The organism is Granulicella arctica, from assembly GCF_025685605.1.
Lineage (GTDB): Bacteria > Acidobacteriota > Terriglobia > Terriglobales > Acidobacteriaceae > Edaphobacter > Edaphobacter arcticus.
In genome coordinates, this window is sequence record NZ_JAGTUT010000001.1 from 1,210,256 (window position 1) to 1,325,598 (window position 115,343).

The following is a 115,343-nucleotide window of genomic DNA, read 5'->3' on the forward strand; positions in this document are numbered from 1 at the left end:
GGGCTGAGCTGCTACGCGAGTATCCCCGGCTGCTTGTGTCGCGGGCGGTGGAGGGCATTATTGCGGTCGATTCGGCGCTGGAGGAAGAGATTCCCGTGCCCGTCGTCGCGGTGTCGAACCACACGCGCCGACGCTCAATCGTAAATATCGAACTCGATCACCTGCTCGCCGCACGCTATGCGCTCGACCATTTGCAGAGGCTGGGACATCGGCAGATCGCGTTCATCAAGGGACAGACCTTCAGTTCGGATACGCGGCTGCGGTGGAAGGCGATCCAGCAGGTGGCGGCAGACCTCGGCATCACGATCGATCCCAGGTTGACGGTTCAACTGAGCGGGACTGGCCTGGGGGCGGAGCCGGGCAGGGCGGCGACGGTCGAACTGCTGGAGCGCGGTGTCGCGTTTACAGCAATCTTCGCCTTCAACGATCTCTCCGCCATCGGCGCGATTACGGCTCTGCACGAGGCAGGGATCCACGTTCCGGCGCAGATTTCGGTGGTGGGCTTCGATGACATTCCGGGTGCGGCGACGAATAATCCGGCGCTGACAACGGTGCGGCAACCGCTGCACGAGATGGGGCGCACCGCAGCGACGACACTGCTCCAACTCATCCAGGGGGAGGACAGCGACAAGCCGAGGGCGCCGATCCGGATACTGCCCACGTTTGTCGAGCGGCAGTCTACGGGACCGATACCAAAGGCCAAGGCTTAGCACAGATAGAAGTCGATGACACCGATGAGAAACGGCGTTTGCGTCTCATCGGTGTCATCTTGTTGAAGACGCAGGTCTCTACTCTTTGTTGAACCAGGGCTCGTAGCCGTCGGTCATGGGGTTGGACTCGGTGGGTCCCCAGCTTCCGGGCTCGTAGACGCGGAGTGGGCTATCGCGGCTCAGGACGGGATCGAGGATGCGCCAGGACTGCTCGACGTAGTCCTGCCGAGCGAAGCGGCGTTGATTTCCTGCCATGGCATCTTCGAGGAGTTCCTCGTAGGGGAGCATCTCGGAGGTGTCCTTCTTGTTCGCTGCCAAAAGCTCTACGGGATGACCATAGAAGCCCTGACCCTGCGTCTTCTCAAGGGCGCCGATCGCCATCTTCACATCTGGGCTGACCTGGAAGCGCATGTAGTTCGCGGGCTGCGGGTCGCTCGAGAAGATGGCCGGTGGGCGGCGCATCTTCGCGATGACCTGGGTCGAGGTAGTCGCGAGGGACTTGCCCGTCCGGATAAAGAACGGCACACCCTTCCAACGCCAGGAGTTGAGATACAGACGCAGCGCAACGAAGGTTTCGACCTGCGAATCCTTGGCGACGCCCGGCTCATCGAGGTAGCCGCGAAACTGGCCGCGGATGACGTCGTCAGGGCCGATGGGCTGGATGCCGCGCAGCACCTTCACACGCTCGTCGCGGAAGAGTTCCATATCGATGCCGGGTGGTGGCTCCATCGCGACGTTGCTCAGAAGCTGCATCAGGTGGTTCTGGACCACATCGCGGATCGCGCCGACGCCGTCGTAGAAGGAGCCGCGACCCTGCACGCCGAACTGCTCCGCCATGGTGATCTCGACCGACTCGATGTGCTGGTTGTTCCAGATCGGCTCGAGGAAGGAGTTGGCGAAGCGGAAGTAGAGCAGGTTCTGAACGGCATTTTTGCCGAGGTAATGGTCGATGCGAAAGACATCCTCCTCCCGGAAGAAGGAGTTGACGAGCTTGTTGAGTTCCTGCGCGGAGGCGAGATCGCGACCGAAGGGCTTCTCGATGACGATGCGGGCGTGGTCGGCACATCCGGCAGCTTTGAGCTGTTCCATCACCTCGCTGAAAAGTGTAGGCGGAATCGCCAGATAATGGAGCGGGTTCTGTGCGGTACCGATCTCTTTCCGCACCTGCTTGAAGGTCTCGGGATCGTTATAGTCCCCGTCGACATAGCAGAGACGACTGATCAGGCGTTCAAAGCCGACTGGATCAAGGCCGCCATGCTCCTCAACACTCTTCCTGGCGCGATCCTTGAACTGCTCCAGATTCCAACCGGACTTGGCGACGCCGATTACCGGGACGTTCAATTTATCGCGCTTTGCCAGCCGCTGAAGCGAGGGAAAGATCTGCTTATAGGCAAGATCACCAGTCGCGCCGAAGAAAACAAGCGCATCCGAGATTACGGGGTCCACGTTAGTACCTCACTGTTGCCGGTTCCGGCATGGGTCATGCTTCTGAAATTAGCACGGACACTATTGCTTCCAAGTTGACCGTGTTTTGAGGATGTCTCCTCCTACTTTACGTGGAAGGGTCCCGCAAATGAAATCGTGACCAGCCTTGTAGCGGCGCCCAGGCATCTTACGGGGCTGCGCTCGCTTCCAAATACCTTGGAGAGTTCCCCGATGCCGCGTCCTTATTGGTCTGGTCAGGTTCGCATTTCGCTCGTTTCGTTTGGTATCAAACTCTTCCCGGCAACGGAGGCGAAGAGCGAGATTCACTTCCACCAGCTAAGCCGCAAGACGGGCGAACGGGTGAAGTATCAGAAGGTCTCGCATGACTCTGCGGGCGAGCCGCAGGGCACTGTACAGCAGTCGGACATTGTGAAGGGCTATGAGTACCGCAAGGGTGAATACGTCCAGATCGAGCCGCACGAGATCGAGAATCTGCGCATCCCGTCGCGGAAGACGCTCGAGGTGACGCAGTTTGTGGACATCGACGAGGTTGACCCCGAGTTTTTCGAGAAGCCTTACTTCGTAGTGCCCGAGAATGATGCGCAGGGTGAAGCCTTTGCGGTAGTCCGGAAGGCGCTGCAATCGACCAAGAAGGTAGCGCTGGGAAAGATTGCCTTCGGCGGGCGGGAACACCTGATGGCGCTCTCATCGCCTATGGACGACAGCAAGCCCGGGATGATGGCCTACATGATGCGGTATGCCGAGGAGCTGCGTAAGCCGACGGATTACTTTGCGGACATCAAGAAGGTGACGATTGATGATGATCAACTCTCGCTTGCAAAAGAGTTGATCCAGCGGAAGGCGGGAAAGTTCGAGCCGGAGAAGTTCAAGGATGAGTACGAGGCGGCGTTGCGAGCGATGGTCGAGGCAAAGGTGGAGAACGCGCCTCTACCGGCAGACGAGCCAGCGCCGAAGTCGTCCAAGGTGGTGAGCCTGATGGATGCGCTGCGCAAGAGTGTTGCCAGTGATGAGGCTCCGACTGCGCATGCCACGAAGAAGGCGACGAAGAGTGCTCCGGCTGCTGAGTCGAAGAAGGGCATCACGCTGGTGAAGGATACTCCTGCGAAGGCTGCGAAGACGACCAAGTCTCGCAAGTCGGCCTAGTCGTCAATGGCCACAAAACGCGCGAGTAAGGCGAAGGCACCCGATGCCGCAGACGCCGTCGATGAGCAACTGGAGCGATATCGTTCCATGCGGGACTTCGGCGTAACCGCGGAGCCGAGTGGCGACAAATCTGCTGCCAAAGCTACATCTGCGGCGAACAAGCTGCCGTTTGTCATCCAGAAGCATGCTGCCTCGCACCTGCACTATGACTTTCGCCTTGGATGGAACGGGGTGCTGAAGAGTTGGGCTGTGGCTAAGGGTCCGAGCTACGTTGTGAAAGATAAACGGCTGGCCGTACAGGTGGAAGATCACCCGATGGAGTATGGCGGCTTCGAGGGCATCATCCCCAAAGGGCAGTATGGCGGGGGCACCGTGATGGTCTGGGACCAGGGCACGTGGGAGCCGCAGGCGGGCCATACGGATGTCGACGAGGGCCTGCGTACTGGCTCGTTGAAGATCATCATGCATGGAACGAAGATGCAGGGGAAGTGGGCGCTCGTCCGCATGGGTGGAAAGGCGGCAACGGAGCGCAAGCCGAACTGGCTCCTGATCAAAGAGCATGATGAATTCGAGCGGGCAGCCGACGCTCCGTGCATTACGGAAGAGAAGCCGGACAGCGCCGTAACTGGTCGAAGCCTCGAGGAGATCGCCAAGAGCGAAGACCATGTCTGGAACTCCAAGGAGACAGCGAAGGGCAATGCCTGGTACCGCACCGACGTCGCACCGGCCGCCGAACCTGCTCCGAAGAAAGCAGCAAAGAAGAGCAGTAAGGCCGCTGGGGGGTTCTTCGAGATCGCTCATACACCTACCGAGAAGCTACCGGAGTTTGTGTCTCCACAGCTTGCACTACAAGCCACGACACCACCGTCGGAGAGTGGCTGGCTGCATGAGTTGAAGCTTGATGGCTACCGCATGCAGGCGCGCAAAGATGGCGCGAATGTACAGATCTTGACCCGCAGTGGGCTTGACTGGACCCATCGCATGAAGACGATAGCCGATCAGGTTGCGACCCTGCCGGTTGAGAGCGCGGTGCTCGATGGCGAGGTGGTGGTGCTTGCGGAGAACGGCACGACCAGCTTTGCCGATCTGCAGGCGGCGTTTCAAGAGGGCGTGAAGAAGCCTCTCACCTACTTCGTCTTCGACCTGCTTCACCTGAATGGACACAACCTGCGCAATCTGCCGCTGACCGAGCGTAAGACACTGCTCGCACAGGTGCTTGCCGGTGCCGGCGAGTTCCTACAATTGAGCGAGCACATGGAGACCAAGGGCGACGTCATGTTCCACAAGGCGTGTGAGCTTCATGCTGAGGGGATCATCTCGAAGCGTGCCTCGAGCAAGTACGTCTCCGGCCGCAGCTCCGATTGGCTGAAGCTGAAGTGCATTCATGAGCAGGAGTTCGTGATTGGCGGCTTCACCCTGCCGTCGAACGGTATCCACGGTATTGGTGCGCTGCTGCTTGGCTACTACGAAGGCAAGCGACTGGTATATGCGGGGCGCACCGGCACGGGCTTCACCACGAAGTCGCATCGCATCATTCGCGATCAGCTCGATGCGCTCCGGCAGGACGCCGATCCTTTCGATAAGCCTCCGGCTGAGGCGAGGCGAGGCGCGATCTGGGTGGAGCCAAAGCTGGTTGCGCAGGTGAATTTCGCGACATGGACGAAGGAGAACCTGGTGCGTCAGGCCTCCTTCAAAGGAATGCGTGAGGACAAAGCCGCGGAGGAGGTGACGCGCGAGGAGGCGACCACGCCGCCTACGCCGCGACGCTCGAAAGACGCGCCAGGTGTGCCGCCCGCCGCAGAAGCTAAGAAGAGTGCCGCTGCTCCGGCAAAGATTGAACACGCTCCTGTGAGGCTCACGCATCCCGACAAAGTTGTTGACGTCGAATCGCAGCTTACGAAGCAGAAGCTTGCCGACTACTACTGGGCTGTGGCCGCCGAGATGCTGCCGCATATCAGCGGACGACCTCTCTCGCTCGTGCGCTGTCCTGAAGGCAGCGAGAAGCCCTGCTTCTATCAGAAGCATAAGAACCACATGCTGCCGCCGGGCATCGAGTCGATTGACGTGCCGGACAAGAAGACCGGCAAACCTGATCCCTACATCACGCTTTCGACGCCTGAGGCGCTGGCCGGGCTGGCACAGATGGGTGTGCTCGAGGTCCATCCGTGGGGCTCGCGGAACGACGATCTTGAACATCCTGACCGCATCATTATCGACCTTGACCCGGATACTGCCATCTCCTGGGAGACGCTGACGAGCAGCGCTGCCGAGGTGCGCAAGGAGTTGAAGAAGCTTGGGCTTGAGAGCTTCCTCAAACTCACCGGCGGCAAGGGTCTGCATGTCATCTTTCCGATCGAGCCGGAGTACGACTGGAGTGTCATCAAGCAGTTTGCGCATGCCTTTGTGCTCCAGTTGGAGCGGTCAGCGCCTACGCGCTATCTGACCAAGATGACAAAGTCGGCGCGAACCAATCGGATCTATCTCGACTACCTGCGCAATGAGCGAGGAGCTACGGCGGTAGCTGCCTTCTCCCCGCGTGCCCGCGCTGGAGCGGCGGTCTCGCTTCCCTTAAGCTGGAGCGACCTCGACCTTGCGGAGCGACCGGTCTTCCATGCAGCCGACCTGCCTGACTGGCAGAAGCGGCTTGCGCGTGATCCCTGGAAGAAACTGCCGCAGACGCGTCAACGGCTTACAGCGGAGATTCTCAAGAGCCTGAAGATCACACCTTGAAGAGCAGTTCGACGATGTGCTTCGAGAACTCGTCGGCTGTCTCGAAGCTCTTTGGAGCGTCGCCGAAGGACTCTCCGAGGGTCATCTTGTCTTGCGGGTCGACCTGGAAGCTGTAGTGGGCCAGCGTGTGCTCGGTCGTATCTTCGATGACCTTGTCTGGAGCGACTCCGCGTCCACGCGCGTAGTCGAGCGTCACATCGGCGTCATTGTGCTTCAGCGTCGCGTCAAACCATGGAAAGCGGCTGCGCGTGAGCTTGACCTCGGCCGGTCCGGTTCGAACGATGGAGGTCTCACAGGAGATGGGGCTGCCCTGGAGCTGACTGCGAATCTCGGTGAAGTCCTGCTCTATCGCAGCTACAGCGGCCAGGAAGAAGACCTTACCTTCTGCGTCGATGATGCCGGCTCGATGCTGCTCCCTGCCGTAGCTCTCGGCCGCATCCCGTCCCTTTTCCTTCAGGTCCCCTGCAAGCTGCTCGATCCACTCTTTGCCCATTGATCTCTCAGTTCTGTGCCTGCGCGTTTGGTCAAATTACTCGCTGCCGTGGCTTTAGATACTTTGACGGTAAACTTGAGCCAAAGGCCGCACGCGGCAAATCCGGGGACCTCGTGGCGAAAAGTTTTTCTCTTTCAGGTCCAAGGTCTAACATAACGTTGGACTTAGGTCTGGACCTCGAAGATGCAAGTCCCCTTCATATGGACCTGCCGGGGGTGCCTGAAGGGTGAAATTGTCAAGTTTCTGCCGCCGGGTTTGCTAAGCAGTCAGAGGAGAATTCGATGGGTCGCCTGGTTTTGCGTGGAGTGCTGGTGCTGGCAGTGGTTCTCGCGTTCCTGTATGCGGGCGACTGGGTGGTGCTGCATCAGCGCATCTCCCACGGCACGGCCTTTCGAACGATTCCCGTCCACCAGTTCCTCGCGACTCCGCTCAAAGGCCAGAAGGAGGAGTACGACTACGACGGCGACCTGCCCGTCACCTGTAGCCGTTCCCTCTTTCCGCAGGCTGGAAATCTGCCCTGCTGGTGGCTCTCCCGTCATACGACACAGTGGGAGTAGGCGCTGCCGCGCAACAAACGTATCTACAATAGAGCAATGAGTACGGCGGAGCTTACCTTCGAGGAGATTCATCAGACCGTGAGCAGCGGTGGCCGCATCAGCCGCGACGACGCCCGGTGGCTCTGGCAGAACGCTTCGGATGCCGAACTTCGTACGCTGGCCATGCAGGTTCGCGGGCGGTTTCACCAGCCTGACGCCTGCACGTACATGATCATGCGCATCATCAACTACACGAACGTCTGTGTAGCCCAGTGCGACTACTGCGCCTTCTACCGTTTACCGGGACAGGAGGGCGGCTACGTTATGGAGCAGGCGGAGGTCTTTCGCAAGCTCGACGAACTGCTCGCGCTGGGCGGTGATCTTGCGGCCTTCAACGGGGGCTTCAATCCTCACCTGCCGCTGAGCTATTACTGCGATCTCTTCCGTAGCATCCGCGAACGCTTTGGCGACGCGGTCGAATTCTATGCGCTTACCATTGCCGAGTTTATGTACCTAGCCGACCACGCGAAGCTGGACTATCAGACCGCTGCTGAGCAGTTCAAGGAAGCAGGGGTTCGCTGGATTACCGGGGGCGGGTCTGAGATTCTGACGGAAGACTTTCGGAAGCGGCATAGCAAGTTCAAATACACCGTCGCGCAGTACTTTGAGGCTCAGGACGCCATTGTCGCGGCGGGTCTGAAGACTACGGCGACCATGGTGATCGGCTTTGACGAGAGCCTTGAAGAGCGCCTTGAACACCTGGAACGCACGCGTGACTTTCAGGATGAGACGCATGGCCTGGCCAGCTTTCTCTGCTGGACCTACAAGCCTTATTTCACCCAGATCGGCGGCATTGAGATCGGGACCGGCGAGTATCTTCGGCATCTTGCGCTTAGCCGTATTTATCTCGACAACGTTCACCATATCCGCACCTCCGTCCTCACACAGAATGAGCGCGCCCTGGAAGGGCTGGCCTATGGTGCGGACGACTTCGACCTGCCTATCGAAGATGAAGTGACCCAGAAGGCGGGGGCGACGATCAGCCTCAACTTCGATCGCATTCTCGATGTGGCTCGGCAGCTTGGCTTTACGCCGCAGTATCGTCACGTCGCACGGTCCTAAGGCTACCGCGGATTGGCGCGGAATAACGCGGATTTAGTGCGAGTGCTTTCTTGCGCAAAGCAACTTCTGCCTATAGGCAGCTTAGGACACACCGGGACAGAAGCGTACCTCAGCGGCTAAAGCCGCACGAAACACCAGGCTGGTGGCACGGCTGAAGCCGTGCCCTTAACGAGACGAGAGTTGTGAGACGGCTGAAGGCGTGCCCTTAACAGGACGAAGCTTGATCAGAGATTTTCTTTAGATCTCTCTTGTTCTTGAATCCGCGTTTATCCCTGGCGATCCGCGGTTAATTTTATTTTTCATGCAGAACCTAACCGCGCGGGGAAACCCTTGTCTAATCGGGCGAATGGATAAGTCAGAGAAAGACGCGATCAAGCAGATTCTTGCTGGCAACCGGGACGCCTACAGGGTTCTGATGGATCGCCACTTCCCTGCCGTCTTTCGCATCGCTTTTCGCGTCACCGGCAACCAGTCGGACGCTGAGGACGCTGCGCAGGAAGCGTTTCTGCGCGGCTACAACAAGCTTTCGAGCTTCCGTCAGGAGGCGCAGTTTTCAACATGGATTACGCGAATCGCTATGAATACCTCTATCAATCTCGTTGAACGCCGGAATCGCGACCTTAGCCAATATGGCTCGCGTGTTGCCGAGGAGACCTCGTCCGCTGATGGAACGATGCAGGTCGCTGACGCTGCGGCCAGTCCGGAACGACTGTACTTTGATGGCGAATCCGCCACGCTTCGCAACGCGGCGATGGACGCTCTAACGCCGATGGAACGCACCGCCTTCACACTGCGCCATGTGGAAGATCTTCCACTTGCGGAGATCGCAACCGCTCTCAATATTCCAGCCAACTCGGTAAAGCAGGCTGTATTTCGCGCTGTCGGCAAGCTTCGACGGTCGCTCGCACCACTTGCAGGAGGCATTCGATGAACAAGTTACAACACATCTCTGAAGACGATCTGATCGCCTTTCATCTTCATGAGAGCGCTACTGGCAGCCTCGATGAGAACGCTATTCGCCAGCATCTCGAGACGTGTGTCGAGTGCGCAGAACTCTCTGCCTCGATCGCCGAGACGTTGCGTGTCTTTTCCGCTGAGCCGGTGCCTGAGCCAAATCTTGAACAGAATTGGCAGCGTCTGCGGGGCAATCTGAGTGTCCTCAGCCCTGCACACAAATCTGCCTGGCGGTGGCTGCTTTGGCCCTCTGCTGGACTGGCTACTGCAGCCGTCGCTCTTCTGCTGATTGTGGGTTTGAAGACGAAGCCGTGGGCCGCTCCTCATCGTGAGCAGGCGACCCTATTGCGCAAAGGACCGCTGACCGACAAGCCCACCGATCCGCAGATCGCAAACCATCTCGATAGCGCGGAGCGTCTGCTGACTGAGGTCAATCACGCCTCCGGGCCGCTTGATGAGGCAACACTTTCGCAGGCCCACGATCTGCTGCTCAAGAATGCCGTGTACGTGAAGACCGCGCATGAGCAGGGCGATCTCAGCGAGGCTTCCGTGCTTGAAAATCTTGGCCGGGTGCTGACCAATATCGATCACGAATCGACTTCAGAGCATGGTAGCTGGCATCTTCGCTTCGCGTGGAATACCGATGGCCTGCTGCTCGAAATTCGCATTCTGCGCCAGAACGACAACCGACTTTAGCTCTACCAGGAAGGACCTACTCTCATGAAGCTTCGCACCTCACTCTCCCTTGTCTCCTCGGCCCTGCTCCTTACGTTTGCCGCAGCCCAGCCCTTACATTCGCTGTCACCGGCGCCAGCTTTCATCTACGTCATTGCTCCGTCCGACGATCCTGCCTATGCTGCCGGAACAAATGCGATGAACGAGCATCGCTGGAACGACGCTGTTACTTCGTTCGACAAGGTGATCAATGCGAAGGGCAGCCACACGGATGCTGCGCTCTATTGGAAGGCCTACTCGCTGAACAAGCTTGGCAACAAGCCGCTTGCACTGGCTACCTGCTACCAGCTTCGCTCGCACTATACGAGCAGTCCCTGGAACAAGGACTGCCGCGCACTAGGGATTGATCTACGCGTTGATGTCGGTGTCGATAACGTCGTGGTGCCTGCGATCCATCCCACGACTGAACTGCGGTTGGACATGACGCGAGCCAACGGCTCCGATGAAGATCTGAAGATGCTGGCACTCAACTCGCTCCTGCACCAGGACCCTTCGCGAGCGATCCCGGTGCTGCGCAGTATCCTCGCTGGCAACCAGCCGATGGAGCTAAAGAAGCATGCCATCTTCGTGCTTGCGCAGAGCAAGTCGCCTGAGGCGGAGGCCGTCCTTCACGACGCGGTAACGGGCAAGATGGACCCGGTGTTGCAGCGGCAGGCGATCGAGATGATGGGCGTCTTCGAAGGTAAGCGCGCCAACGATACCCTCGCTGAGGTCTATCGCACTACCTCTGATCCGCAGGTCAAGAAGTCCGTCATCTCTGCCTTCTTCATCTCGCAGGATGCTCCGCGCCTCGTCGAGCTTGCACGCAACGAGAAGGACCTGAACCTGAAACGCTCCATCGTCTCGCAACTGGCGATCATGAACGATAAGGCCGCCACGGACTACATGCTCGAACTGCTCAAGTAAGGATCTGTAAGCGTACCCAAGGAGAATCCCCATGCCGCCTGTCACACGAAGCTTCGCCCTAAGCCTCCTGCTCTCCGTGTCGTCCCTGCTGATTGCCCAGCAGCCTCCTACTGTCCTGCACGCGCAGTTCTCTACGCAATCCGCGGAGCATGGCCTTAGCCCCGAGATCGACCGCCTCAAGCAAGCGGGCGGACCGCTGTGGACTGGCTATTTCATCCCAGTTGAGGAACACTTCCAGACTTCGAACGGCGACGGGATCTCCTACCTTGAGAGCCACTACCAGCGGACCGAAGGCAAGCACGACTACAGCAACAGCACGCCTACCGATCACGCCGTGATCCTGCTGCGCATCGCTGGCGGCAACGTCGAGAAGATTCGCGTTGAGAGTGCTAACCGGCAGCTCGATGCGGGTGGGCTACGCTTCGTGTGGTTGACGGGAGTGACGCCTGCAGACAGTATTCGCACGCTCAAGACGCTCGCGGTCACGGGTGGCCTGCTGCCGCTCCGCGAAGAGGCCGTGTTCCCGATCTCGCTGCACCATGCTCCTGAGACCGTTCCAGCGTTAGCCGAGATTGCAGGGCCGAGCAATGATCTTGCTCTTCGCGAGAAGGCAGCCTTCTGGCTTGCCAATCAACACGGACACGATGGCTTCGCCGCGATACAGCGCTTTACTCGCGACGATGCTGATCCGAAGTTCCGCGAGAAGCTTACCTTCGATCTCACTCTTTCGCACGATCCCGCCGCGCTTGAGGAGTTGATTCGCATGGCACACACTGACGCCTCGCCGCAGGTTCGCAAGCAGGCGCAGTTCTGGATGGCGACCTCCGGCGGCAAGAAGGTTGCAGGCGACCTTCGCACGTCGGCACAGAGCGACCCTGACAGGGAGGTGCGTAAGTCCGCAGTCTTCGCTCTTTCGCGACTTCCCGGCGATGAAGCTGCGGCACAGTTGATCCAGGTTGCGCAGTCGAGCAAGGATGGCGAGGTGCGCAAGCAGGCGGTCTTCTGGCTGGGGCAATCGAACGATCCGCGTGCGCTCGATTACCTCACACAACTGCTCACGACGAACTAGACAGGAATGCCGGTGAGTCCTGGACTCACCGGCATTCTTTCGTCTGGCGTTGCGTACGAGTTAGCCAGCCTGATCGGGATGAACGACGCGGAAGCTGGCGTTGCCCTTCGACCACACGGTCAGCAGCAGGTCCTTTCCGGAAGCGTTGGCATGGATCGCGCTGACGAACTGCTCCGCCGAGCCCACCTTCTGCCGGTTCACCTCAAGGATTACGTCTCCCGGAGCAAGTGCCGCATCTTCAGCGGGGCTCGCAGGGCGGACCCGCTCGATCGCTGCACCATGTACCTCGGACGGCACACCGAGCTGCTGCCGAATGTCCGGCGTCAGATCAGCTACTGCGAGGCCAAGTTTGCCACCCTGCGCTGACGATCCGTCCTCATTAGTGGCGACATCCTTGTTGGCCTGGTATTCGCCGACCTTGAGGCTCACTGTCTGCGGGGTTCCGTTGCGGAGAATGCCGAGCGAGATCGTTGTTCCGGGTGCGATCTGGCTCACGGCAACCTGTAGTGCGCTATCGTTCACCACGGTGGTGCCGTTCAGCTTGCTGATGACGTCGCCTTGCTGCAATCCAGCGCGGCTTGCGGGGGAATCCGGTGTGACCTGCGCCACGATTGCACCCTTCGCCTCTTCAAGGTGGAAGAAGCTTGCGTTGGCCGGAGTTACATCGTTCATCGCGATGCCGACGTAGCCATGGTGGACGGTGCCGTTCTTGATCAACTGCTCGGTCACGTTGCGGGCTATCTGCGCGGGGATCGCGAAGCCGACACCGGCGAATGAGCCCGAGTTCGTGATGATCGAGTTGGGAATGCCGACCAGCTCCCCATGTGCGTTGACCAGCGCGCCACCGGAGTTGCCGGGGTTGATCGCTGCATCGACCTGGATGAAGCCCCCGGGCTTGCGCGCATCATCCGAGTAGGGGTTCTGCCGGTTGATGGCGCTCACAATGCCGCGCGTCACGGAATCCTGAAAGTAGCCGAACGGGCTGCCGAACGCGAGGACCGTCTGGCCGGGATGGAGCAGGGTGGAATCGCCCCATGAGAGGCTGGGCAGATTTTTGGCGTCGATCTTGATGACTGCAAGGTCGGTCAGCTTGTCTACGCCGATGAGCTTGGCGGTCATGATGCGGCGATCGTTCAGCGTAACGCGCATCTGGACGGCGCCGTCGACGACGTGGTTGTTGGTGACGATGTAGCCATCCGGCGAGATGATGACGCCGCTGCCAATGCCGTGCTCGATCTGCTGCTGCTGGGGCTGTTGTTGTCGGGGCATCTGGCCGCCGAAGAACTGGGCGATGCCGGGAGGTAGAGTTTGCTGCTGATCCTGCTCCTGGCCGTCCGCCGTCTCATGCTCGGAGGAACCGCGCGAGGTGACCGCCACGTTGACCACCGCCGGCGAGACGCGCGCTGCGACCGACTCGACAGCATTATCAAGTGCGACGAGCGACGACACGCTCTGGTCGTCGAGTGGTGAGGACACGTTGCCAGCGGCATGAACGCCAGTGTGGCTGAAGATGGTTGTGGCCGCGAGGACGGTGGCCAGCACTGCGGCACCGGGCGCAGCGATTCTCTTCATCTTGACGACTAATTCATTAGTTGATCGAGACATGATGACTCCGTAAGACAGGGTTGAAATGACTACAACTGGATAATGAGCCAGCCGCCCGCGGTAGGAACGGCTGCGTAACGAGGAGCAGAAAGTTTTTGATCGGTAGCGACGGGCAGGATGAGCCTTGGCCGGTCGGCTTCCGTCCAGGAACTGAGGACGACCCAGCCACCATCATTCGCCCGGCCGACATCGGGCAGCGCGGGGTCTACGCCGGGGAAGTAAGCTTCGTTGACTGCCAGTTGCTGCAGAGCCGGAACAGCTGTTCGGCGATGCTTACGAGTCGAAGCCCGCTTCGTTGCGGGAACGATGCTGGGCTTAGTCTCCGGAAGCGATGCCTTCAGCAAACTCAGGTGAGGTTGTTGATCGGCATGGAAGACCACGTTTTCCGCTCGAACAGTATTGCTGAAGCGAGCTTGAGTCGGAGGAGCAAGCCGCATCTCGGCATGCTGCACAGGGGCCGCAGTCACAAACGAAATAACCTGCGGGCAGTTCGCGAGGCCGGCCGAACCGCCGATCAGCCCCAGGGCAACAGCACCGGTCAGGATCCGCGAACCAATAGGAGAGAGTGTCGTCTCGCGCCGCAGAATCCGGTGGACCCTCTGCGCCAGTTCCGACTCTCGCACCACGTTGCCGAGCGCTCCGAGTGATAACGACAGGCCGCGATGACCCAGGCCACGCTCCGCCAGATTGGTGAGGCAGGTTGCATAGGCGCGAGGCGCACGGGTCCGGCGCAACACGCCATCGTCACACGCAAGCTCTCGTTCGAAGCAAAGCCGCCGCTCCACCCATACAAGGATGGGGTTGAGCGGGAACACGACCAGGCTGAGCTTTTGCAGCAGGTTCAGCCAGTCGTCTCGACGGCGCAGGTGCTCCATCTCGTGCAGGACGATCTGCTCCAGTTCCGCATCCTCAAGCTGCCCGTAGAGCCAAACCGGGATCAGGATGCGCGGCGCGAGGAAGCCGATCACGCTCGGCTTGTCGACCTCGGTCGAGGTGCAAAGCTCCACCCTCCGACCATCGCCAAGGAGAGCGGCGCAGCGCCCATCAACAATTGGCGTCGACCGGCGTCGGAGGGAGCGGAGACGGAGAGCGTGGATCGCCAGATCGCCTGCGCGAAAGAGCGATAAGCCGATCCAGACCGCCGCGAGCAGCAGGCTCCAGCGAGCGTCGATCTGAAAGGTTCCGGGCAGCGATGTTCCAACGACGCCGCTCGTATTCTTGTGGAGCAGGCCTTCGGCGAACGGAAGCATGGCAATCGTCACCAGCACCACCGTCCAGATCGCAAAACGGAGTGAAGCCGGGGTCTTCGAGACCATGCGCAGGCAGAGCCAGACACTGCCCGCCAGCACAAGCCCCTGCCAGATGCCTGCGACGAGCGACACGCCCGCAAACTGCGCCAGAAGTCCGAGGGTCTGCATAACTAGGCGTCCTCCCGCTCTGGAACTGCTTCTTCGTCGGGGTCTTCCGGCGCGTTCGCGATTGCTTCCTTCAGCCGCGCCAGCTCCTCCGGCGTAATTTCATCATCGCCGAGCAGCGACAGGAGCAGTCGCTCGCGGGAGTTGCCGAAGAATCGCTGCAGCATGTGCCGGACCTCGGAGCGCCCAGCTTCATGCTCCTGCACGCACGGTATATAGAGGAACGCCCGACCCTCCTGCCGATGGGTTACATAGCCCTTCTGCTCGAGGATGCGAATCGTGGTCAGCACGGAGTTGTAGGCGAGTGGCGCATTGTCGGGCATTGCGGCAACGAGATCGCCGACGCCGGACTCGCCGCGCTGCCATAGCAGCTTCATCAGCCTCAGCTCAGCTTCCGTCAACGTGATGGATCTCTTCGGCGGCATCGTCTGTCTATTAAGACGGGCAACTAAAGGATTAGTTAGCTCCAGGAACGAAAAATTTCAATGGCCGAGGAATTTCTCGAGGGTCGCCAGCTCTGCGTCCGCCCGGTTCAGGTTTTTCTCGGCCGAGGCGGCGTTCGATGCGCGGAGATCCTGATCGGCGGCGCGCAGGTAGCTCTGCATCCGGTTGTCGGCGGAGTCCATGTCGCCCCGCAACCCGTAGCCCTCGGCCTCCTGCTGTCTGCGCAGGCGATTCAGGCCAGTATCGACCGCACCCGCACGCGCACTAATCTCTGTATATCGGTTTGAGGCCTCCTCAAGCTGCGCGGCAGACCCGCCTACATGAGCAGCGGACACCTCGGGCTGAACAGGGAGATGGTCGCTGCCCGGATCACCCGACTGGGTGTTTCCCGCAGATCCAGCTACATAGGGCTGCCGCTTCGCAGGGCCGGCGTTCCCGAACGGTGGGCTGGGAGGGGTGAGGTGAGCCTGTGCACCGGACAGTCCGCCCGGTTGTGGACTGCTTATCGATCCGTTTGAGGTTCCACCCAGAACAGCCGGAGTCGGCGACGCCGCCTGCATCTGCCCCGCCTGCTGCTGGCCAGCCTGCGATGCAGTCGTCCCGGAGGGCTGACCTGCTGAATCACTCTGGGCTACCTCGGTCTGAGGCGACTCCGCAGCATGGGTTCCAAGGACGTGCGGCAGTCCGATTGCCAGTCCCACCATGGCCAGTATGGCGGCAGCAACTCCCGTGGCGACCCAAAGCGTCTTGTGGCTCTTCTGCTGGGTTGGGTAGCCGCCGGCAGGACGGACCGGCTGCGAAGGAGGAGGGGGCATTGCAACGTTCGCAAACGGTGGAGGCGCAGACGCCACACTCGGGGGAGCGTTCACGGCAGTAATCGCCGCCGCTGAAACGCTCTCCACGACAGGCTGCTGCACCATCGTCGCCACATGACCGGCTCCACTAGATTGACTCGTGCAGAACGGTCGCAGCGCGTCTCGGAAGTTATCGGCAGTCTGGTACCGGTCATTTGGATCTTTGGCGAGTGCATGCAGGATGAGATCGTTCAACGCGCGCGGCAGTGACGGGTTCAGTTCGATTGGCGGCTGTGGCGGCGTATTCAACTGCTGGTTAAGGATGCTGAAGGTGGTATCCGCCTCAAACGGGCGTCGCCCTGCCAGCAGTTCGTACAGCATGATGCCCACCGAATAGAGGTCCGACCGGCCATCGACCGCATCGCCCCGCACCTGCTCCGGCGACATATAGTAGAGCGACCCGATGGTCGTTCCTGGCCTGGTAAGATTCGTCTCCACCTTGGACTTGGCGATGCCGAAGTCCATGAGCTTCACGATTCCGTGCGAGGTCAGCATGATGTTTGCGGGCTTGATGTCCCGATGCACCACCCCGCGGCCGTGGGCATAGCTGAGCGCTGAGAGAGCCTGGTAGGTGTACCCCGAGACATCCGCAATCGACATCGGCCCTTGTTTTGCCCGCTGCTCGAGGGTCGAACCCTCGACAAACTCCATCATCATGATGAGCTGGTTATCTGCCTGAAACGCCGTATGCAGCAGCGCGATGTTTGGGTGGTCGAAGCTTGCCAGCGTGCGAATCTCCGAGATGAAGCGGATGGCCAGGTCGCGCTCCGCCGTCAGATCGGGCAGCAGCACCTTCATCGCTTCGGTTCGGTCCGAGATGACGTTGCGGACGCGATAGACGCTGCCCATGCCGCCTATGCCAAGAAGCTGAACAATTTCGTAGTCGCCAACGCGCTGACCAATCTCGTATCCCATTGGAGGTACCTCGTCAGATTGTGTTCGGGAGCCCAGGTACGTTTCAGACGAAAGACCCGCTCGGAATCGCTGCGGAGGTCGAGGTCTTGCCGGGGAAGTTTAGCACGCTGGCAGCACGTCGGCGCTGAGGATTGTCGGAGAAGCGATGAGTGCCCTCCCGCGTTAATTAGTCCGCAGTCGATTTCTCTATAGGGTCATTCCTCCCCGGGGTTGTAGACTCTAGGGACAAACAGATTGATCCCGACCCCTTATGCGGATTCACAGAGGTGCCGAAATCTTCTGTAAGTACCTCATTGCATTGCTTCAGGCTTGAGGATACGCGACAGCCTGCAACTTTAAAGACAGCCTCATCCGTCCATACGATGTCGGACAAAAATGACTGACAGCCAGGTCTCGCAGCAGGGCATCGCTCCCTCCGAGCCTGACGAGGGAAAAACATTGCCAGCTGAACCGAACGAGCATCCACCTCTGGGCCCTGACCACCTTTTGCCAGCACCCCCAGCCGAACCGGTCAAGCATCGTAGCAAGACCGTTCGCATCGTTGTCTGGATTGTTCTCCTGGCGATCTTCGCCGGTGCCTTCTACTACATCCTGAACCGTAAAGAGGCCGCCAAGCCCGCTGCCGGTGGCAGGCGAGGAGCAGGCGGCGGTCCCGTTACCCTGACGACCGCAACCGCCCAGCGCGGCGATATCGGCGTCTATCTCGATGCGATCGGCACGGTCACCCCCGTCTACACCTCGTCGATCACGGCCCAGGTCAGCGGCGTGATCACGGCGGTCCACTATAAGGAAGGGCAGCTTGTCCGCAAGGGCGACCCGCTCATCGACATCGACTCGCGTATCTACCGCGCTACGCTGCTGCAGGCTCAGGGCATTCTCGAACGCGACCAGAATGTGCTCGGACAGGCCCAAATGGACGTCGAGCGCTACCGTGCAGCATGGGCCCGCAACGCCATACCGAAGCAGACCCTCGATGACCAGGAGAAGGTTGTTCTCCAGGATCAGGGCACGGTCAAGAACGATCAGGGCACGGTCCAGTTCGACCAGATCCAGGTGGACTATTGCCATATCGTCGCCCCCTTTACGGGCCGCGCCGGCCTCCGCCTCGTCGATCCGGGTAATGTCGTCACTGCAAATGGAACAACGGTCCTTGTCGTCATTACCCAGGTTCAGCCCATTACCGTCATCTTCACCATTCCTGAAGACAGCCTCGGCCAGGTCACGCCTCGCCTTCGCCAGAATGCCAAGCTGACCGTTGACGCCTACGACCGCGCCGCCTTGAAGCAGATCGCGACCGGCACCCTGATCACCCTCGACAACCAGATCGACACCACAACCGGCACCGTCAAGGGGCGCGCCTCCTTCGTCAACAAGGACATGAGTCTCTACCCGAACGAGTTCGTCAACACTCGCCTGCTCGTCAGGACGATCTCCGCCGCAACGCTCATCCCGTCATCTACCATCCAGCACAACGGCCAGACGGCCTTCGTCTATGTGCTTCAGGACAATACCGCTCACATGAAGACGGTCAAGCCGGGCGTCACCGACGGTGGAACGACCCAGGTCGACGGCATCAACCCCGGCGACGTCCTAGCCAATACCAGCTTTGACAAGCTACAGGATGGAGCAAAGGTTAACGTCTCCAGCCGCCCCCAACCCTCCGCGAAGGCCACACCCGGGAGTGACGCTCCTTGAGCCCTTCACGTCCCTTTATTCTCCGCCCCGTAGCGACGTCGCTGCTGATGGCGGCCATCATGCTGGTTGGCATCGTCGGCTACTTCCAGCTGCCGGTGTCCGCCCTGCCCCAGGTCGACTACCCGACCATCCAGATTGTGACCTTTTACCCGGGTGCCAGCCCGGATGTGATGGCGACCACCGTCACGGCTCCCCTCGAGCGCCAGTTTGGCGAACTTCAGGGTCTGAGCCAGATGACGTCGTCGAGCTCCGGCGGCAACTCCGTTATCGTCCTCCAGTTCAACCTGTCCCTGAACATCGACGTGGCTGAGGAAGAGGTACAGTCGGCGATCAACGCGGCGCAGAGCTTCCTTCCCGCCAATCTTCCGGCGCCGCCGATCTATAGCAAGACCAACCCGGCCGACGCGCCCGTCCTCACCCTTGCCATCACCTCGAATGTGATCCCGCTCTCGCAGGTGGAAGATCTCGTCGATACGCGCCTCGCGCCCAAGATTTCGCAGCTTTCCGGCGTCGGCCTCGTCAGCATCAGCGGCGGCCAGAAGCCCGCCGTCCGCATCCAGGCGAACCCCGCCGCGCTCTCCTCCTACGGCATCAACATGGAGGACCTGCGCACCGCCGTCACCAACTCCAGCGTGAACGCCGCCAAGGGTAATTTTGACGGCCCGCGCCAGGACTACCAGATCGACGCAAACGACCAGCTCGTCACCAGCAAGGACTACCGGCAGGTCGTTGTCGCCTATCGCAACGGCGCGCCGATCATGCTGACGGATGTCGCCAACATCCTCGACGACGTTGAAAACAGCTCACAGGCGGCGTGGATGAACCAGACGCCTGCCATCATCCTCAACGTGCAGCGCCAGCCGGGCGGTAACACCATCTCGGTCGTCAAGAGCATCAAAAAGCTCTTGCCGCAGCTTGAAGCGAACCTGCCTAAAGGTATCCAGGTCACGACTCTTACTGACTTGACCACGCCTATCCAGGCCTCCGTCTCGGACGTCGAATTTGAACTGATGCTGACCATCGGTCTCGTCGTCATGGTCATCTTCCTCTTCCTGCGAAACCTCTACGCAACCATCATCCCCTCGGTCGCCGTTCCGCTCTCGCTCGTCGGCACCTTCGCCGCGATGTATGCCCTCGGCTACTCGCTCGACAACCTCTCCCTCATGGCACTCACCATCTCAACCGGCTTCGTCGTGGACGACGCCATCGTCATGGTCGAGAACATCTCGCGCTACCTGGAAGAGGGATACCCGCCGATGGAGGCTGCCCTCAAGGGTGCCGAACAGATCGGCTTTACTATCCTCTCGCTCACCGTCTCGCTGATCGCCGTACTGATCCCCCTGCTCTTCATGGGCGATGTGGTCGGCCGACTCTTCCGCGAGTTCGCTGTCACCCTCGCCGTCACCATCATCGTCTCGGCGGTCGTCTCCCTCACGCTGACGCCGATGATGGCCTCACGCATCCTCAAGCATGATCCGAAGGCCCAGGAGGGCCGCTTCTACAAGGCCTCGGAGCGGGTCTTCGAGAGCGCCATTGCCTTCTACGGTCGCACTCTCAAGGTCGTCCTCCGCTTCCAGACCATCACCCTTCTGGTCGCGCTCGCCACCCTCGGGCTCACCATCTTTCTCTACATCATCATCCCCAAGGGCTTCTTCCCCGTACAGGACACCGGCGTCATTCAAGGCATCAGCCAGGCCTCCCAGACCATTGGTTCAAAGGCCATGGCGCAGAAGCAGCAGGAGCTTGCCCGCATCATCCTGCAGGACCCCGCTGTCGAAAGTCTGTCCTCCTTCATCGGTGCCGACGGCACCAACACCACCATCAACAGTGGTCGGATGGCGATCAATCTCAAGCCGCTGGAGCAGCGCGATCTCAACGCCTCCGATGTAATTCGCCGCCTGCAGACCAAGCTCGTCAATGTACAGGATATTCAGCTCTTCATGCAGCCGGTGCAGAACATCACGGTCGACGACCGTATCAGCCGCACACAATATCAGTACACCCTTGAAGATCCTGACCAGGCTGAACTGAATCTTTGGACCGATCGCTTCGTCGAAAAATTGAAGAAGCTGCCCGGATTGGAAGACGTCGCTACCGACCAGCAGAACGGCGGTCTCGCTGTTTCGCTCGTGATCGATCGCGCCACCGCCTCACGCCTTGGGATCGCGCCGACCACGATCGACAATACGCTCTACGACGCCTTCGGCCAGCGCCAGGTCAACACGATGTACACGCAGCTCAACCAGTATCACGTCATCCTCGAAGCCGAGCCACAGTTCCAGCTCGATCCCGAGAAGTTGAGCCACATCTATATACAGTCGAACGCTGCCGCCGGTACCTCAGGCGCCGCAGCCTCATCGTCCTCCGGTCGTGGGTCTACCTCCGCCGGATCGAACGCACTGGCGGGAGCGGCGGTCTACACCCCCTCCTCGAACGTCTTCAACCCACCCGCGAACGCCCTGCTCTCGAGCGCCAACTCGACCGCTCGCGGCTCGACCTCTGCCGGAACCAGTGCTTCGAACATCAGCAGCCGCGTACCGCTCAGCGCCTTCTCGCACTTTGAGACCACCACGGAACCACTCACGATTACCCACCAGGGTCAGTTCCCTGCCATCACCGTCTCCTTCAATCTCGCCCCCGGTGGGTCGCTCGGTGCTGCCATCGATTCGATCACCAAGGTCCAGAAGGACATGAACATGCCGGCGAGTATCCAGGCGGACTTCGAAGGCACCGCAGCCTCCTTCCGCAACTCGCTGTCGAATGAGCCACTGCTTATCCTCGCCGCCCTCGTCACCGTCTACATCGTCCTCGGCGTCCTCTACGAGAGCTTCATCCACCCCATCACCATTCTCTCGACCCTACCCTCAGCCGGAGTCGGCGCGTTCCTCTCGCTCATCATCTTCCACCAGGACCTGAGTGTGGTGGCGATCATCGGCATTGTGCTGCTGATCGGTATCGTTAAGAAGAACGGCATCATGATGGTGGACTTCGCCCTCGAAGCCGAGCGGAACCACGGAAAGACCTCGACTGAAGCCATCTACGAGGCTTGCCTTCTCCGCTTCCGGCCGATCATGATGACCACCATGGCAGCGCTCCTTGGCGGTCTGCCGCTGGCCTTCGGCTCTGGTATCGGCTCCGAACTGCGGCGTCCCCTCGGCATCTCGATGGTTGGCGGCCTGCTTCTCAGCCAGGTACTTACCCTCTACACCACACCCGTCATCTACATCTTCTTTGACAACCTTGCTCAGCGCTTCTCCGGCAAGCCGTCTCATCCGAAGACTGGCAATGAGCCGGTCAACGCACCGGCAGACTCCTCCACCGCAGGCCCGGCGCACGCATGAGTATCTCGACCCCATTCATCCATCGCCCGGTAGCGACGACGCTGCTGACGGTGGCGATTGCCATCGCAGGCGGCATCGCCTTCCAGGTCCTGCCAGTCTCGCCGCTGCCGCAGGTCGACTTCCCAACCATCTCGGTCAACGCCAGCCTGCCCGGAGCCAGCGCCGAGATCATGGCTTCGTCCGTCGCTACGCCCCTCGAGCGCCAGTTCGGCCACATCGCCGGTGTCACCGAGATGACCTCCGCCAGCTCGCTTGGCACGACCTCGGTCACCATCCAGTTCGATCTCAGTCGCAACATCGACGGTGCCGCGCGTGACGTCGAGGCCGGCATCAACGCCGCACGCACCTACCTGCCAGCCAATCTGCCCGGCAACCCGACCTATCGCAAGGTTAACCCGGCCGATGCGCCGATCATGATCCTCGGCCTCACCTCGGATAAGTACGACACGGGCAAGCTCTACGACGAGGCTTCAACCGTCATCCAGCAGAAGATCTCGCAGATCCAGGGAGTCGGCCAGGTCAATCCCGGTGGCGGTGCCCTGCCCTCGGTCCGCGTCGAGGTGAACCCGACCAAGCTCGCCAGCTTTGGCTTGGCGATGTCGAACCTCCAATCCGTCCTCAGCCTCCAGAACTCCGACCTCGCGCGGGGCCAGATCACGGACGGCAACACTACGGCGGATATCGTCGCCAATGGCCAGATCTCCCACGCCGTGGACTACAAACCGCTCATCGTCGGCTATAACAACGGTGCAGCCGTCCGCCTTGAAGACGTAGCCGATGTGATCGACTCCACGCAGAACATCCGCACCGCAGGCTATCTGAACGGCAAACGCGCCGTGACGCTCATCGTCTTCCGCCAGCCCGGCGCAAACATCATCCAGACCATCGACAGGATCCGAGCCCAGCTTCCCTCGATTGAAGCCTCCATTCCTAAAGGCATCACGACGACCATCGTGCTTGACCGCACCACCACCATCCGCGCGTCGGTCAACGACGTCGAGCGCACGCTCATCATCTCGATCCTGCTGGTCATCCTGGTGGTCTTCATCTTCCTGCGGAACGGTCGCGCTACGCTGATTCCCGCCGTCGCCGTACCCGTCTCGCTCATCGGCACCTTCGCCGTGATGTACATGTTCGGCTTCTCGCTCGATAACCTCTCCCTGATGGCGCTCACCATCTCGACTGGCTTCGTAGTCGACGATGCGATCGTCGTGATGGAGAACATCGCCCGCCATCTTGAAGACGGTATGGAGCCCTTTGCTGCGGCTCTCCTCGGCGCGAAGGAGATCGGCTTCACCGTCATCTCCATCAGCATCTCGCTGATTGCCGTCTTCATCCCGCTGCTCCTTATGGGCGGCATCGTCGGACGCCTCTTCCGCGAGTTCGCCATCACGCTCTCGACCGCCATCCTCGTCTCCATGGTCATCTCGCTCACGACGACCCCGATGATGTGCGCCTACCTCCTCAAGAGTGAGCATGGCAAAGAGCACGGCCGCTTCTACAAGGTCACCGAGCGCTTCTTCGACTGGATTCTTTCGGTCTACCGGCGCAGTCTTCACTGGGTTCTTGAGAACCCCGGCCTCACCCTGACCGTCCTTGCGCTCACCATCGCCCTCAACGTCGTCATCATCGTCAAGATTCCTAAGGGCTTCTTCCCGCAGCAGGATACGGGCGCGCTCGGCGGCGGTCTCCAGGGCCCGCAGGATTCCTCCTTCCCAGCCATGAACGACTCACTTCAGCGCATCGAAGCGGTCGTTGGGAAAGATCCCGCCGTCCAGAACGTCATCGGCTTTACCGGTGGCCAGGGTGCCTCAAACACCGGCAACCTCTTCGTCATCCTCAAGCCCCTCAACATCCGCAAGATCGGTGCAGCCGATGTCATCAACCGGATCCGGCCGCAACTGAACCGCCTGCCCGTAGCCTCCGCCTTCCTACAGGCCTCGCAGGATCTGCGTATCGGTGGTCGCGGCGGGAACGCGCTCTACCAATACACCATCCAGGCCGACAACGTCACCGACCTGCAGACCTGGGGGCCGAAGCTCCTTGCTGAGATGAAGCGTCTACCCGGCTTTCAGGACGTCAACTCCGACCAGCAGAACGGTGGCCTGGATGAGCTTGTCACCATCGACCGCGTCACCGCAGCGCGCCTTGGCCAGACCGCTCAATCGATCGATGCCGGACTTTACAGCGCCTTCGGTCAATCCCAGGTTTCGCTCATCTACACGCAGTTGAACCAGTACTATGTCGTCCTCGAAGTCGCTCCCCAATACTGGCAGACGCCCGATGGCCTCAAGAACATCTACTTCCACACCGCAAGCGCCAGCAGCACCACGGCCAGCGGCAACACCCCGCTCTTTACCATGTCCTCGGCAAAGGCCACCACCACGCCGCTCGCGCTCAACCACACCGGCCTCTTCCCCTCGGTGACCGTCTCGTTCAATCTCGCACCCGGCGTCTCGCTCAGCGACGCTACGCTCGAGATTGGCCAGATGCAACAGAAGCTCGGCACTCCCTCAAGCATTCGCGGCTTCTTCGCCGGAACCCTGCAGGCCTACCAGGCCTCACTGAGCAGCGAGCCCGTGCTCATCCTTACTGCTATCCTCGCCGTCTATATCGTTCTGGGAATCCTGTATGAGAGCCTGGTCCATCCGCTCACCATTCTCTCGACAATCCCTTCGGCCAGCGTCGGCGCCATGCTCGCCCTCCTCCTCTTCAAGGAGGACCTGAACGTCATCTCCATCATCGGCATCGTGCTGCTTATCGGCATCGTAAAGAAGAACGCCATCATGATGATCGACTTCGCCCTCCAGGCCGAGCGCGAGCAGGGGATGAACACCGAAGACGCCATCTTCGAGGCCTGCATGCTGCGCTTCCGGCCCATTTTGATGACCACGATGGCCGCCCTCTTCGGCGCGCTGCCCCTCGCCTTCGGTACCGGCACAGGCTCGGAGTTGCGCCGTCCCCTCGGCATCACCATCGTCGGCGGCCTCATCGTCAGCCAGCTTCTGACGCTCTACACCACGCCCGTCGTCTATCTCACGCTTGATCGTCTCCGCTTGCGCATCCAGGGCAAGACCCATGACGACTTTCACCCGGAACTGCACCCCGTCTCAGCCGACTAATGGACCTCTCGAACCCTATGACCAGCCTTCGCTCCAAAGCCGCCCTCACCGCCCTTGCGGCCCTGTTCGTTACAGGCTGCCGCGTCGGTCCCAAATACCACGTGCCACCGGCCATTGCGACTGCACCGCCTCCTGCTGTCTACAAGGAGTCTCCGACGCAGTTCGCGGAGCAGGATGGCTGGAAGGTCGCGCAGCCGCAGGACGCCATGCTCCACGGCAAGTGGTGGGAGATCTACGAAGAGCCCGAACTGAACACCCTCGAAGATCAGCTCAATATCAACAACCAGAACATCCGCGTCTCCTTCGAAAACTTCATGGCTGCGCGCACCCTCATTACGCAGGCACGCTCGCAACTCTACCCAAACGTCTCCATCGGTCCGACTTACGATCGGTCGCGCACCTCCTCGAATCTAACCAACTCCACCAACGCCAACACAGGTCGCCAGAGCAGCGTCGGCACACTGCCCGCAACCGTCTCGTGGGAGCCGGATCTCTGGGGTCGCATCCGCAACCAGATCCGCGTCGAGCAATACAACGCCCAGATCAGTGCTGCCGATCTTGAAAACGAGCGCCTCACCGAGCAGGCCGCCCTGGCCAATGCCTTCTTCGAACTACGCGGCCAGGACGCCCTGAGCCAGATCTATGCTGAGACGATCGCCGCCGACAAAGCGGCACTTACCTACACCCAGACGCAGTACGAACTCGGCATCGGCGACCGCATCTCCGTAGTCGAAGCTGAAAACACGCTCCAGAACGCAACCTCGACCGCCATCAATCTGGGAATTGCGCGCGCCCAGTACGAGCATGCCATCGCCATGCTCATCGGCACAGCAGCGTCCGGCTTCTCAGTACCCGTAAAGCCCATGCTGAAGACACCGCCCCCTATACCGGTTGGCATCCCTTCCCAACTTCTCGAGCGCCGCCCCGACATCGCCGCAACCGAACGGAATATGGCCTCCGCCAACGCACAGATTGGCGTCGCTGATGCTGCCTACTATCCCGCACTCACGCTCAGTGCAACCGGCGGCTTTGAAAGTTCCTCCTTCAAGCACCTCTTCGACATCGCCAGCCGCTTCTGGTCCATCGGACCCACCATCTCGGAGACGGTCTATGACGCCGGCCTGCGACGCGCGACCGTCAACCAGTATGTCTCTGTCTACAACGCCAATGTTGCTACCTACCGCCAGACCGTCCTCGCTGCGTTTCAGCAGGTGGAGGACAACCTGGCCTCCGTCCGCATCCTACAGCAGCAAATCATCCAGCAGGAGCTGGCGCAAAAGTCCGCTCAGGAGTTCGTCGACCTCGAACTTGCTCGCTTTCAGACCGGCATCGATCCGTACGTGGACGTAGTCACGGCGCAGACGACCCTGCTCGCCGACCGGCAGACCCTTGCCAGTCTGCACGTCCAGCAGGTCACCGCCTCGGTCAACCTGATCGAAGCACTCGGCGGCGGATGGGATGTGACGCAACTTGCGACTCCGGCGCAGGTCTCGAAAAAGCTGACCAAAGCTGAGACGCAGATCGACAAGTAGTCGCGCAGCAAAACATCCTCCAGGCCGCACCCCACGCTACTCTTCGAGAAAGCGAGCGTCTGCACGCGAGCGCAGCTGTCCGTTCGGTCTTCTGTGCATCACACGAACAAGGCTGTAAGCGATCTTCTATACTCGCCACACCAGAACGGCATCTGCCGAATCGGAGTAACCATGTATCGTCCCCTGGCCTATGCTGCTGTATTGCTCGCCCTCGCTGCCCCGGCCCATGCCCATGCCCAGACTGAAGAGATCACCGTCGACGCGCACGGTCCCACAACGCCCTTTCCGCACTTCTGGGAGAAGACCTTTGGCTCAGGCCGCGCCATCCTTTCGCTCCGGCAGGACTATCGCGACGATCTCGACACAGTTCATGCTGCCACGAACTTTGAGTCCGTCCGCTTCCACGGCATCTTCAACGATGAAGTAGGCCTCTACGATCCAGACCGCCAGGTGAAAAACCCCGGTCTCGCCGCCGAGGCCCTTCAGACGGATTCGATCTACAACTTCTCCTACATCGACCACATCTACGACGGCTTGCTGGCCCACCACGTTCGACCCTTTGTCGAACTCTCCTTCATGCCGCAGAAGATGTCGTCCGACCCCAAGGCCATTCATCCCTTCTGGTATCACCCCAACGTCGCTCCTCCAAAGGATTACGCTACGTGGGACGCCATGATCACGGCCTTCGCCAAACACCTTATCGATCGGTACGGCGCTGAAGAGGTCTCCACCTGGTACTTCGAAGTCTGGAATGAGCCGAACCTGGACTTCTGGGGCGGTCGCCCGAACCAGTCCACCTACTTCGAACTCTACGACCACACGGCTCGCGCCCTCAAGGCTGTCAATCCGAAGCTCATCGTCGGCGGCCCCTCCACCGCGCAGGCGGCCTGGGTTCCCGATTTTCTCGCGCATACCAAGCAGGGCAACATCCCTGTCGACTTCGTCAGCACTCACGTCTACGGCAACGACACCGCCGATAACGTCCTCAAAACGAACGAGAATGTTCCACGCGACCAGATGGTCTACCGCTCAGTCAAGAAGGTCCACGAGGAGATCCTGAAGTCCGCCTATCCGAAGATCCCGCTGATCTTCTCCGAGTACAACGCCAGCTATGCGAACGAGCCCAACGTCACGGACACCGTCTACATGGGACCATGGCTTGCGAACACCATTCGCCAGTGCGACGGCCTCATCCAGAGCATGAGCTACTGGTCGTTCTCCGACGTCTTCGAAGAACAGGGCGTCGTGCGCACACCGTTCTATGGCGGCTTCGGCGTCATCGCCGAGGACGACATCAAGAAGCCCGCCTTCAACGCTTTCTCGATGCTTCACCGTCTGGGCGACCAGCGCATCCATCTCGACGCTACCGACGCAATCGCCACCCGGGCAGCAAAGGGTGGAGTAGCTATCGCCCTCTGGAACTACGCCCCACCCTTCGGCGAAGGTGCGGCCTATACCCCACCCCCGACTACTCCCGGTACGTCCAAGACCATCTCACTCACCCTCAAAGGCGTTGCCGCCGGAGCGGCAGTCGAGATCTGGCAGCTTGATGCTGACCACGGCAACGTCGTGAAAACCTTCGACGCCATGGGCCGGCCAGCAGCGCCAAGCCGGAAACAGATCGTCGAACTTCAGGCCGCAGGCAAGCTCCCCGCACCGCGCATGGAACATCTCGCAGGAGGCAAGCTGAATCTGACGATACCCAGTCAGGGACTGGTCGTTCTGTCGGTCAAGTAGTCGCGGCCTTCCAAAAGAGCTGTAAAGCCCGCTTTTCATACCGTAGAACGAACAAGTGCCTTGTCGATAACGACTTACGGGTTGAAGATAGGCAAACAAAGTTGGCCGGTTAGTTTCGTTCCATCCGATATACTTGGAATTGAAGTAAATCAAGCCCCTGCCGCAAGCAGGGGCTTTTCTTATAGACACATCCTTAGCTTTTAGAATGAGTACTTTGCTTCTAACCTCAGTCGTTACAATACTTTACCTTGACCGTAAGACCTATGTACAAGCAAGCAAGGCACTTAAAGTCCACGACCAGAATGGAAATTACCCGCTACGTCAGAAGCCTCACCGTACGCCTGTCCTTTCGTTGATATCAAAAGCCGCTCGCAAGAGGTCGAAGCTTTCCTGCATCTCTATACCCAGGAGTCTTATGCCCGATACGCATTATGCACCTCCCCGTTCGATCGCTAAGGGCTTAATTATCGGACTCATCGCCGGCATGGCTGGGTCCGCTGCAAAGACCGTTGGCGAGCTGATCTATCAGCCCCGCACGCTAGGCCAGACGCCTCCACCGCTTGTGCTGGCGGACAAGATAGTGGGTCATCCAGTCGCTCACCCGACGGCAGTCATCCAGGCGATTCACTATGGCTTCGGAGGTCTGACGGGCGCGGTCTACGGCGCAGCGGCCGAGGTCTTCCCTATCGTCACGACCGGCTACGGCAGCGTCTTCGGCGTCGTGTTGCAACTCTTTACCCATGAAAGCCTCGTTCCTCTAGCCGGGCTCGACGTGCCGGCGACCCAGCAACCCGCACGCGAACACCTGAGCGAACTCTTCTCGCACATCCTCTTCGGCATCTGCACCGAGGCTGTTCGACGCATCCTGTGCAAGCGCTACGCCTAGAACTTCACCCGGCCAACACTGGCAGCTTTCCTGCACGAACCGCCGGTCGCTACCGGTAGAGTGAGACGATGCCAGAAACGATGGAACAGGTTGACGGAAAAAAGGTATTCGCCAAGATCGCCTGGCGGCTGATCCCCTACATCTTCATCCTCTACATCCTCGCGTACCTCGACCGCGTCAACGTAGGCTTCGCCGCGTTAGAGATGAAGCGCGATCTGAGCCTCAGCGACACCGTCTACGGCACCGGGGCGGGCATCTTCTTTCTCGGCTCTTCACTCTTCGATCTGCCCAGCAACCTGCTGCTCCAGAAGGTCGGGCCCCGCCGCTGGATCGCCCGCATCATGATCACCTGGGGCATCATTGCAACCTGCATGATGTTCGTCAAAGGCGCGCATTCGTTCTACGCGATGCGCTTCTTCCTGGGTGTCAGCGAGGCTGGATTCTTTCCCGGCATGATCCTCTACCTGACCTACTGGTTCCCCTCTCGCGAGCGCGCCCGAGCCGTGGCCACCTTCATGACCGCCACCGCGATAGCCGGTGTGGTCGGCGCCCCGATATCGAGTTCCCTGCTGAAGCTGGAAGGCACCATGCACCTGCATGGCTGGCAGTGGCTCTTCCTGGTAGAGGGCATACCGACCTTCCTCATGGGCATCTCCGTCCTCTTCATGCTGAAGGACCGGCCCGACGATGCGACATGGCTAACCGAACCCGAGAAGAAGTGGCTCGACGAGGAGTTGGAGCGGGACCAAAAGGCAGGCGGCGCCTCCGAACACCACTCTCTCAAGGACGCCTTCAAGAACAAGATGGTCTGGGTGCTGGCGGGCATCTTCTTTCTCGACCAGGTCGGCATCTACACGGTGAACCTTTGGATGCCGCTCATCCTGAACAGCTTTATGCATGGGACCGGAGCTGCAACGGGCAGCGCCATCTCGCCAGCCGATGCGAGCCATATCGCCAAGTTCGCGACGGTGCCCTATGCCGCTGCGGCGATCTTCATGGTGCTGATCGGATGGACGAGCGACCGGTCAGGCGAGCGGCGCTGGCATATTGCAGGCTGTCTGCTGCTGAGCGCACTTGGATTTGGATGGGCCGGAGCCGCGCATAGCCTGTCGGCTGCGCTGATTGCGATGACCCTGGCAGCGGTCGGTTACTGGAGCATCATGGGGCCGTTCTGGGCGTTGCCGACAAGAATTCTTAGTGGTCCTGCAGCGGCTGGCGGCGTCGCAATCATTACGATGGTCGGCGGAGTTGGTGGATTTCTCGGACCGTATCTGACCGGGCGCCTCAAAGACCTGACGCACGGCTACAGCGGCGGGCTATACACCATAGCCGGACTGGCGGTGCTTGGAGCGGCTCTGTGCGCCGCGCTTGCGAAGCCAAAGGAGGATGCGGCTTAGGCCTGCATCACCTGGGCGGCAAAACGCTCCATCTCCTCGTGCTGCGGACTTGATTGGAGCAGGACGAGGTCGACACCGACAGCGGCAAACTCTTCCAGACCTTCGGTGATCTGCTCCGGCGTGCCGATGAAGCCGCTGCGGAGACCGCGGTTCGAGACGGAGTAGTCCTTCAGGGAGATCGTCTGTTCGAGATTGGAGCCGGTGATCCACTGCTGATAATTGGCATAGCCGCGCGCCGATTGCTGGACGTCCGTAATGCGCTCGACCTCCTTCAACGCTTCAGCCTCGGTATCGCGCAGGACTGCGTAGCCGGAGACGCCGAAGGTCATTGGCGGCAGGTTGGCTGCTTCGCGACGGGCTCGCATGTCAGCGATCTTCTTGCCGACAATCTCCGGCGGGTCGCCGTGCATCAGGTACGCGTCACACTTGGTAGCGATCAGGTTTTTGGCTGTCTCGGATTCGCCACCCGCGTAGAGCGTGGGACGGGGTCGAGCTACAGGCTTGGGCGAGAGGACATTATCTTCGACCGTGTAGAAGGAGCCAGCGTGGGTGAAGTGCTGCTGCGACCAGCAACCGTTCACGACGTCCAGCCACTCGGAGGTGCGGGCGTAGCGGTTGTCGTGCTCATCGAAGTGGACGCCATACTTGCGCGCCTCATCGGCCCACCAACTGGAGACGACGTTGAGGGTGAGGCGACCGTTGGCGATGTTGTCGATGTTGGCAGCGGTCTTGGCAAGTAGCGCGGGATTATGGAAGGTGGGGCGAACGGCGACCATCAACTCGAGGCGCTCGGTGACTGCGGCCAGTGCGGCGGCTGTTGACCACGCATCGAGCGAGGGTGCTTCGACTCCCTTGATGTCGTTGAGATTGAGTTCGGCGATGAGGGTGAGGTCGTAGCCTAGCTGCTCGGCACGCTGGGTGAGGCGCTTGGTGTAGTCCCAATCCGGCTGCATCTGCTCGTCGTCTACATTACGCAGCCAGCCGCCGAAGACGGGAAGCCAGAATCCGTAGCGCATCAGGCAGTTACCTCGGCCAAACGTGTCTCGTTGACGGATGCGGCCTCTGCTTCGAGCCAGTCGACGAGCCTGGCGAAGGGATCGAAACCGATGACGCGCGGGCCGTCGGCGACAAAGTTCGAGAGCGCGTTGGTGTCGTAGTAGTAGCGTTGACCTGCTTCTCCCTCTTCGTGCCGTGAGTCGGTAAGGTATTCGACGCCGCCGATGTCGATGCCGGAGTGGTGCATGATGCGCTCCACGTCGGCGATGACTTCTGCAGGTGGATCGTAGGCCTCGACGGTGATGCCGGACTTTGGAGCGTCGATGGCACAGGCAGCGCGATCGAGCAAGACGCCGTCAGTGGTGCGGCAGATGTCTGCTGGGCAGAGATCAAATGTCTCGCCAGTGATGTGGACCTTGATGGCGTAGAGGAACTTGCCATTGAGGACCTCGACGCGAACGATGTGCGCGTCCTGCGCCGGGATGAACTCCTGCACGAGGGCGATGGAGTCGAGACCAAAGGCGAGCGTGTTCGCGGCCGCTGCGGCTTCGAGGGATTCGAGTGTGTCGAAGCGGGTGACACCTGCGCCACTGCCACCGATGTTCGGTTTGACGACTATGGGCCAGCGGAGACCCTCGGTTGCCGATGCTGCCTGCGATGGACGGTGGATGACGCGTGACTTGGGGTATGGCAGGTCGAGCTGTTCGAGGAGGGTGAGTTGACCCGCTTTGGAGAGTTCGGACCGGAAGGCATGCAGGCCGTTGATGACGCGAACGCCGCGCGCTTCGAGATGCTCAAGGAAGCCTACGGTGTAGAAGATCTGGTCGCCGTTGCCACGATTCCAGGCGGAGGGGCTGACGCGATTGAAGACGAGGGAGTACTTCTCTTCGGGATGATCGGCAGGGCTGTAGGCGTGCTCGACGGCGGAGAGTTTGACGTAGTTGGTGCCGCGACGGTCAAGTTCCGCGAAGAGAGGCTTGAACCAGTTCTGCTGCTCGTACAGGATGGCGATGGGAAGGTCGGAGTGCTGCGACATGCGGTCTAAATCCTCAGTCAGATAGATGGCCGGAGCAGGCCAGTAGTTTCATTGTCGCCGATTCGACGCGCGGATGACAGGCGATGCGGGAGTGACTAGGATTGAGGCTCTATGGACCGTCGCGACTTTCTGAAGACCACAAGCACCGTACTTGCCGGGGCAGCGCTGCCCGGTGTCGCCCTTGCTGCTGAACAGCCTGCCTACGGACGCGAGATTCTGCCGATCAATCGCGGCTGGCGCTACAAGCCGAGCGCCATTGAGGGTGCTGAGGCTGCAGGGTTTGACGATTCTGGTTTTGAACGGATTGTGATTCCGCATACCAATGTGATGCTGCCCTGGCACAGCTTCGACGACAAGGATTATGAGTTCATCTCGACCTATCGGCGGCGCTTCAAGACGCCTGCCAGTGCGAAGGGCAAACGGGTCTTTGTGGACTTTGAAGGGGTCATGACGGCATCAACTGTCTTCATCAACGGAACTTCGCTTGGCGAGTACAAGGGCGGCTTCACGCCATTCTCCTTTGAACTGACAGAGCACCTAAAGCAGGATGGGGAGAATGTGCTGGTCGTGAGGGTGGACTCGACGGAGCGGAAGGACATCCCTCCGTTCGGCGACGAGATCGACTACATGACGTTTGGGGGAATCTACCGGGAGGTCTCGCTGCGCGTTGTGCCGGTGATGTACCTCGACAATCTCCATGCGATGCCAACCAAAGTGATGAGCGGCAAGCCCGGTTTGGAGGTTGACTGCTTTCTCGCGGGCAAGCTGACGGGCGGAAAGTTTTCGCTTGAGGTTGAGTTGCGGGATGGTGAGCGGGTTGTTGGGAAGGCGACCAAGGTGATCAGCGGAACAGGTGGTGCCGACCCGCTCGCTTCCGCCGATCCGGTGACGGCGGCGCCTGCGTATGCGAGTACCGAGACCGTGAAGGATCCGGCGAAGCAGACGGTTTCGCTGGCGGGACTGGATGGCGTGAAGCTCTGGGATCTGGAGCATCCGCAGCTTTATACAGTGCATGTACGGCTGCTACAGGGTGGCAAGGTTGTGGATGAGGATACGCGGCGTATCGGGTTTCGTGAGGCGATGTTTACCGATCACGGCTTCTCGCTGAACGGGAAGATTATCAAGCTGCGCGGGCTGGATCGTCATCAAACGTTTCCGTTTGTGGGTCAGGCGATGCCTGCGCGCGTCCAGCGGAAGGATGCGACGATTCTGCGGAATGGCTTGCATACGAACATCGTTCGGACGTCGCATTATCCGCAGTCTCGGCATTTTCTGGACTGTTGCGATGAGATTGGGCTACTGGTGCTGGAGGAGATTCCCGGCTGGCAGCACATCGGGCCAGAGCCGTGGAAGCTGGTCGCGATCGACAACGTTGGGCGCATGGTACGGCGGGACTGGAATCATCCTTCGATCATTCTGTGGGGCGTTCGGATCAATGAGTCGAAAGATGATCATGACTTCTACGTGCGGACGAACGCGCTGGCGCATGATCTGGATACGACACGGCAGACGGGTGGGATTCGCTACTTCCAGGAGTCGGAGTTCCTGGAGGACGTGTTCACGATGAACGACTTCGGCTTTCCGCTGAAGAAGCCGGTTCATGGGAAGTACCTGAATACTGAGTTTGTCGGCCATACCTTTCCGACCAAGACTACGGATGATGACGAACGGCAGCGGGAGCATACGCTGCGTCATGCGCGGATCCATAACCAGCTTGCGAGTGATCCGCAGTATGCAGGTGGGATCGGCTGGTGCGCGTTCGACTACAACACACATGCAAACTTTGGGGCTGGCGATCGAATCTGCTACCACGGCATCACGGACATCTTCCGGGAGAACAAGCCTGCGGCTCTGTTCTATAAGTCGCAGTGCGATCCTGCCGAGGAGATTGTGCTGGAACCGGCGTTTCACTGGGCGAACAGCGATGAATCGACCATGTTTACAAAGGCTGTCGTGTGCTCAAACTGTGACCATTTGAAGTTCTATCAGCGGGATCTTCTGGGCGATGATCACGAGTGGTTCCTGCTGGCGGAGCTTGATCCGGATCGGACGGAGTTCGACCATCTGACCTATCCGCCGTTCATCCTTGACCGCACGAAGATCGACCATAAGGGTCGCCATGACTGGGGTGATCTGCGGATCGACGGCTTTATCAAGGGTAAGCAGGTGATCTCGAAGTCGCTCTCTGGTGCAGGTGTCGATCAGAAGTTTGCGCTGCTTCCGGATGATGTGGCTTTGGCCGCTGATGGAGCGGATGCGACGCGGGTGGTGCTTCGGGTGACGGATGAGTTTGGGGCGATGCGGACGTATGCGAACGACCCTATTTCGTTCAAGCTGGAAGGGCCGGGAACACTGATTGGGGACAATCCGTTTGCGCTGATCGGAGGAACAGGGGCGGTCTGGATTCGGGCTCAGGAGACGGCTGGAACGGTGAAATTGACTGCTACGCATCCTCGGCTTGGCTCGCAGACTATTACGGTCGTTCTGAGTGCTGTTGCGGCAGAACAGGTCTGATAAATCGCTTTTTTCAAAAGTCCAAAGTCTTGATAACAGGAGACATAGGTCTGGACCTATGTCTCCTGTCTTTTTTGCGCTGTAGAGTATTTTGGCGCGACAGGGCCTCTGGCAGACCTGATTTTGTCAACTATCGTGTGGACGAAACTGCAGGCAAGACAAAAGGCAGGCGCTTGAGGCGCCTGCCTTTTGGGTTGGTTCTCCGGTTGGCTTAGAAGGTGTACTTCAAGGCGAACTGGAAGAAGCGTGAGTCGGGCGTGTTGCTCTGGAAGGTACGTGCGCCGGTGATCAGACCGCCCGTAGACGAGATGTTCGTCGTGCTCGGGTTGCCGTAGCCAGGGGTGTTGAGGACGTTGAAGATATCCGCGCGGAACTGCAGAGCCTGCTCGCGGAAGGTTGGGAAGGATTTGAACAGTGAAGCATCGACGCGCTCGTAGCCAGGGCCATAGACCTGTCCACGGTTGCTGCCTACATAAGCGTAAGCCGCCTGGCCGGTGACGGAGTTAGGAATCAACTGCGTTGTGCCTGGATAGAATTCCTTCGTGTAGCCGATATTGTCAGCCTGCGGATTTTTGAAAGCGCAGGGGTTGTACCAGTTCTGTACCGTCCGCACCTTGGTGGGGCAGGTAACGCCTGGGTTGGTCGAGTTGGCTGTGCCGCCACCAGCGTACGGATCGCTGATCCGGATGGCGTTGTATGCGGCGCCGCCGGGGTTGGTGATGCCATTGGTACCGATGGTGATGGGCTGACCAGTCTGCGCACGGAAGACGAAGCTGCTCGACCAACCGCCAACTGCATAGTCCGCAAGTTTGTTGTCGTTCATGTACTTACGTCCATGACCGAAGGGCAGCTCGACGTTGCCGTTGACTGTAAAGCGTTGACGGACGTCGAAGCCCGACGGACCGTAGTCCGCCCGGAGGCCAAGGATGTTGAGACTACGTGTTCCCTGGTCGCCTGTGCTGCCTAGTGGGGTGTCTGCATTGTCGAGCGATTTTGCGTAGGTGTAGGTCGTCAGGAAGCTGAGGCCGTTCGACAGACGCTTCTCGAGTTTGCCCTGAAGCGAGTTGTAGTTGGCCGCACCGTCATAGGCTGTGTACGACATGCCGTTGAAGTGTGGGAAGGGCTGGAAGGGGTTGAGCTTGTCGCCGTTGGGGTCGGTATAGCCGCTGAAGCCATTCGGCGTCAGAGCGGTCTGACCGTTTGGATTCGGGAAGAACTGTAGATGGCGCGAGACAGCGCCAACGTACCCAACCGAGGCCACCATCGTGTTGCTGATGCCGTACTCGACGGTCAGATTGAACTGCTCGCTGTAGGGAGTGCGAACCTGAGCTTCGCCGCCACGCAGGGTGGGCTGGCTCGGGGACGTAATGCCCTGAGGCAGTCCGCCCTCAAGTGTGAAGCCGTTGGTTGGGCAGGATCCGTTGAGAGTGCAGCCGCTGGTCGCAGCGTAGCTGGAATCGAACTCGAAGGGAAAGTTTTCGCCGAAGTTTGGATAGTAGCCGGTGCTCTCGAGACCACCGAAGAAGATGCCGTAGCCGCCGTGGACGACTGCCTTGTCGGTTGCCTTGAAGGCAAAGCCGACACGCGGGGCAACGTTGCTCTTCTGAGGCTTTACGAGATAGCGGTTATCCGTATAGGTGAGGGTGATGTGATCCTCAGCAAGAAGCTGGAGGAATTTGGCATTGATGGGCAGGCTGGCCTTGCTCTTTGGAATGAGGTACTGACCGGTGGCAGATCCGCCGCTGGTGAACAGGCTCGTCGGAACAAAGGCAGCCTGATTGTCGTGGCGCTCAAGGTAGGGCGTGGAGTAGTCGTAACGAACGCCGTAGTTGAGGGTGAGGCGCTGGCTGGCCTTCCAGTCATCCTGGATGTAGCCGGCGCGATTGAAGCGGACGTCGTCCGAGGTGAAGACGTTCGAGACAGCAGCGCTGTTCATGTTGTTGGTGAGGAAGTCAGCTACACCATAGCCTGTGTTTGGCGTGCCAACCTGGCTGGTGTAGAGACCGGTGTAGGTGTAGGTTCCACGAGGCTGTGTTGGCTGCGAGGTTGAGAAGCGAATGCGCTGGATGCTGACGCCGCCCTTGAGGGTGTGGTTGCCGATAACCTTCGTGACGTTGTCGAGGATCTGGTAGACGTTCTCATACTCGTTGGTGGCGTAGAACTGAGGCGAACCGAAGTTCGACAGGCCGGTGACGCTGAAGAACGGCAAGCCACCGTTGTTCTGCGCGAACGGCACACCACCGAGACCAAGGCTGGGTGCAAGAGCCGCGTTGTTTGCGTTCTCATGTAGTCCGGCGTAGTGGCCATAGTTATAGCCAAAGCGAAACTCGTTGGTGAGCGTAGGGGTGAAGACGTGCGACTCGCTACCTGCGAAGTTCTCGCCGAGAGATACGAGTTGGCCCGTGTTGCCGAAGCCACCGCCGTCGAGGATGGTTCCGAGAGGCGCTGGGTGGGTCGAGGGTTCGTGGTTATAGCTGTAGCGACCAAACATCTGATCTTTCGAACTGATGTTCCAGTCCATGCGGGTATCCCACTGGAAGGTGTTATCGATGATGTTGTTCTGGGCGGTGAAGTTGCTGTAGGTCTGTCCTGGAACGCCGACGTTTGGCAGGGGAAAGAGGCTAAGGAGCTTGAGCGCGACGGGATCCAAGGGAATGCCGGTCTGGTCGAGCCGGTTTCCTACGATCTGCGTGGTGCCGTTCGCCGTGGTGCTGGGCCGATAGAGTTGAATGGTGTTGCCGTTGACGAGACCCTTGTTCAGCAGTTCGCTGAAGTTACCGGTCCGCATGGCTGCCGTTGGGACGCTGAGACCAGAGGTGGTCTGACCGAAGACGATGCGGTTGGCTTCTACGTCGCCGAAGAAGAAGAGCTTGTTCTTGATGATCGGAAGACCGAGGGTAGCGCCGAACTGGTTCTGGCGGTACTTGGCGATTGGTGAGCTGCCCTGAAAGTATTCGCGAACGTCGAATGCATCGTTGCGAATGTACTCCCAAAGTGAACCGTGGATCTGGTTGGTACCGGAGCGGATACTGGCGTTGACGACGGCACCGGCGGAGTGACCAAACTCAGAGCTGTATGAACCAGTCTGGACCTTGAACTCGGCGAGAGCATCGGGTGGAGGACGAACGACGTAGCTGGCACCGTTGAAAAAGTCGACGACGTTCACGTTGTTGTCGACGCCATCCATGATGTAGTTGTTCTGCTCAGCACGCTGACCGTTGGCGTTGAAGTCTCCGCCCTTCTGGCCGCGGGCTCCGTTGGCAGGAGCGACGCCGGCGGTAAGCTGCGCGATGAAGACCCAGTTACGGCCGTTGAGCGGGGTGTCGTTGATGGTCTTCGACTCGATGACCTGACCGGTGGAACCTTCCTGCGTCTGGAGGAGGGGTGGTGCAGTTGTAACGGTGACGGTGGTGTTCTCCGCGCCGGTCTTAAGCTCTACGTTGACGGAGGCACGATCCTGAACGTGGAGAACGATGTTCTCCTGCGTGGTGGTCGAGAAGCCGGGGGCGGTGACGCTGACCTTGTAGTTGCCGATCTTGACGGGGGAGAAGACGTAGTTACCGCTGGCGTCGGTCTCAGTCTCGAGTGTGAGACCGGTGTCGGTGCTGGTGAGGGTAACGTGGGCGCTGGAGACTACGGCACCGGTGGGATCCTGAACGAGGCCGGTGATGGCACCCTGGTCAGCCTGAGCGAAAGCTCGTCCCGTGATGACGCCTGAGAGGAGAATGAAGGTGAAGAGCAGAGCGCCGAGGTTCCGGGCACAGCGGTGGATGTGGTCTAAACGCATAATTCCTTGCTCCTCCAAAAAAGTACCGGCTGATTCTGATGGGCCCAATCAACGCGATGCCGGCTCGGTGCCGAATCGCTCACTGTGCGTGCGGTTGCTCTTCGAATAGCTCAGCCTCTACCTGAAGTGATGACACGATCCGCAGCGCCAATGGATTGCTTATGAAAGCCTCCGAAGAGTGTCAAAGTGGCAGGACCATTGTCAAGGCATTTTTTCCGGAGGAGAAGGGGACATTTTCCTTTTGCATGAGGCACACCGACGAAAATTTCTAATTTGTTACATTTGGCTGAAATACAGCAAGATTGACACATGGTTCGGACATTGCGTTCGTTTATCGAACGAATGTAATGGGTATCATTTTTGGTTATGGGTGGACGATTTTCTTCTTAAAACGTTTACTCCGCGATGGATGTAAGCGCATTCAATCGGCATGCTATAGCATTCGTTGGTGTACCTGTCATACCAATTTATCGATTCGAATGCTGACGCAAATGGGTCGAGGAAATTGCGACGTATACGGTGGGCGTAGTAGAGTTGCGGGCAAGCGACTGATGCCGCGTTGCTGGAGCCTACCCTTGAAAATTTCCTGCCTGCGGCAAGTACTTTTGCTCTGCCTTTGTACTGCTCCCCTGGTTGCGCAGGATGCGACAACCGCTCCACGGTTGCTCAATAAAGACGGTCATTTTGAGATGACGGTCGATGGCAAGCCGTTCCTGATGCTGGGGGCGCAGATCAATAATTCGAGCTCGTGGGCGAGTACCCTGCCGCATGTCTGGCCGGCACTTGAGGCGATGCATGTGGACACGGCAGAGGCTCCGGTGTATTGGGAGCAGATGGAGCCGGAGCCGGGCAAGTTCGACTTCAGCGGCGTAGATCTGCTGGTGAACGGGGCGCGGGAGCATAAGATGCGGCTCGTCATCCTGTGGTTTGGGACGTGGAAGAACGGGCAAAACCACTACGTTCCAGAGTGGGTGAAGAGCGATCCAAAGAAGTATCCGCGGGAGATTGGGCCGTACGGCAAGGTGCTGGATGTGATGTCGCCGAACTCCGCTACGAACCTTGAGGCGGATAAGCACGCGTTCGCAGCGCTGATGAAGCATGTGCATGAGATCGACGCAGCGCAGCATACGGTGATCATGATCCAGGTGGAGAATGAGTCGGGGTCGGTGGGCGCGGTGCGGGACTACTCGGACGCGGCGAACAAGGAGTTTGCGGGGCAAGTTCCGGGGAGCCTGACGAGCGCGCTGCATGTAAGAGGCGGTACGTGGGCGCAGGTGTTTGGCGCGGATGCGGACGAGCGATTTGCGGCTTACTCGACGGCTAAGTACATCAGCGATGTGGCGGTGGCGGGGAAGGCGGAACACCAGATTCCGATGTACTGCAATGTGTGGATCACGTATCCGGTGCATGCGCTGGAGAATCGTGACCACGCCAGTCCAGGGCAGGAGTATCCGAGCGGCGGAGCGCAGCAGGGGAATATTGCGATCTGGAAGGCGGCGGCTCCGGGTATCGATGCGCTTGCGCCGGACTTCTACTCGGGCGACTCTACGCTCTTTCGCGAGGTGCTGACGGCGTATCACCGGCAGGATAATCCGGTATTTATTCCAGAGACGGGGCTTGGCAGGACGGTTGGGCGGTACTTCTTCTATGCGCTTGGGCAGGGTGCCATTGGATTCGCACCGTTTGGTGTGGATTTTACGGATTGGACTATTCATGGGCAGACGATTCCGTATGGCATGGATGAGAACTTTGCGCTGTTCGCGCCGATGCAGAGCGAGATCGCGAAGCTGAACTTTGAGGGCAAGTTGCAGACGGCGGTGGAGGAGAAGGGCGCGGCGCGGCAGACGCTACATTTCGGTGATGTGGATGCCGTGGTGTCGTTTGGGTTTCCGCAGAAGGATGGCGAGGTGCCCCCGGGGACTACCGAAGTAGAGGGGCGGGCAATGGTGGCACAGCTTGGGCCGTATGAGTTCCTGGTGACGGGATTCGATGCCAGCGTGAGCTTCGTTCTGGGAGCGCCGAAGGATGGCAAGACGCAGGAGAAGCAGTTGGAGATTCTGCGGGCTGAGGAAGGTCAGTACGCCAACGACTCCTGGCAAACGACACGGATCTGGAATGGCGATCAGACGGACCGAGGGTTGCAGTTCAAAGAACACAACAAAGATGTGATACGGATTCGGTTACATACTCTTCCGCTCTATGAGCGTTCCAAGTAGAACGCTACTCAATTGGTTACAAGTTTGTAAAGAGGCCCTGAATATGCGCGTTTCAATTCGATTAATGGCTTCTCTGTTATGTTTTGGTGGTCTGGCGATCGGCTCGCAGGAACTGTTTGCACAGAGTGCGAAGGGGGCCGCCGCTCCTGCAGCACAGCCGTTTGTTATGTCGGATGTGCTCTACGGGGCGGCTTATTACCATGAGTACATGCCCTATGAACGGCTCGATAAGGACGTCGCGCTGATGAAGGATGCCGGCCTGACCGTGGTCCGTATGGGTGAGTCGACCTGGAGCCTGTGGGAGCCTGAGGATGGCAAGTTCGAGTATGCGTGGATGGACCGCGTGGTCGATGCGATGGGGAAGGCGGGGATCAAGGTCATCATGGGTACGCCGACGTACTCGATCCCGACGTGGATGTATCATGAGCATCCGGAGATGCTGGCGCGTCCGCTGCATGGGGGCGAGACCTCGTACGGGATGCGACAGAATATGGACACGGATAGCCCGGCGTTCCGCTTCTATGCACAACGGCTGATTCGCAACATGGTGGAGCATTACAAGAACAATCCCAACGTGATTGGCTGGCAGATCGACAACGAGACGGCGTCATATGGGGCTACGAACCATGATGTATTCACGGGGTTCGTGAATCATCTGAAGCACAAGTTCGGGACCACCGATGCGTTGAACAAAGCGTGGGGGCTGAACTACTGGGGCCAGGATGTGAACGGCTGGGAGAACATGCCGACACGCGATGGCACGATCAGCACCGGCTACAAGCTGGAGTGGACACGTTGGGAGCAGATGCGGGTGACGGACTACCTTAGTTGGCAGGCTGGACTGGTGCGGGAGTACCGCGGGCCAAACCAGTTTGTGATGCAGGACTATGGCGGCATGATGAAGCGCGACGTCAATGAGTTCGAGGTCGCGAAGACTTTGGATGTTGTGGCGGATAATCCGTATCACGGGACCCAGGACCACTTCGACGGGGTGGCACAGGCGGAGCAGGGTGACTTCTCCCGCTCACTGAAACACGCGAATTACCTGGTGACGGAGACGAACGCGCAGACGATCGACTGGACCTCGGCGTATCAGTATCCGCCGTATGACGGGCAGTTGCGGCTCGATGTGTATACGCACCTTTCGAGCGGGGCGAACATGGTGGAGTACTGGCACTGGGCTTCGATTCCTTCCGGGCAGGAGACGTACTGGAAGGGTGTTCTGTCCCATGATCTGGAGCCAAACCGGGCGTATGCCGAAGTGTCGAAGACGGCGCATGAGTTGCAGAAGATTGGGCCGAAGCTGGTCAATCTGAAGATCAAGAACGATGTAGCGATTCTGTATAGCGTGGACTCGGCGAACGCGCTGGACTTCATGCCATTTGCGCTGCAACGTCTTGGCCAGTGGCAGATGGGACCGTCGCTGGCGGATTACAAGAGCCTCGTCGATCAGCTTCATAAGACGTTGTTCGAGGCGAACGTGGGGACCGACTTCGTATTTCCAGAGGACGCGGACTTCAGCAAGTACAAGCTGATTATTGTTCCGCCGCTCTACATCGCAGATGATGCATTGCTGACGAAGATTGCGACGTATGTGAAGGGCGGCGGCCATGTGCTGATGACCTTTAAGAGCGGGTTTGCGAATGAGAACTCGGCGGTGCGTGCGGTGCGGGCTCCGGGGCCGCTGCGGGAGGCGGTGGGCTTCAACTACCAGGAGTTTTCAAACCTGGAGAAGCCGCTGGGCTTGAAGGGCGACCTTGTGCAGGGGGATGGCGCGGCGATGTACTGGGCCGAGTTCCTGATGCCAGAGCATGCGAAGACGCTGGCCACATATGACCATCCGTTCTTTGGCCGGTGGCCTGCGATTACGCGTAACGAATACGGGTCCGGGGTGCTGACCTATGAAGGGACCTACCTTTCGGACGCAGCACAGAAGACCGTGATGATGGATGTGTTGAAGCAAGCTCATCTGCTGAATGCGACGGCACTGCCGCCAAAGGTTCGGGAGAAGAACGGCACGGACAATGCTGGTAAGGCGCTGCACTACTATCTCAACTACTCTGGCGAGGCACAGACGTTTGCGTATGGACGCGGTGCTGGAACCGAGTTGTTGAAGGGCGGTGCAGTCGCGGCTGGGCAGTCGATTACACTTGCGCCATGGGATCTGGCGATCATCGAAGAGCGGTAGTGTCCATGATGATTGCTGGGAGGGTGTCCCTGCTTGCTGCGTTGCTTGCAGGGACGATGGCGGCGCAGACTGCGCGTTCCATGATGAGCGCTGCCGATGCGGCAACACTCAACAAAGCGCTGGCAGCCTACGATAGTGGCAACGGTGCGGCAGCCAAACCGGACCTGGAGAGATTGGCGGCGAGGTATCCGGCTAATTTTCCGGCTAACGAGGCGCTCGGCATCCTCTATGTCGATGCCGGGGAGTTCGCGCGCGCTGTGCCCTTTCTCGAGCATGCGGCGAATGCTGAGAAGACCAATGCGTCTGCACAGGCGAATCTGGGTGCGGCCTATATCCAGGTGAGTGATGCAAAGGCTGCGATACAGGTGCTGCGCCGGGCCACAACACTTGATCCTCACAACGGTGGTGTGTTCTCGAGCCTTGGTCATGCGCTGTTTCTGGATAAGCAGCCAGCGGAAGCGGCGGATGCTTTCGCGAAGGCTGTGGCGCTTGAACCGGCCAGTGTGGATGATGTCTACGATTGGGCGGTGGCGCTCAATGCTGCTCACAAAGATGCAGAAGCGGTTGCGGTGCTGCAGCGGATTCCAGCAGGTCAGAGGACCGATGCTGAGGAGTCGCTGTGGGGTGATGCGGAGGAGCGGCAGGGCCACTTCAAGGAGGCGGTCGAGCATCTGCAGGCGGCGGCACGGCTGAATCCGAGTGAACCGAACACCTATGCCGTGGCGATCGAGTTGTTACGACATTGGTCATGGGAGCAGGCGGTGGAGATTACGCGATTTGGCGTGAAGCAGTTTCCGGAGAGCCGCCGACTCGCGATGGCAAACGGGATCGCGTATTACGGCAGTGGCGGCTATATGGAAGCATCCGCCATATTTGGAGGGTTGCTTGCGCTCGATCCGACGAACGAAAACTACGGGAGTTTGCTGGGGCGTAGCTGTTCTGCTGCGGGCGGTGCAGCGGCCCCGGAGTGTCAGTCGCTGATTGCGTTCGCGGAGAAGCATCCGCAGAATGCGCAGATCGATGTGTCCGCGGCGATCAGCCTGCTGCATCAGCCTTCTGCGGAGCAGCACCTCGACCAGGCGCAACAGATGCTGGAAGAGGCGATTCGCCATGATGCGAAGATTCCCGAGGCCTACTACCAACTTGGCGTTTTGCAGCAACAGCGGCTGCAGTGGGTTGAGAGTGCGGCTTCGTTGAAGAAGGCTGTGGAGTTGCGTCCTTCGTTTGCCGAGGCGCATTATCGGTTGGCACGGGCCTACTCCCATACAGGAGAGGGTGAGCTGGCCCGCAAGGAGATTGCGCTGCAACAACAGTACGCCCAGCAGGAAAAGGACGAGACCAATGCGCGGCTCAAGGAGGTGACGATATTTCTAACGGCGTCCCACTAGACGGGTTTTTGCGGTCCATTGCGCAGAAGCAATCGCTGAGTCGACGTGAGTTCTTGCGCGCGGTTTCAGGAACCGGCGCGGCCAATGCGATGTTGGGCTTCTCGCCTTTGAAGGCCATGGCGATGGCCCCTACGCAGAAGGTTGTCGTCGTGACCTTTGGGGGTGGCGCACGGGATGAGGAGACCTTTGCACCGGAGGGTCAGCAGTACATTCCCCACCTGCTGAATGAGTTAATTCCGCAGGCCACGTTTTATACGCAGGTAGTAAATCGCGGGATACTGGGCCACTATGTAGCAACTGCCAGCCTGGCTACGGGTGTGTATGAGACGTTCAATAATTTTGCGCCGGTTGCGCCGCATAGTCCGACGATCTTCGAGTATTTTCGAAGGGACTTGCGCCGGCCCGCGAGCGACGCCTGGGTGATTGCACCGAGTAATGGGTTCAATCGTATCGGCGAGAGCGACCATGCGCTCTATGGAAGCGGGCTTGGAGCGCATGTGATCCTGCCGAAGCAGTTGCTCAATTCGGTGATGGCGGGAGGTGCGAGTGACTATGAACACCTGCTCCGCGATAATTACGAGTCTTCCGTGCAGGTGCCGCTCTCGGGGTCGGCTGCTTCGAACCAGGTGGACTTGCATGAGTTGTCGAAGATCATGCAGTTATCGGTGAGTGATTTTCTGGCGCACGCGCGAACGGTGTCGAGCCCGGACGAGCTGTCTATATACATCGCGCAACAGTTGATGAAACAGGTTGCGCCCAGTCTGATGTGGGTCACGCTGCACGATATCGATATCGCGCACTCAGGGGCGTTCTCGCTGTACACCGATGCCATTCGACGCTCGGATCGGTTGTGCGCGGAGCTGTGGTCGGCTATTCAGACGAACCCGGAGTACAAGGGCAAGACGACGATGTTTATCCTGCCCGACTTCGGGCGCGATGCCGACGGCGAGGCTGGTGGGAATGGTTTTCAGCATCATCGAACGGGCGACCCGCTGTCGCGGACGACGTGGATGATGGCGCTCGGGCATGGCATCCGCGAGAACGTTACGGTGGACCGGATGGTCGAACCGGTGGACCTGGTGCCGACGCTGGGGCGCATCTTGCAGTGCAATACGCGCTTCTCATCGGGTCGACCACTGACGGAGGTGCTGTAGCGATGCCTTATGTGATCGATGCTGCGGACTTCGCACGGTACCCTCCGGAGGCGAAGAAAGTGGCGTCGCGGAACCTTGTGTTGCTGCAGCAATTACCGCAGATCTTTGCGGCGCTGCTGTTGAGCGAGATCATAAGCTACGACTGGCGGTTTCCCGCGGAGCGAGCAGACATTGATCGGCAGCTGCGATTTCTGAGTGGGTTGAGTGCCGCCGGACTACAAGCGTCTATGACGGGCTTTGCGGGGCTGTCGCTCTCGGATGCGATGCGAGAAGAACGGTGGGGTGCAGCGCCGAGTGACTTCATCGAAAAATTTACGGCGTACCTTTGGACGGTTCACCAGATGGATCGCTTTCGGGAAGCGGCGAAGAGCTACCAGGAGGCAATGCTTCTGGTTAAGCCGGAGCCCTCTCCAGCGGTGCCACGGCTTTGTGTGGTGATCATCGGAAGGGATGCTGCTCCGGGAGCTGTTAAGCTTTTTCAGAAGCTTCGACCCCATGGGACTTACTTCACCCAGGTAAAGCAGGCGGGTGGTGTCGATGAGCTGTTTACGGCGGTGAAGGCGCGGGTCAGCGCACATCCGGCGAGCTATGCGCACTGGTATGTGGATGGTGGTGAACCTGTCGTGAAGGCGAATGCCGCGGGGCTTCAGGTGATCTCCTACGAGACGCTTGCGCCGGTGCGGACGGCCTTGTTGCAGAAGATGAAAACGGCGCAGAACTCCGGGGACGTGGTGGGACCGGAAAGCCTGCGGAGTCTCCTGGCAAATCTTCGACCGGATCAGCTTGCAACATCGGGTGCCTCGAGCGATCCGGTGTTGCAGCACTTTGAGTTGAGCCTGCTGACCGAGGGATCGGGAACGCAGATCTTCAGCACGACGTTTGTGCAGTGGGCTGGACGGGAGCTACTGCGCAGGGCACGCCCGTTGACGCTTGTGCTTCGCTATGCGCCACGACAGGTGGACCGGCCGATGAACGAGATGCTGGTGGCGGATGGACCGGGAACGAAGATGAAGGACGATCCTGCGGGGTCGCTGATTGATGCGGATATGGGCGCGTACTACACGTGGATCAACCTGATGCGGCTTACGGGGGCGAATCGAGCATCGTTCGTCGTGTGGTTTGAAGATCAGCGGGAGGCGTTGGCTGTGGGCCCTACGCTGGCGCGGGGGGTGGTGTCGGGGACGCCTTGTGATCTGCCCCAGATTCTGAAATGGGTCAGCTAGTTGACGCTCATGACGGCGTCGAGGTCGACGTCGAGGACCTGACCTTCTACGAGCATGGAATGGAGCTTGAGGTGTTCGAGTGAGAGCGCGTAGCCCGTGGTGCGGGCGGAATCGGCGAGGAGCTTACGCATAAGGTCGGCGGCGTTGACCTTCATCTGGGCGGGGAGCTTGCGGCTGAGGAAGGGGACGAGAAGGAAGTTGAGTTCCTTCGAGTCGGAGAGGCGCTCGATGCGTGCGTCGCGGAAGCCGATGGATTCTTCTTCGGCGTCGGGGATGAAGGAGACGTCGGCGTCGGTGCTGAGGGAGACGCCGAGGCAGGTGCCGCGGAGCGCTGTGCCGAGTTTTGCCTGAGTGTGGATGTGGACGACGATGCGGTCCTGCTGGAAGGTGACGTGCGGGTTGTCGACGTAGACTCCGCAAGGAGTGGTGTTGTTGCCACGCATGTAGTAGCGGCCGTCGGGTGCGTTGAAGAGTTGAGCGCGGAGGGTACGCTCAAGCGCTTGTGGCGAGACCTTGACCTCAATGGCTGAGGCGGTTCGGAAGGCGGACAGAAGCAAGGCACAGAGGAGCAGTAGGCGGAGGCGCGGCATGTTTACAAGGATAACCGCGCTCCCGTGGGAGACTTAGGCTTTGTAACCCATGCCTGCGAGGACGCCGCGCATGTAGGCGAAGCTCTTAATGACACCGGGCATGGGGTCGTCGCCGTGGATCTCATATTCGAGATCGACGCAGCCTGCGTACTTCTGATCGATGAGGGCCTTGAAGATGGCGGGGATGGGCATGATTCCGTCGCCTACTGCGACCTGGCTTTCCTTATCGTTGGCTATGGCGAGGTCTTTGGCGTGGACGTCGAAGAGGCGTGGGCCAGCCTTGCGAATTGCTTCGACGGGGTCTGTTCCAGTGCGCATGGTGTGGCCGATGTCGATGCAGCAGCCGATACGCTGGTCCATAGTTTTGATTGCAGCGAGGACGTCAAGGGGCGACGCGAACTCTTTGTCTTCGGGGCCGTGATTGTGGATGGCCAGGCGGATGTTATATTCCTTGACAAACTTCTCCATGCGGACCAGGACCTGGTGCGTGGGCGCGCAGACGATGATGGGGATGCCGGCCGCTTTGATGTACTCGAACTTTGAACGAATGTCGGCGTCATCATCCTTGGCGAAGGTGACGTTTCCGGCAGCGGTGAGGGTGAAGCCGGCGGCACGGTACTCGTCTGCGCGGGCCTTGACCTGATCGAGCGGCTCCATGTGGAGGTGCATGTCCTTCAGGTTGAGCCAAGGGGTCTTGAGTTCCTTCATGAAGGTGATGAGGTGGGCCTGATCGAAGTTGCGAAAGGTGTAGCTGGCGATGCCGAGCCGGATGGGCGAAGCGGTCTGCGGACGGGGCTGCGCGAGGAGGCTGCTCGTGATGCCTGGCAAGAGGGTCGAAGCGGCGAGCATGGAGGTGCTGCGGACGAGAGCGCGGCGCGAGAGCAAAGTCTTCATGCAGGGGATAGTACCGGTGCATGAGGTTGCTCGTCCATTCGGAGCTAAGGGTAGAGCCTGGTCTTGGTCCAGCTATCGTTCGATCGCTCGAAGACGATGCGGTCATGCAGGCGATAGGCGCCGTCCTGCCAGAACTCGATACGGGCGGGCACGATCACGAAGCCGCGCCAGTAGTCCGGTCGGGGAACTTCGTCTGGATACTGCTCTGCGCAGGTTTGAGCGGCTTGCTCCAACTCAGCGCGGCTTGCCAGAGGGCGGCTTTGCTGCGAGGCACGTGCACCGATTTGACTCTTATGAGAGCGGCTGTGAAAGTACTCGTCGGCATCTTGAGGGGATAGCTCTTCGACGACTCCCTCAACACGGACCTGTCTGCGGCGCGACTTCCAATGAAAGCAGAGGGCGGCGCGAGGATTTTCGAGGAGTTCTCTTCCCTTCTGGCTTTCGACATTGGTGTAGAAGGAGAAGCCGCGCTCATCAAGGCGCTTCATCAGGACCATGCGGACGGAGGGGTGGCCGTCGGGCGTCGCTGTGGCGAGAGCCATCGCTACGGGATCGTTGGGTTCGGTCTCTGTCGCTTCATCGAGCCAGGCGCGAAAGAGGGCGATCGGGTCAGCGGCTTCTTCCGGTGCGAACTGTGTGACTGTCTCCATAGAATCTCTCGGACGATGTGGTCACCGCTACTTTGACCATACTGGAGCATTGGGGTGGCGCGGGGTTCCTTCCTATGAAAGCTTCTAATTGGTTTCGCTCAGGACCCTGTTCGCGATAGCTTTTCCGATTCTGTGAAGTATTGCTTCTAAGCCCATAGAATCGGCTGCATGGCCTTCATTTCAAACTCCCGCAGGACGTTTCTTGCTCAAAGCTCGCTTGGTTTACTGGGTGCCGCTGTTGCTCCCCTTCTCGCTGATGGTCAGAGTGCGCCGAACAGCGCGCCGACACTGCCTCCAGGAGCGCCGCCTGCGTTCGGAACTGCACCTGCTGCTGGACCGGTCGTGACGACCGCGAACTTTGAAAGCGCGGAGAAGCTGGTGCAGGTGGAGATGACTGCGGCGGACCGGGCTCAGGCCGCCGGAAACTGGCGGATGGCGATGGCTCCGCTGTATGAGCGGCGGGTAGGGCCGCGGAAGGTGGCGATTGAAGAGACGGTTGCGCCGTGGTCGCGTTGGGACCCGGTGCTGCCGGGAACGATTGCGGGGCCTGCGGAGAACCACTTTTTGCGGAGCACTGTGGAGGTTGGACCGTTGCCGAAGAGCGACGCGGAGATTGCGTTCGCGCCGGTTGCTCACCTGTCGCACTGGATCGAGACGAAGCAGATTACTTCGGAACGGCTTACGTTGATCTATCTTGCGCGCATCGATCGTTTCAATCCGAAGCTGCGGTGCGTGATTACGGTGACTCGTGAGCTTGCGATGATGCAGGCGAAACGTGCGGATGCAGAGATTGCGGCAGGTAGGTATCGCGGGCCGCTGCATGGGATTCCGTGGGGTGGGAAGGACTTGCTCGATACGGCAGGCATCCCGACGACGTATGGTGCGGAGCCGTTTCGTGATCGCGTTCCGGCAGAGGATGCGGCGGTGGTGAAGAAGCTGACGGAGGCTGGGGCGGTGCTGATTGCCAAGCTAAGCATGGGTGCGCTGGCGCTGAATGACATCTGGTTTGGGGGCCAGACGATGAATCCCTGGCTGCTGGAGGAGGGGTCATCGGGATCGAGTGCGGGGCCTGGTTCGGCGACTGCTGCTGGACTGGTTGGTTTCTCCATTGGGAGCGAGACGGGTGGCAGTATCGTGAGCCCGAGTATGCGGTGTGGTGTGACCGGGTTAAGACCAACTTATGGCCGTGTGCCACGTACCGGGGCGATGACGTTATGCTGGTCGCTCGACAAGCTAGGCCCGATGGCTCGGGGTGTGGAGGATACGTTGTTTGTATTGAAGGCAATTTCGGGCGCGGATGCCGGGGATGTGTCGAGTGTGAACAGTAAGCTGGACTACGACGCGGCGAGGCCTGTGAGTGGACTGCGCGTCGGCTACTTTCCCAAGTGGATGCAGGAGGCTCCTGCGACCGATGTCGATCGGGCGGCACTGGAGACGGTGAAGAAGCTTGGCATGGTTCCGGTTGAGGTGTCGATTCCGGACTGGCCCTATGACTCGCTTGACTTGATTCTGTTCGCGGAGGGAGCGGCGGCATTTGAGGAATTGACGTTGAGCCACAAGGTCGATCAGTTGAAGGCGCAGGTTCCGGATGCGTGGCCCAATACCTTCAGGCAGGCTCGCTTTCTTTCGGCGGTGGACTTCGTGCAGACGGATCGCTTCCGGCGCAAGGTAGCGTTGGAGATGGCGCGGGTGTTCTCGCAGGTTGACCTGCTGCTGGTTCCATCGCTGCGGGACGAGATGCTGACGATCACGAACTTTACCGGGCATCCGTCGCTGACGTTGCGGGCTGGATTTGTTGAGGTGGCGGAGGCTCGGAGCGACTGGGCTCCCGATCCAGCTCATCCTCTGCCGAAGTTTTCGCCGCCTCGTCGCGTGCCGCATGGCGTTACGTTGATCGGACAGCTCTTCGAGGAAGGAACTTTGGGGCGAGCGGGATTGGCGATGGAACGTTCTTTTGATGTGGCTAAGGAGAATCCGGCAGGGTTTCAGTAGTTGGGGAGAGACTCTATCCGCCCCAATTACTTGAGCGGAAAGAGCTTGATTTCGCGGAAGAAGACTTCGGCTCCCTCGCACTGAAAGAGGATCTTACCCTCTGTTGGCGAGGGATCTGTGCCTTCATTGGCGAGCTTTCCGTTGACGTATTGGGTGACGTGGTTTCCCTGTGTGACGAGTTCAAGGACGTTCCACTCACCGTGAGGCTTTTCAAGTTCACCAACGGGATCGCGGAAGCCTATCACATTCTGCGAAGGCCCTTTACCGAAGTGATCGATCTTCAAGGATGAGCCGGGCGGGCCTGTCACGCGGCTGCCGTCGCGGCTGGTGAGAGCGGCTCCGTCAGTCATCCAGAAGTCGCCGGTGCCGCCTTCTGTGATCTGAAACTCGATGGAACGAGGCCAGACCTTCTGCTCCCCTTGCACGTTGAAGAGGATGCCGCTGTCGCGGGCCTTCCCTTCGCGCTCACCGAAGGTACCTTCGCCCCATTTGAACTCGGCCCGCAGATAGAAGTTGTGAAATGACTGCTTCGTGATGAGGTAACCCATCTCCTTGCCGGAGACGTGGATGACTTCGTTCTCGACCTTGAAGACCTTGTCGGGATCGGCGTTCAGGCCTCTCGTCTTGAGGAAGCTGTCGAAGCTGTTCAGGTTCGCACCATCGAACAAGACAATTGCCTTCTTGTGAGAAGGAATCGTCTGCGCCGTTGCGGCGGTGCAGATCGTCAGTGCTATGGCGAAGAGGCTCTTGTGCAGGAGCATATTTTCTCTCAGACGATCTTCATGGTTTCGGGATCCCAGTGAACGACGGCGCCCTTTTCCATACTGAGATTGCCCAGAAGCGCGGCGCCTGCTGCACGGAAGCCGAAGACGGCGTCCTCGACGACCGGCTGGCGTGAGCGGACAGAGGCAAAGAAGTTTTTGAAGTGGTCGTAGCTGTCACTGTATCCAGTAGGCGCAACGTACTTTTCCGCCTCGACTGGCGGTTTACCTTCGGGATGGACCTGCGGATACTTCTGCCGATATTCCTCGAGGATGCGGGCCTGCATGGCGTTGGTGTAGGTGCCGATGCTGTAGCCGGGCTCGGTCTTGAGAGGCGAACGGGTAACGCTGACGCTGTTGCCGGCGATTTCCATGGTGCCTTCGGAGCCGGTGAAGATGAGGCCCTCACTCTCTTCGCCACCGTCGACGAAGTTGACGCGGAGGCTCAGGTTGAAGCCTTCGGGGTAGTCGAAGAGACCGAGCATGACGTCGGGAACGTCGCGACCATCTTTCCAGAAGCGGAGACCGCCGGTGGCCATGGCGCGAACAGGTCCGTGCGATCCCGTGATGAAGTGAGTACCGCTGAAGAGGTGGACGAAGAGATCGCCGGCGACACCGCTGCCGTAGTCCTTCCATTTGCGCCACTGGAAGAAGCGCTCTGCGTTGAAGGCCATCTTCGGCGCGGAGCCTTCGAAGCGCGGCCAGTCGCAGGTCTCGGTCGAGGCGTCGAGGGGGACGGTGTAGTTCCATGCACCCTGTGACGAGTTCCGGTCCCAGCGGGCGGTGACCATGTTGAGCTTGCCGATGGCCCCGGAGGCGAGCAGTTCCTTCGCCTTCGCGTAGATGACGGAGCTGACGCGCTGACTGCCGACCTGGATGATGCGCTTGGTGGTGCGCGCGGTCTCGATCATCTCCGGGCCGTCGGAGTAGAGATGAATCATCGGCTTTTCGCAGTAGACGTCTTTTCCGGCCTTCATGGCGTCGGTTGCGGCCTGCTTGTGCCAGTGATCGGGGGTGGCGACGATAACGGCGTCGATATCCTTGCGCTCGAGGATCTTGCGGTAGTCGCGCGTGGTGAAGAGATCGTTGCCCCAGAGTTCTTTGCTGTGCGCGAGGCGGCCATCGTAGCAGTCGGCCACGGCAACAAGTTTGACGCCGGGGACTTGCAGAGCGTTTCGTGTATCCCCCTGGCCCTGGATGCCTGCGCCGATGAGTGCGATCTGGATGTGATCATTTGCAGCGACAGGTCGTGACGATTCGTTCTGTGATGCTGCGAGCAGAGTTCCGTTCGCGCCGAGCATGGTTCCTGCGGTGGCGGTGCCTGCAACTCTGATGAAATTTCTCCGATTCAGTCCGTGCATCGTGACCCCGTAGCGGTAAAGTGGCTGCGTCTGCAACGATACACGGGCGTGGGGGTGCCGTGCTTGCCCTGGCGACGGCTGTAAAATTGCGCGATGTTCTTCCGATGGACACTGCTGTTGCTTTTTCTGCTGCTGGGGCTTCATTCGCAGCCGCTTGCAGGGCAAACGGGTAAAGCGGCCCCCGTGCGGGAGGCTGATGCAGTTTGTGGACAGTGTCACGAGAAGATTTTTGCGGATTATCTAGAGACCCCCATGGCAAACGCCAGCGGGCTGGCAATGGAGCGTCTCTATCCGGGAGCGTACAAACAGGAGGCTGCAGGGGTCGAATACAGCGTGGGCCGCGACGGTGGGAAGGCGATGCTGCACTATAAGCTTCCGACTACGCCGCCTGTATCCGGTCAGGAGCAGCTTCAGTATTTTCTTGGGTCGGGTCACCTCGGACTGACTTATCTGTATGAGAAGAATGGCTACTGGCTGGAGTCCCCCGTTGCGTACTACGAGAGGCTGCGGGGATATGCAATGAAGCCGGGATTGGAGCCTGCTACGGAGATGCCAGCGGCGCTCACGCTGAATCCAAGCTGCCTGCGGTGCCATATGAGCGGGGTACAACGGCAGGTGGAGGGGACGGATAATCTCTACAAACAGCTTCCGTTTCTGCAGGTGGGGATTACGTGCGAGAGCTGTCATGGCGATGCTCGGGAACATGTTGCTTCGAAGGGCAAGGCAGCAGTTGTAAATCCGATTAAGCTGTCCCCTGAGAAACGGGATAGTACGTGCATCGTGTGCCATCTTGAAGGCGATACGAATGTCGAGCGCCGTGGCAAGGCTGGTCTCGACTTCAAGCCGGGTGATGATATTCGAGACTACTTCTCCTACTTCGTCTATGCGGGTGCCACGAACACGAAGCGAGGGGTGAGTGAGATTGAGCAGTTCAATTCCAGCAGGTGCAAGATTGCGACTGGGCCGAGCATGTCGTGCATGAACTGCCACGATCCGCACGCCTCTCCTGCCGTCGCTGAACGGGCTGGGTTTTATCGAGCGAAGTGCCTGACGTGCCATACGCAGGAGAAGTTTGCGACGCAGCATTTCCCTGCCACCCCGGACTGTACGGGATGTCACATGCCGAAGACTGGTTCGGAGAATATCGCCCATGTCGCCTGGACGGATCACCGGATCAGGCAGCGACCGGGCGAGACTGCGCTGAGCCTGTCGGGGCTGGATGCGCCAGCAGAACAGGCTCCAGAGTTGGTCTCGATTTTGGACTCCGAGAAAAGGCCTCGGGATGTAGCGATGGCCTACTACGGCCTGGCAGTTGAAGGAATTGCGACAGCACTGCCAAAGGCGTTGCAGCTGCTGACTGCAGCGGTGCAAACGAATCGCGATGATGTTCCACTCCTGCAAGCGCTTGGGGTGATCTCTGAGATGAAGGGAGACAACGGCTCGGCGGCTGGCTACTATCGGGCCGTGTTGCAGCTTCAACCCGACAACATGACAGCAGGTACCAACCTTGGCACACTGCTGGCGAAGTCCGGCGATCTGGAAGCGGCGGCAGCGGCCTGGACCCGGGTTTTCAAAACGAATGAGGATGTTCCGGAGCTCGGTCGGAATCTTGCCGTCGTCGAGTGTCGTCTCGGGAATAAAGCGTTGGCAGAAAAGGCTATGTCGAAGCTGCTTACGTATAGTCCGGGTCTGGTTGAGGCGCGCAAGACCCTCACAGCCATCCAAAGCGGTCAGCATCCGTGCGTGGCTACGCTTGCTCCTTAAGAGAATGACGAAAAGGCGGAGCTAATCGACTCGTCCGGCGCTCTGCCCGCGCTGAATGCTTGACCGACAGGGTTTGATCGACCAGACTAGGATAAAGTTGTAGAATTTCGTTTGCCACTGAAAACGATTTCAGGATGCCACGTGTCGTGAGCATCCGACACCCTCAGGAGTACGATCTTGCGCATATCGCAGTACCTTTCCGCCAGTGTTCTATGCCTCGCCACCAGCTTCTGCGTGGCCCCTGTACATGCGCAGCTTTTTGAATCAGAGCACGCGCAGAAGGTTGCGATTCCGTTCTCCCCTGAGCAGACGAAGGTTCTGGACCGGCTAGGTTCGCTTGAGTCGCTACCCAGCGGCTCGTGGCGTTTTCATGCAGGCGACGTTGCGCACGGTGAGGCAGTCGCGCTCGACGACTCAAGCTGGGAGCAGGTGACGCCGAAGGTCAAGGCTGGTAAAGAGGCTGTCTGGTACCGCCGTACGATCGAGGTGCCGAAGGCTCTGAATGGCTACGATCTGACCGGCGCACAGATCGACTTCCGTTTCCGCGCGTATGCAAACGGGCCGATGCCGGAGATCCTCTATTTCAATGGCCGCCGTGTGGCGCTTGGCGACGACCTCGAGCAGGTCCAACTCTTCAGCGATGCGAAGCCCGGGGACAAGGTTCTGGTCGCAGTGAAACTTCTGCCGACCGTCGACGACAAGACGTTTGACCATGTGGAGATGAAGGTCACGTTTGCAGCGAGCCGACCCAATCCTGAGGATCTGCAGAAAGAGTTCATTTCGGCCTCGGCGCTAGTACCTTCGTTCTCGAAGAATGCCAGTGCAGACGGACAGACCCTTCTGAAGGCGATTGGCGAGGTCGATCTTGGTGCACTCGATAAGGGCAACCAGGCGAAGTTCGATGCCTCGTTGAAGCAAGCGCAGATGACTTTGTCTGCGTTGCGTCCACTTCTGCAGCAGGGGACCTTCCATCTCACCGGCAATTCGCATATCGACGTCGCCTGGCTTTGGCCCTGGACGGAGACGGTTGATGCCGTGAAGCGAACCTTTGGCACGGCTGCGCAGTTGATGAGCGAGTACCCGAACTACACCTATACGCAGTCGGCCGCTCAGTACAGCGAATGGATTGCTGAGAAGTATCCGCAGATGAACGCTGAGATCAAGCAGCGCATCCAGGAAGGGCGCTGGGAGTTGGTCGGCGGTATGTGGCTCGAACCCGACCTGAATATGCCCGATGGCGAGTCATTAGTTCGCCAGCTCCTGGTTGGTCAATCAACGTTCAATCGACTTTACGGCAAGACGACGCGTATCGGATGGAACCCCGACTCCTTTGGATATAACTGGCAGCTTCCGCAGATCTACAAGCGGTCGGGCGTCGACTACTTTGTGACGCAGAAGATGCATTGGAATGATACGAACCAGCTGCCATTGAAGCTCTTCTGGTGGGAGTCGCCAGATGGCAGCAAGGTGCTGACGTACTTCCCGCATGATTATGCGAACGACAACCTTGATCCTGTTCGTCTTTCGCGCGATCTCGCGAGCGCTCGGAGCTTTGCGCCGGGTGGGAACGAGATGATGGACCTGTATGGTGTCGGCGACCATGGCGGCGGACCAACGCGCGCCATGCTCGACGAGGGCGATCACTGGATGCAGCCGGACAAGATCGTTCCGCACTCGGAGTACGGTACAGCACAGTCTTTCTTTACGACGGTTGAAGGCAAGGTCGGTCCGAAGTCGCCGACGTGGAATTACATGACCCTCGCAAAGGGCGATACCGCCCTACCTACTCCCGAGGCTGGTCAGATCAGTGTGCCGACGTGGAAGGATGAGCTTTACCTCGAATACCACCGCGGTGTGTTTACGACGCAGGCTGACCACAAGAAGAATATGCGCGACAGTGAGGAATGGCTTCTGGATGCTGAGAAGTATGCTTCGCTCGCGTGGCTTGATGGACGTAAGTACCCGGGTGATGAGCTAACGGCAGCATGGAAGCATGTGCTCTTCAACCAATTCCACGATCTCGCAGCAGGTTCAGGCATCGGGATTATCTACAAGGATGCGCAAAAAGACTACAACCAGGTGCACTGGGCGGCGAACGAGGTCTCTTCAAAGTCGCTCAAGACGGTCGATGCACAGATTGATACTCGGGCCAGTGCCGGTGTTCCGGTCATCGTCTTCAACTCGCTTGGTTGGGAGCGCGCCGGTGTAACCGAGGTTGAGGTGCAGATGCCTTCCGCAAGCGATGGAATCACACTGCTCGACGCAAAGAACCAAGTTGTGCCTTCGCAAGTCCTTTCGCACGACGCCAAGACCAATACCTTCCATGTCGTGCTTCGGTTGCAGGAAGTTCCTTCACTTGGCTACGTGGTTCTTCACGCAGTTGATGGTGTTAAGAAGTTCCCCACGGATCTGAAGAGTTCGGGAACGACGATCGAGAATGCCGCGCTTCGGGTAACCGTTGATCCGAAGACCGGTTGTGTCACCTCGCTCTTCGATAAGAAGAGCAGCTTCGAGACCATTGCCTCAGGTGGATGCGGTAATGAGTTACAGGCCTTCAAAGACACGCCAAAGGAGTACGACGCCTGGAACGTCGATCCCGGCACATTCGATGTGCCACCCACTTTGCTCCACATGATCGACTCAGTGAAGCTTACCGAGCAGGGCCCGCTCCGGTCGGTCATTCAGATCTCACGGACCTGGCAGAGCTCAAAGTTTGTGCAGGAGATCATCCTCTATGCAGGTGCGGATCATGCCATCGTTTCAAACGATATCGACTGGCATGAGACACACGTTCTGCTCAAGGCTTCCTTTCCTCTCGCTGCGAGCAGCGACAACGCCACGTATGAGATCCCTTACGGCACGATTGAACGGCCTACAACGCGTAATAACAGCTTCGAGAAGGCGCGCTTCGAGGTTCCCGCCTTGCGATGGGCTGACCTGGGTGACGGTAAGCATGGCTTCAGCTTGCTGAATAACTCTAAATACGGCTACGATGCTGTCGGCAATCAATTGCGATTGACGCTGCTACGTTCGCCGACGTGGCCTGATCCGGATGCGGATCGCGAGCAGCACCACTTTGTATACGGGTTGTACCCGCATGCGGGAGATTGGAAACAGGCGCTGACGGTGCGTCATGGTTATGACTTCAACTACAAACTCAAGGCCGAACAGGTTGCGGCACATAGCGGAGCGATGAAGCCGGAACATTCGTTCGCAAGTATTGCCGAGAAAAACGTGGTTCTTACAGCTGTGAAGAAGGCTGAGGATGGAGATGGTCTGGTCGTTCGATTCTACGAATGGGCCGGTAAGGGTGGATCAGTCACTATTACCATTCCTCCGGGAGCCACGGATGCCACGCTGATCAACTTGATGGAGAAGCCGGAGGGCGGATCGATCGCTGTAAACGGAGACAAAGTTATAGTGCCGGTGACACCGTTTGAAATCCAAACTGTCAGGGTGAACTACAAGCCATCACCTACTATGTAGGTTTCCTTTGATTAAAAGCGCGGCCTGCGGGCCGCGCTTTTAATTGTGCTAAACAAGACAGCCACAAGAAGCCCTGACGATCAATCGCGTTGGTAATCTGAGGGGATCATGGTTTGTCTGAACGTTGCCTGCACCTGGGCCCTGCATGCGTTGAAAGAGCAGCTCTGCTGCATTTCTTCCCAGGTCTTCCACCGGTTGTTGTACGACGCTCATTGGCGGCGTAAGCGTATCTGCTAAATCGAAATCGTCAAAGCTTAGAACGGCAACCTGAGTTGGAATTGTCAGGTGCAACCTGCGGATCGCCTCCCAAGTATATCGCGCGGTGAGATTGTTGGCCGCAAACACCGCTATCGTCGTTTTCGCGGACTCTACATGCTGGCGAAGGTACACTTCGACATCCTTTGAACTCTCAACGGCACGGATTAAGGGTTCGAGCCCTGCTTCGCACATAGCCTCTGAATAACCCCTGCATCGTTCGCTGATCGTATACAGATCAGGCTTAACGAGAATACAAAGTACAGTGCGATACCCATGTGCCAACAGGTGTTGGGTGGCCGCTCTGGCACCTTCCAGATTTTCGCTCATCACGGAGGGAAGATTTGCCTGCTGCAAAGTCCGGTCGAGACCAACAACCGGAACCGCTATCTGCGACAAAGCATCATGAAGCTGAGGGTTATGAGTCTGTGCGGAAGAAAGAATTAAGCCATCGATTCGATGGTTGAGCAGTTCCTCGAGGTTTTCAAGTTCGATCGTTGGATCATCGTGAGAAGCCATGACGATGAGGAGCGAACCATGCTCGCGAGCCACTGTCTCCACGGCTTCCGCGCAGCGCGAAAAGAACATATCGGAGATACTTGGCACAAGCATGCCGATCATCCCGGATGACGCCCCTTTTAGACTCCTGGCGATACGGTTTGGACGATACCCAAGCTCTGAAATCGCCTGCTTTACTTTTCGAACCTTATCTTCGCTCACGTTAAGCCGGCCGTTGAGCACTCGGGAAACAGTAGCGTTTCCAACACCAGCCAGACGTGCGACATCACTCAACTTAGGGGCTGCAGGGACTATTCTCTTCATCCATTGCTCCGGAACGCTACTCTGTAGTTCCCTTAGGATAGCCCTATCTAGGTATCAATGCCCATGACTAGAGGTGTTTATAGCAAACCCCGATACCCTCTCCATATCAACCTGTATTTCACGCGGGACAAGAACACATCAATCCGCCCCCACCCATCAAGCATCTGTTCAGGCCTGAGTTCTTTTGGGACAGGCTAGATTCCCATTTAGCTGGACAGATGAGCTTGGAACAGCGTCACAAGGATATTTCAATGCCGTACCAGAACAGCTATAAGTGTTCTTGAATAAGACCGGATTTTGCGCTCGTGCTCTCCAGTTCATAAAAGACTGTGTCTAGATGACGCTCTGAATATTATCTTCATTACACTCGTTTGAAACGAACGCCCTCAGCAACCAACCGTCTCAGGATGAACTGAATCAGGATTGGCTCGGAACGACAGGTCTAACCTACTTTGGTTGGAGATCCGTTGCTCTAGTAGGCAGCTAAGCGGATCCACCACTCGACATTCCAGAATGATATGTGTTGCAGAGGAGAGTATTCTAGGCAGCTCAGCACAATCGACTCCGCGTCGTCTCTGCCCTTGTACGAATAGGAGTTTCTGTGGCATGTCTGGGCGATTCGATAGCTTGTCCCTGACACTTATCTGATCGCCGGCCAACGGTTCGTTTGCGACTTTCTCTTGTTGGCAAAGGCAGGTGATCCGCCCCTTTTCCTATTAACCAGCGTCTCACCTGTACTCGTCTCATCGGCAAGACCAGAAGAAACACAAGCCTTTAACATTTCAGGGACTGCCTAAGAAGCTTTCCCCTTTCCGCACGGATCTTCCAATACGATCTAAACCTGACACATTGTTGCATTAGCGACGCCCCACTCGATCGAACACTTCAATGTATTCCCAAATACAATCTTCGTTCCACATCTTAGTAAATTAAGTTTAAGCTGCTCTCTCATGCTTTCATACTGTAGTCGAAGAAGGTTGTAATGACCCTTCGAGCTCATCCTTATGCAAAATCCCGCGAGACCACTACAGTCTCCCAATCGCTTTTGGCTCTTTATTCAGTAGCCTTTGGATGGTTAACTTTCCCGATCACCGCGGCTTTCGCCTTTGCCTGCATGGTGTTTCTCTGGATACCGCCGACAATCGCTGACCCAGACATTTGGTGGCATCTCCGCAACGCTCAGCATCTTGTTTCTACTCACACTTTTTTAACAACTGATCTGTTTTCATTCACCGCTTTTAACTCACCATGGATTAACCATGAATGGCTGGCAGAATTGCCATACTATCTGGGCTGGCACTTGTATGGTGAGCGCGGCATTTTCCTGGTGATGGTAGTGGCCATAGAGGTAATACTCTTAGGAGCTTTTTATATTGCTTATGAAAGAACAAATAATGTCACGGCAACCTTATTAGCCTCAGTTTTTACGGCCATGTGTGCAACAGTCTCTTTCGGCCCTAGGACCCTACTTTTTGGGTGGGTCTGTCTCATTGCAGAGCTAATTATTCTCGAAAATACAAGCAAAGCTCTTCACTGGATGTGGATGCTCCCCCCTTTGTTTACCCTTTGGATTAACCTGCACGGTTCATGGATCATCGGATTAATCATCTTCTTTCTATTCATCACTTGTAGCCAGGCTCCATGCATATCTGGGTTCATAAGAACAAGAGGTTTTTCTAACCACCAACGCGCCTGTGTCTTGCTATGTCTCTGCTTATGCCTTGGCGCTGTATTCATAAATCCCTATGGCTGGCGCTTAGTAAGCTATCCATTCAATCTTGCCTTCAAACAAACTCTTAACATTAACACCATTGAGGAATGGAAGACTCTAGACTTCCACTTGCCGCGAGCAAAAGTCTTTCTGACTGTAACTCTCTTCTTGTTCTTCATGACTGCGTTTCGAAAGTTATCCTTAACACTGTATGAATTTTCCTTAGTAGTTATTGGAGTTTATGCTGCAGCAACCTATTCTCGCTTTCTATTTCTTGGTGGAATACTGCTAATGCCAACGTTTGCCTGGTCGATTTCCTCCTTACTTTCACCAAACCGCCATAATCCCTTTTCGGTATTTAGGATCATCATTATCTTTTTTGCTATGTCCCTAGTTAGGAGTCGGCTGCCAACTGCAGAGTCTATTGCAACCAGCCAAACAGGATACCCTGTCAGAGCTACTATCTTTCTGAAAAGCTTCCACTTCAAAGGACACTTGTTCAACGATTTTCGTTGGGGAGGGTTTATTGAGTGGCACGCAAGCCACACTCCTACCTTTATAGATTCCAGGGTAGACCTTTTCGAATATAACGGCACATTTAGAGACTATCTGGATATCGTTCAGATCAAGAATCCCCTTGAACTCCTGGAGCGATATGGCATTCGATGTGTCTTGTTTGAACGTAACACTCCATTGGTTTATCTTCTCGAGCACGATAGCAACTGGCATATTGACTATCAGGACGACACCACTGAGCTTTTAGAGCGAACAGGACACTCCGCAACGCCGGCTCATTCGTGACAGACTATGGCGCTGCTGATACCTTGCTCCCGGACATAAGCCCCTTTGAGATCAAGCCTATCAACTCACGAGCGCTTGTCTCCGCCCTCCTGAACCTGCTCGCCAGTATTCAATTTGTTTGGTTTTACCTCAGTTGCACACCTTCATATCTCGATCTTTATCGTTATGAGCAAGGCCTCGAACGTACTCCGTTTCAAGACAGGCTGCTGATGATGTTCCCTCTTGCCTGGGCGCACCAGGATCCGATGCTAATTCAATTAGCTAAAGTGATGACATCATTACCAGCCTGGTTCCCTGGTGGTGTCCGCGCAGAAGAACTTATGCAGGCACCTATAGATCTCGCATGTGTTGTTGTCACTGGACTTGTGGCGCGTGCTATGTATGTTAAAGCGAGCCCCTACAAGCTCCTTGCGCCATATGTCTACCCACTAACCCTTATTATGCTAACAACAACTTATACCATCTACACAATGCACAGATTGCGATTTATCTATGATCTTCCCAGTGTAGGATTTTTCTCTTTGGGTCTTTATCTGATCTATGTTCGCAAATCTTCCCATTTGTTCATTATTCTGTTCATAATCGCTACAGTTAACCGAGAAACAACAGTATTTCTTCTCCCTTTTTATTTAATTTCAGAATATTTTCGCTATAACCAGAATAGCTATGCTAAATCGGTTAAACCTTTCTTATTAGGTAGCATCAAATCTCGGATGACTTGGACTGTGCTTCTCCCGCTTGCAGCATATTGGGTCTACTGGCATGCTTGGGTAACCAAGCATTTTGCTCACAACTCTTCTGAGTCACTCTCACGTATCTGGTTGAATGTGGGTATCCTACTATGGCCTACCTCCTGGATCCAGATACTGAGTGTTTTTGCCTTCTCGGGTCCACTAATCTATCTTTCTAGAAAACTGATTGCGGATGAGACTTTACGCGCCTGGCAATGGGTATTTCCCATGTGGTTCATCTTTATGGTGCGCTACGGCATTCTTATTGAAGTCCGAATCTTTGGGGAGCTTATCCCCTACATTGCTTGCCTCGCCGTCTTGATTGCCGAGAAGCATATTATCCTCGAAGCAGAGCGTCAACGGTCCGTGCTTTCTATTAGCACTCATCCAAGCTCCTAAATTCTTTATTGTCGAGGGCTCATGAAAATCCTGGTCTCTAATACTTAGTGCCTACCAACAGCTCCCGGCAAACTGATCCCGCACCCGGAGTTCATTGGGAACTCAATGAGACTTTTATTGCCGAGAGATGGCACATGAACTACAAACGGATTCCGGCCTAGTAATCCACTCACATGGAATAAGCTACAGTCCTACAGCTCTAAGCGGAACTCCTAAGATTTCCATAAAGTCGCATGATATCCTAGTGTTCTCAAAACCATAGAGGTTACTAGCATCTAGACAAATGATGCAATTAGCTTAACCTAGCTAGACGGACAAGCGGTGATTACGAGGCGTTGTCCGATCCTAAGGAGAGTTAATTCAATCGAACCTCCTGGTAGCTCGAGGATAGAATGCACTCTTCTCCCTCCACCTGCTATCCTCCAGGGAGGCACATGCTGAGCGAGCCCAACTATCTCCATCTCCTTGTTGAGAGACACGACATCAATTGAAAACTTCATTCCGAAGGTGTGGATTCCCGACGAAGGGCATAACCAAAGACCAGCGTTCCGAGCCAGATCGCGGCGCCCGAGAAGCCCTTGCAGACGACATAGGAACGAGGTTGCCAGTTCCGTCGACTCGCATACACTTCTACCTGTCGAATGGTTTCTTACAAAACCCTTGGATTTATTCAAGTGATTCACAGGTCACAAAGATCGTAATCATATTTATGTTCTCCGCTGCATAGTAGTGGCACGCCATAGTGCTTATCCGGCAGAACCTAACACGCTGCAGTAACCAAATGTCCAAACTATTGCACATGACGAACTGATAGTGAGGAAAAGCACAACGTAGATTTGCATAAAAGGTCCTCGAAGGCTGCTTAATATATCGGCCGGCGGAGACGTCGCTTTAGACTAAAACCCTTCTGGAAAGTCCTGCAGCATCGTTATGACTGCGGGCCCAAGCAGCACAATGAATATGCATGGAAAAATAAACAGTGCCAATGGAAAGATTATTTTTACAGTTGTTTTGGCGGCACTTTCTTCCGCAATCTGCGTACGCTTTAGCCGTATTCCATCAGCAAATGTACTTAGTGCGCGTGCTATAGGGGTACCAAAGCGCTCCGTTTGCATAAGCATGTTTACAAAAGCTTCGATTTCTGGAATGGAAAGTCGCTCCGACATCCCGCACCAGGCCTCTAAACGTGGTTTCCCTGCTCTTTGCTCCCTATTGACTTGCATCAACTCTTCTTGTAGCTCGGGTGAGCTCTGTGTGAGTTCCTGTGCGACCCGCATCACTGCTTGATCTATACCAAGGCCAGCATCCACACAGATCACAAGTAGATCGATGGCATCAGGAATGCTCCCGCGAATAGCCTTAGCTCGCCTCCGAATAAGAAGCTCCAAAATAAGATCGGGAACGATATATGCAAAGGGAGGAAGGGCAAACATGCCGAAGAGACAATATTTTGGTAGGAGTAGTGCAAGTACAACCGCTACTAAGGGAGCTATAAGACGTATGGCAGCATAAAGATCCAGAGTGACAACACCACGATAGCCCGCACGTTCGATTCTCCTCTCCAAGTCTGCTCGCTCTCGGAGGCGCAAACTAGTTCGGACCCATAGCATTACTCGCAAAAAAACCTGAACATAAGGTCCGGTGGCACTGATGCCCGTGTGTTTACGAGTCTTGGCATTGGTGGCCATATATAGACGTTGCATTGTTGTGTCTGAAGATGAAGAGATAACCAACGATGCAAAAAAACAAGAACCCGCAAGCACACCGCTTACGAGAGATAATGTAAAGAGAATCTGCATCAGACTAAACCTCCACGGCAACAATACGGCGAATGAGAATACTCCCAACGGCGATCATGACCGCACCACCTATGAGAAGCTTCTGGCCAAATGGGGTGTCGTAAAGCGGGGTGGCGTAACCAGGGCTAACGATAGATATAACGGCCAGCATTACGACAGGCAGCAACGAGAGGATCCACCCAGTAAGCCGCCCCTGTGCAGTGTATGTCTTTATTTCACCCGCGACGCGAACTCGGTCGCGGATCACACGTGTTGTGCGATCTAAGATCTCGATGAGGTCACTGCCTGTCTCTTTTTGTACAAGAATTGCGGTTACCAGAAATTTCAAGTCTCTTGACTGCACGCGAAGGCTCATATCAACCAATGCATCTCGGAAGGGCACCCCGAATTTTTGCTCTTGTCGCACTTGTGAAAATTCAGTACACAATGGCCGAGGAGATTGGTCCGCAATCAATTCTATGGCCTGCTGGATCGAATGCCCAGCCCTAAGAGCACGTGCCATCAGACTTATGGCATCAGGCAGCGCCTCATCAAAATTCTTGAGAAATTGCGATGCGTTTCTCAGAAGAAATAGGTAGGGAAGCATGAGGCCGATAAGAATCGATGCCAACGTCAAAAGGCCTGATTGAAATGTCCACAAGGAAACAAGACCAGCCGCCATCGAGGTGCTGCAACTTACCACAATAAATCTGGTTGCAGTCTGAGTGCTATGCGTTCGAAGTAAAAGTTGAGTAAGCTTAGATAATATCTTGCGCTTCTGGAGATAGGTGCTAGCCGTAGCAACTATGCTATATGCACTGTCTATTTTTGGTAGGGCGAAGATGCTCCGCATGGATTCACTGCGACGAGGATCACGAATATCTGCTAGACGAAGTCCAAGAGCCTGCGCCCTCCGAGGAGGGCGGGTGCAAACAATCATTATTGAAAGACCAATGATGAAAATAACTGTGTAAAGCACAACAAGCAATGCCATAGGCCTCCCTAGACTTCAACTGAGTGGTCCATGAAATTTAGCGGAAGAGGGAAGCCTGCAGCTCTAGCGACCTCAGCAAATTTTGGCACGATGCCGGTTGCTTTAAACCGTCCTCTAACTTCACCGTTTGCTCCCAATCCTTGCTTCTCGAAGAGGAAAATATCTTGCATGCTGAGTATTTCACCGCTAGATCCTGTGATTTCACTAATGTGAGTAACTCTTCGCGAGCCGTCGCTCATCCTCGATACTTGGATGACAAGGTTTATAGAGGACGCTATCTGAGCACGAATGGCCTTATCCGGCAACAGGACATTTCCCATCATGCACATAGTTTCTATCCGCGCGATAGCATCACGAGGATTATTTGCGTGAACTGTTGTGATGGAACCGTCATGACCAGTGTTCATTGCCTGGAGCATATCTAGGGCCTCCTCTCCACGCACTTCTCCAAGAATGATGCGATCTGGACGCATTCGGAGTGCGTTCATCACCAACTCACGCTGGCGAATAGCTCCTCTTCCTTCAAGATTCGGCGGTCGGCATTCCAGGCGAACGACGTGCTCCTGCTGTATCTGCAGTTCGGCTGAATCTTCAATTGTTATGATTCGTTCGAATTGAGAGATATACCCGGAAAGTACGTTTAGAAGGGTGGTCTTGCCTGCTCCTGTCCCGCCTGACACTATGATGTTTAAGCGCGCCCGGACAGCACATTGTAGAATTTCGAGCATTTGAGGGATCAAGGCACGACGACGCAAAAGATCATCAGCAGTCAACGGCGACTGTCCGAATCGACGAATCGAAAGGAGTGGTCCGTCGATTGCGAGGGGTGGAACAATGATATTGACACGAGATCCATCTAAGAGACGAGCATCAACCATTGGAGAGGACTCGTCAATCCTGCGCCCAACCGCAGAAACTATCTTGTCAATAATGTGCATTAGGTGGGCGTTGTCACGAAAACTAATGTTTGTTTTTTCAATGACACCCTGTCTCTCAACATAAACAGTTGTATGTGTATTCACAAGGATATCGTTGATCCCAGGGTCATGTAGAAGGGGTTCTAGGGGACCTAAACCAAAGACCTCGTCCAATACTTCATTAGCTACTTGATCACGGTCACGCCCGCTGAGCGGAACGCCCTGATCATTCACAAATTGTAGGATAATGTTTAAAAGTTTCTGTCTGCCGCCACTTGCGTCCGCTTGAATCAACGCAAGTTTATCAAGGTCTACCCGTTTGATAAGGTCATTGTGCACTGCTGCTTTAAGTATGCTTCGCGCATTGTCTGTGATGGTTGTATTTTCACGGGACTCTGGTTGTACAGCGGGTACAAAGTGTGGAGTCATAAACACTGCAGTTTCAGGCATGATCGTCTCCAACAAGCTTCCAGTTCCACAATGACAGTCTTTTCTTCGGTTTTGGCTTTGGAGTCACTTCACTAGTATCAATACCTCTTTCCCCCGTTATTTCTGACACCCATTTCTTTATTGCCAGATTGAATTCAGATTGCCGCGCTGGCGAGACGGGGCATCCCTGGTTAATGGAACGGAGAAGCTCAATGTAGTTATTTGGAACAGTGTTCGACACCGGAAACCGAATCACCTTCTTGATCTGATCTGCAGTTATGGAATCATTTGCTGTTGACCTGTTTATAACTATGCTTAATTTCCCATCCGCCGATGGGCTAAGGCTTATATGCTCCACCAGTCGCGCAAGATCTCTCAGGGAAGCCACGTCAGGGGTGGAGATCAGATAGACATCATCTGCTTGCTCAATGATTGACATTTTTGTATCTTCATACTCAACCGAAGAATCGATGAGAATAAAGTCGTACTCGCTCCGCAGGAACTCCATTACTCGTTCGATTTCATCTTGCTTACATTCATAGTACTTTGTTGAAATATCAGGGGACGCTATAACGACAAGGCCGCTGCTGTGCTGAATTGCATACCCGTTTAGCAGGTCAACATCCAAGCGGTCAACATTTCGAAGCAATTCATCGAAGTGATACTGAGTGTCTTTCAGACCAAGATACAGTGCTACATGCCCCAATTGGTGCTTGTGATCTATTATCAGAGTTTTCCTATGATGTTGCTGTACAAGGTGGCTAGCAAGATGTACGGCGAGTGTGGTCGTGCCTACACCGCCCTTTGCTCCAAAGAAAGCGAGAACACGTCCGGTGCTGCTCTGGACTTGAATATTTGACATCATAGAGCTTTTAAACCGTACAAGTGAGGCGGTAAAGTCGGCGATCACGAGAGGCTTGGTAAGGTACTCCATACATCCTGCACGAACGGCGCGCAGCAGGACTGTAGAGGTCAACTCCGATCCTACGGCGATCATGCAAATTCGTTTGTAAAAGATCTGTCCAAGCTTTTTTACTGTTTCACTTGCCAATTCGGGGTCTCTGTCAAAATCAACCAGTGCAATGCAAGAACTTGCACCCTTCATAGACTGCGGAAACTGAGGGCGCTTATCTGCCGTAACATAATCCTGAAAAGCACCTGCAAAGATAAAGCCAGGTGTTAATACCGACACACTCGCTACGGCACTAATAAAATCTTGGCTAGTACACACGCAAAAGATTGCTACCAATTTCGGATCGTTTGCGATAGGGCCTTCGACAGATCTGTTTGCAATTCTCATTTTTTATCCGATTGAATTACAGCTGGGATGGCATTAGGGAAATTTTTGTTCTTGGATGATGTTTGTATTCGTACGTCAAAGATGCTGCTGTCCATGTTCGGCAAAGCCATCTTTGGTTCTGATGTGCTTGAAATAGTAGTCAATGGATCAACAAGAGTTGCTGTTACCAATACAACGAGCTCGACTATCGAATGATTGATGTCTTTGGATCTAAACAGCTCTCCTAAGATCGGTATATTTGCTATACCAGGGACACTCGCGAGACTGTCTGTTGTGCGATGGTCTAATAGTCCAGATAAAACAAAGCTCTCCCCACTCTTAATCTCGACCTCTGTTTCTGCTCGCCTCGTCGAGAGGGCCGGAATGGTAGAACCAGAGATTGTGACTGAATTAGTGTAATCAAGAGTGCTAACTTCCGGAGCAATTTTCAGCCTAATTGTTCCATCAACGTTGACCGTGGGCGTAAAGTCTACCCTTACGCCATAAGGACGATACATGATACTAATTGCCGTAGAGTTGCCTGTTCCTCCTTGCACAACTGGTACTGGAAATTCACCACCCGATAAGAATCGAGCTGGTGTACCGCTCAAGGTGGTGAGTGTTGGCTCGGCAAGTACCTGTAAAATCTGACGATTTTCAAGATCTTCGAGTGTCATCCCGAGATTTAGTTTGTAGTTATAGAGAAAAAAATTCAGGGGGTTGCTGATTGACACTGAGGCGCCACTCCCGCTAGAGCTGCTTGTATTTACCGAGGTAGGAAACTGCTGAGTGGATGTGCTAGAGGCAGTGCGTCCTCCCGTAAAGAAATTAATTCCAAATTGTTCTGCTTTCGAGCGATCGACTTCAATGATCCGTAACTTCAGTTGAACCTGCCTGCCATGTATCGGAATGACACGAAGAGCATTGATAGTGTCTTTGGAATATGAAATTGCCATCTTGGAAGCTGCGTCTAGCGTGGTGTCAGATGAGACACTACCTGACAAAAACAGCTTCCCTTCTCGGGTGTCGATCTTTATGTCTGAATCTGGAAACGCTGTCTTGAATGCAGCGCGAACACCGTCAGAATCAATGTCTGTTGAGAGACTGTATACGTGGGACTGCCCAGTGAAATCCCAAAGAACCAAGCTGCTTACACCATAGCTTTTAGCTGTGAGAACAAGCTCTTTGGAGCTTGAGGCATAGGATTGAAGCACAGCCGGATTGCCTATATATATTTTTCTAAGCGGGTTCGCGTTGAAATGATGAGCGAGCGACCAAGAACCAAATGCAGAGTACCGCTCTCGTCACTTTGGTGCATGTCCACAAAGAGGCGTTCGGGCGCAATCGTCTCTGGCTTTACTGAAAGGAGAGGAACAGAGTGCTCCATCCCTAAAGGGCCTAGGGAGCCAGTAACGGGCTGGCCTATTGCACTTAGGCTGCTTTGTAGAAGAGCTAGGGCCCTACTCGGATAAGTAACAATAGCTGCTGCCAGCAGTATCCGTAGAACAAACCTGAGACGGACAATAATCACTGTGCCATCCTCTCGGATGATTTGTCTGAAGGAATCTGGTCGCCTAGAACAGTTTCTATTCGGAAGATCTGTTGGCTGGTCTCTCCGATGTGGATGCCACTACGCTTTATGAAGTTTGCTGATAGAGTATTCGCCTGATTTCGACCGGTTGCTAGGGTTAGGTTGGATGAGCCCATTAGCTGCGATGTAACGAGCGACAGGCTGTCCGTTCTGCCCTTATCCGTGTTATTTCTCAGAATAAAGTGGATGTTCCCCTGGGCACTTGCCAGAACAGCTCGTTCCGATTCCTGAGGCGAGAGAAGCAGTGTTACCACGGTAGCTGCAGAGGATTTGCCATCCGGATCAGGTTCCGCCTGATGGCCGGCCGCGACTACCTCTGCATTCTGCAGAACTATCGTTGTCGTGAGTTCCAATGATTTTTCCGCTCGAAATGTCACCAGTACATCAAGGTGAGACCCCGGCTCGAGAAAGCCTGCGACACCCACAACTTCATCAGATTTTAGAGCGATCGCACGCATTCCGTCTGGGATCTTGCTAGCAAGCCCTGGTCCTATTCCGGCGGGGGTAATCTGCCGATCTAGCAGGGGCTGACCAGGGTCAATAGGGTAGATCGCCGAACGACCAATGATCTCATCTATGTGCAGAAACCCGCCCCTGAGAGGACTGCTTGCTGGCCAAGGTACATATCGCAAATCCGAAACCTTAATTACTTCTCCTGGTTGCACAGGTCGCGATGTGGCGACATAATTGATTGCCTGCGTCCGCTGAAGGCCTGCTTGATGCTCGATACGACGGCTTAAAAGATAGGTGAAGATACCAGACAAGATGAAGGCGGTGAGCATTGCTGTTGTGAATCGGCGGGAGAGCATACTATAGACTCCACATCTGGACGCAAGATGTGATAAGACAGCCTGCCATAATTGGTACAGCGAATGGCATGTGGAGGATAGCAGTGTTGTTTATGTTTAGGGTTTGATGCGGCGTGAGCCCATGCGCGTGATGATGTTGAATTAGGAGTATCGAGTTTCTAGCTACCCGCCTTAGCATCTTTTTCCTAATCGCTACGATAAGGCCCAACGCTGCGCCGCAAAGCGTAGTAACAAAGAGCAATAAAAGAATTGAGTGAAAGCCTATGAAGCAGCCGATTGCCGACATCAACTTTACGTCTCCTGCTCCAATTCCACCGGCTAAATAAAATAAAAACAGAAATCCACCGGAGACAATCCCTGCGAGTGCAGATGTGGCAAGATCCATCCAGCCCATAAGTGCCAAGTGCAATACAAGTGCAATGACTATCGACATGCCGGTCAGGATATTTGGGATTTTACGCTTGCGGACATCATAGACGGAAGCCAGAATAGTGCAAATCATGGCTGTGCAGTCTAGCAAAACCTCTCGGCATAAGTTGGACACTGAGACTCCGATACTCGATAAGGAAATTGGCACTACAAAATCTTTTGATTTGTTCATTACCTAGGCTGCTTTGGTATTTATGAAAATTGGGGAGTGAGGGTTAACAAAGTAGATTAACCCTCGTAAATCTTTGACATGCTCACCTGAGTGCTATACGGAGTTAGAGAGTGTGCTGCTAACCGAACTGAAAGCATTTGAGATGTTTGACTTGAGGGTGGTCATTGCGACGACAGCTCCAAGACCGATGATGCCCGCAACAAGGGCGTACTCAATAAGGTTCTGACCAGACTCATCTTTTGTAAAAGCTATTACGTGGTTTCGCAGTGTTTTCATATAATGGTCTCCTGAATTATTGCCTTGCTTCTCGTTGAAAGTGGTTCAGGCTTTCATGCGAGTAGGCTTTTCAATTTATCGGCTTAGAGTCACAATACTTTAGGTGCTGTGAGGTTCGAAAGCCGCTTAGTGCATTCATCGACAAACTCCTCTACCTGCATACCTACTTCTACAACTCGGCATGGTTATTGGCAGCATTTTCTGCCCACCAAAGTGACTCTCTATAGAGTTGCGTAATCTCGCTTTCGGTGGTTCTGATCGCCAGACTTTTCGTTTCACAGGCGTCCCAGGCTCCAGCCTCGTAGGCTTCGAGAATGCCCAACGCATAGTTAACCCTATTTGGATTCCCTGATAAAGCTGCTTTTAGTTCTTGCGGCAGAGGAAGAGCGCTGACCAGATCGATCATTGGGGTATCTAACATGACATCCATTAGCGACAGCAATCCGAATAGGTATTGCTCAGCTGGTAGCTCCCCAGTTAATGGGGACATCAGTTCTAGAAAACGTGCGCGCTGAAGAACATGGACTAATAGTTCCTTTGGTCGACTCTTACATGTCTCAGTGGCAATGGCATTGATCATTAATTTACGAAACTGTTCTTCTCCGACCAGGACTAAGGCATCATGAAGGGAGTGAACTTCATGATTCAGTCCGAACGCAGCCGAGTTGACAAGCCGTAACAACTGATAGCAGAGGGCCACTTCAGACTTCAACAAGGATGTGATCTGGATGAGATCGAAGTGTTCTTGAGCGATGGCTGAAAGAAGCGAGAGATAGCCTGCACCACTCGTAGAGGAACGTTTCTTAGAAAACACCAAGGGACGGCAGAAAAAATAGCCTTGGAAGAGTTCAAAACCCTCATCAAGAGCAGTCTGAAACTCTCCTTCCGTCTCGATCTTTTCTGCAAGCAGAGTGGCTTGGCTGCCTTTTAGAAAGGAGAGTATTGTCTGTCGTTCAGTGCTGTCGGACAGGCGAAAATCCACCTTAATGTAGTCGGCTAGAGATACAAGGCGTTCCGTAGCTGGGTTCATCCGAAAGTCGTCAAGAGCGATCTTGTAGCCGAGCTCCTTATATCGTGCACATGCTTCAACAACTTCATCGTCAATGACTACCGTCTCCAGTATCTCAAGCACGGTTGAGTTCGGAAGCAGTGTTACGAGACCGCCAACCAAGGATTCATGGGTACAGTTGACAAAGGCCGTTGCGCCTCGGGTGAGATCATCGAAACCATATAGGGCACAGTCCGAGATCATAACGCGGGTTGCCTCGTCGGAGTCGCCAGAAAAGTAGTTCTCCCATCCAGAACGGCAAAGCAACTCATATCCATGTACATGCCGGCTTCTATCAAAGATTGCTTGTCTTGCTATGAACCGATAGCCCTCATTCGATTCCGCTGATGTGGAAGGAAGGGATGCCACAACCATCGGGCTCCGAGTTTGGGGGATCATCATCTCTGTCTGCTTACGCCATATGGCTCCCAAAATGTGCACCGGCATGTCCTTTCATTTGTCATCAGCAGGAGAAGCAGAGCCAATTCACAACAAGCGTTTGCATTCTCGCTGGGCAGGGCACTTCAATATGTCTATCGGCAGCTTATTTGTGGACATCGCCTGAAAGCGGCTTCTTCTTTATGTGGATTCCCAACTTTGTGCGTATTTTGGGCTGGCTCTGCTAGGAGGAAGTATGAATAGACCAATGGAGCAACCTTCTATCGCGGCCTGCTAAATGGCGAAGATAACCCAGCGATTAAATGCAATGGAATCCAAGATCTTGGATCGGAGAGGGTCAACCAAGTAGACCGCATGGTTCAGTTACTGAAGGCTGGATTTATAAATCCGATAGTGTCTGGCTTCTCAGTAGTATGAATTTTGCAGTTCTTAGAACGTGGCACAGCAAACGGGGATCGCGTCACTCATTTGGTGGGAATACTTCGCCTGGCTACTTCCTCACATTGGGCGAGAGAGTACTCAAGTTGCGTTTGACAAAGCGTCGCACGCATCACCGCACAACTGACAGTACCTTCTCCCGCAACGCCTCCGCGGCTACTGTATATAGATACGTAGGCATCAGCCCATAGATCCCGGCGGCATAGCGGCGACGGCGGCGCAGTTGCGGTAGGCCTTAAGAAGAACCAAACTTTGGCAATTTGAGCAGGACACGAGCCGCCGCAGGCCGCCGCACTGTAGAATGAGATCGAATGACGGGCGTTCAGATCCAAAGAGCAGACGCGCACCCAGCGCACCATAATCTCTCAAGACTTTCTCTCTTGATTGGTCGTGCGCTTGTTTTGTTTACAGCCTTGCTGCTCGCGTTCATGCCACTCACAGAGCATCTTTGGACCTTTGACGAATTCTTTCGCAGTGGTCAAGACCTCGAGTTTGGCCTGCTCGCGCTGGCGACAATCCTATGCCTTGTGCTCGTCGTCTCTCAGCATCGTAAACAGGTTGTAAATGTCTTGCTCTCCGTCTGGAGATGGACTGTTTCCTCCCGCTGTGGCGTGGTTCCATTGCTCTATGGAGTTCTGGACCGCCTTGCCCTCTTTCGGGCGAGCACACGTAGCGATTATCCGCGCAGCACCTACAGTCTTCCACTCCAAATCTGATTAGCACCTCCTTCCAGGCATCATAAGGGGTGGTGGTATTGCCACCCACGGCCTTGACGAGATGGATCAACCGTACGGTGGTCTGATCCTGGAGAGATCATGCAAACATCTGAAGTACTTCACGCTTGGGCCAGCATTCTGGCCGGTCGCGCACCCTCACTTTCCATTGAGATCACGAAGGAGTGTCCTCTCCGTTGTCCTGGCTGCTATGCCTTTGACGCCGCTCATCTCGGCGGCACGATGCAGCTTCGTCAACTCTCAGATTTCAAAGGAGATGAGCTCGTCACGAAAATTCTTGAGGTTGTCGACGGGCATAAGCCTCTGCACGTTTCGATCGTCGGTGGCGACCCACTGGTTCGCTATCGCGAGTTGGAGCTCCTTTTGCCGCAAATGGAAAGCCGTGGCATTCACACTCAGGTGGTTACCAGCGCCTTTCGGATCATCCCAGCCGAGTGGCAACGGTTCAAAAAACTCAACGTCGTCGTCTCGATTGATGGTCTTCAGCCCGAGCATGACGAGCGTCGCAAGCCGGCAACCTACGAGCGCATCCTGAAAAACATTACCGGTGCCAAGGTGACCATTCATTGCACGATCACCTCACAGATCGTGGAGCGTCCCGGCTACCTTGATGAGTTTCTCGCGTTTTGGAGCAGCCAGCCGGAGATCACCAAGGTTTGGTTCAGCATCTTCACCCCCCAGCTTGGCGCAACGGATCCGGAGATTCTCACATCCTCGCAACGAGCTTCTGTGATCACACAACTGCGGCAACTACGGGTCAAGTATCCCGTTTTGGACATGCCCGAAGCAGTCATTAACGAAATTGCCACTCCCCCAAATAGCCCTGACGAATGTATATTTGCCCGTACGACGGAAACTATTTCTGCCGATCTAAAAACGCAAATCACGCCCTGCCAGTTCGGAGGAAAGCCTGACTGCCAGCAGTGTGGTTGCATCGCTTCCATGGGATTAGCAGCGGTTGGTCACCACAAGGTTATTGGACCCCTTACCGCTGGACACCTCTTTATGGCTTCGGATCGCGTCGGAAAACGTTGGCGTAAGTTACAGAAAGCTTTCGCGCCAAAGCCCATCGTTCACCCGGAACCAGTATCCTTCAAGATATTGTGACCTGCATGCCTCTACCATCACCAGACGAGCAGGAAGGAGCGGGACATTGATAGACCGCGAGTGTCGAAATGAAGGCGAATTGAGACGGGACCTTGTCCGGTTCAGCAAGTGGCTGTATCGCCTTGGGTTCATGCCTGGCACATCGGGCAATCTTTCAGCGAGGCTGGATCAGCACCGCCTGCTCGTTACCCCAACCGGGGTGAGCAAATATCTACTGAAGGCCGCAGATTTGGTCATTGTCGACCTCGAAGGACGCCAGCTAGCCGGCACACGGAAGGTGACAAGCGAGGTCAGTATGCATCTCGCTGTCTATCGCCTGCGCGACGATGTAGATGCGGTGATCCACGCGCATCCCCCGCTTGCGACAGCGTTTGCCTGCGCCGGACGAGCGCTCGACGAAATGCTCTGCCAGGAAGCCGTCATGACGCTTGGGGTCGTTCCCTTGGCAAAATACGCGACTACTGGAACAGATGAGGTCGCGGCAAGCCTCGTCCCTCTTGTCGCAGGACATGAGGCCATCCTGCTTGCCAATCACGGAGCCGTCAGCTACGGCAATACTCTGCTCGACGCTTTCCTCAAAATGGAGACAGTGGAACATTTGGCGCACATCCATCTCGTTGCCCATCAACTGGGAACGGCCCAGACCCTCAATGCGGATCAGGTCGAGCAGCTCCAGAAGGCTAAGGCACGCTACGTTCACAATGCGACGCGACCGGAATCTCGCATCGCTCTCGAATCCTATACCCGAGCCATTAGGCTCTAGATGCAGCACTTGGTCTAGGCGAACCCGAAATGTTGTCAAGCCCCTCGATCGCCTAAGTTGCTCATACAAATAGAGATATTTAGCGGGTGACTTGTAGCTTCACTGCTACAAGTAAACAGAAGCGAAGCCCGGCGATCATGCCGGGCTTCTGTGTTCGTACAGGGTGTACCCGACACGCTCTAAGTGCGCACCTAAACATACTGTTTTGAATACTTTAGGACTCTAAGTACAGGGGGTACACCTCCTTGATGCGGAGGCAACAAGATGCCGTTGAATCCTGAAAGGGTGATCTCCGATCTGCGTGAGCTACAGGCACTCACAGCCGATGCCCATGGGGCGCAGAGGCTTGCCTGGACGCCTGTGTGGCTCAAGGCTCGAGATTGGTTCTCTGCCAAGGTGAAAGATCTGCCAGTTGAGAGCCACCTTGACGCAGCCGGTAATTCCTGGATAACCCTTCGCGGCAAGTCGAAGCGCAGTCTTCTCTTGGGTAGCCATTTGGACTCGGTTCCCAATGGAGGGTGGCTGGACGGCTGCCTCGGGGTGCTCGCGGGTTTGGAAATTTTGCGATCCATCGCTGAAGAAGGTGATGGAACCCCTCCGATCACCCTCCGCCTAGTCGATTGGGCCGATGAAGAGGGAGCCCGATTCGGCAGAAGCCTTTTCGGTTCTTCTGCCTTCGCCGGTACAGCCACTATCGAGGCGGATCGCAATCGCACCGACCGCAACGGCATTCGGCTGGAAGATGCCCTTGCTATCTGTGGAGTCGACATCGCCAAGGTTCATGGGGCCACAAAGGAACAAGCTGACATCGCCGCTTATTTGGAGTTACACATCGAGCAGGGCCCGATCCTGGAAGGTCGAAAGTTACCTCTCGGGACAGTGTTGGGAACCAAAGGAGTCGAGCGTCATACCATCACCTTCCGTGGACAGGAAGCGCACTCCGGCTCAACTCCAATGAATGTGCGGCGCGATGCTTTGGCAGCCGCTGCGAAGCTGGCGCTGGAAATACGTCCGATCGCGCGCAAACATTCAGAGGCAGTCGCCACGATGGGGAGCGTAAAAACCTTTCCCGGAATCGTTACCGCAGTCGTAGGACGTTGCGAGGTAACGCTCGATATGCGGGACCTCGATGCTGGAGTGCTGGCCTCCATGCTCGCTGAGGCTAAGGAAGCAAGCGAGCGCTTCGCTGCAGAGGAAGGCTGTACCGTCGCATGGTCAAAGATTTGGAGTATCGAGCCGATCTCGTTCGATCCGCAACTCGTAACATTCTGCGAAGAAGCGATACAGGAGACAACGACCATTTCGCATAGCCTCCCTTCTGGTCCACTTCATGACGCTGCTGAGGTTGCGCGAACCGGCATTCCGACGACGATGATGTTTGTTCAATCACTTGCTGGTCTGAGCCACAATGCAGCGGAAGATACAGAGATTGAACATCTCGAATTGGCTGTGGAAGCTTTTAACAAGCTTGCGAGAAAAACGATCAAGTGGCTTAAAGAGAACGACGTACGCACCTGATTTCGTGTCGCGAGTCCAAATAGTGCATAATGACCACTCCTGAGTCATAAACCGGTCGCACACAAGGAGGATCATGCTGTCTTCCAGAATGCTACGTCTTCCCATTCCGCAGACCTCTCGCTCTTCGAGGTTCACCGAATTATGGCCGTTCGCGTGTGAGGCTGTTGTCTGCCCATGAGCGATCTTTTCCAGCAGGATAGTTCGACACATCCGGAGATTGCGGCACGCTTTGGTGAGCTGCATCCGCCGCTCGATAGTCAAGCCGCAATCCCCGAAGCGAACCGCTGCCTCTTTTGTTTTGACGCGCCCTGCACAATGGCTTGTCCAACGCACATCGACGTTCCGAGATTCATCAAGAAGATTGTCACCGGAAACCTCCCCGGCTCAGCGCGAACGATTCTGGACGCTAACATTCTGGGCGCAAGCTGCGCTCGAGCCTGTCCGGTAGAAGTGTTATGTGAAGGTGCCTGCGTGCTGCACCGCTACAACAAGCAGCCGATACAAATTGGACGACTGCAACGCTTCGCGATGGACAACTTTTACACCAGCGGAGCAGCGCTACCGTTTGAAGCCGGTCCAGATACAGGCCGATCTGTCGCGCTGATCGGAGCAGGTCCAGCCTCGCTCGCCTGCGCAACAGAACTGCGACGTCGCGGAGTGCGTGCTCGTCTGTACGACGCTCGCGCGCTGCCAGGGGGACTAAACACCTATGGGATTGCCGAATACAAACTTCCATTGCAGGAAAGTCTTCGCGAGATCGACCTTCTCACGCAGCTAGGCGTCGATTTTCAGTTCGGCACAACGATCGATGCGGCGAGCCTCAAACAGCTCGAACAAGAGCACGATGCCATCTTTCTAGGAATGGGTCTAGGCGAAATTCATCGTCTCGGTATCACTGGGGAGCGACTCTCCGGGGTGACCAACGCGCTCGATTTGATCGCCGGTTACAAATCTGGAACCCTCACAACCGTTCCGGCCCGAGTCGCTGTGATCGGCGCGGGAAACACTGCCATCGACGCCGCAATCGCTGCCGTCCGTCTCGGAGCGAGCGAAGTTCGCATCATCTATCGGCAGGGTCCCGAGCAGATGTCAGCCTTCGCCTTCGAGTACGAGCACGCGAAGCAGGAGGGGGTGAAGTTTCTATGGCATGTTCAGCCTGTTGCCATCCACGGCACAGAAGCGACAGAAGGGCTTGAACTGCTTAGGCTTGAACCAGCAACCGATGGTTCAATCGTGCCACTGAATGGCTCGAATTTCTCCTTGCCAGTCAACCTGATCGTTCTGGCGATCGGTCAAGCGACGCACACCCACTTTCTCGCGACTGAGGTGCAGCTTGAGCGCGGACGCATCCTGATCGACCGAGCGACTGGACAGACGTCGCACCCGAAGTTCTTTGCAGGTGGCGACTGCACCAACGGAGGTCGCGAGGTCGTCGATGCAGTCGCTGACGGCAAACGCGCTGGCATCGGCATAGCTGCATGGCTGGAGGCTCAGCATGCCAATTAAGCCGACACTCGAAACGACCTTCTGTGGCATTCCTTGCTTGAACCCCTTCTGGCTCGCATCTGCACCGCCAACGAACTGTGGCGAGCAGATTATGCGCGCCTTCGATGCAGGTTGGGGAGGAGCTGTATGGAAGACGATTGGCGAACCGATCACCAACGTCAGTTCCCGCTACTCCTCGATTGATTTTGAAGGGCGACGCATGATGGGCTTCAACAATATAGAGCTTATCTCCGATCGTCCGATCGAGGTGAACTTACGGGAGATCGCTGAGGTCAAACGTCGCTATCCGAAGCACGTCGTTATTGCCTCGCTCATGGTCGAGAGCAAGCGCGAGACATGGCACGATATCGTACAGCGAGCCGAGGATGCAGGAGCAGATGGCCTTGAGCTCAACTTTGGCTGCCCACATGGGATGAGCGAACGAGGAATGGGCTCAGCCGTTGGACAAGTACCCGAATACTGTGAACAGATCACGGGCTGGGTAAAAGAGAAGGCGCGCACCCCCGTCATCGTCAAGCTCACGCCAAACATCGCCGACATTCGTATGGCAGCTCGCGCTGCCAAGCGTGGTGGCGCGGATGGTCTCTCCGCGATCAACACCATCAATTCGATTACGAGCATTGATCTTGATACCTTTCAGCCAAACCCCAATGTCGACGGAAAGAGCTCTCACGGTGGCTACTGCGGGCCTGCGGTCAAGCCCATTGCGCTCAATATGGTGCAGCAGATTCAATCAGATCCTGCATCCATGCTTCCGCTCTCCGGAATTGGCGGTATTGGGTCCTGGCGCGATGTCGCCGAGTTTATCCTGCTCGGCTGCGGCAATGTGCAAATCTGCACTGCGGCGATGCATTACGGCTATCGAATCGTGGAAGACATCCAGGATGGCTTGCTCGCATGGATGCTTGATAAAGGGTTTACGACAATCGACGATTTCCGAGGCCTTTCACTTCCGAATGTTCGCGAGTGGAAACAACTAAACCTGAACTATAAGGTTGTGGCACGCATTCACGAGGATCTTTGCATTGGCTGTCAGCTTTGCTATACAGCCTGTTGGGATGGAGCGCATCAGTGCATTCACCTCGACCGCGCTTCGGCCGTACCAGACACCACGCGAACACCCGCCATGATCGACGCTGAAGCTTCTCGTAAAATCACCATGACACCTATTCCGAAGCTTGATACCAGCAGTCTTGGCCAAAGCAGCGCGGTGACTCCGCTGGAACGAATTCCACGCGTCGACGAAGATCATTGCGTCGGCTGCAATCTGTGCTCACTCGTCTGCCCCGTGACGGACTGCATTACCATGGATCGGATTGAGAACGGCCTTGCTCCTCAGACATGGGAGGAGCGACTTGCGGGCGGGCTCGTTCCTGACGAAGTTCTAAGTATCAACGGATGACAGGAAGAGATCAGCATGGGAACTCTGATTCAGAACGGCACGGTCGTCAACGCCGGCGGGCAGCAAAAGGCTGACGTTCTCCTTGAAGGAGAACATATTGCGCAGGTCGCCGCGAACATTCCTCCCGTAGACCACACCATCATTGACGCAACGGATCTTCTCGTCATGCCAGGGGGGATCGATGTTCATACTCATCTCGACATGCCCTTTGGCGGCACAGTTTCAGCCGATGATTACCGAACAGGAACGATCGCCGCCGCGGTAGGGGGAACGACAACGGTCATCGACTTTGCCCTTCAGTCAAGAGGTCATACCATGCGTGAGGCTCAGCAAACATGGCTTGCAAAGGCGGATGGCAAAGCCTGCATAGACTACTCGCTCCATATGGCTATCACCGATCTCGGTCCTGAAGGCGGAGCACAAGGATTGCATGAGATGGAGGAGATGGTGCTTGATGGAATCTCCTCCTTTAAGCTCTTCATGGCCTACCCAAATGTCTTAATGATTGACGACGGGCTGATGTATAAGGTTATGCAAAAAGCCGCATCACTGAACGCTCTCTGCTGCATTCATGCCGAGAATGGCAGCGCAATCGACATCGTTGTCGCTCAGATGCTCGCAGAAGGAAAAACGGCTCCGCACTTCCATGCCCTCAGTAGGTCTATCAAAGCCGAGGCAGAGGCAACACATCGCGCTATAGCACTTGCAGATATGGTGAATGCGTCCGTCTATATCGTGCATCTCTCGAATGCAGAGGCTCTGCGTGAGTTACGATCTGCTCAAAAACGGGGCATTCGTGCGCTCGCGGAGACCTGCCCTCAATACCTCGTGCTCTCCATTGAAGACCAGATGCCGGGCCAAAGCTGGGAAGAGGCTAAATACGTCTTTACGCCGCCGTTGCGCGAAAAGAAGAATCAGGAAGCGCTGTGGCAAGCGCTCGAAGATGGTTCACTCGCAATTGTTTCAACTGATCATTGCCCCTTTCGCTTCAAGGATCAAAAGTCTCTTGGAAGAAACGATTTCACAAAGATCCCGAATGGTGGCCCCGGCATTGAAAACCGGTTGCAGATCTTATGGCATCACGGTGTTAACACAGGTCGTCTCTCGCGTGAACAATTCGTCGAACTATGCTGTGCTGCTCCCGCACGTGTCTTCGGCATGCCACAGAAAGGCTCGATCGCGATAGGCAAGGATGCCGACGTACTCCTCTGGGATCCGATAGCGCAGTACACGATTTCCGCTGCCACTCAATTAATGGCAACCGACTACTCGATGTTTGAGGGATGGAACGTTCGCGGCAACGCCAGGCATGTTCTTTCCAGAGGAGCCCTTGTGGTAAAGAACGGACTATGGATTGGGCAAATCGGACAAGGCAAGTTTGTGAAGCGAGTAGCTAACGCAGGGGGTCTTGCCTGAAGCCGAACGGGTTAATCAAACAAGAAGTGCAATATGACAAAGCAGATCCGCGCCTCTATAACGAAGATCTTGCTCCGACTACACCGACTCGCCGGACGTGGGGAACCTACAACTACATCGCCTTGTGGTTTTCCATGTCGATGGAGGTCACCACATACATGCTTGCTTCCTCGCTCATCGCAGGTGGAATGAATTGGAAGGAAGCGATTTTTACCATCCTGCTCGGCAATGTCATCGTTCTGATACCTATGCTTCTCAATGCACACGCTGGCACGAAGTATGGAATTCCCTTCCCCGTCTTCGTACGAGCAAGCTTCGGCACCCGAGGTGCAAACGTCCCGGCAATGTTGCGTGCCATTGTCGCTTGCGGGTGGTTCGGTATTCAATCATGGCTCGGTGGGCAAGCAATCTCTGCGATGCTCGCAATAATCTGGCCTTCTACCGCCAGCATGCCAGGCGTACTTTGGGCAAGCTTTCTCAGCTTCTGGCTGCTAAATATGCTTGTTGTTTGGAATGGCGTTGAATCTATCCGCTTTCTGCAAAGTTTCTCTGCTCCTTTCATGTTTGTCATGTCGCTAGCGCTGCTCTTCTGGATGTTGCATAAAGCGGGTGGTTTCGGCCCAATGCTGTCGGCGCCGAGCCATTTTCGCACGACACGCAGCTTCATGCACTTTTTCGTTCCTTCCCTAACCGCCATGGTGGGCTATTGGGCAACACTTTCGCTCAATATTCCTGACTTTACGCGCTATGCGAAGTCGCAAGACTCGCAATTGATCGGGCAAAGTATCGGGCTTCCAATTGCAATGACCTTCTACTCCTTTGTAGGAATTGCCTGTACCTCTTCCTCCGTTGTCATCTTTGGTGAACCGATCTGGTCCCCAATTACGCTGCTCAGTAGATTTCATCAACCGATTGTCGCCTTCCTCGCGCTTGTCGCACTCCTCATCGCTACGCTCAACGTAAACATTGCAGCTAACGTTGTTTCGCCTTCGAACGATTTTTCGAATCTGGCCCCCAGGCTCATCAGCTTCAGAGCTGGAGGACTCATAACCGGCTTTCTTGGATTGGCCATGATGCCGTGGAAGCTGATGAGCAGTTTCGGCAACTACATTTTCGGTTGGCTCATCAGCTACTCTGGTCTGCTGGGTCCTGTCGCCGGCATTATGATTGCAGATTACTTTTTCATACGGGGAAGGCGCCTCGATGTCGTTTCGCTTTACCATCGGGACGGACCTTACGAATATTCACGAGGGTTCAATCCGCGGGCGATAGCCGCTCTCGTAGCTGGCGTACTCACCGCTTTGTCAGGACTTGCCATCCCGCAACTTCGCTTTCTTTACGACTACGCGTGGTTTGTTGGCTTCTTCATTGCAGGAATTGGCTATCTCTTGCTCATGCTCCCATTTAGGTCTGTTGCAAGAATCATTTCATCCACATCGTTCGACAAGGTCAATCTATGAGTAACACTAGAGTTGAAGATGCACATCACTTAACAACTCAGCAAGTTGTCGAGCTGACACGGCAACATAACTACGGCACGTGGCGATTTCAAAAAGGCTGGATGCCGATGCACATCGTCGATGCGGATGGCTGCTACATTATTGATTCAGCAGGCAAACGATATCTCGACTTCTCTTCTCAGCTCATGTGTTCCAATCTTGGACACAAAAATCAGGTTGTCATCGATTCCATCACGAAGCAGGCAAAGGAATTGAGCTATGCAATGCCCAGTTATGCGACGACCGCGCGCGCTGAACTTTCACAACTTCTTGTAGAGGTATTACCGGCAGGACTAAATAAATTCTTCTTTACGACCTCCGGAACCGATGCTAACGAAGCTGCGTTTAAGATCGCACGCATGTACACGGGAAAATCGAAGATCATCTCGCGTTACCGCTCCTACCATGGGTCGACTTCTGGTTCGATTGCAGCAACAGGGGATCCGCGCCGATGGGCAATGGAACCCGCCGGCAAAGGTCCGGGAATACTATTTGGACCTGAGGCACATTGCTATAAGTGTCCAATCCGCCACACTTATCCCGGTTGCGGCATTGCGTGTGCTGACTACATTGAACACATGATTCGCAATGAATCCGATGTAGCGGCCGTTCTTGTAGAACCTATAGTTGGAACTAACGGCGTTATCGTCCCGCCGGATGAATACATGCCGAAACTGCGTCGCATCTGTGATGAATATGGGGTTCTCCTTATCGCAGACGAAGTTATGACCGGTTGGGGACGCACTGGCGAGTGGTTCGCTATGAATCACTGGAAAGTTGTTCCAGATATCCTCGTCACCGCGAAAGGGATTACCTCCGCCTATGTACCATTAGGACTATGTGCAACCAGCGAGAAGATTGCTGACTATTTTCAGGACCACTATTTTGCGCATGGGCATACCTACGAAGCACATCCTATAACTCTGGCTCCAGCAGTTGCTACGATTCGCGAGATACAGCGTCTTGATCTGATCGAACGAGCTCGCATGCTTGCGCCATATATCGAAGCCAAGTTGCAGGCGCTTAAAGAAAAACATAGAAGCATAGGCGATGTTCGCGGCAGAGGCCTTTTTTGGGCCATTGATCTAGTGAACAACCAGATGACGAAAGAACCGTTTAATACCTATGCAGATAAAGTATCCGGAAAACCACTGTTGGTTGACCAGATTGCAGCAAGAATCCTTGCGGATGGCGTTACGATTCAGGCTTGGGTATCTCATTTCATCATCGCGCCGCCACTCATCATAACTCACGAGGAAATTGACTTCGGCGTAGCCGCACTTGACCGACACTTGGACCTTGCCGACGCACAAGTAGAAGTAGAAGTTTAACAGGACGCGCCTCTCAGAGCGCAAATTTGCGAAGCAGAGTCGGCCTGTGTGCCTTGGTGCACCAGACTGTTGTTCTCATTGAATGAACTTAAATTAAATGTTTACAAGTATTTACATCTAACATCAAGCTAAATTGTCGCCCTGCAATGTTTGGCATTGTAGCTCGAGTTCATCTGATACTGTTTGAGCATACTTGAGGAAGTGGTTTGCAGAGAGAAGAACCATAAATGCAAGCCACATCTTCGCTGGCTGGCGACTCCACTTACGAATTGCAAGAAGCAGGAACTTCCAATAGGCAAGCTTGTAGTTAGAGCGGACACCTTGCTGCCACATCGATGAAATGAAAACCCGGAGGTTGTAAAACATGGGAAGCTCTGGTGGCTGCTGCGTAGCTCTAGGCTGCCAAGATTCGATCGAGCGCAGCGCTCTGCCGAAGTAGCGATCCGGGGTGTAGAGACCTGATAGAAGGGTACTCAGGCCTCGAAGCAACACCTGGAGCGGCAACACTGTCCGAAAATTTGGCGGACTGAAATTTGTTGTTGCGTCGCTATCTTTAATCAGTCGACCCTCCAATTTCATTCGATCAAAAAGCGCAGTAGTAGGGGGAGCCTGCAAAACGCCGGCCATGGCCCAAGTTATTGCCGTCTTTTCGATAAACTGCAGTTGCCTTTCAAAGATTGTTTCATCGTCTGAATCAAAGCCAACGATAAAGCCCGCCAAAACCCATAGGCCACTCTCACGTATCTTATTGACTTGGCTTACCAGATCGCCGCGGAGGTTCTGAAACTTGGAAGAGCCCTTTAAGGCTTCTGCTGAAGGCGTCTCTATACCCAGAAAAACATACATAAAGTTCGCTTCTACCATTGAAGCAAGTAGCTCGGGACGATCTGCCAGATCAATTGATGCTTCTGTATAGAAGGAGATGACGCGTGCATTGCGAGCTTGCCAAGCCGTTAACTCTTTAGTTAACTGAAGCGCCAGTTTGTGGTTGCCGATAAAGTTATCGTCAACGATAAATACTTCGTTGCGCCATCCGAGGTCTCTCAAGGTATCAAGCTCAGCTATCAGCTTGGCTGGAGGTTTTGCTCGTGGGCGTCGCCCGTAGATGGTGATGATGTCACAGAATTCACACTGGAAGGGGCATCCTCTAGAGAACTGCACTGACATAGAAGTGTACTTCTCCAGATGAAGCAAATCGAATCTGGGCATTGGGCTTGTTGACATGTCAGGCTTGTCTAACACACGATAGAGCGATTTTGCTGTACCTAATTCAAGCGCGACAGCAATATCAGCGAAGACCTCCTCTGCTTCTCCTGCGAGAACGTGGTCGGCCTTCGTGACGAGGAAATCAGGTTCGCTACTCGCCCACGGTCCGCCGATAAAGGTTCTTCGGCCCAGTAAGCGCGCCTGAGCAAGCACTGCTAAGGTGTCTACACGCTGGGCCTGCATAGCACTTATCAGAACTAAGTCTGCCCAGAGCAGCTCGCTTTCGTTCACTCGCTCGAAGGAGAGATCCAAGAGCCTTAGCGTCCAGGATGACGGGCAAAGAGCAGCGACCGTAATCAAACCCAATGGTGGCATTACCGATTTCTCAGGAACCATTTCTAGGACGCCTTCAAATCCCCAGAATGAAGGTGGAAAACGAGGCCATATCATCAACACGTTTAGCTTGTTGCCTAGAGGGGGGAAGCTATTCCCTGAAACGTCAATCAGGGGATTAGATAGTAGTTGCAACTGCTCATTTGCAGAGACGAACATTGAATCTCTCCTCGCAACGTATACCTACAGCGTCTACTTGCATTCCCGTATGAATCTACTCACTGCACGATGCCTTAGAAGGCCTGCTGTATGACAAATGCCGCCTTGCGGTAAATTTCTCTATCTTAGGCTTGACGTTAGCACAGCCGCACGTACAAAGCTCTCCTTCTTTAGGAAGGAGAGCTTTGTGCAATTCTCAGTAACCGAACAGCGTTGCAGCAGAAGAGATCGCTTCCTGCAAAGCAACTGCTTTGCAGGGAGAAGCTATCGTGGATAGCTGACTTGCTACGATGCTTCATAGACAGCCGATTTTTGCTACGACCGAACAGGCCGGATCCTAATTTTTGTGGGTCCGCCATCCCCTTAACAACATCGTTAGCGTTCCTGGTGTCGGCCATCCCAGGCTCATCCTGATCGCCGGAGAATGATCGCAGGACGCGAGAGAATGCTCCTAGGATTGGGAGGACGGGCGCGTTCAAGCAAAATGCGGGCGCTTCCTTGTTTGACTAAGGACTACATCTGGCCGCACAAAGACCGTCGAAAGATGGCATGGTACGCGGACACCCTTTTAAGTCTAATGCTGGGCGGACCTGCTGAAGCGCGGTTACATGTACGGTGGTTACGCCCCGGATCGATGCAACATGCGGCGATGTTGCGCAATGGTGCGACTCGATGCAATACAAGTTGCTCATGACTTTTCCAGCACCGGCGGCCTTTAGAGACCTGAGACAATTCTGTGGCCGCTGATCGAAGATCGAAGCGGGACCTACGATGATATGCCGTACACTAGGGTTGCGGTAACGAAGAGACTGGTCCGTAAATCGTACCCAACGAAGCAAATGGCCGATATACTCTTCCCTGTCCGGCACGTGACAGCAGCTTCCGTGGATCAACGGGACAGTCCGATAAGATATTGGTATGAACAAGCGAATGAATGAGGGGCTGGGTCTTCGCCCGGTATCATCTCATCACTGGTCTAGGAAGCAGTGCTCATGAGAGTCGGAGTACAGTTTTGCCCGGGCGTCCTGTACCCCGTTCCAGCGAAAGATGGCTTGCTCGTTCGGATCCGTACACCCGGGGGGATGGTAGATGCTGAGCAACTTAGGTCTATCGCTGGGCTATCACGTGCCTTCGCCGACGGCATGGTCGAAATCACCTCACGATCAAATCTTCAGTTGAGAGCCATTCGACCGGAGCATGTTGAGCTCCTAGCACAAGGAATTATCGATGCGGGCCTTCTTCCTTCGCTACAACACGATCGTGTGCGAAACATCGCAGCCAGCCCATTAGCGGGAGCTGATGAGCTAGAGATTGTTGACGTTCGTGCTTTAGTTCGTCAGCTGGATGAAAGCTTGCAGGCAGAGTGTCGCTTCGTCGAACTCGACCCAAAATTCAGCTTTGCGCTTCACGGCGGGGGCAGGCGATTCACTCCTAACCGTGACGACGTTGCTCTCGAATGCTTCACAACAAAAGAGGGAATTTACTTCCAGCTTTTGATAGCAGGTGAGAACTCGGGTTTTGCGATTTCGTCAGAACATGCCGTTCCGTGCATGTTGCGCATTGCGCGAAACTGCGGCGACTTGTCACTAGAAGCTTTGGTGCCCGCGCGTACAAAGCACATTATAGTCCAGCCTGATGGTATGAAGCGTCTCCTGTCGGGACTCGAAAATATCCTGCTCTCGAGCCCCAAAAAGACCTTTGCGCCTCGTAGCGAGGAGGCACTTGTGGGGATCCAAGCGCCCAGCCGTGATGGCTACGTGACAATCAGCCCGACCGTAGCCCTAGGGAGGCTTACGGCTGCTCAAACAGAATGTCTTGCCATCGTAGCTAGGGAATACGCAGGTGATCTTCGACTTGCGCCTTGGAGAGGAGTCGTTCTCAATCGCATTCGAGAACTTAGTTCCTCCGCAGTCGTTGGGAAACTTGAGGAGGCTGCATTATCGTGCAGCGGTGATAATGGATTTCAAGGAATAGCAGCCTGCGCCGGCAGTGCAGGTTGTGAGGCTTCTCATGCAGATGTACGCAGTCATGCCGTTCTTCTCGCAAGACATCTTGCTGACAACAAAGTCCCAGCGGGGTGGGCAGTAAACCTATCTGGATGCGAGAAGCAGTGTGCGAGACGACACGGGGCTACCGCAGAGATGATTGCAGGTGAATCTGGTTACACACTCAAGATCAGGGGTGCTCTCGTTGCTACCGCTTGTTCGTCAGACTTTGCCTTGAATGCGATATACGCACTGCACCAGCAATCGCTGCTTGAGGTTGTCAGCTAATGAATTACGTCAAGAATGGCGAAGCCATCTACCGAGAGTCTTTTTCGATCATCAGGGCGGAAGCCGATCTCTCAGGCTTTCAAGCTGACCTCTCGCGCGTTATCGTCCGCATGATTCACGCCTGCGGCATGACCGATCTTACGCAGGATATCCAAGCTTCGCCCCACGCGGCAACAGTCGGAATCAATGCACTGCGTGATGGTGCTCCGCTTCTGTGTGATGCCACGATGGTTGCTAGCGGAATTACCCGTGCTAGATTGCCGGCTAATAATGATGTGGTTTGTACCCTTACCGATCCTCGCACAGCCGTGCTGGCCAGAAATCTGCAGACGACCCGCACTGCCGCTTCTGTTGAGCTTTGGCGGGACAGACTTGCTGGATCGGTAGTGGTCATCGGAAATGCCCCCACGGCGCTCTTCCATCTACTTGAGCTGATAGAAGCAGGAGCGTCACATCCGGCTCTGATCATCGGTATCCCGGTCGGCTTTGTAGGCGCTGCCGAATCTAAGCAAGCGCTCGTCGCAAATAAGCAGGGCTTACGTTATCTTACCGTCCGTGGTCGACGTGGTGGCAGCGCCATCGCGTCCGCTGCCGTAAATGCATTGGCAAGTGAAAACGAATGAGTCAAGTTACTGCTCCGGAATCCGGGCGCCTCTGGGGTGTTGGGCTTGGCCCAGGTGATCCCGAACTAGTCACAGTTAAAGCGCTGCGAGCTCTCCGGGGAGCTCATGTGGTGGCCTATCCCTGCGCACGGCACGGCCAGAGCAATGCTCGCTCCATTGTTTGTTCGGAACTCATCCACGGTCAAATCGAACTTCCGATGATGTACCCGGTAACTACTGAGACAACTAACCATCCAGGAGGATACGAGGCTGCGATTTCAGAATTCTATGACGCAATGGCAGAACAAATAGCGACGCATCTATCAGCCGGAAGCGATGTTGCCATCCTCTGCGAAGGCGATCCCTTCTTTTATGGTTCTTACATGTATTTGCACGATCGACTCGCCCATCGCTTTCCCACCGAAGTAATTCCCGGCATCCCGGCCATCATGGGGGCAGCTGCCCGACTGGGTACGCCCTTGGTCCGCAGGGATACACAATTCACTGTTCTACTTGGGACACTACCTGAAGAAACTTTAGCCGCGAAGCTGAGCGGACCGGGTGCGTTTGCCATTATGAAGCTGGGACGGACTTTCTTGAAGGTAAAACGGGCTATCAATAAAGCGGGGCTTGGCGATAGAGCGCTCTTCATAGAGCGAGCGACTATGGAGACGGAACGTGTTATGTCCATTCATGAGGTCGATCCAAATACTGTTCCCTATTTCTCGCTCATCCTTGTGCCTGATGGTAGCCAGGTACAACGCGCCGAAAATATTAGCAGCATGGGCTGGATATCCGTTGTCGGCCTCGGGCCTGGCAACGATAGCTGGCTGACTCCCGAAGCAAAATACGCTCTTTCCGAAGCATCTGATCTTGTCGGTTATCACACCTATCTTGACCGGGTGCCAGTACGTTCAGGACAGCGCCGCTTCGGTTCGGACAACAAAGTCGAGGCGGATCGTGCACGGCATGCGCTTACGTTAGCCGTCTCCGGCCGCAAAGTATGCGTCGTCTCCTCGGGAGATCCTGGTATCTTTGCCATGGCTTCGGCAGTTCTAGAGTGTGTCGAGCAAGGTCCAGAGGCATGGCGCTCTCTCGATATACGCATCATCCCCGGCCTATCTGCGATGCAAGCCGCTGCCTCACGTGTTGGGGCGCCACTGGGACATGACTTCTGCGTGCTCTCGCTTTCCGACAGGCTCAAGCCGTGGGCCGTCATCGTACAACGCCTTCAAGCAGCAGCAGCAGCCGATTTCGCAGTCGCTATCTACAATCCGATCTCATCGGAACGTGTGTGGCAACTTGCTGAAGCCAAATCAATCATGGCGTCGCATCGCGGTCCCACGACTCCAGTGGTACTTGCGCGGAGCGTCGGTCGCATCGATGAACGAATTGTTGTGACCGATCTTGAACACTTTGATCCTGCTCTGGCTGATATGCAGACCATCATCCTGATAGGCTCCTCGACTACCCGCAGCGTCGACCTCACGAATGGTCGGAAGCTCATATACACACCAAGGAGCTATGGTACGCCGGACTTATTTATATGACCACCTTAGAGCCTTGGCTTGCAATTATAGGGGTGGGTGAGGATGGTTGGCCTGGTCTGAGTGCGACCGCAAGATCTCTCATTCAATCGGCCGGTCTGCTCTACGGAGGAGCTCGGCACTTAAGCCTCATGCCCGACGAGGAAGTGACTGCGGAAAAAGTCGCTTGGCCATCGCCCATGAGTTCAGCGATCAAAGAGATACTCGTACAACATCGAGGGCAACGAAAGGTAGCTGCATTAGCAAGCGGAGATCCTATGCTTTTCGGGGTTGGCGTGACCCTGACGCGAGCCCTTAGCCCGTCAGAGTATCGCGTCATCCCTCAAGTCTCTTCATCATCACTTGCTTGCGCACGCTTAGGCTGGCCAGTCGTTGAAACAACAATCGTCTCGCTCGTGAATCGCCCGCTCGAACAGATACTACGTTACCTATGTGACAAGCAGCGCCTTATACTCTTCTCCGAGAACGACCTCACTCCGTCCGTAGTGGCTAAGTTGCTGACACTATCAGGTTATGGCGCGAGCCTGTTCCATGTTTTTGAAAATCTTGGCGGTTCCAATGAGCGACACGTGAGCACCCAAGCAAAGACATGGGTTGACACACAGATTAGCAAGCTGAACCTCATTGCGATTTTGTGTGTTCCCGATGAAGCCTCCAAAATCCTCTCCCTCGTTCCCGGACTACCAGACAAGGTCTTCCGGTCGGACGGACAGCTTACAAAGCGCGAGGTGCGTGCTGTAACTATAGCGAGTCTTGCTCCACTGCCCGGCCAAACTCTTTGGGATGTTGGCTCCGGTACTGGAACAATCGCTATCGAATGGATGAGGGTTCACCCCGCATGTGGAGCAATTGCTATCGAGGCGCGCGCCGATAGAGCAGCAAATATCCGTTTCAACGCCAAAGCACTTGGGACGCCCGGACTACAGATCATCGAGGGCAGTGCCCCTGACGTCCTCGCAGACATTGGCCGCCCTGATGCCATTTTTATAGGCGGCGGCGTTTCTACTCCAAGAGTATTCGAAACATGTTGGGCCGCACTTCGCAGTGGTGGACGCCTCGTTATCAACGCCGTCACTATCCGAAGCGAAATCAAGTTGACTGAGTGGCATACACTTTATGGAGGTTCTCTAGTTCGCATCGCGATCTCCCGCGCGGAACCTGTTGGCGCAACCTTCAGTTGGCGACCGATGATACCGATTACCCAATGGGCGGTCACCAAGCCATGATCTCAGCTCCACAACTTGCCATTGGAATTGGCTTCTCGACACGTGCGAGTAGCGAAGACATTATCCAACTCATCCGGGCATGCACCTCCGCGACGGCTCCCGCGAGCATCATTGCCTCGCTTGATCGCCGCGCTGTCTTAGCCGGCTTAGTTGCCAAAACACTTGGCATGCCCCTGATGCTTTTTCCCGCTAGCACGCTGGCTCAGGTCTCAGGCATTTCAACGCGTTCAGCACTGGCTTTGAAGATGACCAAGACCGCAAGTGTTGCTGAAGCTTCTGCACTTGCGTCGCTCGGGACGAAGGCACGTTTAATTGTTCCTTATCGAACTGGTCGCTACTGTACATGCGCAGTCGCGGCACTCCCAGCCAATGGTGACGAATGATAGTTCACTTTATCGGCGCCGGACCCGGCGCGCCCGACCTGCTTACCCTACGCGGTCGCGATCACATCCATAGGTCACCTGTCTGCCTTTACGCTGGTTCCCTTGTTCCGCCTGAGATCCTTGCTCACGCAGCGCCCGATGCTCGCCTTGTGAATACGGCTGAGATGAACCTAGACCAAATTATGGCGGAGGTTTCAGAGGCACACCAACAGAACCATGATGTAGCGCGCGTCCATTCTGGCGACCTGTCCATCTGGAGCACTATGGGCGAACAGATTCGTCGCTTAGAAAAGATGGGTATCACCTATGACATAACGCCAGGGGTACCATCGTTTGCCGCCGCCGCAGCTGCCATCAGTCGTGAGTTGACCATACCCTATCTTGCTCAGAGCGTCATCCTGACCCGCACTTCGACTCGCTCCACGCCGATGCCTTCAGGCGAAGACCTCGCATCGTTAGGTCACTCTAAAGCTACGCTCGCCATCCATCTTTCCATTACCAATATCAACATGGTGACAGATCAACTTCTGCCGATCTACGGCCCCGACTGCCCTGTCGCCGTCGTCTTTAGAGCAAGTTGGCCTGATGAGCAGGTCCTTCGCGCAACATTGGCGACCCTTGCGAAGACAGTCACTGATTCCGGCATAGATCGCAACGCTCTCATTTTTGTAGGCAGAGCGATCGGCGGAGCTGGCTCTGGTGAAAGCTTCCTGTACTCCGCAAAAAGGGACCGCGGAGAAGAGCTGTCCGAGCGCTCAGAGTGATGCATTCAGGCCTAAATACAAGTCGATCCAAACTTCTGCGAGTCCTCATTCTCGGAGGAACCTCGGAGGCTTCGCAGCTTATAACATCGCTAAAGACCATCCCGAACATCGAGATCATCACATCGCTCGCTGGCAGGCTAACACAACCTAAATTGCCCAGCGGCACCGTTCGTATCGGCGGCTTTGGCGGAATTGAGGGTTTGACCTCGTATCTTATCGCAGAACATATTTGTGCTGTTGTTGATGCTACCCACCCGTTCGCTGCCAAAATCAGTAAAAGTGCGGAGGTAGCTTGCGACAGACTGGATATACCTCTGCTTGCCTTTGAACGACCGCCTTGGAAGCCGATTGACAAGTGGATTAATGTTCCGGATGCGCATGTCGCCGCGTCGCTAATAGACAAGTCAGAAAATCGCGTCTTCCTGTCTATTGGTCGTCAAGACATCGGTGCATTCAAGCTTTGCACGCAAGCCTGGTTTCTAATCCGAACGATTGATCCTCCAGAGGATTTCCTGCCGATCCGTTGCAGGTTGATTCTGGAACGCGGTCCTTTTCATTTAGGTGCCGAGATCGATATGCTCCGCAAAAGCTCGATCAATATTCTCATTACCAAGAATAGCGGTGGAATAGCTACTTATCCAAAGATCGAAGCCGCACGGGAACTGGGGATTAAGGTGATAGTCATCAACCGGCCCAAGAAGCACAGCGTCGCAACCATCTCAGATTTGGGTGAATTAGTTCAAGAGCTAGCGAAGGTATGCGAATTAAAGTCGCTTACGCGGAGTAAACAAGGGACATGAGAAAGATCTATCTCATCGGAATCGGTGCAGGAAATCCGGAATACATTACCATGCAAGCGGTCAAGGTGCTCAACCTGATCGATGTCTTCTTCTTTACAGACAAGGGAGAGGCGAAACAAGACCTCGTCCACCTCCGCAAAGAAGTCTGCCAACGTTACATTCAGGACAAGTCCTACCGCATTGTCGAAGTAAATGATCCGACCCGCGATCCCGCCATCACAGACTACACCGCACGGGTGGAGCATTGGCATCAAGAGCGTGTTCTCATTTATGAACAGATAATCGCCAGAGAGTTAGAGGATGATCAATCCGGAGCATTCCTCATATGGGGGGATCCTTCACTTTACGACAGCATGATCAGAATTATCGACCAGGTCATTGCGCGAGGTCTAATTGCTTTCGAGTACGAAGTGATCCCAGGAATCACCAGCATTCAAGCGTTGGCTGCGCGTCATAGAGTCACACTGAACGGTATTGGAGAAACTGTTTCGATCACAACTGGGCGGAAACTGCTAGCTACCATGACGAGCACAACAGAAAATTTAGTAGTTATGCTTGATGGCCATTGCACCTTCGAGAAGCTTTTGGATCAAGAGTTGGAGATCCTGTGGGGAGCTTACCTTGGTATGGATGACGAGATTCTCGTTCGGGGAAAGCTAGGCGAGGCAAGCGCCGTAATCGAAGAAAAGCGAACGGCTGCCCGAATCAGAAAAGGATGGATCATGGATACTTATATGCTGTGTAAACCGCGCGAGTAAACATCTTGTGAGTACTTCATCTAATTAAAGCGGCTAAGACTCAGTAAATGTGAAGCTGCTGTGAAACACAGCGGGAGCTTAGGTTCCCGAATAACTACTGCCAACCGCCGCCCAATGCGCTGTAGAGCTGAACCAAGGTTAGAGCCTCTCCCTGCTGTGCTGAGACTAGATTCAGTTGTGCCGTGAAGAGGTTGGTATCGGTGGTTAGCACCTCAAGGTACGCGGTAGCTCCGCCTTGATAGCGCATGCGGGCAAGGCGGGTTGAGTCCTGCGCGGCATCTACGAGCTTCTCTTGTTGCTCGCGGTAGACGCGTTGCTTGTTGAGGGCAATGAGGGCATTCGAAACATCGTGGAGAGCGGTGGCGATCGTCTTCTGGTAGGCGAAGACGTCTTCCTTCTGCGTCTCTTTGGCGATGTTCAACTGGCCTCGCAGCTTGCCACCTTCAAAGAGCGGTTGAGCGAGCGAGCCGATGCCGTAGATGGTTTTGCCATCGGGGCTAAAGATGCTGGACAGACTATCTCCGCCAACGCCACCTGAGGCACTGATCGTGAGCTGAGGAAAGAATTGAGCGCGGGCGATGCCGATCTGCGCGTTCGCCGCTACAAGGGTCGCCTCCGCTTGTTGGATGTCGGGGCGGCGCTCCAGAAGCTGTGTCGGGAGTCCGGTAGGGAGATCCTGCGGGGGCGGTGTGAGCGCGTTCGGACTTGTGCGGACGATAGGACCAGGATTATCGCCGAGCAGGAGGCTCATCGCATTCTCCTGCTGCTGGATCTGCTGTTCTAATTGAGGGATCTGCGAGGTCGCGGTGTATAGGAGCTGCTCAGCCTGGCGAAGATCCGACAGTGGTGCTGCACCTCCGTCGGCAAGCGTCTGGGTCAGCTTGACGGAATCCTGCCGTGCCTTCAAGGTTTGCTTCGTGATGTCGAGTTGACGATCCAGAGCGCGAATCTGGAGGTAGGTGGTTGCGACGCTCTGCACAAGAGAGAGACGAACGGCCCTCTGTGCCCATGTCTGTGCGAGCAGTTGTGCGCGAGCAGCTTGTGTTTGCTTGCGATAGAGACCCCAGAAGTCCGGCGTCCAGGCAGCAGAGAGATTGAACGAGCCTTCGGACAGCGGGCTGGAGATGCTGTTGCTTCCGCTGCTCGAGCCAAAAGTCGACGAGTTGAAGGAAGCACCGATGCCGGTTCCACCGACGGACAGGGTGGGGAATTCCTGCGAGCGTGTGATTTGGACCTGCGCCTGCTGCTCGGCTACACGCTGGGCTGCAATTTGGATGTCATAGTTGTTGGTGAGCGCTGTGCGGATGAGCGCTTGAAGCTCAGGCTCGCGGAAGACCTGGACCCAATTCTGATCACCGAGTGAGTTCTGCGCGTCACTGGTAACGGCAGCTTCGTCGGCTCCACGGAAGGCTGGGGGCGCCGGGTAGGCCGGACGTTTGTACTTTGGACCTACGTTGCAGCCTGCAAGGGCGCCGGCGAGGATGCCACCGGCTGCGATTGCGAAGGTGCGTCTGAACCAGAGTGGTGAGTTTCTCATGCGTGACCTCCTGGGGTCGGGGTCGATTTCGGCGGTCCGCCACCGGCTGCTTTGCCGGCTGCGACTGGATCGAAGTCTGCCTTGGAGTCCATCGTCGTGCTCTTGCCGCCCTTGCTGAAACGATGCGAGATGTACTCGACGACGGAGAAGGTAACTGGAATGAAGATGAGGCCGATGGCCGTCGACAGGAACATGCCGCCGATAACGGTGGTTCCTAGGATGCGTCGTGATGCTGCGCCTGCACCGGTTGCAGTCCATAGCGGAAGGCAACCAAAGACGAAGGCGAGAGCGGTCATGACGATTGGACGGAAGCGTAGACGCGCCGCGCTGAGTGCAGCCTCCGAAATGCTCATGCCGGCTTCGTAGTTGGTCTTGGCGAACTCGACGATGAGGATGGCGTTTTTGGCGGAGAGACCGATGAGCATGACAACGCCGATCGTGGCGAAGATGTCGTTCTCAAGTGTGCGGACATGAAGGGCTATGTACCCGCCAAGAATGGCGACTGGAGTGCTGAGCAGAACGCTGAACGGCAGCGTCCATGACTCGTAGAGTGCAGCCAGAATGAGAAAGACGAAAAGAAGGGAGAGACCGAAGACGGCGTAGGTCGGCACACCCTTCTGCGCCATATCTTCCTGGTAGGAGATGCCAGAATAATCGAAGCCCGCTCCGGGTGGCATCGTTTCGGCGAATGTCTTTTCGAGTGCAGCGCGCACCTGGCCTGAGCTGTAGCCGGGCTTTGCGGTGATGTTGACCTGTGCCGCGTTGAACTCGTTGAAGCGGAAAATGTATTCAGGCCCGGTGATCTGCTTGACGTGAACCAGCGCGCCTAGCGGAACCTGTCCGCCGTTAGCACTGCGCACATAGAACTGATCAATGTTCTTGATGTCCGTGCGTGAGGTGCCCTCTGCCTCCACATAAGTCTGCCACTGGCGACCGAAGCGGTTGAAGTAGTTGACGAGATAGCCGCCCATAAATGTGGACATGGTGGTGTAGACGTCAGAGAGCTGAACCTGCTGCTGCAGGACCTTCTCCTTATCCACGTCCGCATAGAGCTGTGGGACGTTGGGCGAGTAGGACGGAAGCGCGAATGCTACTTCAGGCAGCTTGCTGATCGCACCCAGATAGGTCATCAGGTTCTTGGTAAGGATCTCGGGATCATCCTTGCCAGAACGATCTTCAATCACCATCGTGACCCCGCCTGAGGTTCCGATACCCGGAATGGAGGGCGGCGGGAAGGCGAAGGCGATGCCGTCAGGATTGCCGGCAAGTTGTTTGCCAAGGCTGGCTGTAATGTATGACAGCTGTTCTTCTTTGCTCTTGCGCACCTCCCACGGCTTCAGCGCGACGAAGAAGAAGCCCTGATTGGTGCTCTGCACCTGAGTGAGAAGAGAGAAGTTGGTGACGGCGATAACACCTTCAACACCGGGTGTCTTGAGGAGAGCGGCCGTGATCTTCTGCTGAGCCGCATCTGTCCGTTGTGCTGAGGCTCCATCGGGAAGCTGTAGGGCGAGAAACATGTAGCCCTGATCTTCCGTCGGCAAGAACCCACCGGGAAGCGTACTGCCAAGGAAGACGCCCAGGATGGCGATAATCGCAATTCCAATCATCGCCAAGTAGGACTTGTGGATAAGGACGTCCGAGGTATGGACGAAGCTTTCCGTCGTGCGGCCGAAGAATTTGTTGAAAAGCGCAAAGCCCTTACCGATCAAGCCGGGCTTCTGTTCCTTATTTTTTGGCTTGAGTAGAAGCGAGGCCAATGCGGGAGACAGGGTGAGCGCGTTGAATGCGGAGATGAGCACCGAAATAGCGATCGTCACAGCGAACTGCTGATAGAGTCGTCCAGTGATACCCGGGATGAAGGCTGTCGGAATGAAGACGGCTGCGAGGATGAGGGCAATGGCGACCACTGGACCGCCTACCTCTTCCATGGCCTTGATAGTGGCGGCTTTAGGGTCCATACCCTCGTCAATATGGTGCTCTACTGCTTCGACGACGATGATGGCGTCATCGACCACGAGTCCGATTGCAAGCACAAGCCCGAAGAGCGACAGCGTGTTGATGGAGAAGCCGAGAGCCGGGAAGATGATGAAGGTTCCAATGAGGGAGACCGGCACGGCCAGCAGCGGGATGAGGGTTGCTCGCCAGCCCTGCAGGAAGATGAAGACTACGACCACAACGAGGGCAAGCGCTTCCAGCAGCGTAATGACGATTTCATGGATACCCGAGCTGACAGCCTTGGTCGTGTCAAGCGGGACGTTGTAGGAGATGCCCGGGGGGAAGGTCGAGGACAGTTCTTTCATGCGGGCGTTGACGGCAGCTGCAGTCGCGACAGCATTGGAGCCGGGGAGCTGATAGACGGCCATGACGCCGGAGGGATTCTGGTTGTAGCGTCCGGAGATGGCGTACGCCTGATCGCCAAGCTCGATGCGGGCGACATCTGACAGATGAAGGATCGATCCGTCGGCATTCGCGCGGAGGATGATGTTGCCAAACTCCTCCGGCTTTACGAGACGACCCTGGGTGCGAACGGTATAGGTAAACTGCTGACCCTTCGGTATGGGCTCCGCGCCGATCTGACCGGCAGGGTTCACGTTGTTCTGCGTCTGAATCGCTGTGATCACTTCGGGTGCGGTGACGCCAAGCTTGGCGAGCTTGTTTGGATCTACCCAGATACGGAGCGCATACTGACCGCCGAAGATTTGGACGCGAGACACGCCCTTGACGCGTGTGATCTGATCCTGCAAATTGATGATCGCGTAATTGGTGAGGAAGTCCTGGCTGAGCTTATTGCCGGGCGAGTTGACAGCAATGAGCATCAGGGGCGAGGTAAGCGCCTTCTGCACGGTGAGGCCAGCCGTGGTGACCTGTGCGGGAAGCTGTGACTGCGCCTGGTCGACGCGAAGCTGCGAGAGCACTTGGTCAATGTTGGGATCGGTTTTGACGTCAAAGTCTACGAACAGTTGAACAACGCCATTGTTGGCGCTGACCGAGTTCATGTAGATCATGTTGTCGACGCCGTTCATCTGCTGCTCGATAGGCGTAGACACTGCCTGTGCGAGCGTCTTGGCATCGGCACCGGGGTAGGTGGCTGTGACCAGGATCTCTGTAGGAACGATGTCAGGGAACTGAGAGGTAGCGAGTGTGAACATCGACACAGTACCGAGGATCACGGTCAGGATGGCGATGACAATCGCAACAATGGGCCGATTGATGAAAAACTTTGACATGAATTACCTCCCGGCCGATGTGGTCGCCTGACTTGTAGGCGCGACGGGCGGACCTTGATGCGGAGCAACTGGGGTGCCCTCGCCGAGCTTTTGGAGGTTATCGATGATGACCTTTGCCCCGGGCGCGACGCCGTCTTCGACGAGCCAGTTGGTTCCGACCTGCGGGCCGAGCTTCAACGTAACGAGGTGAGCCTTGCCGTCAGGACCGGCAACAAATGCCTGCTGTAATCCCTGTAATTCTTGAATAGCAACTTGTGGGATGAGCAAAGCGTTACGGCGCAACTGTGTCTCTGCCTTCACACGACCGAACTGACCTGGTCGTAGAACGTTGCCGGGGTTGGGGAAAGATGCGGCAATGCGGATAGCGCCAGTTTGCGCGTTGATCTGGCGATCGACGAAGGCAATGTGACCCTTCTGTGGATAGGCTTCCCCGTTGGCAAGCGTGAGCGTCAGCGGCACTGCGGAGGCATTCTTCAGGAGATCTCCGCCGCCGGCGCGGGCGCGCTGCACGAGAGCGAGGTACTCACTGTCGCCGATGGAAAAGTAGGCCTTGATCGGGTTCAACTGCGAAACTGAGGTGAGGATCGACTGCGTGTTGACAAGGTTGCCGACCTGCAATGTCGCCTGTCCAGCGACCCCAGTGATAAGCGAGCGAACATGCGTGAACCCAATGTTCAGCTTCGCATTCGCGACGGCAGCATCTGCGGCGGCGACAGATGCCTGGGCGGATTGTACGGACGCTTTTTGTTGTGCCTCTTGCTGCGTATCGTTGTCCAGCTGGCTCTGTGCGATCGCTCGCGCCTGCGCTAGTGGCGTGTCGCGCTTTACGTTGATCTGGGCAAGGTCCAACTGCGCCTGCGCCTGCGCGACTTGGCCCTTTGCCTGTGCAAGTTGCCCGAGAGCCTGATCGAGAGCTGCCTGGAAAGGTCGAGGGTCGATCTCAAAGAGCACCTGACCTTTGGAGACTTGCGAACCTTCGCGATAGTTCTGCTTGATTAAATAACCATTCGCCTGCGGCTGAATCTGCGCATTCACGTAGCCGTCCAGCGTGCCAACCCATTCGCCTGAGATCGGGACGTCGGTTGGCTCAAGCTGCACCACAGTCACAGGTAACGCCTGCGGCGGAGGGGCGGCCGGAGGTTTCGAGGTGCAACCTGCGAGAAGGCCCGCGCCTGCAAGAAGTATGGCGACCGCGCCTGCGTACTTCAAATTATTGGAACTGACTACTGCTGCGGCGTTCTTACGCTGCTCGCTCATGATCTATTCTCCGTAGAAGCTTAGAATTTTTCGCCTCTGAACGCTCGATTGGGCAGGTTCGCACATGCGTGAATGGTTACCATGTGACGCGGCGAATGAGACGATCGATTCAAAAGATGTCACTGGAAAACCATCTATCAGCCTTCTGTAGGCGACAATGCAGTGTGGTTATATAGCAACAATTGCTGCGCTTCCCGAGTAAATCTCCTGCGAACCGTGGATTTGAACATGTGAGGTTCGAGGACATTGCAGCGAATACTGGCCGAACTCGGGTGCGCATCATGCTACTGTCAAGACAAAGAAAATGTGTTATGCACGATCTTTGAGGATGATATGCAATATCACGATCGATAGATTAGACCTTGCTCCATGCCTATCTACTATTGAGAAGTGTGTGGGAGCATTGGGCGAACATCGTAGCGCTGAGCATGGCTCGTGAACGCACATTGCATGAATTCTATGACAAATACCACGAATCAGATAGCCGGCAAGCTCGCATCATCTGAACTTCATATATCGCCGATGGGCATTGCTGTTTGTTGAGGTGTATAGATAGGTTGGCCTCGCAATAAAGACCATTGGCTGTCGACTTGAAGTGACGCTAAATCAAGTGCCACGAAGGCTGGTCGAGCGCATGCCCCACTTGATTAGGCGTGCCTGATTAGGCGTGGTTTCTGATTTGGACATACTTCTTATAGGCTGCGATCCAATCGCTAGCGATGGCGCGCTGGGCCGACGCTAAATCAATCTGCTGGTTGCAAACCATGACGTGCAGGTGATCTTCCAAAGCATCTTTGAGATGGGCGTTCCAGACTTTCGAGCTGTTGGGTTCTGGCCACAAATTGCCCAAGTCGGCTGTTCCTCCAAGTTGGGGGTTGATTAGATAATCGACCTGGTAGTCATTTGCGGGTGCGTCGGTGATGCCATACTCCTTGAAGATGGCTTGCTTTATGGTAGGTGAGACATCGGGGTCGAGATCGCCATCTTGTTGGTTACATATCTCAGAGAGGCTAACTGGGCGCGTCACGCCGGGAGTAAGTCCACTATCCGGGCGAAGGCGGGTTTCGAGTTGAGGCATATGACTAGAGTCGAAGAGATGGCCCTGCCAATCGAACATATTACAGCTAAGGACGGCTACGGCGATGGCTGCGTAAAGATAGATCTCAGGACCCGTCAATGGAGTGGCGGACAGCAGTCCGCGTTTCAACTTCGGAGCAGCATCCATTCCCAGCTTAATCAAATAGTGCGGCGCGCTTTCAAATTCCACCGGTGCAGCAATCGAAGCGCGGTTCAGCCTTGAGATATTCGCCGTGACATCTTCGAATTCTCGCTTTCTTGAGCGACATTCGGAACATTCAGCGAGATGTTTCTGCGCATAGTTAGCTGCTCGATGGGAAATCTCACCATCAAGGAAACCGACAAGTTCTTTATCGTTTAAATGACCTCTTCGCCCAAACATTGAGTTACCTCGCATTCATTTGCCCCAGCCGGGAGAGCGAACGCACGAGTATCGTGGCGACAGTACCCAACGATACTCCGACAACCCCTGCTATCTCACGATAGGTCAGGCCCTCCGCGCGAAGTTGTAGACAACGCTGGTCTCGATCTGGAAGTGTGCGGTAGACCCTCAACAGGTCTGCATGCTGCTCACCCGCAATCGCTATTTCCTCTGGATTCAGTTCGCTGGTATAGTGCTCCTCCGGCGTATAGGCATCCAGTTGAGTTAGCCGCGCGCGACTCTGAATTAACATCCGGCGCCGCAGTGCAAGGTTGTGCGTCACCCGAAAAATCCAAGCGCGCAGGTTGCTTCGCGAGCGCCTTTTCCGCAGGTGATGAAACAAAGCCAGGAATACCTCTTGAAGAATATCCTCGCCGTCACACTGAGCCAGCCCAAACGACACCGCATACCGAAGAACCGGCATCCGCAGTAAGTCGAACAGCGCCAGCATCTCTTGGTCAAGCGGCATTGGCACGGCATCACTCTGTGTGAGAAAAAGTCCAACAGCCGAATTGGAAGATGCCCGCTCCATTGTTCGCTCTCATTATTCACTATCCCGCAGTTCAAAAATCCTGAACAGAATCGCTCTAGGCGGAATACATCAGTAGAAAACCGACATTCACAAGCAGCAACGAGGCTCCAGGCTCGAAAGGTAACGCATGTGCTTCCGCAACCTCGCAGCATTTCTACTGTTTGTAGCTATCTCACCCCTCGTTGCACAAGTTCAACCTATCGGCGAGATCAAACTCCACATCACCGACCCCTCAGGTGCATCTCTTCAGGTTGCCGGTCGCATCAACGGTCCTGGAGGCATGTCCCGAACCCTCCAGACTGACGAGCAGGGCAAACTCGACCTGACGGGCCTCGCCCCCGGCCACTACCGTCTCCAGATCGCCCGTAGCGGCTTCGTTCCCCAGAGTCTCAGCATAGATCTCACATCCACCATGCTCGTCTCCCGCGAGATCAAATTAGGCGTCCAAGGTACATCGACTTCGGTCAATGTGTTCTCGCTCACACCCATCGGCCAGGCCGACCAGTCGTTTGATCAGATCCCCGTTTCGCTTCAAGGTATTACAGCCAAGAACCTCGAAGACAGTAACGCCCTTGACCTCGCCGACCTCATGAACAAGCATCTCACCAGTGTCTTCGTTAACGAGAACGTCGGCAACCCCTACCAACCGGATATCAACTACCGCGGCTACACTGCCTCGCCTCTCCTTGGCACACCCGAAGGTCTTTCCGTGTACCTTGATGGCGTTCGCCAAAACCAGCCCTTCGGTGATGTAGTCGCCTGGGACCTTATTCCCAAGATTGCCATCCGCGACATGGCTCTCATCCCGGGATCCGATCCAGTTTACGGTCTGAACACCTTAGGCGGCGCCATCTCTGTCCACACCAAAGATGGTCTTACTACACCGGGTGCCAGCCTTCAGATCACCGGCGGCAAGTTCGGTCGGCGAAGTGGAGAAGGCGAGATCGGAGGTCTGCTACCCCATGGGTACAACTACTACGTCGCCGGCAACCTGTACCGCGAAGACGGCTGGCGGCAGTACTCTTCTACCGAGGTTCGCCAGTCTTTCGCAAAGCTTGGCTGGTCTGATGCGAAAACTACCTTCTCTCTCGCCGGAGCATACGCCGACAACTGGCTGACCGGCAACGGCACCTCCGACTTCCGCTTCCTCAAAACGGATTACAGCAGTGTCAACACCATTCCGGACGTCACTTGGGATCGCTCACCCTCGCTCACCCTGAACGCGACCCACGCCCTCTCCGATAAACTTATTCTCTCCAGCAATGCTTACTATCGCTATGTCCGCACGGACAGTTCCAACGGCGATCTGAATGACGACTCCTTCGACCAGTCACTCTACAACCTCTCGGCCGCCGACATCGCCGCACTCAAAGCCGCGGGCTACACCGGCTTCCCAATCACGGGCAATGTCACTAGCGAGCCCACTCCTTTCTGGCGCTGCCTTGCCCAAGTACTTGAAGATCAGGGCAACGGCGAGCCCTCCGAAAAGTGCGACGGCATCGTTACCCGCACCACCGACAAGCAGAACAGCTACGGTCTCTCCGGTCTGATGACTTGGCGCAGGAAGCATAACCGGCTAATCATCGGCGCCGGCTGGGATCGCGGCACCTCCACCTACAAGCAGCTCTCTCAGCTCGCCTATCTCAACCCAGACAATGTTTCCTTCACGCTCGTTGACGCCTTCATTGACGGCTCAATAATGTCTGGTGGCAATCCTGTCGACACCCGTGTCCAGCTCCACGGAATTGTCAATACTCCAAGCATCTACGCGACCGACACTCTCACCTACGGGTCGGTTAGCCTCACCTTATCCGGTCGCTACAACCATACGGCTCTCGATAATTTGGATTATCTTCCTGTCTCGGCCGCGCGCGGCAATCTCACCAGCACGAACACCTTCCAGCGTTTCAATCCCGCAGTTGGCCTGACCTACAAGCTCTCTCGTTTCTTCAACACATACTTCAATTACAGCGAAGCCAGCCGCTCTCCCACCTCTATCGAATTGGGCTGCTCCGATCCGAACGAACCTTGCAATCTGCCGAATGCGCTCGTAAGCGACCCTCCACTCAAGCAGGTCGTCTCCCGCACCTTCGAGGCCGGTATTCGCTCGAACGGAGAGAGTACCTTCCACTGGAGCGCTGATTATTTCTTCGGGCAGAACTCCAGCGATCTACTCTTCGTCGCGTCGGAACAAACTGGCTTCGGCTATTTCCTAAACTTCGGCAAAACCCGCCGCGATGGTATCGAACTGGAATTGGGGGAAGACTGGAGTCACTGGAGCCTGGGCGGCAACTACACCTTCCTCAACGCTACCTACCAGAGCCCCCAGACCATTGATGGGGGCAGTAACAGCACAAACGACAGCGCTCTTGCCGGACTCAAGGGCATCGATGACGACATCCACATCGTCCCCGGGGACTACATCCCCCAGGTTCCCCGTAACCTCCTCAAGCTCTATGGTCAGTACAAGCCGTCGTCAAAGCTCACGGCCGAGCTCGACATTCTCGCTGCCGGATCCTCCTTCGCCCGCGGCAATGAGAATAATCTCGACCAGCCCGACGGCGTCTACTATCTCGGCTCCGGCAAGTCCGCCGGTTACGGCGTCGCCAGCATCGGTGCGCACTATCAGATCCGGCCTCGCATCCAGCTCTTCGTTCAGGCAAACAATCTACTGGATAAGCACTACTCTACCGGCGCCCAACTCGGCACGACCCCCTTCGACAACAATGATCACTTGGTGGCTCGGCCCTTCGGAATTCCCAATGGCAGCGGCGCTGGCACCATCCCCATCCGCACCTCCACCTTCCTTGCTCCCGGAACTCCCTTCAACATCTACGGCGGTTTCAAGATTACCTTGTGGAACAAACATTAGTGGCTACATGCCAGAGCGTTCCAGATGCTGTAACGCTGGACAAGTGGTATCAAAATCTCTTCCAGAACCACAAATCAATCGGTGACTTTGACTCAAACGAAAAGCAAGTAAGAGACGCCCACCTCTCGGATCGGAAGTCAGCCTCCTAAGCTAGCCCTTTTGCTGAAAGATACCTTCGAGCTCAAAGTGTGCTTCATCCTCCAGCCACTTGTGAAGAAAACCTCTTGCTGGATGACGGCGTTCGGTCTTGACCAGCCTCCTCCCCGCTTCACAAAGGATCGCGATGGCCTGCCTGTTCGCTTTAGGTGAGCCTCGACGACCCTCAAGTTGCTCCAATACTAGGTATTGAGTCGCGCTGTACAGCTTTCTAGCTGCCAACTCCATATCGGAAACACCGCGGCGGCGTTCAAAGAGGCGAGGGGTTGGCTGGCTACGCATCAGTGCAGCAATCGAGATCATCTCAGGCATAGGATTCTCATGGCTATCACCTAAGATCGGCAAATTGGCTTGGATGATTAGCCATCTCACCAACGTCATCTTTAGACTGGCGAACAGCTAGGTAGCAATCGTTCAGAAGCAACATACGGGCCTGCCAAGCGCAATGATCAAATCTGATAGTGGTCCCGCAATTGAAGGGCTCGCAAAAGTATGTAACCCCGCCAGAACATACACGTCGAGAAACCAAGCAGAATTCCTCAGAATTGCATGAGTGGGTATGCGACTTCCTCCCTGCGGAAGCTTTTTCGGCTGCGCATCGTCAACATGAGAAATAAAACTCATTTCGTTGTACGGGAACTTTACCTACCAGCTACCGGTGGGCCGCGGCCGCACCTTCTTCTCCAGCGATTCCCGCTGGCTGGATGAGGTAATCGGCGACTGGGACGTCAGCGATCTGGTGGCCTACCACAGCGGCAACGGGCCGGGCACGTCGTCGAGCGCCTTCGTGGCGAGCTACTCGAACGATGCGCCGGGTATTCTGGTCGGCAGCCCAGTTCTTTTGCGCCGCCGTTTGGACAAGATCGGTAATCAACTGTTTATGCTCGATAATCCGACAGCAGCAGCTGCGGCATTCACCGGCCCGCTAGGCTTCCAGATCGCAGTCGGAACAACCTGCGTGGACCACCATTCTTCAATCTTGATTCGGCCTTGGCAAAGACCTTCCCGGTAGTTCCAGGGAGATCAACTTGAAGTTCCGTGCAGATGCCTTCAACGTGCTAAACCATCCGAATTTCTTAGCGCCGGGTGAAACCTCTAGCCAAGTGACGTGAGCCAGCCTGGCAGCTTCGGTCAGCTTACAGGTATGAATTCCGGCGCCAATGGCATCACGTTTCGCATGTTGCAATTGGCTCTCCGGTTGGAGTTCTAATGCTCAACAAAGCCTAAAACGCCGGAACTCTGTGAGATCACTCGCAACCCTTCGGCCTTTGGATGAATTAGACCTTTGCAAATGATCAAGATTACAAGTTAAATTGTTTGACCTATTCATAGTTCCGTCACCTCGTCGCGAACCGGGCCCAGCTTCCCACTATCGTTCGGAAGCTTATTGTGAGCGCAGCTTCTCCCATCCCAACGGTTGGCTTCGAAGTCGAACTCAGACCATTTTCGCGCTAGATTGATCTCGGGTCCTGAATAAATGAGGGCCATCAACTTTTACTCATCGGTGCTCATACCCAGCTTCACCTTCTTGCTCTCAACGGCAGATGCAGTTGCCGGATCAGTGATCAACCCATCAATTGTCTTCTTAAGATCTTCGGGTGTCATTGTGTCCAGCCCAGGAAGCTTCACGTTCACTTCCGTACGGCACGAGACGGAGTGAGGCTTGAAATGTTTTGGAGCAACAAAAGGGATTTTTGGCGTTGCGCGATCTAGCGTGACAAGTCCGCGGACGCCTGCCTTGTTCAAGTTGACCTTCATTTCAGTGGAATGGTACGAGTCGAAGCACATGATTTTGCAGCGTGACAGTCGATCCCCAAGAAGGAATCCTTTGCCTGACCCGCCTCGTTACATCCTGAGAAATATCCGCTAGAAAGCGGACGTCGCCTACGAAACAAATGCCCTACCACTGCTGCAAGGTTGGCTCTGGGTGCTTACAGTTCCTCAAACTGATCTTGATTGGCCAGTCGGCCGTTTGGTCAGTTGAGCGATCCAAGCAGATTTATGTCACCCTTTTCAAGTTCAAGACCAAACACGTCCAGGTTCTGGATCTGGCGTTCACCAGTGGCTGGTTTTGGAAGCGGAATGGCACCAAGCTGATGATGCCATCGCGCACGTAGCCGCTGGGATTCTGGCTTGACGCACAATCGCCAATGCACGTTTGAGATAAGGCAGCCATCGAAACGTGCGTTGGCCTGTTCTCACTAGTCGAAGCGGCTATAGTCCCCGTTTGAAATAAAAAGTTACTTTTCAAAGTGCGATCTGAACTTAAATGCACTTCGGTGGTGGTGTCTCACGTTTTTTTCGCTTTCCGAGAATCTGTCGATCGCTCCGAATGCGTTTTCAGAACGGAGTGGCTAACGCGAAAGTTGCTCAGAAAAGCCTTTATACCTCGCTCAAGTCCGCCCTTCGGACCAGATGGTCCGAAGGCACCGGAATGTTCAAGCGTGGCGTACCCATGCAGGAAGGCCCAGGTAGCTACAGCGGCAGCCGTATCGTCCAGCTGTCCAGAGACGGCGCTGGCGGCGTCTACCATCAGATCCCACACGGCTTTGCCGGCTCCTGACGCATACCGCTCGGGATGGTTGTGCTGTATGACGAACGTATAAAGCGGAAACCGTTCCCTCGCGAACCGCAGATAGACTTCAACCACTCTTCGAAACCTGGTCTCCGGATCAGCGGTCGCTGCCGCGGCCCGAAACTCAACCAGCATTACATTGAGTATCTCCTCGGCAACCGCAACTTCTAGCGCCTCCTTATCCGAAAAATAGCGGTATAAACTCGGCGCTTTCACGCCAAGCTCCGCGGCAACGGCTCTTAGTGACAGCCCGTCGGCGTCCCCATGTTCTACGAGGTGCACCGCCGTTTTCAAGATCTCTTTTGACGACAGGAACTTTGGATGAGCCATTGCTTACATAGTAAGCCTTGACAGGGTGGCGGGCTTGGCTTACGCTGTAAGTCATCGAGCCGATCGTTGACTTGAGTCGATCACCAAGGAGAAGCAGTATGGAAACCACGATCCGAAAGGTACTTGTTCCCCACTTTGGAGATGAGAGTGTTCTACAGATCATTGAGGCAACAGTCGCGAGTCCACAGGTGGGTGAGGTGCAGGTACAAGTGCTACATTCCGTGGTCGCGGGTTCCGATGTCAACATGCGTCGCGGCCTGTATCCGTTTCAGAAGAAAGCGCCCTTGACGCCTGGTTACAGCATGATCGGCAGAGCGCTGGCGAATGGTCCGGGCTGCAAAAAATTTGCTCCAGGAACTCTGGTGGCCTGCCTCACCATCTATGGCTCTCAGGCAGAGCGAATGAATGTTCCAGAGAAGTTTGTATCACCGGTGCCAGAGGGACTAGACCTGCGTCAAGCCACCGCACTTATCCTTGACTGGATGACTGCCTACGAGATGCTCGAGCACAGCGCCCATGTAAAGCGCGGTCAACGAATCTTCGTTCATGGCCTCAGCGGCGCAGTTGGCACAGCGCTTCTCCATCTGGCGCACCTTCGGGGAGCAGAAGTGTTCGGTACCGCTTCAGTGAGTAAGCACGCCGAACTGAGTGCAGCCGATGCCGTGGTCTTCGACTACAGGCAAAAAGATTGGATTCAACAGATGCAGCGCCTGGGAGGCGTGGACTCCGTGTTCGACCCTCTTGGATATCAGAGCTTCGATGAAAGCTATTCGATCCTGCGCAAAGGCGGTCTGCTGGTCGGCTACGGCCAGAACCTTCCCGCGCTGAGCAACGGGCCCCGGCCGTCCCCGCTGCCTATGATCCTCAAGCTGTTCGCTCGCAATCTTGCCTTCTGGTCAGGCAAGCGGACCACCTTTTTTGGCTTATTCAGGGGTTCCAAGCACTTCGCTCCGGATCTGGCGTGCCTCTTCCGCATGCTCGGCGAAGGTCGCATCCGGGTTCCCATCAAGGCCGTATTTCCGCTGGCTGACGTTCAGGAGGCGCATCGCACGTACGCGCGAGGTAGCGGAGTCGGTTCAATTATCCTTGATGTTGCCTAGCAGCAGGAGAAGAAGCGCGAATGAAGCGCCTCACGCTTGGCTACAGATGTGAATCCACTTTTCTCGTCGACGGGACACGCGTCGAGCGAGGAAAGGTCAGCCCTGACGGATCCTGGAATCGCATCATCAATCCCCAGCCATATTTTGTTCTCGTTCTAAGGTCGTCATGTACTGACGCATATAAAGCGATGGCGATCTCATTAGTGCCGGCATGCAATGGGATCTTGAACGATCCATTTTCGAAAGCCATCCTGCCATCCGGTTCTCGGCGTTCTTTCTCTGGATAGTAGAAGTTCTTGCCAGTAGTTAGCAGCGTTCCGTTGGCAAAGATCCATACCTCACCAATCCAACCAAGCGAGACTAGCTTACTCTCAGCATGTTTTGCGGTCACGTTGAAGCGGAGCCAGCCGATCATCGGCGGGCCCTCGGAAGCCACGTACTGGCGATTCAGATTCAACAGTCCGCCACGTTCCGAATCAACAGGGTGCCAGCAGTTCGCTTCAGACGGCATCTCGGAGTAGGCCGGAGTCTGTAGTTTCACCAGGGACTGCAGGGATGATGCCTGCCACTCCCGAATGATGCCTGTCTCGCGAGCAGTTGGATCTAGCTCGGGCTCGGACGCCAATCCACCAACTTCGCCTGGGGTCACAATCAGATTGGTGAAGATCGCCGGCCCGCGAAGGTGCACGGCGCCAGACGCCGACCCGCTCTCGAGGTTACCAACAGATAGAACCGCATCCGTCGAGCGATTGATGAAAACCTTCATCCGTCGTCCGGACACGACGACACGTACGTGGTTCCAGCCGTCGATCATAGGAGCCCGATTCTGATACTGCGGATACGCATTCCAAGGCATGAAGCCATGAATCAAGGGAACATATTGAATCCCATCATTCGAGGCCCGCTCGTCACCAAACATGCGCTCATAAACCTCTTCGCCTTCCGGAGAGGCCTCAGTGCCGCTCACCCGAAACTGCAGTCCCGGCATATCGGGCGCTAGTGGCTTGAAGTCATACTCGATCGTGCCGTCGCGGAAGCTAAGTCCATCCAACGCCGCCGATCCGGCTTTCAGCACGAGCAACCCATCAGGAAAACCTTCCTTGCGAAGGAATTGTGCTTCGCCCTTCGGGCCCATACTGTCGGCCGGAAGCGTGTGCCAGTGGCCGACAGACATCTGGACCTTGATGGGCCTGACTGTGTTAGCACTTGGAACGGTGCCTGCCAGCATGCAAGTGCACGCAAAAACATTCATAAACATCATCAGGAACAAGCCTTTCCTCAGCGGTGGGCAGAGTTTTCAAATAAGCCGGGTGTCGATGGTAGTTGGGCTAACGCCGAAAGGTAGCTCCAGACACGTTGCCCTCCGGAGGGTAGGCCGGCAAGGCTGCGGGTGCTTTGATGTTGTGCACACGCTTACGTCTGATCTGTATCAACGCCGCCGCAACGCCTGCTTCGAGTTGTGCGTCTCTGCCACTGCGGTTGATAACCTCCTCTGGCCGCGAAGGCACAACCAGGTCGGGCGACACACCTTCGTTCTCGATGATCCATCTACCATCTAAGGAGGCGAGCGCATCTTTCGGGATCGTGATGAAGGAGCCATCCATCAGGCGCCACGGACCGTTGATACCCTGAACGCCACCCCATGTGCGTTCCCCTACGAGCTTGCCGAGCCCGAACCTGTGGAAGAAATACGGAAACTGATCTCCATCGGAAGCGGAGCCGTAATTGATCAGGGTAACCATTGCTGGCGGAGCAGTTGCCGAAGGAAGTGGCGATACAGCGCCTTCGCGATTTACAAAGAGACCTGCCCGTTCTCGCCGCAGCACATTGAGCACAGCCTGGCTGGTAAATCCACCGAGGTTCCAGCGCACGTCGAAGATCAAACCTTCTTTGTTCTGCTGTGGGTAGAACTGGCGAACAAAGTCCTTTGAGCCCTCATCTTCGAAAGATGTCAGGAAGATGTAGCCTAGACGTCCGTTCGAAAGTCGATCCACTGCATTGCGATTCGCTTCGATCCATGCCTGGCGGCGCAGTGCGGTGTCGTCTGTGAGTAGCTGAACTTTGATCGTATGTCTCGATCCCGTCGGCGACGCCGCCAAGGTCAAAGTAACCTCGCCGGTAGCTTCGCTGAGCAGGCTCTCAGGACTTGCCGGAGTCCTCAATTCATGCTCGCCGATGGCCAGCAGATAATCGTTTTCTTTCACGTCCAAACCTGGCACACCGAGCGGTCCAGCCAGGTTAGGCCGAGTCTGGTCGCCACGGTAGATCTTGTCGAGCCGGTAGCGACCCGAGGCTGAGTCAAGAGCGTAGTCGGCACCGAGCAGGCCAGTTGAAGATGGCCTTCGCAGGTCGGTATCAATGCCACGCCGTATGAATGTATGAGAACTGGCGATCTCCCCCTGCATTTGAGCAAGCAAGTAGAGAAAGTCATCCTGTGAGCCTAGTTGAGGAATCAGCTTCGCATAGGCGTCATGCACGGACTGCCAGTTGCTTCCGTTCATCACCTTGCTGAAGAACACGTCGCGGTCAAGGCGCCACGCGTTCTCAAACATCTCGGCCCACTCTCGCGGTGGATCCACCGGAACATTTAGGCCACTCAGATCGAAGACTTCACTGACATCAGATTGAGCTTGGCGAGCGGCGGTCGAGGCAATCCGCCAAGCACCATTACGGCGAAATGCAACTCTCTTGCCATTCGAAGAAAGGCTGAAATTATCCAAGTCTCTTATGGAGACTCGGCTCTTCATGGTAACGAGATCCAGCACGTGAAGCGCACCCACCTCACCGGCGAGGTCGCCCCCAATGAGCTGCACCGGCTGGACCCGATAGTAGAGCTCGCTGCACCGCGCTTGTAGTGAAGTTATGGAAGCCGGTGTGACAGGCAAGGCTATGGCACGCGCCATAAGACCATCCAGATCGATCCGCACGGGCGTGTCTGACACTGCAGTCTTTCCTGAGGCACCCAGTAACGGGGACGGTGAGCGGCGGTCAAGTGACACGGCATATAGACCATCTGAATTCAAGGTCGAGACGAGGGCTTCATCGTCTCGGTCCGAGACAAAGGGCTGTTCGTTGCGCTGCGAAACGAAGACGAGAAGACGTCCGTCGGGAGTGAATACCGGTAAGCGGTCGCTCTCCATGGGTGAGCTGACAACCGTGTCGCGACCGGTCGCAAGCTCATGCAAGTGAATGGCCCGAAGCTGGTTTGGACGTTGCGTACTGTACGCCAGCCAGCCACCGTCAGGCGAGAATGCGGCATCACGAATCTCCGCGAACGGATCACTCATGATGCGGAGTGGCGCCACACCGTTCAAAGATACCCACCAGAGCGAGTGATTAGCGTCGGCAACGGCAAGGCTGTCACCCAGCGGCGACCATACGGGTGTGTACAGGTAGCCCGTTGGGAAATGGGTGAGGAGCCGCTCCGGCCCACCGGCTGCAGGGCGAACAGCAAGTTGCTGTGACCCGCTGCTGTCTGTCTCATAAGCGATAGTTCCGCCATCGGGCGACCACGACGGGTGGTCCTCATCGATCCCTGGCGTCTGCGTTATGTCTTCTCCAGCCGCATGCGCATCGACACGGAACAGGTCACCGCGAGCAGAAAGCAACAACGTGTCCCCGAGCGGGGATAGCGCATAGTCCACGCCCCCCATCGCGTCCTTCACGCGAGCGGCCCGCCCGACCGGAACGGATCGGCTTTGAGTACGTTCGCCATCGTACGGCACATCGACCTTCAACTCGTGCAGGTGCTCAGAAGGCAGATCGATCGCAAAGAGATGGCCGCCCTGCTGAAACGTAATCGTCGAACCGCCTAGAGAAGGCCAGTCCACATCGTATTCGGCAAAATGAGTCAGCTGGCGGCACACTCGCGTGCGGAGATCGTAAGCCCAGATGTTTGCGCGAAAGCCGGCTCCTCGATCGGAGACAAAATACACCGTGTGCCCGTACCACATCGGGGAAGTGTCCGTCCCCTTCCAGTCCGTGAGCCGTGTCAGTCGTCTCGTTTGGAAAACGTAGGTGTATAGATCCTGTTGCTGGCCGCCAATATAGCGCTTGCGTAGTTCAGTATTCCGAAAGATCTGGTTGTAGACGATAGCGTGGCCGTCCCGAGCATAGGACATCAGCCCGGCACGGTTGAGCGGCAGCAACGTAGTTGGACCACCTTCTACTGCGACCGTATAGGCCCGGACCAACTTCTCCACCGGCGCATCTCTATGCGAAAGAAATACGACTCGACGGGAATCTGGCGTCCAAGCCACTACCATCGCACCTTCGTCATAGCTACTGGCCTCGAATGTTAGACGACGTGACTCGCCACCGCCGGCCGCGATCACGAATACGTCATGTAAACCGCCGCGCCTCAGGGTGAACGCCAACCATCTTCCGTCCGGGGAGAATAAAGGTGTAGTAACTGCGCCCGGATCATGAGTGAGCCGATGTGCAGACCCGCCTGCCAGCGGAGCGCTCCACAGGTCATCAAAGGCAACAAAGGCCACAGCACTTGCGCTGGTCGTGGGGTAACGCATCAGAGGATTTGTCGGAGCAGCTATCGCCCAAGAAGACGAAAGAAGGAGAGCAAATGCAACGAGCGGCGCGCCGCAAAACCAACTGCAGATCCTCCCTGAAGCCATGGGTTCGAGCCATCGCAATCCCGCACATCGCATAATCGAAATTCTAATATTCATTCTTCCTTTCGAGCGATCAACACCGGTGCGAGGTGCGCAAACGGTATCGTCTCCCAGCGTCCTCCACAAGCAATGGCCTGCACAAGTCCTCGCATCAACTCGCGGCTTCGGGCCCTAAGACA

At 56.1% G+C, this 115,343-nt stretch carries 83 protein-coding genes and 1 pseudogene (1 of these 84 cut by a window edge); 47 read left to right on the forward strand and 37 right to left on the reverse strand.

Features of this window, described 5'->3' with window-relative positions; all coding sequences use genetic code 11:
• On the forward strand, window positions 1-710 hold the 3' portion of the coding sequence (locus OHL20_RS04995) for a LacI family DNA-binding transcriptional regulator (RefSeq protein ID WP_263382104.1). Its footprint begins 352 nt before the window's first position; only the last 710 of its 1,062 coding nucleotides appear in the window; its start codon lies beyond the left edge, outside the window; its stop codon occupies window positions 708-710.
• 78 nt (window positions 711-788) lie between these two features.
• On the opposite strand, the gene zwf is transcribed toward OHL20_RS04995, so the two are convergent.
• On the reverse strand, window positions 789-2,156 hold the full coding sequence (gene zwf / locus OHL20_RS05000) for a glucose-6-phosphate dehydrogenase (protein WP_263382105.1): 1,368 nt from the start codon (window positions 2,154-2,156) through the stop codon (window positions 789-791).
• Between the two features lie 210 nt (window positions 2,157-2,366).
• Between zwf and ku the strand changes: the two genes are divergently transcribed.
• Window positions 2,367-3,299 carry a non-homologous end joining protein Ku gene (gene ku, locus OHL20_RS05005; protein ID WP_263382106.1) on the forward strand — a complete coding sequence of 311 codons (933 nt, stop codon included), beginning with the start codon at window positions 2,367-2,369 and terminating at the stop codon, window positions 3,297-3,299.
• 6 nt (window positions 3,300-3,305) lie between these two features.
• A complete protein-coding gene (gene ligD / locus OHL20_RS05010; protein WP_263382107.1) occupies window positions 3,306-6,029 on the forward strand; it encodes a DNA ligase D in 2,724 nt (907 codons plus the stop codon).
• On the opposite strand, the gene OHL20_RS05015 is transcribed toward ligD, so the two are convergent.
• Complete coding sequence (locus OHL20_RS05015; RefSeq protein ID WP_263382108.1) at window positions 6,019-6,522, reverse strand: hypothetical protein; 504 nt, start codon at window positions 6,520-6,522, stop codon at window positions 6,019-6,021. The two genes, ligD and OHL20_RS05015, sit on opposite strands and share 11 nt — an antisense overlap.
• A gap of 281 nt (window positions 6,523-6,803) precedes the next feature.
• On the opposite strand from OHL20_RS05015, the gene OHL20_RS05020 reads away from it, so the two are divergent.
• The 6 genes from OHL20_RS05020 (at window position 6,804) to OHL20_RS05045 (ending at window position 11,844) form a co-directional block, all read left to right on the forward strand.
• Window positions 6,804-7,079 carry a hypothetical protein gene (locus tag OHL20_RS05020; RefSeq protein ID WP_263382109.1) on the forward strand — a complete coding sequence of 92 codons (276 nt, stop codon included), beginning with the start codon at window positions 6,804-6,806 and terminating at the stop codon, window positions 7,077-7,079.
• Window positions 7,080-7,115: 36 nt separating this feature from the next.
• The gene (locus OHL20_RS05025) at window positions 7,116-8,180 is read left to right on the forward strand and encodes a radical SAM protein (RefSeq protein WP_263382110.1); all 1,065 of its coding nucleotides are present in this window, start codon (window positions 7,116-7,118) and stop codon (window positions 8,178-8,180) included.
• Between the two features lie 346 nt (window positions 8,181-8,526).
• Entirely contained in the window at window positions 8,527-9,111 is a 585-nt protein-coding gene (locus tag OHL20_RS05030) for an RNA polymerase sigma factor (protein ID WP_263382111.1), read from the forward strand.
• Entirely contained in the window at window positions 9,108-9,830 is a 723-nt protein-coding gene (locus tag OHL20_RS05035) for a hypothetical protein (RefSeq protein ID WP_263382112.1), read from the forward strand. Before OHL20_RS05030 ends, OHL20_RS05035 begins: the two co-directional genes overlap by 4 nt.
• Window positions 9,831-9,854: 24 nt before the next feature.
• Entirely contained in the window at window positions 9,855-10,775 is a 921-nt protein-coding gene (locus tag OHL20_RS05040; RefSeq protein ID WP_263382113.1) for a HEAT repeat domain-containing protein, read from the forward strand.
• A 31-nt stretch (window positions 10,776-10,806) separates the two neighbouring features.
• The gene (locus tag OHL20_RS05045) at window positions 10,807-11,844 is read left to right on the forward strand and encodes a HEAT repeat domain-containing protein (protein ID WP_263382114.1); all 1,038 of its coding nucleotides are present in this window, start codon (window positions 10,807-10,809) and stop codon (window positions 11,842-11,844) included.
• A gap of 60 nt (window positions 11,845-11,904) precedes the next feature.
• On the opposite strand, the gene OHL20_RS05050 is transcribed toward OHL20_RS05045, so the two are convergent.
• The 4 genes from OHL20_RS05050 to OHL20_RS05065 are packed head-to-tail and all read right to left on the reverse strand — an operon-like array spanning window position 11,905 to window position 17,077.
• On the reverse strand, window positions 11,905-13,449 hold the full coding sequence (locus tag OHL20_RS05050; RefSeq protein WP_263382115.1) for a Do family serine endopeptidase: 1,545 nt from the start codon (window positions 13,447-13,449) through the stop codon (window positions 11,905-11,907).
• 29 nt (window positions 13,450-13,478) lie between these two features.
• Window positions 13,479-14,867 carry a M56 family metallopeptidase gene (locus OHL20_RS05055; RefSeq protein WP_263382116.1) on the reverse strand — a complete coding sequence of 463 codons (1,389 nt, stop codon included), beginning with the start codon at window positions 14,865-14,867 and terminating at the stop codon, window positions 13,479-13,481.
• Between the two features lie 2 nt (window positions 14,868-14,869).
• Entirely contained in the window at window positions 14,870-15,289 is a 420-nt protein-coding gene (locus OHL20_RS05060; RefSeq protein ID WP_263382117.1) for a BlaI/MecI/CopY family transcriptional regulator, read from the reverse strand.
• A gap of 57 nt (window positions 15,290-15,346) precedes the next feature.
• Window positions 15,347-17,077 carry a serine/threonine-protein kinase gene (locus OHL20_RS05065; RefSeq protein ID WP_263382118.1) on the reverse strand — a complete coding sequence of 577 codons (1,731 nt, stop codon included), beginning with the start codon at window positions 17,075-17,077 and terminating at the stop codon, window positions 15,347-15,349.
• A gap of 375 nt (window positions 17,078-17,452) precedes the next feature.
• Here OHL20_RS05065 and OHL20_RS05070 point away from each other — a divergent pair, with 375 nt between their 5' ends.
• From OHL20_RS05070 to OHL20_RS05100, 7 genes are all read left to right on the forward strand, one after another.
• Entirely contained in the window at window positions 17,453-18,772 is a 1,320-nt protein-coding gene (locus tag OHL20_RS05070) for an efflux RND transporter periplasmic adaptor subunit (protein WP_263382119.1), read from the forward strand.
• Window positions 18,769-22,113, forward strand: a complete 3,345-nt coding sequence (locus tag OHL20_RS05075; RefSeq protein ID WP_263382120.1) for an efflux RND transporter permease subunit — start codon at window positions 18,769-18,771, stop codon at window positions 22,111-22,113. The genes OHL20_RS05070 and OHL20_RS05075 overlap by 4 nt, the downstream gene beginning before the upstream one ends.
• The gene (locus OHL20_RS05080; protein ID WP_263382121.1) at window positions 22,110-25,235 is read left to right on the forward strand and encodes an efflux RND transporter permease subunit; all 3,126 of its coding nucleotides are present in this window, start codon (window positions 22,110-22,112) and stop codon (window positions 25,233-25,235) included. The genes OHL20_RS05075 and OHL20_RS05080 overlap by 4 nt, the downstream gene beginning before the upstream one ends.
• A gap of 17 nt (window positions 25,236-25,252) precedes the next feature.
• Complete coding sequence (locus OHL20_RS05085) at window positions 25,253-26,767, forward strand: efflux transporter outer membrane subunit (RefSeq protein ID WP_263382122.1); 1,515 nt, start codon at window positions 25,253-25,255, stop codon at window positions 26,765-26,767.
• A 171-nt stretch (window positions 26,768-26,938) separates the two neighbouring features.
• A complete protein-coding gene (locus OHL20_RS05090; RefSeq protein WP_263382123.1) occupies window positions 26,939-28,504 on the forward strand; it encodes a GH39 family glycosyl hydrolase in 1,566 nt (521 codons plus the stop codon).
• Window positions 28,505-28,919: 415 nt separating this feature from the next.
• Window positions 28,920-29,390 carry a DUF1440 domain-containing protein gene (locus tag OHL20_RS05095; RefSeq protein ID WP_263382124.1) on the forward strand — a complete coding sequence of 157 codons (471 nt, stop codon included), beginning with the start codon at window positions 28,920-28,922 and terminating at the stop codon, window positions 29,388-29,390.
• A 68-nt stretch (window positions 29,391-29,458) separates the two neighbouring features.
• Window positions 29,459-30,787, forward strand: coding sequence for an MFS transporter (locus OHL20_RS05100; protein WP_263382125.1), 1,329 nt, complete (start codon window positions 29,459-29,461; stop codon window positions 30,785-30,787).
• Here OHL20_RS05100 and OHL20_RS05105 read toward each other — a convergent pair.
• Together OHL20_RS05105 and OHL20_RS05110 are read right to left on the reverse strand one after the other, a co-directional pair.
• Window positions 30,784-31,803 carry an LLM class flavin-dependent oxidoreductase gene (locus tag OHL20_RS05105; protein ID WP_263382126.1) on the reverse strand — a complete coding sequence of 340 codons (1,020 nt, stop codon included), beginning with the start codon at window positions 31,801-31,803 and terminating at the stop codon, window positions 30,784-30,786. The genes OHL20_RS05100 and OHL20_RS05105 overlap by 4 nt on opposite strands.
• Window positions 31,803-32,819, reverse strand: a complete 1,017-nt coding sequence (locus tag OHL20_RS05110) for an ATP-grasp domain-containing protein (RefSeq protein WP_263382127.1) — start codon at window positions 32,817-32,819, stop codon at window positions 31,803-31,805. Before OHL20_RS05110 ends, OHL20_RS05105 begins: the two co-directional genes overlap by 1 nt.
• 111 nt (window positions 32,820-32,930) lie before the next feature.
• On the opposite strand from OHL20_RS05110, the gene OHL20_RS05115 reads away from it, so the two are divergent.
• Entirely contained in the window at window positions 32,931-35,333 is a 2,403-nt protein-coding gene (locus OHL20_RS05115) for a glycoside hydrolase family 2 TIM barrel-domain containing protein (RefSeq protein ID WP_263382128.1), read from the forward strand.
• A gap of 211 nt (window positions 35,334-35,544) precedes the next feature.
• Here the strand turns inward: OHL20_RS05115 and OHL20_RS05120 are convergent, their stop codons facing one another.
• Window positions 35,545-39,120: a TonB-dependent receptor gene (locus OHL20_RS05120; RefSeq protein WP_263382129.1), complete on the reverse strand. Its 3,576-nt coding sequence runs from the start codon at window positions 39,118-39,120 to the stop codon at window positions 35,545-35,547.
• A gap of 575 nt (window positions 39,121-39,695) precedes the next feature.
• On the opposite strand from OHL20_RS05120, the gene OHL20_RS05125 reads away from it, so the two are divergent.
• Genes OHL20_RS05125 through OHL20_RS05145 form a run of 5 tightly spaced genes read left to right on the forward strand, consistent with a single transcriptional unit; the run spans window position 39,696 to window position 47,289 of the window.
• Window positions 39,696-41,336 (forward strand): DUF5597 domain-containing protein, encoded by a 1,641-nt coding sequence (locus OHL20_RS05125; protein ID WP_263382130.1) that lies wholly within the window; start codon window positions 39,696-39,698, stop codon window positions 41,334-41,336.
• A 43-nt stretch (window positions 41,337-41,379) separates the two neighbouring features.
• The gene (locus tag OHL20_RS05130; protein WP_263382131.1) at window positions 41,380-43,524 is read left to right on the forward strand and encodes a beta-galactosidase; all 2,145 of its coding nucleotides are present in this window, start codon (window positions 41,380-41,382) and stop codon (window positions 43,522-43,524) included.
• A gap of 5 nt (window positions 43,525-43,529) precedes the next feature.
• Window positions 43,530-44,912 carry a tetratricopeptide repeat protein gene (locus OHL20_RS05135; RefSeq protein WP_263382132.1) on the forward strand — a complete coding sequence of 461 codons (1,383 nt, stop codon included), beginning with the start codon at window positions 43,530-43,532 and terminating at the stop codon, window positions 44,910-44,912.
• Between the two features lie 53 nt (window positions 44,913-44,965).
• On the forward strand, window positions 44,966-46,066 hold the full coding sequence (locus tag OHL20_RS05140; RefSeq protein WP_263382133.1) for an alkaline phosphatase family protein: 1,101 nt from the start codon (window positions 44,966-44,968) through the stop codon (window positions 46,064-46,066).
• Between the two features lie 2 nt (window positions 46,067-46,068).
• Window positions 46,069-47,289, forward strand: a complete 1,221-nt coding sequence (locus OHL20_RS05145; RefSeq protein ID WP_263382134.1) for a hypothetical protein — start codon at window positions 46,069-46,071, stop codon at window positions 47,287-47,289.
• Here OHL20_RS05145 and OHL20_RS05150 read toward each other — a convergent pair.
• The 3 genes from OHL20_RS05150 to pdxH are packed head-to-tail and all read right to left on the reverse strand — an operon-like array spanning window position 47,286 to window position 49,423.
• Window positions 47,286-47,879: a hypothetical protein gene (locus tag OHL20_RS05150; protein ID WP_263382135.1), complete on the reverse strand. Its 594-nt coding sequence runs from the start codon at window positions 47,877-47,879 to the stop codon at window positions 47,286-47,288. The two genes, OHL20_RS05145 and OHL20_RS05150, sit on opposite strands and share 4 nt — an antisense overlap.
• 33 nt (window positions 47,880-47,912) lie before the next feature.
• Window positions 47,913-48,773 (reverse strand): sugar phosphate isomerase/epimerase family protein, encoded by an 861-nt coding sequence (locus OHL20_RS05155; protein ID WP_263382136.1) that lies wholly within the window; start codon window positions 48,771-48,773, stop codon window positions 47,913-47,915.
• Window positions 48,774-48,817: 44 nt separating this feature from the next.
• A complete protein-coding gene (gene pdxH / locus OHL20_RS05160) occupies window positions 48,818-49,423 on the reverse strand; it encodes a pyridoxamine 5'-phosphate oxidase (RefSeq protein WP_263382137.1) in 606 nt (201 codons plus the stop codon).
• Between the two features lie 168 nt (window positions 49,424-49,591).
• Here pdxH and OHL20_RS05165 point away from each other — a divergent pair, with 168 nt between their 5' ends.
• The gene (locus tag OHL20_RS05165; RefSeq protein WP_263382138.1) at window positions 49,592-51,415 is read left to right on the forward strand and encodes an amidase; all 1,824 of its coding nucleotides are present in this window, start codon (window positions 49,592-49,594) and stop codon (window positions 51,413-51,415) included.
• A 26-nt stretch (window positions 51,416-51,441) separates the two neighbouring features.
• Here the strand turns inward: OHL20_RS05165 and OHL20_RS05170 are convergent, their stop codons facing one another.
• Window positions 51,442-52,176, reverse strand: a complete 735-nt coding sequence (locus OHL20_RS05170; protein WP_263382139.1) for a 3-keto-disaccharide hydrolase — start codon at window positions 52,174-52,176, stop codon at window positions 51,442-51,444.
• A gap of 8 nt (window positions 52,177-52,184) precedes the next feature.
• Window positions 52,185-53,477 carry a Gfo/Idh/MocA family protein gene (locus OHL20_RS05175; protein ID WP_396272535.1) on the reverse strand — a complete coding sequence of 431 codons (1,293 nt, stop codon included), beginning with the start codon at window positions 53,475-53,477 and terminating at the stop codon, window positions 52,185-52,187.
• A gap of 312 nt (window positions 53,478-53,789) precedes the next feature.
• Between OHL20_RS05175 and OHL20_RS05180 the strand changes: the two genes are divergently transcribed.
• Together OHL20_RS05180 and OHL20_RS05185 are read left to right on the forward strand one after the other, a co-directional pair.
• Window positions 53,790-55,301 (forward strand): tetratricopeptide repeat protein, encoded by a 1,512-nt coding sequence (locus tag OHL20_RS05180; RefSeq protein ID WP_263382141.1) that lies wholly within the window; start codon window positions 53,790-53,792, stop codon window positions 55,299-55,301.
• 177 nt (window positions 55,302-55,478) lie between these two features.
• Window positions 55,479-58,787, forward strand: coding sequence for an alpha-mannosidase (locus OHL20_RS05185; protein ID WP_263382142.1), 3,309 nt, complete (start codon window positions 55,479-55,481; stop codon window positions 58,785-58,787).
• Window positions 58,788-58,835: 48 nt separating this feature from the next.
• Here OHL20_RS05185 and OHL20_RS05190 read toward each other — a convergent pair whose 3' ends face one another.
• Window positions 58,836-59,864: a LacI family DNA-binding transcriptional regulator gene (locus OHL20_RS05190; protein WP_263382143.1), complete on the reverse strand. Its 1,029-nt coding sequence runs from the start codon at window positions 59,862-59,864 to the stop codon at window positions 58,836-58,838.
• Between the two features lie 982 nt (window positions 59,865-60,846).
• Here OHL20_RS05190 and OHL20_RS05195 point away from each other — a divergent pair.
• Together OHL20_RS05195 and OHL20_RS05200 are read left to right on the forward strand one after the other, a co-directional pair.
• On the forward strand, window positions 60,847-62,376 hold the full coding sequence (locus tag OHL20_RS05195) for a hypothetical protein (protein ID WP_263382144.1): 1,530 nt from the start codon (window positions 60,847-60,849) through the stop codon (window positions 62,374-62,376).
• Complete coding sequence (locus tag OHL20_RS05200) at window positions 62,373-63,506, forward strand: hypothetical protein (RefSeq protein ID WP_263382145.1); 1,134 nt, start codon at window positions 62,373-62,375, stop codon at window positions 63,504-63,506. Before OHL20_RS05195 ends, OHL20_RS05200 begins: the two co-directional genes overlap by 4 nt.
• A gap of 302 nt (window positions 63,507-63,808) precedes the next feature.
• On the opposite strand, the gene OHL20_RS25160 is transcribed toward OHL20_RS05200, so the two are convergent.
• The 11 genes and pseudogenes from OHL20_RS25160 to OHL20_RS05250 form a co-directional block, all read right to left on the reverse strand.
• Window positions 63,809-64,189 (reverse strand): DUF192 domain-containing protein, encoded by a 381-nt coding sequence (locus OHL20_RS25160; protein ID WP_396271657.1) that lies wholly within the window; start codon window positions 64,187-64,189, stop codon window positions 63,809-63,811.
• A gap of 213 nt (window positions 64,190-64,402) precedes the next feature.
• Window positions 64,403-65,305: a type II secretion system F family protein gene (locus OHL20_RS05205; RefSeq protein WP_263382146.1), complete on the reverse strand. Its 903-nt coding sequence runs from the start codon at window positions 65,303-65,305 to the stop codon at window positions 64,403-64,405.
• A 4-nt stretch (window positions 65,306-65,309) separates the two neighbouring features.
• Complete coding sequence (locus OHL20_RS05210) at window positions 65,310-66,278, reverse strand: type II secretion system F family protein (RefSeq protein WP_263382147.1); 969 nt, start codon at window positions 66,276-66,278, stop codon at window positions 65,310-65,312.
• 8 nt (window positions 66,279-66,286) lie between these two features.
• Complete coding sequence (locus OHL20_RS05215; RefSeq protein ID WP_263382148.1) at window positions 66,287-67,645, reverse strand: CpaF family protein; 1,359 nt, start codon at window positions 67,643-67,645, stop codon at window positions 66,287-66,289.
• Window positions 67,638-68,924, reverse strand: coding sequence for an AAA family ATPase (locus OHL20_RS05220; protein WP_263382149.1), 1,287 nt, complete (start codon window positions 68,922-68,924; stop codon window positions 67,638-67,640). The genes OHL20_RS05215 and OHL20_RS05220 overlap by 8 nt, the downstream gene beginning before the upstream one ends.
• Window positions 68,921-69,859 (reverse strand): type II and III secretion system protein family protein, encoded by a 939-nt coding sequence (locus tag OHL20_RS05225; protein ID WP_317890979.1) that lies wholly within the window; start codon window positions 69,857-69,859, stop codon window positions 68,921-68,923. The genes OHL20_RS05220 and OHL20_RS05225 overlap by 4 nt, the downstream gene beginning before the upstream one ends.
• A gap of 174 nt (window positions 69,860-70,033) precedes the next feature.
• A pseudogene (locus OHL20_RS05230) lies at window positions 70,034-70,141 on the reverse strand (pilus assembly protein N-terminal domain-containing protein); the annotation flags it as partial.
• A 289-nt stretch (window positions 70,142-70,430) separates the two neighbouring features.
• Entirely contained in the window at window positions 70,431-71,303 is an 873-nt protein-coding gene (gene cpaB, locus OHL20_RS05235) for a Flp pilus assembly protein CpaB (RefSeq protein ID WP_263382150.1), read from the reverse strand.
• A 1-nt stretch (window position 71,304) separates the two neighbouring features.
• Complete coding sequence (locus OHL20_RS05240) at window positions 71,305-71,904, reverse strand: A24 family peptidase (RefSeq protein ID WP_263382151.1); 600 nt, start codon at window positions 71,902-71,904, stop codon at window positions 71,305-71,307.
• A gap of 93 nt (window positions 71,905-71,997) precedes the next feature.
• The gene (locus OHL20_RS05245; RefSeq protein WP_263382152.1) at window positions 71,998-72,180 is read right to left on the reverse strand and encodes a Flp family type IVb pilin; all 183 of its coding nucleotides are present in this window, start codon (window positions 72,178-72,180) and stop codon (window positions 71,998-72,000) included.
• Between the two features lie 169 nt (window positions 72,181-72,349).
• A complete protein-coding gene (locus OHL20_RS05250) occupies window positions 72,350-73,432 on the reverse strand; it encodes an EAL and HDOD domain-containing protein (RefSeq protein ID WP_263382153.1) in 1,083 nt (360 codons plus the stop codon).
• A 1,448-nt stretch (window positions 73,433-74,880) separates the two neighbouring features.
• Here OHL20_RS05250 and OHL20_RS05255 point away from each other — a divergent pair.
• The 8 genes from OHL20_RS05255 to OHL20_RS05290 all read left to right on the forward strand — a co-directional run bounded on the left by OHL20_RS05255 (window position 74,881) and on the right by OHL20_RS05290 (window position 85,341).
• On the forward strand, window positions 74,881-75,906 hold the full coding sequence (locus tag OHL20_RS05255) for a radical SAM protein (RefSeq protein WP_263382154.1): 1,026 nt from the start codon (window positions 74,881-74,883) through the stop codon (window positions 75,904-75,906).
• Window positions 75,907-75,985: 79 nt separating this feature from the next.
• Complete coding sequence (locus OHL20_RS05260) at window positions 75,986-76,669, forward strand: class II aldolase/adducin family protein (protein WP_263382155.1); 684 nt, start codon at window positions 75,986-75,988, stop codon at window positions 76,667-76,669.
• A gap of 264 nt (window positions 76,670-76,933) precedes the next feature.
• Window positions 76,934-78,187, forward strand: a complete 1,254-nt coding sequence (locus OHL20_RS05265; RefSeq protein WP_263382156.1) for a Zn-dependent hydrolase — start codon at window positions 76,934-76,936, stop codon at window positions 78,185-78,187.
• A gap of 174 nt (window positions 78,188-78,361) precedes the next feature.
• The gene (locus OHL20_RS05270; RefSeq protein ID WP_263382157.1) at window positions 78,362-79,693 is read left to right on the forward strand and encodes an NAD(P)-dependent oxidoreductase; all 1,332 of its coding nucleotides are present in this window, start codon (window positions 78,362-78,364) and stop codon (window positions 79,691-79,693) included.
• Window positions 79,683-81,095: an NAD-dependent dihydropyrimidine dehydrogenase subunit PreA gene (gene preA, locus OHL20_RS05275; RefSeq protein ID WP_263382158.1), complete on the forward strand. Its 1,413-nt coding sequence runs from the start codon at window positions 79,683-79,685 to the stop codon at window positions 81,093-81,095. Before OHL20_RS05270 ends, preA begins: the two co-directional genes overlap by 11 nt.
• 15 nt (window positions 81,096-81,110) lie before the next feature.
• The gene (gene hydA / locus OHL20_RS05280; RefSeq protein ID WP_263382159.1) at window positions 81,111-82,511 is read left to right on the forward strand and encodes a dihydropyrimidinase; all 1,401 of its coding nucleotides are present in this window, start codon (window positions 81,111-81,113) and stop codon (window positions 82,509-82,511) included.
• A 26-nt stretch (window positions 82,512-82,537) separates the two neighbouring features.
• A complete protein-coding gene (locus tag OHL20_RS05285; RefSeq protein ID WP_263382160.1) occupies window positions 82,538-83,971 on the forward strand; it encodes an NCS1 family nucleobase:cation symporter-1 in 1,434 nt (477 codons plus the stop codon).
• The gene (locus OHL20_RS05290; protein WP_263382161.1) at window positions 83,968-85,341 is read left to right on the forward strand and encodes an aminotransferase family protein; all 1,374 of its coding nucleotides are present in this window, start codon (window positions 83,968-83,970) and stop codon (window positions 85,339-85,341) included. The genes OHL20_RS05285 and OHL20_RS05290 overlap by 4 nt, the downstream gene beginning before the upstream one ends.
• Window positions 85,342-85,464: 123 nt before the next feature.
• On the opposite strand, the gene OHL20_RS05295 is transcribed toward OHL20_RS05290, so the two are convergent.
• A complete protein-coding gene (locus OHL20_RS05295) occupies window positions 85,465-87,099 on the reverse strand; it encodes a B12-binding domain-containing radical SAM protein (RefSeq protein ID WP_263382162.1) in 1,635 nt (544 codons plus the stop codon).
• Between the two features lie 992 nt (window positions 87,100-88,091).
• Between OHL20_RS05295 and cobG the strand changes: the two genes are divergently transcribed.
• The 8 genes from cobG to cobF are packed head-to-tail and all read left to right on the forward strand — an operon-like array spanning window position 88,092 to window position 95,452.
• Complete coding sequence (gene cobG / locus OHL20_RS05300) at window positions 88,092-89,372, forward strand: precorrin-3B synthase (RefSeq protein ID WP_263384951.1); 1,281 nt, start codon at window positions 88,092-88,094, stop codon at window positions 89,370-89,372.
• Window positions 89,372-89,995, forward strand: a complete 624-nt coding sequence (locus OHL20_RS05305) for a precorrin-8X methylmutase (RefSeq protein ID WP_263382163.1) — start codon at window positions 89,372-89,374, stop codon at window positions 89,993-89,995. Before cobG ends, OHL20_RS05305 begins: the two co-directional genes overlap by 1 nt.
• A complete protein-coding gene (locus tag OHL20_RS05310; RefSeq protein ID WP_263382164.1) occupies window positions 89,992-91,524 on the forward strand; it encodes a precorrin-2 C(20)-methyltransferase in 1,533 nt (510 codons plus the stop codon). The genes OHL20_RS05305 and OHL20_RS05310 overlap by 4 nt, the downstream gene beginning before the upstream one ends.
• Window positions 91,521-92,747 (forward strand): precorrin-6y C5,15-methyltransferase (decarboxylating) subunit CbiE, encoded by a 1,227-nt coding sequence (gene cbiE / locus OHL20_RS05315; protein ID WP_263382165.1) that lies wholly within the window; start codon window positions 91,521-91,523, stop codon window positions 92,745-92,747. Before OHL20_RS05310 ends, cbiE begins: the two co-directional genes overlap by 4 nt.
• On the forward strand, window positions 92,744-93,130 hold the full coding sequence (locus OHL20_RS25165) for a cobalamin biosynthesis protein (RefSeq protein WP_396272538.1): 387 nt from the start codon (window positions 92,744-92,746) through the stop codon (window positions 93,128-93,130). Before cbiE ends, OHL20_RS25165 begins: the two co-directional genes overlap by 4 nt.
• Entirely contained in the window at window positions 93,127-93,894 is a 768-nt protein-coding gene (gene cobM / locus OHL20_RS05320) for a precorrin-4 C(11)-methyltransferase (protein ID WP_263382166.1), read from the forward strand. The genes OHL20_RS25165 and cobM overlap by 4 nt, the downstream gene beginning before the upstream one ends.
• A complete protein-coding gene (locus OHL20_RS05325; protein ID WP_263384952.1) occupies window positions 93,894-94,694 on the forward strand; it encodes a cobalt-precorrin-6A reductase in 801 nt (266 codons plus the stop codon). The genes cobM and OHL20_RS05325 overlap by 1 nt, the downstream gene beginning before the upstream one ends.
• Window positions 94,691-95,452, forward strand: a complete 762-nt coding sequence (gene cobF / locus OHL20_RS05330) for a precorrin-6A synthase (deacetylating) (protein WP_263382167.1) — start codon at window positions 94,691-94,693, stop codon at window positions 95,450-95,452. Before OHL20_RS05325 ends, cobF begins: the two co-directional genes overlap by 4 nt.
• A 94-nt stretch (window positions 95,453-95,546) precedes the next feature.
• On the opposite strand, the gene OHL20_RS05335 is transcribed toward cobF, so the two are convergent.
• The 5 genes from OHL20_RS05335 to OHL20_RS05355 form a co-directional block, all read right to left on the reverse strand.
• Window positions 95,547-96,989, reverse strand: a complete 1,443-nt coding sequence (locus tag OHL20_RS05335; RefSeq protein ID WP_263382168.1) for an efflux transporter outer membrane subunit — start codon at window positions 96,987-96,989, stop codon at window positions 95,547-95,549.
• Window positions 96,986-100,216 carry an efflux RND transporter permease subunit gene (locus tag OHL20_RS05340; RefSeq protein ID WP_263382169.1) on the reverse strand — a complete coding sequence of 1,077 codons (3,231 nt, stop codon included), beginning with the start codon at window positions 100,214-100,216 and terminating at the stop codon, window positions 96,986-96,988. Before OHL20_RS05340 ends, OHL20_RS05335 begins: the two co-directional genes overlap by 4 nt.
• Window positions 100,217-100,219: 3 nt before the next feature.
• Window positions 100,220-101,473: an efflux RND transporter periplasmic adaptor subunit gene (locus tag OHL20_RS05345; RefSeq protein WP_263382170.1), complete on the reverse strand. Its 1,254-nt coding sequence runs from the start codon at window positions 101,471-101,473 to the stop codon at window positions 100,220-100,222.
• Between the two features lie 661 nt (window positions 101,474-102,134).
• Window positions 102,135-102,932: an anti-sigma factor family protein gene (locus tag OHL20_RS05350; protein ID WP_263382171.1), complete on the reverse strand. Its 798-nt coding sequence runs from the start codon at window positions 102,930-102,932 to the stop codon at window positions 102,135-102,137.
• Between the two features lie 4 nt (window positions 102,933-102,936).
• Entirely contained in the window at window positions 102,937-103,503 is a 567-nt protein-coding gene (locus OHL20_RS05355) for an RNA polymerase sigma factor (protein WP_263382172.1), read from the reverse strand.
• A 127-nt stretch (window positions 103,504-103,630) separates the two neighbouring features.
• Here OHL20_RS05355 and OHL20_RS05360 point away from each other — a divergent pair, with 127 nt between their 5' ends.
• Window positions 103,631-106,375 (forward strand): TonB-dependent receptor, encoded by a 2,745-nt coding sequence (locus OHL20_RS05360; protein WP_263382173.1) that lies wholly within the window; start codon window positions 103,631-103,633, stop codon window positions 106,373-106,375.
• A 150-nt stretch (window positions 106,376-106,525) separates the two neighbouring features.
• On the opposite strand, the gene OHL20_RS05365 is transcribed toward OHL20_RS05360, so the two are convergent.
• Entirely contained in the window at window positions 106,526-106,843 is a 318-nt protein-coding gene (locus tag OHL20_RS05365; RefSeq protein ID WP_263382174.1) for a hypothetical protein, read from the reverse strand.
• Between the two features lie 316 nt (window positions 106,844-107,159).
• Here OHL20_RS05365 and OHL20_RS05370 point away from each other — a divergent pair, with 316 nt between their 5' ends.
• Together OHL20_RS05370 and OHL20_RS25425 are read left to right on the forward strand one after the other, a co-directional pair.
• Window positions 107,160-107,543 (forward strand): hypothetical protein, encoded by a 384-nt coding sequence (locus tag OHL20_RS05370; protein WP_263382175.1) that lies wholly within the window; start codon window positions 107,160-107,162, stop codon window positions 107,541-107,543.
• Window positions 107,544-107,559: 16 nt separating this feature from the next.
• Window positions 107,560-107,643: a hypothetical protein gene (locus tag OHL20_RS25425; protein WP_449555756.1), complete on the forward strand. Its 84-nt coding sequence runs from the start codon at window positions 107,560-107,562 to the stop codon at window positions 107,641-107,643.
• A gap of 382 nt (window positions 107,644-108,025) precedes the next feature.
• Here OHL20_RS25425 and OHL20_RS05375 read toward each other — a convergent pair whose 3' ends face one another.
• Both OHL20_RS05375 and OHL20_RS05380 read right to left on the reverse strand, forming a co-directional pair.
• Window positions 108,026-108,160: a hypothetical protein gene (locus OHL20_RS05375; RefSeq protein ID WP_263382176.1), complete on the reverse strand. Its 135-nt coding sequence runs from the start codon at window positions 108,158-108,160 to the stop codon at window positions 108,026-108,028.
• Window positions 108,161-108,821: 661 nt separating this feature from the next.
• Window positions 108,822-109,400, reverse strand: a complete 579-nt coding sequence (locus tag OHL20_RS05380) for a TetR/AcrR family transcriptional regulator (protein WP_263382177.1) — start codon at window positions 109,398-109,400, stop codon at window positions 108,822-108,824.
• A 134-nt stretch (window positions 109,401-109,534) separates the two neighbouring features.
• Here OHL20_RS05380 and OHL20_RS05385 point away from each other — a divergent pair, with 134 nt between their 5' ends.
• A complete protein-coding gene (locus tag OHL20_RS05385; protein WP_263382178.1) occupies window positions 109,535-110,536 on the forward strand; it encodes a medium chain dehydrogenase/reductase family protein in 1,002 nt (333 codons plus the stop codon).
• Window positions 110,537-110,576: 40 nt separating this feature from the next.
• Here OHL20_RS05385 and OHL20_RS05390 read toward each other — a convergent pair whose 3' ends face one another.
• Both OHL20_RS05390 and OHL20_RS05395 read right to left on the reverse strand, forming a co-directional pair.
• Window positions 110,577-111,788, reverse strand: a complete 1,212-nt coding sequence (locus OHL20_RS05390; RefSeq protein WP_263382179.1) for a hypothetical protein — start codon at window positions 111,786-111,788, stop codon at window positions 110,577-110,579.
• 76 nt (window positions 111,789-111,864) lie between these two features.
• The gene (locus OHL20_RS05395; protein ID WP_263382180.1) at window positions 111,865-114,738 is read right to left on the reverse strand and encodes a S41 family peptidase; all 2,874 of its coding nucleotides are present in this window, start codon (window positions 114,736-114,738) and stop codon (window positions 111,865-111,867) included.
• Window positions 114,739-115,343: the final 605 nt, after the last annotated feature.

Coding starts and splice junctions, on each gene's coding strand:
- ku (WP_263382106.1), top strand. CDS start 2,367: ATGCCGCGTCCTTATTGGTCTGGTCAGGTTCGCATTTCGCTCGTTTCG.
- ligD (WP_263382107.1), top strand. CDS start 3,306: ATGGCCACAAAACGCGCGAGTAAGGCGAAGGCACCCGATGCCGCAGAC.
- OHL20_RS05015 (WP_263382108.1), bottom strand. CDS start 6,522: ATGGGCAAAGAGTGGATCGAGCAGCTTGCAGGGGACCTGAAGGAAAAG.
- OHL20_RS05020 (WP_263382109.1), top strand. CDS start 6,804: ATGGGTCGCCTGGTTTTGCGTGGAGTGCTGGTGCTGGCAGTGGTTCTC.
- OHL20_RS05025 (WP_263382110.1), top strand. CDS start 7,116: ATGAGTACGGCGGAGCTTACCTTCGAGGAGATTCATCAGACCGTGAGC.
- OHL20_RS05030 (WP_263382111.1), top strand. CDS start 8,527: ATGGATAAGTCAGAGAAAGACGCGATCAAGCAGATTCTTGCTGGCAAC.
- OHL20_RS05035 (WP_263382112.1), top strand. CDS start 9,108: ATGAACAAGTTACAACACATCTCTGAAGACGATCTGATCGCCTTTCAT.
- OHL20_RS05040 (WP_263382113.1), top strand. CDS start 9,855: ATGAAGCTTCGCACCTCACTCTCCCTTGTCTCCTCGGCCCTGCTCCTT.
- OHL20_RS05045 (WP_263382114.1), top strand. CDS start 10,807: ATGCCGCCTGTCACACGAAGCTTCGCCCTAAGCCTCCTGCTCTCCGTG.
- OHL20_RS05050 (WP_263382115.1), bottom strand. CDS start 13,449: ATGTCTCGATCAACTAATGAATTAGTCGTCAAGATGAAGAGAATCGCT.
- OHL20_RS05055 (WP_263382116.1), bottom strand. CDS start 14,867: ATGCAGACCCTCGGACTTCTGGCGCAGTTTGCGGGCGTGTCGCTCGTC.
- OHL20_RS05060 (WP_263382117.1), bottom strand. CDS start 15,289: ATGCCGCCGAAGAGATCCATCACGTTGACGGAAGCTGAGCTGAGGCTG.
- OHL20_RS05065 (WP_263382118.1), bottom strand. CDS start 17,077: ATGGGATACGAGATTGGTCAGCGCGTTGGCGACTACGAAATTGTTCAG.
- OHL20_RS05070 (WP_263382119.1), top strand. CDS start 17,453: ATGACTGACAGCCAGGTCTCGCAGCAGGGCATCGCTCCCTCCGAGCCT.
- OHL20_RS05080 (WP_263382121.1), top strand. CDS start 22,110: ATGAGTATCTCGACCCCATTCATCCATCGCCCGGTAGCGACGACGCTG.
- OHL20_RS05085 (WP_263382122.1), top strand. CDS start 25,253: ATGACCAGCCTTCGCTCCAAAGCCGCCCTCACCGCCCTTGCGGCCCTG.
- OHL20_RS05090 (WP_263382123.1), top strand. CDS start 26,939: ATGTATCGTCCCCTGGCCTATGCTGCTGTATTGCTCGCCCTCGCTGCC.
- OHL20_RS05095 (WP_263382124.1), top strand. CDS start 28,920: ATGCCCGATACGCATTATGCACCTCCCCGTTCGATCGCTAAGGGCTTA.
- OHL20_RS05100 (WP_263382125.1), top strand. CDS start 29,459: ATGCCAGAAACGATGGAACAGGTTGACGGAAAAAAGGTATTCGCCAAG.
- OHL20_RS05105 (WP_263382126.1), bottom strand. CDS start 31,803: ATGCGCTACGGATTCTGGCTTCCCGTCTTCGGCGGCTGGCTGCGTAAT.
- OHL20_RS05110 (WP_263382127.1), bottom strand. CDS start 32,819: ATGTCGCAGCACTCCGACCTTCCCATCGCCATCCTGTACGAGCAGCAG.
- OHL20_RS05115 (WP_263382128.1), top strand. CDS start 32,931: ATGGACCGTCGCGACTTTCTGAAGACCACAAGCACCGTACTTGCCGGG.
- OHL20_RS05120 (WP_263382129.1), bottom strand. CDS start 39,120: ATGCGTTTAGACCACATCCACCGCTGTGCCCGGAACCTCGGCGCTCTG.
- OHL20_RS05130 (WP_263382131.1), top strand. CDS start 41,380: ATGCGCGTTTCAATTCGATTAATGGCTTCTCTGTTATGTTTTGGTGGT.
- OHL20_RS05135 (WP_263382132.1), top strand. CDS start 43,530: ATGATGATTGCTGGGAGGGTGTCCCTGCTTGCTGCGTTGCTTGCAGGG.
- OHL20_RS05145 (WP_263382134.1), top strand. CDS start 46,069: ATGCCTTATGTGATCGATGCTGCGGACTTCGCACGGTACCCTCCGGAG.
- OHL20_RS05150 (WP_263382135.1), bottom strand. CDS start 47,879: ATGCCGCGCCTCCGCCTACTGCTCCTCTGTGCCTTGCTTCTGTCCGCC.
- OHL20_RS05155 (WP_263382136.1), bottom strand. CDS start 48,773: ATGAAGACTTTGCTCTCGCGCCGCGCTCTCGTCCGCAGCACCTCCATG.
- pdxH (WP_263382137.1), bottom strand. CDS start 49,423: ATGGAGACAGTCACACAGTTCGCACCGGAAGAAGCCGCTGACCCGATC.
- OHL20_RS05165 (WP_263382138.1), top strand. CDS start 49,592: ATGGCCTTCATTTCAAACTCCCGCAGGACGTTTCTTGCTCAAAGCTCG.
- OHL20_RS05170 (WP_263382139.1), bottom strand. CDS start 52,176: ATGCTCCTGCACAAGAGCCTCTTCGCCATAGCACTGACGATCTGCACC.
- OHL20_RS05175 (WP_396272535.1), bottom strand. CDS start 53,477: ATGCTCGGCGCGAACGGAACTCTGCTCGCAGCATCACAGAACGAATCG.
- OHL20_RS05180 (WP_263382141.1), top strand. CDS start 53,790: ATGGCAAACGCCAGCGGGCTGGCAATGGAGCGTCTCTATCCGGGAGCG.
- OHL20_RS05190 (WP_263382143.1), bottom strand. CDS start 59,864: ATGAAGAGAATAGTCCCTGCAGCCCCTAAGTTGAGTGATGTCGCACGT.
- OHL20_RS05195 (WP_263382144.1), top strand. CDS start 60,847: ATGACCCTTCGAGCTCATCCTTATGCAAAATCCCGCGAGACCACTACA.
- OHL20_RS05205 (WP_263382146.1), bottom strand. CDS start 65,305: ATGCAGATTCTCTTTACATTATCTCTCGTAAGCGGTGTGCTTGCGGGT.
- OHL20_RS05210 (WP_263382147.1), bottom strand. CDS start 66,278: ATGGCATTGCTTGTTGTGCTTTACACAGTTATTTTCATCATTGGTCTT.
- OHL20_RS05215 (WP_263382148.1), bottom strand. CDS start 67,645: ATGCCTGAAACTGCAGTGTTTATGACTCCACACTTTGTACCCGCTGTA.
- OHL20_RS05220 (WP_263382149.1), bottom strand. CDS start 68,924: ATGAGAATTGCAAACAGATCTGTCGAAGGCCCTATCGCAAACGATCCG.
- OHL20_RS05225 (WP_317890979.1), bottom strand. CDS start 69,859: ATGGCAATTTCATATTCCAAAGACACTATCAATGCTCTTCGTGTCATT.
- cpaB (WP_263382150.1), bottom strand. CDS start 71,303: ATGCTCTCCCGCCGATTCACAACAGCAATGCTCACCGCCTTCATCTTG.
- OHL20_RS05240 (WP_263382151.1), bottom strand. CDS start 71,904: ATGAACAAATCAAAAGATTTTGTAGTGCCAATTTCCTTATCGAGTATC.
- OHL20_RS05245 (WP_263382152.1), bottom strand. CDS start 72,180: ATGAAAACACTGCGAAACCACGTAATAGCTTTTACAAAAGATGAGTCT.
- OHL20_RS05250 (WP_263382153.1), bottom strand. CDS start 73,432: ATGATCTCGGACTGTGCCCTATATGGTTTCGATGATCTCACCCGAGGC.
- OHL20_RS05255 (WP_263382154.1), top strand. CDS start 74,881: ATGCAAACATCTGAAGTACTTCACGCTTGGGCCAGCATTCTGGCCGGT.
- OHL20_RS05265 (WP_263382156.1), top strand. CDS start 76,934: ATGCCGTTGAATCCTGAAAGGGTGATCTCCGATCTGCGTGAGCTACAG.
- OHL20_RS05270 (WP_263382157.1), top strand. CDS start 78,362: ATGAGCGATCTTTTCCAGCAGGATAGTTCGACACATCCGGAGATTGCG.
- preA (WP_263382158.1), top strand. CDS start 79,683: ATGCCAATTAAGCCGACACTCGAAACGACCTTCTGTGGCATTCCTTGC.
- hydA (WP_263382159.1), top strand. CDS start 81,111: ATGGGAACTCTGATTCAGAACGGCACGGTCGTCAACGCCGGCGGGCAG.
- OHL20_RS05290 (WP_263382161.1), top strand. CDS start 83,968: ATGAGTAACACTAGAGTTGAAGATGCACATCACTTAACAACTCAGCAA.
- OHL20_RS05295 (WP_263382162.1), bottom strand. CDS start 87,099: ATGTTCGTCTCTGCAAATGAGCAGTTGCAACTACTATCTAATCCCCTG.
- cobG (WP_263384951.1), top strand. CDS start 88,092: ATGAGAGTCGGAGTACAGTTTTGCCCGGGCGTCCTGTACCCCGTTCCA.
- OHL20_RS05305 (WP_263382163.1), top strand. CDS start 89,372: ATGAATTACGTCAAGAATGGCGAAGCCATCTACCGAGAGTCTTTTTCG.
- OHL20_RS05310 (WP_263382164.1), top strand. CDS start 89,992: ATGAGTCAAGTTACTGCTCCGGAATCCGGGCGCCTCTGGGGTGTTGGG.
- cbiE (WP_263382165.1), top strand. CDS start 91,521: ATGACCACCTTAGAGCCTTGGCTTGCAATTATAGGGGTGGGTGAGGAT.
- OHL20_RS25165 (WP_396272538.1), top strand. CDS start 92,744: ATGATCTCAGCTCCACAACTTGCCATTGGAATTGGCTTCTCGACACGT.
- cobM (WP_263382166.1), top strand. CDS start 93,127: ATGATAGTTCACTTTATCGGCGCCGGACCCGGCGCGCCCGACCTGCTT.
- OHL20_RS05325 (WP_263384952.1), top strand. CDS start 93,894: ATGCATTCAGGCCTAAATACAAGTCGATCCAAACTTCTGCGAGTCCTC.
- cobF (WP_263382167.1), top strand. CDS start 94,691: ATGAGAAAGATCTATCTCATCGGAATCGGTGCAGGAAATCCGGAATAC.
- OHL20_RS05335 (WP_263382168.1), bottom strand. CDS start 96,989: ATGAGAAACTCACCACTCTGGTTCAGACGCACCTTCGCAATCGCAGCC.
- OHL20_RS05340 (WP_263382169.1), bottom strand. CDS start 100,216: ATGTCAAAGTTTTTCATCAATCGGCCCATTGTTGCGATTGTCATCGCC.
- OHL20_RS05345 (WP_263382170.1), bottom strand. CDS start 101,473: ATGAGCGAGCAGCGTAAGAACGCCGCAGCAGTAGTCAGTTCCAATAAT.
- OHL20_RS05350 (WP_263382171.1), bottom strand. CDS start 102,932: ATGTTTGGGCGAAGAGGTCATTTAAACGATAAAGAACTTGTCGGTTTC.
- OHL20_RS05355 (WP_263382172.1), bottom strand. CDS start 103,503: ATGGAGCGGGCATCTTCCAATTCGGCTGTTGGACTTTTTCTCACACAG.
- OHL20_RS05360 (WP_263382173.1), top strand. CDS start 103,631: ATGTGCTTCCGCAACCTCGCAGCATTTCTACTGTTTGTAGCTATCTCA.
- OHL20_RS05365 (WP_263382174.1), bottom strand. CDS start 106,843: ATGCCTGAGATGATCTCGATTGCTGCACTGATGCGTAGCCAGCCAACC.
- OHL20_RS05385 (WP_263382178.1), top strand. CDS start 109,535: ATGGAAACCACGATCCGAAAGGTACTTGTTCCCCACTTTGGAGATGAG.
- OHL20_RS05390 (WP_263382179.1), bottom strand. CDS start 111,788: ATGAATGTTTTTGCGTGCACTTGCATGCTGGCAGGCACCGTTCCAAGT.